Annotated in this window: 97 protein-coding genes and 1 pseudogene (2 of these 98 cut by a window edge); 43 read left to right on the forward strand and 55 right to left on the reverse strand. The window is 41.0% G+C overall.

What is annotated here, in order from left to right; all coding sequences use genetic code 11:
* Window positions 1-222, forward strand: partial view of an outer membrane protein assembly factor BamB family protein gene (locus tag GGQ60_RS16220; RefSeq protein WP_183766329.1) — the 3' portion only. The gene continues 1,611 nt to the left of window position 1, outside the view; the window shows 222 of its 1,833 coding nt (coding positions 1,612-1,833); the start codon falls outside the window, past its left edge; it ends in the stop codon at window positions 220-222.
* Between the two features lie 65 nt (window positions 223-287).
* Here GGQ60_RS16220 and GGQ60_RS16225 read toward each other — a convergent pair whose 3' ends face one another.
* The 5 genes from GGQ60_RS16225 to GGQ60_RS16245 all read right to left on the reverse strand — a co-directional run bounded on the left by GGQ60_RS16225 (window position 288) and on the right by GGQ60_RS16245 (window position 11,405).
* On the reverse strand, window positions 288-2,132 hold the full coding sequence (locus GGQ60_RS16225) for a RagB/SusD family nutrient uptake outer membrane protein (RefSeq protein WP_183766331.1): 1,845 nt from the start codon (window positions 2,130-2,132) through the stop codon (window positions 288-290).
* 11 nt (window positions 2,133-2,143) lie between these two features.
* Entirely contained in the window at window positions 2,144-5,611 is a 3,468-nt protein-coding gene (locus tag GGQ60_RS16230) for a SusC/RagA family TonB-linked outer membrane protein (protein ID WP_183766333.1), read from the reverse strand.
* 272 nt (window positions 5,612-5,883) lie between these two features.
* Window positions 5,884-6,681 (reverse strand): DUF4397 domain-containing protein, encoded by a 798-nt coding sequence (locus tag GGQ60_RS16235; RefSeq protein WP_167296035.1) that lies wholly within the window; start codon window positions 6,679-6,681, stop codon window positions 5,884-5,886.
* Between the two features lie 24 nt (window positions 6,682-6,705).
* Entirely contained in the window at window positions 6,706-8,316 is a 1,611-nt protein-coding gene (locus GGQ60_RS16240; RefSeq protein ID WP_229685135.1) for a SusD/RagB family nutrient-binding outer membrane lipoprotein, read from the reverse strand.
* An 8-nt stretch (window positions 8,317-8,324) separates the two neighbouring features.
* Window positions 8,325-11,405, reverse strand: coding sequence for a SusC/RagA family TonB-linked outer membrane protein (locus tag GGQ60_RS16245; RefSeq protein ID WP_183766335.1), 3,081 nt, complete (start codon window positions 11,403-11,405; stop codon window positions 8,325-8,327).
* Window positions 11,406-11,644: 239 nt separating this feature from the next.
* Between GGQ60_RS16245 and GGQ60_RS16250 the strand changes: the two genes are divergently transcribed.
* Complete coding sequence (locus GGQ60_RS16250) at window positions 11,645-12,391, forward strand: DeoR/GlpR family DNA-binding transcription regulator (RefSeq protein ID WP_183766337.1); 747 nt, start codon at window positions 11,645-11,647, stop codon at window positions 12,389-12,391.
* Between the two features lie 73 nt (window positions 12,392-12,464).
* Here GGQ60_RS16250 and GGQ60_RS16255 read toward each other — a convergent pair whose 3' ends face one another.
* The 3 genes from GGQ60_RS16255 to GGQ60_RS16265 all read right to left on the reverse strand — a co-directional run bounded on the left by GGQ60_RS16255 (window position 12,465) and on the right by GGQ60_RS16265 (window position 18,235).
* Window positions 12,465-13,760: a RagB/SusD family nutrient uptake outer membrane protein gene (locus tag GGQ60_RS16255; RefSeq protein ID WP_183766339.1), complete on the reverse strand. Its 1,296-nt coding sequence runs from the start codon at window positions 13,758-13,760 to the stop codon at window positions 12,465-12,467.
* 17 nt (window positions 13,761-13,777) lie between these two features.
* Entirely contained in the window at window positions 13,778-16,924 is a 3,147-nt protein-coding gene (locus tag GGQ60_RS16260) for a SusC/RagA family TonB-linked outer membrane protein (RefSeq protein WP_183766341.1), read from the reverse strand.
* Between the two features lie 114 nt (window positions 16,925-17,038).
* Complete coding sequence (locus GGQ60_RS16265; protein WP_183766343.1) at window positions 17,039-18,235, reverse strand: anhydro-N-acetylmuramic acid kinase; 1,197 nt, start codon at window positions 18,233-18,235, stop codon at window positions 17,039-17,041.
* 153 nt (window positions 18,236-18,388) lie between these two features.
* On the opposite strand from GGQ60_RS16265, the gene nagB reads away from it, so the two are divergent.
* The 4 genes from nagB to GGQ60_RS16285 all read left to right on the forward strand — a co-directional run bounded on the left by nagB (window position 18,389) and on the right by GGQ60_RS16285 (window position 23,365).
* Window positions 18,389-20,314, forward strand: a complete 1,926-nt coding sequence (gene nagB / locus GGQ60_RS16270; RefSeq protein ID WP_183766346.1) for a glucosamine-6-phosphate deaminase — start codon at window positions 18,389-18,391, stop codon at window positions 20,312-20,314.
* A 175-nt stretch (window positions 20,315-20,489) separates the two neighbouring features.
* Entirely contained in the window at window positions 20,490-20,996 is a 507-nt protein-coding gene (locus tag GGQ60_RS16275) for a transposase (RefSeq protein WP_183766348.1), read from the forward strand.
* A gap of 151 nt (window positions 20,997-21,147) precedes the next feature.
* Window positions 21,148-22,308, forward strand: coding sequence for an acyltransferase family protein (locus tag GGQ60_RS16280; protein WP_183766350.1), 1,161 nt, complete (start codon window positions 21,148-21,150; stop codon window positions 22,306-22,308).
* Window positions 22,309-22,342: 34 nt separating this feature from the next.
* Window positions 22,343-23,365, forward strand: coding sequence for a LacI family DNA-binding transcriptional regulator (locus GGQ60_RS16285; RefSeq protein ID WP_183766352.1), 1,023 nt, complete (start codon window positions 22,343-22,345; stop codon window positions 23,363-23,365).
* 10 nt (window positions 23,366-23,375) lie between these two features.
* On the opposite strand, the gene GGQ60_RS16290 is transcribed toward GGQ60_RS16285, so the two are convergent.
* On the reverse strand, window positions 23,376-24,917 hold the full coding sequence (locus tag GGQ60_RS16290) for a glycoside hydrolase family 10-like protein (protein ID WP_183766354.1): 1,542 nt from the start codon (window positions 24,915-24,917) through the stop codon (window positions 23,376-23,378).
* 205 nt (window positions 24,918-25,122) lie between these two features.
* Here GGQ60_RS16290 and GGQ60_RS16295 point away from each other — a divergent pair, with 205 nt between their 5' ends.
* Window positions 25,123-26,025: a DUF8428 domain-containing protein gene (locus GGQ60_RS16295; protein ID WP_183766356.1), complete on the forward strand. Its 903-nt coding sequence runs from the start codon at window positions 25,123-25,125 to the stop codon at window positions 26,023-26,025.
* A 33-nt stretch (window positions 26,026-26,058) separates the two neighbouring features.
* On the opposite strand, the gene GGQ60_RS16300 is transcribed toward GGQ60_RS16295, so the two are convergent.
* From GGQ60_RS16300 to GGQ60_RS16315, 4 genes are all read right to left on the reverse strand, one after another.
* Window positions 26,059-29,730 carry a sensor histidine kinase gene (locus GGQ60_RS16300; RefSeq protein WP_229685136.1) on the reverse strand — a complete coding sequence of 1,224 codons (3,672 nt, stop codon included), beginning with the start codon at window positions 29,728-29,730 and terminating at the stop codon, window positions 26,059-26,061.
* 233 nt (window positions 29,731-29,963) lie between these two features.
* The gene (gene fabD / locus GGQ60_RS16305; protein ID WP_183766359.1) at window positions 29,964-30,845 is read right to left on the reverse strand and encodes an ACP S-malonyltransferase; all 882 of its coding nucleotides are present in this window, start codon (window positions 30,843-30,845) and stop codon (window positions 29,964-29,966) included.
* A gap of 155 nt (window positions 30,846-31,000) precedes the next feature.
* Window positions 31,001-31,633 (reverse strand): GTP cyclohydrolase I FolE, encoded by a 633-nt coding sequence (gene folE / locus GGQ60_RS16310; RefSeq protein ID WP_183766361.1) that lies wholly within the window; start codon window positions 31,631-31,633, stop codon window positions 31,001-31,003.
* 12 nt (window positions 31,634-31,645) lie between these two features.
* Window positions 31,646-32,056 carry a 6-pyruvoyl trahydropterin synthase family protein gene (locus tag GGQ60_RS16315; protein WP_090501570.1) on the reverse strand — a complete coding sequence of 137 codons (411 nt, stop codon included), beginning with the start codon at window positions 32,054-32,056 and terminating at the stop codon, window positions 31,646-31,648.
* 179 nt (window positions 32,057-32,235) lie between these two features.
* On the opposite strand from GGQ60_RS16315, the gene mqnB reads away from it, so the two are divergent.
* Window positions 32,236-32,859 carry a futalosine hydrolase gene (mqnB, locus tag GGQ60_RS16320; RefSeq protein ID WP_183766363.1) on the forward strand — a complete coding sequence of 208 codons (624 nt, stop codon included), beginning with the start codon at window positions 32,236-32,238 and terminating at the stop codon, window positions 32,857-32,859.
* Window positions 32,860-32,976: 117 nt separating this feature from the next.
* Window positions 32,977-33,825, forward strand: a complete 849-nt coding sequence (locus GGQ60_RS16325; protein WP_183766365.1) for a menaquinone biosynthesis family protein — start codon at window positions 32,977-32,979, stop codon at window positions 33,823-33,825.
* A 96-nt stretch (window positions 33,826-33,921) separates the two neighbouring features.
* Here GGQ60_RS16325 and GGQ60_RS16330 read toward each other — a convergent pair whose 3' ends face one another.
* The 3 genes from GGQ60_RS16330 to GGQ60_RS16340 form a co-directional block, all read right to left on the reverse strand.
* Entirely contained in the window at window positions 33,922-34,617 is a 696-nt protein-coding gene (locus GGQ60_RS16330; protein WP_183766367.1) for a response regulator transcription factor, read from the reverse strand.
* A 177-nt stretch (window positions 34,618-34,794) separates the two neighbouring features.
* On the reverse strand, window positions 34,795-36,615 hold the full coding sequence (locus GGQ60_RS16335) for a sensor histidine kinase (RefSeq protein ID WP_183766369.1): 1,821 nt from the start codon (window positions 36,613-36,615) through the stop codon (window positions 34,795-34,797).
* A 256-nt stretch (window positions 36,616-36,871) separates the two neighbouring features.
* The gene (locus tag GGQ60_RS16340) at window positions 36,872-37,237 is read right to left on the reverse strand and encodes a DUF3127 domain-containing protein (protein ID WP_183766371.1); all 366 of its coding nucleotides are present in this window, start codon (window positions 37,235-37,237) and stop codon (window positions 36,872-36,874) included.
* Window positions 37,238-37,308: 71 nt separating this feature from the next.
* Here GGQ60_RS16340 and GGQ60_RS16345 point away from each other — a divergent pair, with 71 nt between their 5' ends.
* From GGQ60_RS16345 to GGQ60_RS16400, 12 genes and pseudogenes are all read left to right on the forward strand, one after another.
* Window positions 37,309-38,487, forward strand: coding sequence for a THUMP domain-containing class I SAM-dependent RNA methyltransferase (locus GGQ60_RS16345; RefSeq protein WP_183767215.1), 1,179 nt, complete (start codon window positions 37,309-37,311; stop codon window positions 38,485-38,487).
* A gap of 67 nt (window positions 38,488-38,554) precedes the next feature.
* Entirely contained in the window at window positions 38,555-39,049 is a 495-nt protein-coding gene (locus tag GGQ60_RS16350; RefSeq protein ID WP_183766373.1) for a hypothetical protein, read from the forward strand.
* Window positions 39,050-39,347: 298 nt separating this feature from the next.
* A complete protein-coding gene (locus GGQ60_RS16355) occupies window positions 39,348-39,626 on the forward strand; it encodes a helix-turn-helix domain-containing protein (protein WP_183766375.1) in 279 nt (92 codons plus the stop codon).
* Window positions 39,627-39,696: 70 nt separating this feature from the next.
* The gene (locus tag GGQ60_RS16360) at window positions 39,697-40,341 is read left to right on the forward strand and encodes an HD domain-containing protein (protein ID WP_183766377.1); all 645 of its coding nucleotides are present in this window, start codon (window positions 39,697-39,699) and stop codon (window positions 40,339-40,341) included.
* A gap of 85 nt (window positions 40,342-40,426) precedes the next feature.
* Entirely contained in the window at window positions 40,427-40,957 is a 531-nt protein-coding gene (locus GGQ60_RS16365; RefSeq protein WP_183766379.1) for a hypothetical protein, read from the forward strand.
* Window positions 40,958-41,051: 94 nt separating this feature from the next.
* Window positions 41,052-42,307: pseudogene (locus GGQ60_RS16370) on the forward strand (putative DNA modification/repair radical SAM protein).
* Window positions 42,308-42,465: 158 nt separating this feature from the next.
* A complete protein-coding gene (locus tag GGQ60_RS16375; protein WP_183766381.1) occupies window positions 42,466-43,230 on the forward strand; it encodes a TIGR03915 family putative DNA repair protein in 765 nt (254 codons plus the stop codon).
* 321 nt (window positions 43,231-43,551) lie between these two features.
* Window positions 43,552-43,842 carry a co-chaperone GroES gene (locus GGQ60_RS16380; protein WP_183766382.1) on the forward strand — a complete coding sequence of 97 codons (291 nt, stop codon included), beginning with the start codon at window positions 43,552-43,554 and terminating at the stop codon, window positions 43,840-43,842.
* Between the two features lie 102 nt (window positions 43,843-43,944).
* Window positions 43,945-45,582, forward strand: coding sequence for a chaperonin GroEL (gene groL / locus GGQ60_RS16385; RefSeq protein WP_183766384.1), 1,638 nt, complete (start codon window positions 43,945-43,947; stop codon window positions 45,580-45,582).
* 296 nt (window positions 45,583-45,878) lie between these two features.
* A complete protein-coding gene (locus GGQ60_RS16390) occupies window positions 45,879-51,839 on the forward strand; it encodes a DUF8696 domain-containing protein (RefSeq protein ID WP_183766386.1) in 5,961 nt (1,986 codons plus the stop codon).
* Entirely contained in the window at window positions 51,840-52,859 is a 1,020-nt protein-coding gene (locus tag GGQ60_RS16395; RefSeq protein WP_183766388.1) for a PorP/SprF family type IX secretion system membrane protein, read from the forward strand.
* A 23-nt stretch (window positions 52,860-52,882) separates the two neighbouring features.
* The gene (locus GGQ60_RS16400) at window positions 52,883-53,542 is read left to right on the forward strand and encodes an MgtC/SapB family protein (RefSeq protein WP_183766390.1); all 660 of its coding nucleotides are present in this window, start codon (window positions 52,883-52,885) and stop codon (window positions 53,540-53,542) included.
* Here GGQ60_RS16400 and GGQ60_RS16405 read toward each other — a convergent pair.
* Window positions 53,523-54,014, reverse strand: coding sequence for an RDD family protein (locus GGQ60_RS16405; protein ID WP_183766392.1), 492 nt, complete (start codon window positions 54,012-54,014; stop codon window positions 53,523-53,525). The two genes, GGQ60_RS16400 and GGQ60_RS16405, sit on opposite strands and share 20 nt — an antisense overlap.
* A 112-nt stretch (window positions 54,015-54,126) precedes the next feature.
* Between GGQ60_RS16405 and GGQ60_RS16410 the strand changes: the two genes are divergently transcribed.
* Complete coding sequence (locus GGQ60_RS16410; protein WP_183766394.1) at window positions 54,127-55,554, forward strand: L-serine ammonia-lyase; 1,428 nt, start codon at window positions 54,127-54,129, stop codon at window positions 55,552-55,554.
* A gap of 113 nt (window positions 55,555-55,667) precedes the next feature.
* Window positions 55,668-56,861 carry a C1 family peptidase gene (locus GGQ60_RS16415; protein WP_183767217.1) on the forward strand — a complete coding sequence of 398 codons (1,194 nt, stop codon included), beginning with the start codon at window positions 55,668-55,670 and terminating at the stop codon, window positions 56,859-56,861.
* Between the two features lie 265 nt (window positions 56,862-57,126).
* On the opposite strand, the gene GGQ60_RS16420 is transcribed toward GGQ60_RS16415, so the two are convergent.
* The 10 genes from GGQ60_RS16420 to GGQ60_RS16465 form a co-directional block, all read right to left on the reverse strand.
* On the reverse strand, window positions 57,127-58,038 hold the full coding sequence (locus tag GGQ60_RS16420; protein ID WP_183766396.1) for an AEC family transporter: 912 nt from the start codon (window positions 58,036-58,038) through the stop codon (window positions 57,127-57,129).
* Window positions 58,039-58,119: 81 nt separating this feature from the next.
* Window positions 58,120-58,593: a Dps family protein gene (locus GGQ60_RS16425; RefSeq protein WP_183766398.1), complete on the reverse strand. Its 474-nt coding sequence runs from the start codon at window positions 58,591-58,593 to the stop codon at window positions 58,120-58,122.
* Window positions 58,594-58,756: 163 nt separating this feature from the next.
* A complete protein-coding gene (locus GGQ60_RS16430; protein ID WP_183766400.1) occupies window positions 58,757-59,986 on the reverse strand; it encodes a DEAD/DEAH box helicase in 1,230 nt (409 codons plus the stop codon).
* A gap of 189 nt (window positions 59,987-60,175) precedes the next feature.
* Window positions 60,176-60,622 carry an Hsp20/alpha crystallin family protein gene (locus tag GGQ60_RS16435; RefSeq protein ID WP_183766402.1) on the reverse strand — a complete coding sequence of 149 codons (447 nt, stop codon included), beginning with the start codon at window positions 60,620-60,622 and terminating at the stop codon, window positions 60,176-60,178.
* Between the two features lie 56 nt (window positions 60,623-60,678).
* Complete coding sequence (locus GGQ60_RS16440; protein ID WP_183766403.1) at window positions 60,679-61,059, reverse strand: glycosyltransferase; 381 nt, start codon at window positions 61,057-61,059, stop codon at window positions 60,679-60,681.
* A 6-nt stretch (window positions 61,060-61,065) separates the two neighbouring features.
* Window positions 61,066-61,305, reverse strand: coding sequence for a hypothetical protein (locus tag GGQ60_RS16445; RefSeq protein ID WP_183766405.1), 240 nt, complete (start codon window positions 61,303-61,305; stop codon window positions 61,066-61,068).
* Between the two features lie 8 nt (window positions 61,306-61,313).
* Window positions 61,314-61,580 (reverse strand): hypothetical protein, encoded by a 267-nt coding sequence (locus GGQ60_RS16450; RefSeq protein WP_183766406.1) that lies wholly within the window; start codon window positions 61,578-61,580, stop codon window positions 61,314-61,316.
* 330 nt (window positions 61,581-61,910) lie between these two features.
* A complete protein-coding gene (locus GGQ60_RS16455) occupies window positions 61,911-62,255 on the reverse strand; it encodes a hypothetical protein (protein ID WP_221235983.1) in 345 nt (114 codons plus the stop codon).
* An 11-nt stretch (window positions 62,256-62,266) separates the two neighbouring features.
* Entirely contained in the window at window positions 62,267-62,818 is a 552-nt protein-coding gene (locus GGQ60_RS16460) for an RNA polymerase sigma factor (RefSeq protein ID WP_183766408.1), read from the reverse strand.
* A 404-nt stretch (window positions 62,819-63,222) separates the two neighbouring features.
* Window positions 63,223-63,984 carry a DUF4197 domain-containing protein gene (locus tag GGQ60_RS16465; RefSeq protein ID WP_183766410.1) on the reverse strand — a complete coding sequence of 254 codons (762 nt, stop codon included), beginning with the start codon at window positions 63,982-63,984 and terminating at the stop codon, window positions 63,223-63,225.
* A gap of 210 nt (window positions 63,985-64,194) precedes the next feature.
* Between GGQ60_RS16465 and GGQ60_RS16470 the strand changes: the two genes are divergently transcribed.
* Entirely contained in the window at window positions 64,195-64,773 is a 579-nt protein-coding gene (locus GGQ60_RS16470; RefSeq protein ID WP_183766412.1) for an RNA polymerase sigma factor, read from the forward strand.
* Complete coding sequence (locus GGQ60_RS23120) at window positions 64,766-66,064, forward strand: carboxypeptidase-like regulatory domain-containing protein (protein ID WP_183766414.1); 1,299 nt, start codon at window positions 64,766-64,768, stop codon at window positions 66,062-66,064. Before GGQ60_RS16470 ends, GGQ60_RS23120 begins: the two co-directional genes overlap by 8 nt.
* A gap of 347 nt (window positions 66,065-66,411) precedes the next feature.
* On the opposite strand, the gene GGQ60_RS16480 is transcribed toward GGQ60_RS23120, so the two are convergent.
* The 8 genes from GGQ60_RS16480 to miaB form a co-directional block, all read right to left on the reverse strand.
* Window positions 66,412-67,422: an inorganic phosphate transporter gene (locus tag GGQ60_RS16480; protein ID WP_183766416.1), complete on the reverse strand. Its 1,011-nt coding sequence runs from the start codon at window positions 67,420-67,422 to the stop codon at window positions 66,412-66,414.
* A 12-nt stretch (window positions 67,423-67,434) separates the two neighbouring features.
* Entirely contained in the window at window positions 67,435-68,076 is a 642-nt protein-coding gene (locus GGQ60_RS16485; protein WP_183766418.1) for a DUF47 domain-containing protein, read from the reverse strand.
* Between the two features lie 234 nt (window positions 68,077-68,310).
* Entirely contained in the window at window positions 68,311-69,336 is a 1,026-nt protein-coding gene (locus tag GGQ60_RS16490; protein ID WP_183766420.1) for a sensor histidine kinase, read from the reverse strand.
* Between the two features lie 123 nt (window positions 69,337-69,459).
* Complete coding sequence (secG, locus tag GGQ60_RS16495) at window positions 69,460-69,822, reverse strand: preprotein translocase subunit SecG (RefSeq protein ID WP_183766422.1); 363 nt, start codon at window positions 69,820-69,822, stop codon at window positions 69,460-69,462.
* 14 nt (window positions 69,823-69,836) lie between these two features.
* A complete protein-coding gene (locus GGQ60_RS16500; RefSeq protein ID WP_183766424.1) occupies window positions 69,837-70,940 on the reverse strand; it encodes a DUF8458 domain-containing protein in 1,104 nt (367 codons plus the stop codon).
* 75 nt (window positions 70,941-71,015) lie between these two features.
* Window positions 71,016-71,531: an LptE family protein gene (locus tag GGQ60_RS16505; RefSeq protein WP_308421196.1), complete on the reverse strand. Its 516-nt coding sequence runs from the start codon at window positions 71,529-71,531 to the stop codon at window positions 71,016-71,018.
* Window positions 71,532-71,597: 66 nt separating this feature from the next.
* The gene (locus GGQ60_RS16510; RefSeq protein WP_183766425.1) at window positions 71,598-72,845 is read right to left on the reverse strand and encodes a sigma 54-interacting transcriptional regulator; all 1,248 of its coding nucleotides are present in this window, start codon (window positions 72,843-72,845) and stop codon (window positions 71,598-71,600) included.
* Window positions 72,846-72,930: 85 nt separating this feature from the next.
* On the reverse strand, window positions 72,931-74,349 hold the full coding sequence (miaB, locus tag GGQ60_RS16515; RefSeq protein WP_183766427.1) for a tRNA (N6-isopentenyl adenosine(37)-C2)-methylthiotransferase MiaB: 1,419 nt from the start codon (window positions 74,347-74,349) through the stop codon (window positions 72,931-72,933).
* 460 nt (window positions 74,350-74,809) lie between these two features.
* Between miaB and GGQ60_RS16520 the strand changes: the two genes are divergently transcribed.
* From GGQ60_RS16520 to GGQ60_RS16535, 4 genes are all read left to right on the forward strand, one after another.
* The gene (locus GGQ60_RS16520) at window positions 74,810-76,597 is read left to right on the forward strand and encodes an AsmA family protein (RefSeq protein WP_183766429.1); all 1,788 of its coding nucleotides are present in this window, start codon (window positions 74,810-74,812) and stop codon (window positions 76,595-76,597) included.
* Window positions 76,598-76,665: 68 nt separating this feature from the next.
* Window positions 76,666-78,480: a hypothetical protein gene (locus GGQ60_RS16525; RefSeq protein ID WP_183766431.1), complete on the forward strand. Its 1,815-nt coding sequence runs from the start codon at window positions 76,666-76,668 to the stop codon at window positions 78,478-78,480.
* Window positions 78,481-78,530: 50 nt separating this feature from the next.
* Window positions 78,531-79,088, forward strand: a complete 558-nt coding sequence (locus GGQ60_RS16530) for a LemA family protein (RefSeq protein ID WP_183766433.1) — start codon at window positions 78,531-78,533, stop codon at window positions 79,086-79,088.
* Window positions 79,088-80,044, forward strand: a complete 957-nt coding sequence (locus tag GGQ60_RS16535; RefSeq protein ID WP_183766435.1) for a DUF3137 domain-containing protein — start codon at window positions 79,088-79,090, stop codon at window positions 80,042-80,044. Before GGQ60_RS16530 ends, GGQ60_RS16535 begins: the two co-directional genes overlap by 1 nt.
* A gap of 104 nt (window positions 80,045-80,148) precedes the next feature.
* On the opposite strand, the gene GGQ60_RS16540 is transcribed toward GGQ60_RS16535, so the two are convergent.
* From GGQ60_RS16540 to gltX, 8 genes are all read right to left on the reverse strand, one after another.
* Entirely contained in the window at window positions 80,149-80,514 is a 366-nt protein-coding gene (locus GGQ60_RS16540) for a response regulator (RefSeq protein WP_183766437.1), read from the reverse strand.
* 20 nt (window positions 80,515-80,534) lie between these two features.
* Window positions 80,535-81,119 carry a chemotaxis protein CheB gene (locus tag GGQ60_RS16545; protein ID WP_183766439.1) on the reverse strand — a complete coding sequence of 195 codons (585 nt, stop codon included), beginning with the start codon at window positions 81,117-81,119 and terminating at the stop codon, window positions 80,535-80,537.
* Window positions 81,104-81,892, reverse strand: a complete 789-nt coding sequence (locus tag GGQ60_RS16550) for a CheR family methyltransferase (protein ID WP_229685137.1) — start codon at window positions 81,890-81,892, stop codon at window positions 81,104-81,106. Before GGQ60_RS16550 ends, GGQ60_RS16545 begins: the two co-directional genes overlap by 16 nt.
* 33 nt (window positions 81,893-81,925) lie before the next feature.
* A complete protein-coding gene (locus tag GGQ60_RS16555; RefSeq protein WP_183766442.1) occupies window positions 81,926-82,297 on the reverse strand; it encodes a response regulator in 372 nt (123 codons plus the stop codon).
* A 14-nt stretch (window positions 82,298-82,311) separates the two neighbouring features.
* Window positions 82,312-85,902: a response regulator gene (locus GGQ60_RS16560; protein WP_183766443.1), complete on the reverse strand. Its 3,591-nt coding sequence runs from the start codon at window positions 85,900-85,902 to the stop codon at window positions 82,312-82,314.
* 18 nt (window positions 85,903-85,920) lie between these two features.
* A complete protein-coding gene (locus GGQ60_RS16565) occupies window positions 85,921-87,054 on the reverse strand; it encodes a hybrid sensor histidine kinase/response regulator (protein ID WP_183766444.1) in 1,134 nt (377 codons plus the stop codon).
* Window positions 87,055-87,158: 104 nt separating this feature from the next.
* The gene (gene ypfJ, locus GGQ60_RS16570; protein ID WP_183766445.1) at window positions 87,159-88,001 is read right to left on the reverse strand and encodes a KPN_02809 family neutral zinc metallopeptidase; all 843 of its coding nucleotides are present in this window, start codon (window positions 87,999-88,001) and stop codon (window positions 87,159-87,161) included.
* Window positions 88,002-88,167: 166 nt separating this feature from the next.
* On the reverse strand, window positions 88,168-89,676 hold the full coding sequence (gltX, locus tag GGQ60_RS16575) for a glutamate--tRNA ligase (RefSeq protein ID WP_183766446.1): 1,509 nt from the start codon (window positions 89,674-89,676) through the stop codon (window positions 88,168-88,170).
* A 222-nt stretch (window positions 89,677-89,898) separates the two neighbouring features.
* On the opposite strand from gltX, the gene GGQ60_RS16580 reads away from it, so the two are divergent.
* Genes GGQ60_RS16580 through GGQ60_RS16590 form a run of 3 tightly spaced genes read left to right on the forward strand, consistent with a single transcriptional unit; the run spans window position 89,899 to window position 92,009 of the window.
* Complete coding sequence (locus GGQ60_RS16580; RefSeq protein ID WP_183766447.1) at window positions 89,899-91,107, forward strand: sensor histidine kinase; 1,209 nt, start codon at window positions 89,899-89,901, stop codon at window positions 91,105-91,107.
* Window positions 91,088-91,597 carry a DinB family protein gene (locus tag GGQ60_RS16585; RefSeq protein WP_183766448.1) on the forward strand — a complete coding sequence of 170 codons (510 nt, stop codon included), beginning with the start codon at window positions 91,088-91,090 and terminating at the stop codon, window positions 91,595-91,597. Before GGQ60_RS16580 ends, GGQ60_RS16585 begins: the two co-directional genes overlap by 20 nt.
* Window positions 91,587-92,009 carry a hotdog fold thioesterase gene (locus GGQ60_RS16590; protein ID WP_183766450.1) on the forward strand — a complete coding sequence of 141 codons (423 nt, stop codon included), beginning with the start codon at window positions 91,587-91,589 and terminating at the stop codon, window positions 92,007-92,009. The genes GGQ60_RS16585 and GGQ60_RS16590 overlap by 11 nt, the downstream gene beginning before the upstream one ends.
* Window positions 92,010-92,017: 8 nt before the next feature.
* Here GGQ60_RS16590 and GGQ60_RS16595 read toward each other — a convergent pair whose 3' ends face one another.
* Together GGQ60_RS16595 and GGQ60_RS16600 are read right to left on the reverse strand one after the other, a co-directional pair.
* Window positions 92,018-93,118 (reverse strand): serine hydrolase domain-containing protein, encoded by a 1,101-nt coding sequence (locus GGQ60_RS16595; protein WP_183766452.1) that lies wholly within the window; start codon window positions 93,116-93,118, stop codon window positions 92,018-92,020.
* Between the two features lie 12 nt (window positions 93,119-93,130).
* On the reverse strand, window positions 93,131-93,493 hold the full coding sequence (locus GGQ60_RS16600) for a DUF6249 domain-containing protein (RefSeq protein ID WP_183766454.1): 363 nt from the start codon (window positions 93,491-93,493) through the stop codon (window positions 93,131-93,133).
* Between the two features lie 137 nt (window positions 93,494-93,630).
* Here GGQ60_RS16600 and GGQ60_RS16605 point away from each other — a divergent pair, with 137 nt between their 5' ends.
* The 4 genes from GGQ60_RS16605 to GGQ60_RS16620 all read left to right on the forward strand — a co-directional run bounded on the left by GGQ60_RS16605 (window position 93,631) and on the right by GGQ60_RS16620 (window position 96,771).
* A complete protein-coding gene (locus tag GGQ60_RS16605) occupies window positions 93,631-94,197 on the forward strand; it encodes a Crp/Fnr family transcriptional regulator (RefSeq protein ID WP_183766456.1) in 567 nt (188 codons plus the stop codon).
* Between the two features lie 69 nt (window positions 94,198-94,266).
* Window positions 94,267-94,587 carry a DMT family transporter gene (locus GGQ60_RS16610; protein WP_183766458.1) on the forward strand — a complete coding sequence of 107 codons (321 nt, stop codon included), beginning with the start codon at window positions 94,267-94,269 and terminating at the stop codon, window positions 94,585-94,587.
* A gap of 1,129 nt (window positions 94,588-95,716) precedes the next feature.
* Window positions 95,717-96,298: an RNA polymerase sigma factor gene (locus tag GGQ60_RS16615; RefSeq protein ID WP_183766460.1), complete on the forward strand. Its 582-nt coding sequence runs from the start codon at window positions 95,717-95,719 to the stop codon at window positions 96,296-96,298.
* Window positions 96,295-96,771 (forward strand): anti-sigma factor family protein, encoded by a 477-nt coding sequence (locus GGQ60_RS16620; protein WP_183766462.1) that lies wholly within the window; start codon window positions 96,295-96,297, stop codon window positions 96,769-96,771. The genes GGQ60_RS16615 and GGQ60_RS16620 overlap by 4 nt, the downstream gene beginning before the upstream one ends.
* Before the next feature lie 87 nt (window positions 96,772-96,858).
* Here the strand turns inward: GGQ60_RS16620 and GGQ60_RS16625 are convergent, their stop codons facing one another.
* The 6 genes from GGQ60_RS16625 to GGQ60_RS16650 all read right to left on the reverse strand — a co-directional run bounded on the left by GGQ60_RS16625 (window position 96,859) and on the right by GGQ60_RS16650 (window position 103,504).
* The gene (locus GGQ60_RS16625) at window positions 96,859-97,386 is read right to left on the reverse strand and encodes an RBBP9/YdeN family alpha/beta hydrolase (protein WP_183766464.1); all 528 of its coding nucleotides are present in this window, start codon (window positions 97,384-97,386) and stop codon (window positions 96,859-96,861) included.
* Between the two features lie 89 nt (window positions 97,387-97,475).
* Window positions 97,476-97,667 carry a cold-shock protein gene (locus GGQ60_RS16630; RefSeq protein ID WP_010599196.1) on the reverse strand — a complete coding sequence of 64 codons (192 nt, stop codon included), beginning with the start codon at window positions 97,665-97,667 and terminating at the stop codon, window positions 97,476-97,478.
* Window positions 97,668-97,771: 104 nt separating this feature from the next.
* Window positions 97,772-98,698, reverse strand: coding sequence for a hypothetical protein (locus tag GGQ60_RS16635; RefSeq protein WP_183766466.1), 927 nt, complete (start codon window positions 98,696-98,698; stop codon window positions 97,772-97,774).
* Window positions 98,699-98,758: 60 nt separating this feature from the next.
* On the reverse strand, window positions 98,759-99,634 hold the full coding sequence (locus tag GGQ60_RS16640; protein WP_183766468.1) for a phosphodiester glycosidase family protein: 876 nt from the start codon (window positions 99,632-99,634) through the stop codon (window positions 98,759-98,761).
* A gap of 173 nt (window positions 99,635-99,807) precedes the next feature.
* On the reverse strand, window positions 99,808-102,324 hold the full coding sequence (locus tag GGQ60_RS16645; protein ID WP_183766470.1) for a zinc-dependent metalloprotease: 2,517 nt from the start codon (window positions 102,322-102,324) through the stop codon (window positions 99,808-99,810).
* A 91-nt stretch (window positions 102,325-102,415) separates the two neighbouring features.
* Window positions 102,416-103,504 carry an aspartyl protease family protein gene (locus tag GGQ60_RS16650; RefSeq protein WP_183766472.1) on the reverse strand — a complete coding sequence of 363 codons (1,089 nt, stop codon included), beginning with the start codon at window positions 103,502-103,504 and terminating at the stop codon, window positions 102,416-102,418.
* Window positions 103,505-103,714: 210 nt separating this feature from the next.
* Here GGQ60_RS16650 and GGQ60_RS16655 point away from each other — a divergent pair, with 210 nt between their 5' ends.
* Genes GGQ60_RS16655 through GGQ60_RS16670 form a run of 4 tightly spaced genes read left to right on the forward strand, consistent with a single transcriptional unit; the run spans window position 103,715 to window position 107,679 of the window.
* Window positions 103,715-105,043, forward strand: a complete 1,329-nt coding sequence (locus tag GGQ60_RS16655) for a D-alanyl-D-alanine carboxypeptidase (protein WP_183766473.1) — start codon at window positions 103,715-103,717, stop codon at window positions 105,041-105,043.
* Window positions 105,044-105,069: 26 nt separating this feature from the next.
* Window positions 105,070-106,095, forward strand: coding sequence for a glycosyl hydrolase family 18 protein (locus GGQ60_RS16660; protein WP_183766474.1), 1,026 nt, complete (start codon window positions 105,070-105,072; stop codon window positions 106,093-106,095).
* Window positions 106,037-107,140 (forward strand): aminotransferase class I/II-fold pyridoxal phosphate-dependent enzyme, encoded by a 1,104-nt coding sequence (locus GGQ60_RS16665; protein WP_260300616.1) that lies wholly within the window; start codon window positions 106,037-106,039, stop codon window positions 107,138-107,140. The genes GGQ60_RS16660 and GGQ60_RS16665 overlap by 59 nt, the downstream gene beginning before the upstream one ends.
* Before the next feature lie 38 nt (window positions 107,141-107,178).
* Window positions 107,179-107,679: a phosphoglycerate mutase family protein gene (locus tag GGQ60_RS16670; RefSeq protein ID WP_183766475.1), complete on the forward strand. Its 501-nt coding sequence runs from the start codon at window positions 107,179-107,181 to the stop codon at window positions 107,677-107,679.
* 458 nt (window positions 107,680-108,137) lie between these two features.
* On the opposite strand, the gene GGQ60_RS16675 is transcribed toward GGQ60_RS16670, so the two are convergent.
* From GGQ60_RS16675 to porX, 4 genes are all read right to left on the reverse strand, one after another.
* Window positions 108,138-108,824 (reverse strand): M15 family metallopeptidase, encoded by a 687-nt coding sequence (locus GGQ60_RS16675; RefSeq protein ID WP_183766476.1) that lies wholly within the window; start codon window positions 108,822-108,824, stop codon window positions 108,138-108,140.
* A 75-nt stretch (window positions 108,825-108,899) separates the two neighbouring features.
* Window positions 108,900-110,126 (reverse strand): alanine dehydrogenase, encoded by a 1,227-nt coding sequence (locus tag GGQ60_RS16680; protein ID WP_183766477.1) that lies wholly within the window; start codon window positions 110,124-110,126, stop codon window positions 108,900-108,902.
* 73 nt (window positions 110,127-110,199) lie between these two features.
* A complete protein-coding gene (tsaE, locus tag GGQ60_RS16685) occupies window positions 110,200-110,616 on the reverse strand; it encodes a tRNA (adenosine(37)-N6)-threonylcarbamoyltransferase complex ATPase subunit type 1 TsaE (RefSeq protein WP_183766478.1) in 417 nt (138 codons plus the stop codon).
* 157 nt (window positions 110,617-110,773) lie between these two features.
* Window positions 110,774-112,327 (reverse strand): T9SS response regulator signal transducer PorX, encoded by a 1,554-nt coding sequence (gene porX, locus GGQ60_RS16690; protein ID WP_183766479.1) that lies wholly within the window; start codon window positions 112,325-112,327, stop codon window positions 110,774-110,776.
* A gap of 111 nt (window positions 112,328-112,438) precedes the next feature.
* On the opposite strand from porX, the gene GGQ60_RS16695 reads away from it, so the two are divergent.
* The 3 genes from GGQ60_RS16695 to GGQ60_RS16705 all read left to right on the forward strand — a co-directional run.
* Window positions 112,439-113,662, forward strand: coding sequence for an HD domain-containing protein (locus GGQ60_RS16695; RefSeq protein ID WP_183766480.1), 1,224 nt, complete (start codon window positions 112,439-112,441; stop codon window positions 113,660-113,662).
* Window positions 113,663-113,782: 120 nt separating this feature from the next.
* Window positions 113,783-114,859 (forward strand): UDP-3-O-(3-hydroxymyristoyl)glucosamine N-acyltransferase, encoded by a 1,077-nt coding sequence (lpxD, locus tag GGQ60_RS16700; RefSeq protein ID WP_183766482.1) that lies wholly within the window; start codon window positions 113,783-113,785, stop codon window positions 114,857-114,859.
* A protein-coding gene (locus GGQ60_RS16705) for a bifunctional UDP-3-O-[3-hydroxymyristoyl] N-acetylglucosamine deacetylase/3-hydroxyacyl-ACP dehydratase (RefSeq protein WP_183766484.1) crosses the window boundary here: on the forward strand, window positions 114,849-115,343 show its start. The gene runs 921 nt beyond the window's last position; the window shows 495 of its 1,416 coding nt (coding positions 1-495); the start codon lies at window positions 114,849-114,851; its stop codon lies off the right edge, out of view. The genes lpxD and GGQ60_RS16705 overlap by 11 nt, the downstream gene beginning before the upstream one ends.

The following is a 115,343-nucleotide window of genomic DNA, read 5'->3' on the forward strand; positions in this document are numbered from 1 at the left end:
TTTGGTTATGAGCATGTACCCTCAATGCTGATCGAAAAAGATGGAAAGGTATTTTTCGGCACAAAAAACGGCGTGATCTATGCCATTGATCCTCAACGGCAAAGCACTGTTTGGGCACACAAAATCGACAACTCCATGATCAACACGGTAAATGTGATCGACAGTAAAAATATCCTTGCCAGTACCATGGATGGCAAAGTGGTTTGGTTACGCACAAAATAATAAGCATAAAAAAACCTCCCCAAATTAAATTTGAGGAGGTTATACCAAATAAAACACCTAAAGAACTACCAACCTGTAGTTTGTGTAAGTTTAAAGCCTTTCTCCTGGTATTGGATAATCTGTGCCTGTCCGACAGGAGCCAAATAAGCTCTATCTGTAAATGCATTCCTGTTCGCAGCGTTGGTAACCATCCAATAACCAACCATAGCCGCAGCATTCGTACCATCATAGGTAACAATGGTACCATCGGCTTTTTTCACCTTAACGTTTCTTGCGGTTGCATTTGCAGCTGTTAAATAACTTGGTGCCTCAGCCTGTACATTTACCCATGGCCCGAGGAAATAATCCGGATTGGTACTGAAATCCATATTATTAAGTTTTTTCCACCGTTTTAAATCCAGTAAACGGGTATGCTCAAATACAAACTCCATACGACGTTCCCTGCGGATTTCCCAAATCAGATCAGGAACATCGGCATCTTTAGTGGGATCGACCGGAAGAGCACCTATCGTTAGCGGTGCTGTTTTTAACACCCCTTTTGCAGCGGCAGCGGCATCAAGCGGACGGTTCCTTATGGCATTTATTGATTTATTCAGATCAGATTGCGTGATGGCTGCGCCTGAATAATACTGAGCCAATACCGCTTTTGCTTCAATCCAGTTTAACACCACTTCGGCCAAACGCATTACTGGCGCATCACTTGTATTGGTATTACTGCCCCAGGCGGCAGGGTACGTTTTTCCAATATAAGTAAGTGCTTCCCTTGAGGCAAATTTAAAACCATAAAGTAAAGTTGCTGACGGCACCAGGGCTTTATCATAAAATGATGCTTCGAAACGCGGATCCCTTGTTTTTACCAGATCGGCAATGGTAAATGAATTAGCGCCTGCAACCGACGAATTTTGCCACACTTTTCCATCATTGAGAAGAAAAGATTTGATCAAAACCAGGTTGGCGTCAACGCCAACTACTTCGGTTCCGTTCTGATACGAACCAATACTGTGTGTAACAGCTAAGGCAGCATCATAGGTCCGGTAAAGCAATACTTCCGGGTGGCCGGCTAAGTTATCGCTTGAGAATAACGACTTAAAATCGCGGCTGAAATTATATTTATTGCTGTTGATTACATAATCGCCTGCTTCTACGGCAAATTCTAAATATTTTTTGGCTCTTGCCGCATCTAAGCCATGGTAATGTTCATAAGTTCCCTCAAATAACATAAACCTCGAGATAAATGCAGCGGCAATATATTTGTTTAAAAACTGTGCCCCGTCATTATCACGCATGTTGGCCATTACATATTTAAAATCGTCGTATACCTTATCCATTACCACCCCTCTTGGATCCCTGTCTTTATATAACGTTGGCAGATCGCTATCCAGAACTTCTTTATCAAAATAAGGTACATCACCAAAAACACTAACTAACCGGCTATATTCAAAGCCCCTAAAAAAACGGGCAACGGCTGTCCAGTGGTTATAGGCTTCGCCGGTAATATTAGGCTTCGCAATGTCGTTTAAACGGGCCAGCATTACATTTGATTTTCTAACCCAGGCGAAATCCCATGTTGGGCCTGCATAGGTACCTAACCAGTCGGCAGCTTCAGAAACAGAGCCTCTTGATGTGGGCACGCTGCTTTCAAAACTGGTCTGCGCATTTTTCCCTGTTAAATCATCGGAGAAAGTATAACCCCTTACCGGTGCATAATCTACACCAAAACCAGAGTTATATCCATTAAAATAATTGGTATAATAACTATTGGCATACATGCGGATATCATCCTCACCACGCCAGTATTGCCCATCTATATAGGATGTTTGCGGCGTACGGTCTAAAACGTCTTTATTACAAGATACCAGAAATAGGGCGACTATAACCGGCAAGCCATATATGTATTTAAAATATTTCATCTTCTTAATTTTTAAAAATTCAACTGAACACCAAATGAGACACTTTTAAAAGCAGGAATTCCGGTTCCTGTACGGCCGCTATTGTAATTTGATTGATCCCATACAGAATACCCGTTAACACTTTCCGGATCGATCGGCAAATCGCCTAAATGATCCCAGGTGAAGAAATTCTCGAGTGCAGTATATACCCTTAGCGAAGTGATACCCACTTTTTTGGTCAGTATTTGCGGGAAGGTATAACCAACGGTTAAATTTTTCAATCTTAAATATGCCATATTTAAGAGGTAACGATCCTGAACCTGCATGTTATTGGTGGTTCCGCTGGCTGCATTGTTGTAAGCTGCAGGATAAAACGCATCTGGTGTTTGCGGGGTCCAATAATTGCCGGCAATGGCTTCTGGCATGGCACCATCGGCTGAGTTAAATCCCGGGATGGCTAAAAATCCGGCACCCCAAATTTTGCGGCTTCCCACCCCCTGAAAAAATGCACTGATATCAACGCCTTTAAAATCGGCACCCAATCTAAAACCATACTCATAACTTGGGTTAGAATTTCCGATTACTTCTAAATCGCCGTGATTAGCCAGGGTACCATCGCCATTACTGATTTCTCCATCGCCATTTACATCGATGAATTTAACATCACCGGGACCGAATCTAAAAGTTGCCGCATTTTGTAAAAAAGGCTGATAAACCGGTTTTTCACCATTTGGACCGGGCTTTAGTTTATAAGCTTGCTTGCCGGCATTTAATTTACTCTCGGCATTGGTTAAGGTTATTAAAATCGGTTTGCCCGAACCATCAAGTTCGAAATCGCTCATTTGATATAACCTGTCTGTACGGTATCCCCAGATTTCGCCGATATCCTTACCATTGTAATTGCCGGTAACCTGTGTTCCGGAGCCATAAGCGGTTAACCGTGTTTTAGCATCAGAAATATTTCCTTTGAAATTAATGCCCAACCCATTTTTAAACCTATGGTTAAAGTCTAACGTTAATTCCCATCCTCGGGTTTGCAGCGCCCCAAAGTTACCTTGTGGTGCTCCTGCTCCAAAAGTAAAAGGAATACCCTCCTGAGGCACAATCATATTGTCGGTATTTCTTTGGAAAACATCAAGAGAAACATTTATCTTATTGTTTAACAAGGTTGCATCCATCCCTAAATTGGTTGTTACAATATCCTGCCATTGAATAGCTCCCTGAATTGCATTTGGCGTGCCTACAAAATTCACTTTGGCACCATTTGCTCCAATCCAGCTCGACTGTCCGCTTGGCATGATTGGGATGTACAAGTTGTTCGGCACTGTCTGATCACCGATCGAACCCCAGGAACCTCTGAACTTTAACTGATTTAAGATTGGTTTAGTCCAGGCCATAAAACGCTCCTCACTGGCTACCCAGCCTGCAGAAAATGAAGGGAACCATCTCCACTGCAGGTTAGTAGGAAATTTTGAAGAACCATCGTAGCGTAAATTAGCTTCGATAAGGTATTTGTTTTTATAGGCATAGTTGATACGGCCAAAATAACCCAATTGTGCCTCCCATTTTTTATCTGATCCTGCAATATCTATTCCGCCCGGGATAATACCCATTACCGCTGATGATGGAATTACGGTTTGTACACCGGTACCAAACCTAAACTGCGGATTATAAATATCGGCCAGATTGGTAATCTGCCCAAACTGCGACTCAGCAGTAGAAGCTACTCGGTTTAAACCTAAGATAAATTTAAAATCATGACCTTCTTCCAGGTTTAAGTTATAAGTGGTAAAGGCATTAATGGTATGGCTAAAAAAGTTCGTGGCAGATCTTGCATAATGATCGGGGCTCGAACCGGGTGTAGTGTACATATCCAATGATAAATCGTAAGCAGCCATGGCGCCCGCAGTTGTACTTGATACCACCTGCCCCTGATCGTTTACATAAACAGGTGCGCCACTTGCATCTAAACGTGCTTTAGGTGCTACCCATGAGTTTCTCGCGGTAAACCGTGTGCCTGGTCTTTTCCAGTCTTCGTTCTGGTTGGTAAAGGTATAATCAAAATCTACCTTCCAGTTTTTTAAGATATTAACCGTGGTACCTAAGTTTACGTTGGCATAATTTAATAAAATGTTGGCCGTATTTGCTGAAGCTACCTCGCTCTCGGGAGAGCGGATCATGTCTCCGTTTTCATCCCTGCCAAGAGGATACAACGAGCTCCACCGGTATAAATACAACCATGGATCGGCAGTAGTAGAACTGGTGGTATAGGCATACTGTTTATTTCTTCTGGAATAAAGTGCACCACCACGGATGGTAAGATACTTATTAATTTCGCTTGAGATTTTAAACGAAGCATTATAACGTGTAAAACGGTCTTCCTTAGCCGGCTTTAACATGCCACTCTGATCAAGCAGGCCTAGCCCTATGTTATACGATGTTTTCCCGCTTGTACCACCAACTGACAGGTTATGTTGTTGTGTAGGCGCCCATTCTTTGATCATATAATCGTAAGGGTCGTAAGTCCTCACCCCCATTTTAAGGTTAGCACCCTGCACATACCAGTCCCTTCCGAATACGGTAGGATCATCCGGGCCGATTGTACCACCATATTTTTCTTTCCAGGCCACTGCCTTTTCATAGCTTGCCCGGTCTACATAATAAAATGCACCAACCGGGGTGGTTATGCCTACACGCTCAGCAGCATCAACCGTATATTTCAAACCATTCACATCAGCCATTTTTAAATCTTTCCAAACGTTTTGGAATGAAAAGTTATTTGAATAATTGATGGACGGCTTATCGGAACCCGAACCTTGTTTAGTAGTGATTAATACCACACCAAAAGCAGCCTTAGCTCCATAAATTGAAGAAGCCGCCGCATCTTTCAAAATCGTGATCGAAGCAATATCATTAGGGTTCACCAATTGGATGCTCGGAATTTCGACATTGTCCACCAGAATTAACGGAGCACTTCCACCGGCAAAGGAGGCCAGTTGCCCCCTGATTTTGATGACCGGATCAGAACCGATTTCGCCACTTGGAACGGTTACGCTTAAACCCGATGCTGCTCCCTGAAGTGCCCTGCCTACATCGGCAATTGGCCTTCCTTCCAAGGTCTTTTTCACATCAATGGTAGAAACTGCACCTGTAAGATTGCCCTTGCGCTGGGTTCCATATCCCACCACCACTACATCATCCAACCCCTGTGCATCGGTTTTTAGGGTCACATTGATGGTTTTGGCAGTACCCACTGTTCTTTCGATGGTGATATAACCAATATACGAAAATACCAGTATACTGCCGTTTGCAGCACTAATGGAGTAGCTCCCGTCAGCGTTGGTTTGTGCAACAGTAGTGCTGCCCTTAACCCTCACAGAAACTCCTGGTACGGGTCCATCTTCTGATGTAACCTTACCTGTAATGGTGGTTTGTTGCGCAATGGCATGGCCCAGCAGCAAAAATACACCAAGAAAGATCAATAGTAATTTTTTTTTCATAAACACTAGTTAATGACTTTTGTTGTTAGTTTGGATCCATAAACACGCACAATACCGCATATATCTGGATTTTAAGTAAATATCATAATTGTTTTCCACTTATTTACAAATTTTTAAGCAGTTAATATTGTAATTAGTTTGATATTAATGCAAAAAGCCGCACAAAAGCGCAATTAAATAGGCTCTAATCTTATTTTAATGCAGTAAATTTTTAATAAAAAAAAACCGCCACTAAACGAGTGGCGGCTTAACTAAAACAAAAGAGACAAAAATTATCTGATCAGAAAGAAAGATACATATGGCCTCCGTGGCGCAGTGGTAATACCGCTATAGCCACTGGCAAAAATGGTATATACCCTCTGATTTAAAAACGTGCTTGCACTGGTGTAGTTGGCCAAAACAGTTGCGGTTGTTATCGCTGCTCCAGCCGGCCTGATTTTCCAGGTTTTTGATTGTGCCGACCTTAATTTAATCTCATTGGTAATATTCAAATAATTCACATTACCTGCTATTAGCGAATCTTTCGTATTATCAGTAGCACTGGTTCCATAATACAGATCTACCGACGGAACATTGGGCATCAGGTTAATAAACCTGTATTTACAATAAGCCGTATCTGGCCTAACGAAACTCTCTTCGGTTAGCACATTTTTGGTAAAGGCAGCAGTATCGGTAATGTGGGCAACATAGTTTTTGCCTGCCTGGATTTGGAAAGTGGTGCTGTAAAGCACCAGCGAATCCGTTCCGTCATCTTTCTTTTTTGGAAGAATAATGGAGAGTTTCAAATTCCCGGGGGTTACCGAAAGAAAATCGGCAGTAGAACTCCCCCCGGTGTTGTACCCGCCACCAGGAAAGGGGGTGCGGGCGGTAATCACATTACTTACCCTTTTATCGTTAATTTTAATGGCTATTGCTCTATTGTTGTAATAATAGGACGCATAATTTATTTTCAACAAAGCCTGATCGCTGGTTAGCTTTTCAGTTTCACCATAATCGAGTACATTTTTGGTGCAACCTGTTAATGCCGATGCAATAAACAGACCCACAACTAAATAAGAAAATATTTTCATTTTGATATTTTTAAATTAATAAAATTATGGCTGGCTGAACCAGGTTTCTTTAGTCATATAATCGGGTTCTAAACCTCCCCACTTCCGGAGCTCCTCGGCATTCCATACGTACTCGGAATTATAGCGGGGCCTGAAACGGTAAGCATATTTACCGCCCAATAGAAGATCTGCCGTAGGAATCTGATAAAACTGCCTGAAAACATTTGCGTCGTAATGGTATTTCCGAAGGTCGGTCCACTGCTCTAAACCGGCCCAGCCCCATTGTGCAATGTATTTTTGCCCCATAATATCGGCCAGGGTTAAGGTTGCTTCGCTTTGTGCCACTTCTGTAGAAGCCAGGTAAGCATTGATCTCAGCATCGGTAATCAGCGGATCGGGGGTTTTCGAAGAACGGCCATACGTATTGCAAAAAACCATATGCCCGGATATACCCGCTTTATATGCAGTATAAGCTTCTGCTGTTTTTCCCTGCAAAAACAAGGCTTCAGCTTTTGCAAACTGTAATTGCGAATAGGTCATAATCGGGTACCTGGCTGCATCGGCAAAAATATATTTTCCATTATAGATAGTAGCACCTGTGGGAATTGACCCGAAAACGATCGGAAGACCCGATGTACTGCTGCCCTGGGTGGGAACCCCGGCAATGTACCTGCCCAAAGTAGCCGTTGCCGTACTTGCAGGCAACATTCTGCTTAAACGCGGATCGAGCGAACTTGTTGGATTAACTGCAGGTGTTCCCTTTACTCCACCGGCAAGATAATTTAAGATGGTAGTCGAAATTCTTCCATAATAGGTAGAAGTTGTACCTGAAGTGTTAATATATCCCAAAGTTGGCCCAAAAGGATTGGTATCATCCTGACTTGCCGCCGAAAAATAAACCGTTGCCGATTCGGCCTCGTTAGCAAAAGATAAGTTGGTGTATTTTACCACACTATCCGCATACCTGGTTTTAAACTCCGGTTTATTGATTAAATGGCTATATTGCAAAGCATAAATGGCATATATGAATTTTCTCCACTTCGCCATATCCCCCTTGTAAATGCCGTCACCGGTAACACTGGCCAATTGCGTAGCATAGTTAAGCGGACTTTTCATGGTTGAATATTTTAGCGATTGTTCGCAATAGAAACGCACCTTTGCATACACCTCCGGCTGATCATGGTAAGGAAATTTTAACAAGCCAGGTGTAAAGGCCTCATCCAAAATAATCGGACCATGCAGATCTGTTGTTTGCTGATAGGCCCAGGCTTTAATGGCATAACCTATAGCAGCATATTCGTATTTTTGATTGGTTACGGCATCATTAATCAAATTCTCCAGGTTCAAACCCAGATCGACATAAGTCATCCTCCAAATTACGCCCCCGTTATCACTGTTGGACACAAAAGAGTGCTTTTCAGGATAAAGTGAAGCAATATCGGTAGAGGCACCGATCATATTCTGCGTAAACTTCCAAAGCAAACGGTAATCCTGCGAAGTTCCATTCGTCATCTGAAATAAAATCGGCGGAAGCAACAACTCTGCCTTACTGGTTTGAGGCACGGCAGGATTGGTATTGATGTCGAGGTATTTTTTACAGCCCCCTGCCATTAATAATATTGCTGCAGCAATATATAGTTTATATAATCTTTTCATGTTATTCGCTATAATTTAACCCTAAATCCTAAATTGAAACCGATTGGTTTACCTACGTTACCGTAATCGATACCATAACCACCAATACCGCCTACACCCGGCGAGTTCGAGTTACTCTCCGGATCGCCACCAGAATAATTGGTAATCAAAACAGAATCGGTCACCGTAAAAAAGGCTCCAAAGCTTTGGATAAAACCGATACGTTTAACCAATGATGGCGGAAAATCGTAAGCCAAAGTAACATCTCTTAAACGAAGCGTATTAATGTTCTTTTCTACAAACATTTCTGGAGCAACATTTAAAGAATAGTAGTTAGAAGCATAATAAGGCGTTACAGCAATCGTATTAACCGTTGGATTTGCCGTATTCTGCAAACCATCGTTCAGCACACCGGTAATAATCCTCGGCACTTCCCTATCCAATGTTTTTAAACTGATTCCTTTTCGGTATGATTCATATTCGGTACCGTTAACCACATCGCCACCATACCTGAAATCCCATAAGAAAGAAAGGTTAAAACCCTTATAACTAAACCTGTTTACAAAACCTAAAGTGAATTTCGGATTCCTGTCGCCGATAGGATAAAATTGGGTATCGGTAACTGATGGCAAACCTGATGATGGATTGATCAGAATATCGCCCCTATCATTCCGGGCAAACCTGGTCCCGCTGATTGCTCCTGTACTGTACCCCGGATGAACTGCACTCCTAACGTCGCCAACTATCCAGGTATCCGATTCGTAAAGCTCAGGAAGTTGATTGGCCAGCGATAATACTACCCCACGGTTACGGGTAAAATTTAAAGTAGTGTTCCAGCTAAAGTCTTTTCCTTTGATCGGGTTACCGGTTAATTGCACCTCGATACCACGGTTACGTACCGTACCACCATTCATCATTTCTAAAACGAAACCTGTACCATAACTTAAACGTGGATTAATGATCTGGTCTTTACTCAACAGGTTGTAATAGTTAAAATCCAGCCCAATGCGGTTTTTGAGGAACTGCATCTCGGTACCGATCTCAAAATTTTCTGATACCTCTGGTTTTAAATCCGGGTTACCCCCATAGTACGAATAGGCATAACCACCCCCTGTAAATCTTTTGGCCTCGTAGTTGGTTCCGGTAGAATACTCTCTCCACGGTTCTTTACCCGTTAAAGCATAAGAAGCCCTTAACTTACCATAATCCAACCAGGGCAAAGCTTTTTTAACACCGGCCAGATCGGTAAAATTAAAAGCCAAACTGGCTGACGGATAGGCAAAATACGGATTATTAGGCATCAGGCGCGAGGCACCGTCGACCCTGCCCGATAACGTCAGGTACAATAAAGTTTTATAACCCAAAATGGCCTGGGCAAAAGCACCTACCGTACGGTAACGGTTTACATAGGTTAAGGTGCGCTGTGTAGAAGGCAAGGTATTGTTGATGCTGTAAAAATTGGGATCATACATATTCGTTCCGCGCTGAGAATCAGTAGTGGAATTGTAATCATTAAATGTTGCTCCAATTACATAAGTATTATTAAAATCGCCAAATTTATGTTTAGCCGTAGCGGTTAAGGAGCCGTTAAATACTTTGGCCAGCTGGCCGTAAGTCATTACAGTACCACCTGTTGGGGCGGCAGCCGACCCTGAACCGCGGTAAGATTGCGCATGATATACCGATAGCCCCTTGGTACTGGCAACATCAGCCCCGACGATACCATTAATACGCAGCCATTTTAAAGGCGTTAGTTCCACGTTTGTATTGGCAATTATACGGTTAACTTTATCGTTATTTACGTTTTTAACTACATCCCAAAGGGGGTTATCGAACTCCGAATAAATACTGGCCAGGTGTAAAATCCGGTTTCCATTGGCGTCCTCATAATCCTTAACGTTATAGGCAGAACTAAAACGCATCAATTGAAGCAGCGTGCCATTTGTTCCCTTATTGGCTTTATCGTTATTGGAATTGATGTAATTGAAGGTAGTGGTGAGCTTTAAAACCGGCGAAATGGTACCAACCGCGGTTACCCTCGAGGAAATCCTGGTATAACGCGTGGTAGGAATCGTTCCTTTCGTATCGGTATATTCATTAGACCACCGGTAAGAGAATTTATCGGTTCCGCCCTCAAATGATAAATTGTGTTTTTGCGTAAAACCCGTTTCAAAAAAATTGTGAATGTTATCGTAAAGCGGTGTATTTGGCAGAAATGCAGGGCCAAAAAAGTTAGATGAACCGCCATCGTAAACACCATTAGAAGCACCGGTATTGTACTTGGTCTGTATTTCCGGAAATTTATTCAACTGCTCTATCCTAAACGAGTTACTGTAATTAATACTCCCCCGTCCGGCTTTACCTTTTTTTGTTGTAATTAAAATGGCTCCACTGGCACCTGCACTTCCGTATAAAGCGGTAGCTTCCGGGCCTTTCATAATCACATAACTTTCAATATCGTTGGGATTGATATCCATCCCCCTGTTCGAATAATCCTGATCTCTGTTTGCTGCACCTGTTACCAGCTCCCTGGTCTGGTTTAATGTACTGTTATTGATCGGAACACCATCTACCACAATCAATGCATTGTTATCGCCACTAATCGATACAAAGCCGCGTAATACAATCTGTGCAGAAGCGCCCGGGTTTCCGTTGGTACTGTTGATCGATAAACCCGGAACCCGCCCCTGAAGGCCACCAAAAAAATCGTTCCGCTGTGTTTCTGCCACTTCTGCTCCCGAAACTTTTGGAGTAGAATAACCCAGCGATTTAACGTCACGGTCAATCCCGTAAGCAGTTACCACCACCTCGTTAAGTGTACTGGCATCGGCCTGAAGGGTAACATTAATAACTGTATTAGCGCCTACAGGCCGCTCAACAGTTTTATAACCTACATACGAAAATACCAGTACATCGTTTTTTGATGCCCGGATGGAATAACTTCCGCTGTTGTTACTTTGTGAGACTGTGGTACTTCCCTTTACCCGGATGGAGACACCGGGAACGGGCCCGTCAGCAGCGCTGACTTTACCGGTAACAGTTATCTGCTGGGCAAAAATTTGGGCAGACAGCATGATACCGATAAAACTAAAAAGTAGTTTTTTCATCATAATTAGTCAGTAAGAATTTAGTTACAGGTTGTTGTTTGTTTCTGGACAGCCAAAACACGCAAATTCACGCAGTTTTGTTGTTGGTTAGGTAAATATGCTGAATAAATTTGACAATAAAAACAAATAAAGACAATTTTATTCTCCTGGCAAACAATATTTTATTGCAACAACACGCAAAAACACGCAAAATTTAAAAAATCTAAAAATCTTTTATACTTTAGCTTAAAACCAAACATCTTATGCTGAAAAAAGAACGCCATGACTTCATTATGCGGCAGATCAATTTACACAACCGTGTATTAACGTCAGACCTCGTGCAGCTACTCAACGTCTCAGAAGATACCATTCGAAGGGATTTACAGGAACTCGTTGATGAAAACCTTTTATACAAGGTACATGGAGGTGCTTTATCCAAATCGTATCACAGTTCTTTTGATGATAGTACGGTGTATGCCCGCGATAGCAAAATTGCTATTGGTAAAAAAGCTGTCCGGCTGATAAAAGATGGCATGGTGGTTTTAACGGGCGGCGGAACAACGATTCTGGAATTTGTAAAGCGGCTTCCACAGGGGTTATCGGCCACTTTTTTTACCATTAGCCCGTTGGTGGCTGTAGAACTGGCCAAATACAACAATATTGAAGTGATTTTGATCGGCGGGTTATTCTCCAAAAACTCACAGGTTACCTATGGCGGACAGGTAATTACGCAGCTATCGGAAATAAAGGCCGATTTATGCCTGATGGGCACCAGTGCAATCCACCCGGACGAAGGCCTGACAGATACCTATTGGGAAATTAACCAGCTTAAAAAGGCCATGCTGGCCTGTGCAAAAAAAACAGCGGTACTTTGCATTTCCGAGAAATTGGATATCGCTCTACGGTTAAGGGTTTGCCCGATAGAAAGCATCAGCTACCTGATTACTGAGCTGGATGCAGAACACGAATCGCTTTCGCGCTACCGCGAAAAGGAGCTGAATATTTTATAATCCGGTAGGATTATATTGGCAAACACCATAAAAAACAGTTCCGAAAATTTCCGGAACCGTTTTTATCAACCTGCTAAAATGTTGGATCGGCAGGCGTATTGGTGTTGTTATCACGTTCCTGGAAAGGATAAGGGAAAAAGTTCCGTTTCCGGTCGGTTATTGGCTGGTTAAACCTCCTCATATCCTCAATTTTTAAACCTGATGCATATAGCTCAATCGAGCGGTGTTTGTAAATCAGATCGAGCAACTGTTGTTGCGTATAAGGGCCAACCAATGGCGGTAATGCCGCCGCTACCCCAAAAAGATCGGAGGTTTTGGTTACCACTTTGTTCAGCTCAATAAGCGAATTGGTTAGATCGGGTTGGCGGGCCAGCACTTCTGCCTTAATTAAAATGATCTCGCCGGGCAGGTAAATCGGAAACGGGCTTGCCGTTGCGGCCGCAAAACCATTCATACGCAGGGTAGCCGGATTGCCTGCCATTAAGGTATAAAAAGGGATCCTTTTATCGGCCGCATCGGGAACATTTGCCCCCGTAAGCCCCAGGTTTGCATTTACAGGCTGAAAAACATTATTGGATGAAATAATGCTGAACAGGATGTTAGGCGAAGTCGTATCGAACTTAAAAAACGATGCCTTGGTTAAGTCAACAGCATTTGCCTCCGTTAAAGCCAGTGTGTAATTGCCAGAAAACAGTGCGTACCTTGCCTTTAGTGCATGTATGGTATTTACAATACTTACATCGGCAGGCACATTGCTTAAAAAGCTGGCCGAAATTGGATTGGCAGCAATAACGGTCAGGGCATTATCCAAAACGGCAATAGCTTTGGCAAATCCTGCAGCACGTGTAATGTAGGCCACGTTTTTCCCTGTGCCATCAGGAATTTTTTCCCAGTATTGTGCCATATTGCCGATTGCAAGGGCTTTAAATATACTCGAATAAGCGATCAATCCTGCTGCGTAGCCTTTATCTCCCAAATTATTGGCATTGCTGATTACCAGGTCTGCATCGTACACAATCTTATTGGCGCTTGCCCAAAGGTTAAACAAAATGGTATTTGTCCCGTCAACCGCACTGCCCCCTGTACTCAGCTGTAATTCAGGGATGTTTCCGGAATTGAGCAATCTAAATTCGTTGGTCACAAAGCCATTTGCGGCTATAGAAGTGAACATTACCCCCGTTCTGCTCAGGCTATATACGCGTTGCAAACCAATGGCCACGGCAGTTAAGCCCTGCTGCGAACCTAAAGCCACATCGGTTTTTGCCCGTGATGGATCCTGATATTCTTTCGTACACGACGCTAAGCACAGTGTTAACAAAAATGCGAATGAGACTATTTTTGCCGAAATATGATTTCTTAAAATTTTCATAAAAATTTCTTTAGCGATTATAATTTAACTTGCAAACCCAAACTAAAAGTGCGAGGAATAGGCACCGAACCAAAATCTATGTTCCTCAGGATGGTCGATTGTCCACCCGAATTTAATTCCGGGTCGTAGCCTTTGTAATTATCCCACGAGAAGAGGTTCCTTCCGCTTACCGACACGGTAAGATCCCTTAAAAATTTGAGTTTACCCACATTGTAGCTTAACGAAATCTCCCTTAGCTTAACAAAAGATCCATCATCTATCCGCCATTCTTCAATAGCGTAAACTCCTGCCACATAACCCCTTGGCAGCTGCCCCATCTGCTCCTGCTCGGCCACCTTACCATTTCCAACACCCTGGCGGGTACGCCAGTCGGCATTCCAGACATCACCGCCCTGAACGGCATCAAACTGTACATGTAAACTTAGTTTTTTATAGGTAAAATCGTTCACAAACGACATGTTATAATCCGGATTCGGATTACCGATTACTTTACGCAGCGTGGTTCCTGTTGGCATGCCGTTCGCATCGCGCTGCGGCGTAAAGGTAGTAGCAGAGTTCTGAATTCCTTTCTCTATCTGAGGGATACCGGCGGCGTTGGTTAACAAACTGCCATCTGGGTTCCGGGCAAAAAAAGTTCCGTAGAAAACACCGATCGCTTCGCCATTAATAATGGCCACTGGAGCACCAGGGTTTGTACTGAACAGTCTTAAACCGCCTACATTTAATGCCTTATTCCTGTTTCTGTTGAACACTACCGCCGTATTCCATTTAAAATCTTTAGCATTAACAGGCGTTCCGTTCAGCACCAGCTCAATACCCTTGTTCCTTAACGAACCAATATTATCGAGCAGGCTGGAAAACCCGGTTGATGGAGCCTGTACACTGGCAATCAGCAGATCGCTAACTTTCTTATTGTACCAGTTAAACTGCAGGCCCAGCCTGTTTTTAAAGAATGACAGGTCAGTTCCCAGCTCCAGTTCGCGCTGGCGCTCGGGTTTAACATTTTCGTTTGCTAAGGTAGCGCTTGAAAAAAGCGAGGCCCTGCCCAGAAACGATTGTGTAGAATAAGCATTAATCCTGTCGTAAGCCCCGATACCGGTTAAATTGCCTGATTCGCCATAAGCTGCCCTGATTTTAAAAGCATCCCACCAACCGGAAACACCTAATTTTTTCCAGTAATCGGCTGAAGAAAGCACATAACTTACACTTCCCTTTAAATATTCCTGTGTACGGTTGGCTGCTCCAAAAACAGAAGACTGATCTACCCGCAAGGCTCCGGTAACAAACAAATGATCTTTGTATTTAAAGTTCTGTTGAATATAGCCCCCGCTAACCGAAAGTTCGGTACGGCCATCAATACTTGGCAATTGTGTTGCAGCCGCATTTACCGTTTCGATCAATGGTGCCAACCCCCTTCCGTTCACGAGTTGATACCTGGTTTTTTCATACTGGAACGAATAACCCAGCTGTGTTGTTGATGAAATCAAAGGCGATATTTTTGCCTGGTAAGTGGCATTAAACTCGTTGTTAAACTGGAAGGCATTGTTTGTTGCCGCACTGGCATAGCCGTTCAGTGTGCCGTCTAAAGCAGCCCCACCTCCATAAAAATCGGGATTTACATTATAGGCAAATGGAGGGATATAAGTTGAACCACTCTGACCCGAGTTATCAACACCCAAAGTAAAGTCTAATGTCAGGTTTTTTACCGGGTATAACTTTAAATTGGCATTGGCAATAATGCGGTTGGTTTCCTGTCGCTGTTTAATATCTTCGATAACCGAAACCGGGTTTACCCTGCCGCGCTCGCCCACTGCGAGTAAATTACCATTAGCATCCCGTGCAAAAATATCGTGAAAGTTACCAATGATGGTTACCGAGTTCATTGGGGAGAAGAATGAGTTTCCATCCGGCTTTTCGTTGGCAGAACTGCGGATATAATTTAACCCGGCACTCAGTTTTGCCCATTCGGTAATTTTCTGATCGATATTTGCCCTGAAATTGTAGCGTGTAAAGTCGGTATTTTTAATAATCCCCTGGTTACTGAAATAAGCCGCTGAGGTATAATATTTTGTGTTTTCGTTACCACCTGAAACAGAAATGGTATTATCGGTACCTGTAGCCGGCCGGAAGATATAATCCTGGTAGTTGTAACGGGTTACCGGTGTAGTATTGGTGAGCAAAGCCGGTGGATCGCCTGCGGTTTGGATCACGTCCTGTGTGAAAGAATTAACCGACCCTCCAAATTTCACCGGCGATTGGTTAACTTCGATCTCCTTACGTAAATGACTTAAAATTAAGCTGGTGCTAAAATTAACCTGTGCTGCACCGCTTACTCCTTTTTTGGTAAAAATCTGGATTACCCCAGAATTTGCCCTCGAACCGTAAATGGCCGCAGCGGCTGCTCCGTTTAAAACCTCGATCCGTTCAATATCTGCCGGATTAATATCCACCATTCTATTTTGGCCGATACTGCCAACCTGGGTACCATTATTAACATTATCGTAGTTGGATGAGGTATTGGTAACCCTTGTGGTCGAATTGTTTACGATTACCCCATCAATAATGTAAAGTGGCTCTGATGATGAGTTTACCGAACTGATTCCCCTTAAACGAACCGACAAACCACCAGCAGGATCGCCCGAATTCTGACTGATCTGTGCACCGGCGGTTTTACCCTGCAGCGAGGAGAGTACGTTGCCGCTCGGTGCCTTATTCAGGTCGTCGCCTTTAACGGTGCTCACATAACTTCCCAGTTCTTTCCTCGTGGTGCCCTGCGATGTTCCGGTAACAATTACCTCATCCAATCCAACAGCATCGGCATTTAGGGCAGCACTTAAAGCCACCTGATCGCTGCTGCCAAGATCAAGAGCCTGTACTTTACTTTTGTAACCCACGTAAGAAAACTGGACCTGGTATTTACCCGGGATCAGATCAACCGCAAAGGTATAGCCTCCGTTACTATTGGTACTGGTTGCTAAACTCGTGTTGAGGATTTTAACCACAACGCCCGGAATAGCTTCGTTATTGGCGGCATCGGTCACTTTTCCGCTAATGTTATAACGCTTGTTCTGTGCCTGTACCGTTCCCGAAAACAGGAGCAACAGAAATGGGATCAACAAAATTGCAAAAAATCCTGTCGACCATTTGAGGTAACTTTTTTCCATAAAATTTGGTTTTGTGTTAGAAGCTTAGTGTTAAAACAAATTTAACAAAATACCGCACAAAGAATATTGAAAGCTTATAAAGTTGAAATTAATGCTTCATTCCGGATTCGAGATTTACTCCGGCAAGCTAATTTTTCCCATGCAAACAGAAGGCACACCTTGCCGGTTGCCAAAATCGATCGGTTCTCCGCATAAGGTCTCATTCGCCAAAACCGCAAATAAAACAGCCTCTTTTGCATCAGGATTAATGTTTAAATCGTCAGTGGTAAGGAATCTGCACAAAGGCAGCCTGGTTCGGAGCAGCTGAACAAGCAACGGATTGTGCATACCGCCACCACTCATAAAAACCTGTGCTTTAGCCTCATCCCCAAAACAACGTTTTATCGCATGTACAATGGTTTCTGCCGAAAAATGGCATAGAGTAGCCATTACCTCCTCTTTGCTGAGGTTTGTGGTTGAAGATTTTTCCTGAGCCTTAGTTAAATATTCCAGGTTAAATAGTTCCGGCCCTGTGGTTTTAGGGAAATCCAGGTCAAAAAAATCGCATTCCAGCAAAGCCGACAGGAGTTTGGAATTCGAATGGCCATTCAATGCAACCGCAGCATCTTTGTCATAAAACCGGTTAAAATACTTTTGCATGTACTGGTCCATCAGGGTATTGCCAGGCCCCACATCCGTCGAAAAAACTTCGCTGGCCTCCATATTTGCCGGTAAGTAAGTGAAATTTGCGATACCACCAATATTCAACATTACCCGGTTCTCGCCAGCCTCCGAAAACATTAAGTAATCGCCATATACAGCTAAAGGAGCGCCTTCGCCGCCCGCTGCCAAATGTTTCTGCCGAAAATCAGAAAGGGTAATAATCCCTGTTTTAACCGCAATATGGTCTCCATCACCAATCTGTAATGTGCCATTAGGATAGTCAGCCAACTGGTGCAAAGATTTTGGTGCGTGGAAAATGGTTTGTCCGTGGCTGGCAATAAAATCTATATCCCCGTTCTTATATCCCCATTCTTTTAAGGCTTCATTGATCAGTTGAGCATGAACATTTGCAATGTGCTCATTCATCAGGCAAACCAATTGTAAATCGACCTCTTTTTTAGAAAAAATCGCCTTTATTTTTGCCCTGAAATCTGCTGTATAATCGCCGGTTTTAAATTTTAAAAGCCTGACATCAGTTTCTGCACCGCTTTTTTTAACCGAACACAGGGCAATATCCAGGCCATCCATAGAAGTTCCACTCATCAATCCGATAATTAAACGTTCTGACTTGCCTGCTTTGGAGTATAACTTTTGGATCTGCCTGTTCATATTCATTTTTTAGATTAAATGGATCAAACGTTTGTCTGCCCCCATAATTGAATTTTATGTAAATACTTGCGATAAATGTAAATAACCTTTGGTAGAAATTGGGCATAACTCTCTATATTTACTGCTCCGTACATTAAAATCCATATAAAAAAAATGGCTAGATTAAATTTACTGGAGGAGACACGTTTCGAAAAATTACCCGTAAGCGTGTTCGAAAATCCAAAAGTTGCTTCAATTAATGTGGCACATCGCATTGCCGAGCTCATTAAATCAAAACAAGCAAACAACGCACCTGCAGTACTGGGCTTAGCAACAGGTGTTACCCCAATTGCAGTTTATGCCGAACTGGTTAGACTGCACAAAGAAGAGGGCTTAAGTTTTAAAAACGTAATTACTTTTAACCTGGATGAATACTATCCGATGGCGCCAACCTCGGCACAGAGTTACGTTACGTTTATGAACGAAAACCTTTTCAATCATATCGATATCGATAGAAAAAATGTTCACATCCCTGACGGAACGCTAGAACTGGAAGACATTCCGGCTTTTTGCCTGGAATATGAGAAGAAAATCGGCGATCTTGGTGGTCTTGATATCCAGATTTTAGGAATCGGCCGTACCGGTCACATCGGATTTAACGAGCCGGGCTCCGCACCAAATTCCGGTACCCGTTTAGTAACCTTAGATGATTTAACACGCCGTGATGCTGCACGCGATTTCGGAGGAAAAAGCTTTGTGCCAACCAAAGCCATCACCATGGGTATTGGCACCATTTTTAAAGCAAGGGAAATTATATTGATGGCCTGGAGCCGTAAAAAAGCTTCGATCATTAAAAAAGCGGTTGAAGGCGAAATTTCGGGAGAAGTACCGGCAACCTACCTGCAGCTTTCTGACCATGTAGAGTTTATCCTCGATGTACCTGCAGCTTCAGAACTGACCCGTTTTGATACCCCTTGGCTGGTTAAAGATTGTGTCTGGACCGATGCCCTGATCCGTAAAGCGGTAATCTGGTTGGCCAACACCCTTAAAAAACCGATCTTAAAATTAACAGAAGACGATTATAATAACAATGGTATGGCGCAGCTGGCTACCGAAAAAGGGCCGGTTTACAACATCAATATCCATATTTTTAATAAATTACAGCATACCATTACCGGATGGCCGGGAGGGAAACCAAATGCCGACGATTCTCAACGTCCGGAAAGGGCCGAACCGGCAAGAAAACGTGTAATTATCTTCTCCCCACACCCTGATGATGATGTAATTTCGATGGGTGGAACTTTCCTGCGCCTTGTTGATCAGAAACACGACGTACACGTGGCCTACCAAACTTCGGGAAATACAGCCGTTTGGGACGATGATGCCCTTCGTTTTGTGGAGTTCAACGTAGATTTTACCGAAAAAATGGGTATGGATAATACGCAATTAAAGGAGCTTTATAACAAAATGAGAGCCTTTATTGAGCAGAAAAAACCAAACCAGGTTGATACACCGGAAATTCAAACCGTTAAGGGATTGATCAGAAAGGGTGAAGCCATTGCCGGGGCAAGGTATTGCGGCCTTGAAGATGACCATATCCATTTTCAGGCGCTTCCATTTTACGAAAGTGGCAAGGTACAGAAAAACCCGGTAACGGATGCGGATATCGAACTTACCATAGAACTTTTGCAAAAAGTGAAACCTCATCAGGTTTACGCTGCCGGCGATTTTGAAGATCCTCACGGCACGCATATCGTTTGCTTCAATATTATTTTAGAAGCTTTAAAACGCCTGCGCAAAACCGAAGCCTGGGCGCAAGATTGCTGGTTATGGATGTACCGCGGTGCCTGGCATGAATTTGAAACCTACGAAATCGAAATGGCGGTCCCAATTTCGCCGCAAGAGCTGGAGCGCAAGAGAAATGCGATCTTTAAACACCAAAGTCAAAAAGACAAAGCTGTTTTCCCTGGCGACGATTCAAGAGAGTTCTGGCAACGGGCTGAAGACCGTAACCGTGATACGGCAAAAGCTTATGATGAGCTCGGGCTGGCAGAGTACGAAGCAATGGAAGCGTTTGTCCGCTGGAAATTTGAAGACTAGTTTTAAAATAAATCAAACCTGCTTTGTTCGCTCAAAGCAGGTTTTTTTGGCTAGCCTCCGAAGTCTAAAAAGCCCAGGATGTGGCAAGACTTCGGAGGTTTAACATTCAAAAAATATACTTATATTTCAATAAAATTAGCCATCCCTATTACACAATTATTCAAACCATTAGAATATGAAAATAGAGGAAGGTTGCCGCTATCACATTTACAACAGAGGAAACAATAAGGGTAAAATCTTTTTTGACGATAGAAATTATCATTTCTTCTTAATGCAGTTCAAAAAATATATTATTCCATATGTAGATATTTTTGCTTACTGCTTAATGCCAAATCACTTTCATTTTTTCATCAGGGTAAACGATAAATTCAATTTCGAAAAAGGAATTAAAAACATGCTTATTTCTTACGTTAAAGCAATAAACCTAAGTTACAATAGAGTTGGAGGCTTGTTTCAAGGGAGGTATAAAGTAAAAAAAGTTGATTCTGAAGCTTATTATACGAGAATCATAACTTATATTCATCAAAACCCATGCGTTTCAAAACTAGTTGAGAAAATGGAAGATTATAAATATTCTTCCTTTAATTCTTATCTATCTAACAAGCCAACTTTAATCAATAGGTCAGAAGTTTTAGAATGGTTCGGAGGACTATCAGGATTTATATCCGATCATAAAATCTAAAGGCCCTGACTAACTTCCGAAGTACAACCTGCCCATTGGCCTTTGAGACTTCAGAAGTTTCTCACACCGCCTCCTTCCTCCAACTTCTTATTTATTTCTCATTCTAAAAACAATACTCTAAATTAGTTTACTGAACCCAAACAAGCTAACCATGACCCAACCAAAACAACGATTGCTATCGCTCGATTTTTTTAGAGGATTAACCGTAGCCGCGATGATCTTAGTGAACAATCCGGGAAGTTGGGGCCATATTTACGCCCCTTTAGAGCATGCCGAATGGAATGGGTGTACACCTACTGACCTGATTTTCCCATTCTTTTTATGGATAGTGGGTGTATCAATCGCATTTGCCATGAGCAGCAGCAAAGCAGATCCGGCTACTCATCAAAAAACAATTATCAAGGCGGTTAAAAGGGGCATCATACTTTACTTCCTCGGTTTTTTTCTCGCTATTTTTGGCAAAATCATCAGTGCCATTATGGACCATAAATCCATTTGGGAAGCTTTCCAAACCGTGAGGTTATTAGGTGTTTTACAGAGAATAGGCATCGTATTTATTATTAGCAGCATTATTTTCATTAAAGCTTCCACTAAAACGATATTCAAAACACTGATTGTAATACTTACCGTTTATTGGGCATTAATGACATTTATTCCCGTACCGGGCATAGGTTATCCAAACCTGGAAAAAGAAACCAATTTGGCAGCATGGATCGATCGCGGCATCTTAACCGAAGCACATACCTGGGCCTCCTCCAAAACATGGGATCCCGAAGGAATTTTAAGCACATTACCGGCGATAGGCACTTGCCTTTTTGGCATTTTGGTTGGCGTTTGGATGCGCAGAAAAGATATAGACAATCCAACCAAAGTAGCCTGGTTATTTACTGCAGGTACTGCCGCAGTTATTTTGGGTTTACTTTGGGATTTACAGTTCCCCATCAACAAATCATTATGGACGAGTTCTTATGTACTCTACACAGGTGGATTGGCATCAATAGGATTGGCCATTTGTTACTGGATTATCGATGTTCATGGTTACAAAAAATTTACCACTCCTTTTGTTGTTTATGGAGTTAACGCCATCACAGTCTTTTTCCAGGCAGGTTTAATGCCACGGGTATTAAATCTGATCCGGATTACTAAACCCGACGGTAGTAAAACCGGATTATTGGTGCGCTTTTATGAAACGTGTTACAGTCCGTTTTTTAGTCCAATAAATGCCTCATTAGTTTGGGCCTTAACTTACGTGCTGGGTTTTTATGTATTATTGTATTTGATGTATAAAAAGAACATTATTATTAAGGTTTAGTAAATTTACGCTATAATTGTCTCCACCTCTGAAATTGAAAAAAAAAACCACCATATATGATATAGCCAAAGCGCTCGATATTACAGTATCAACTGTTTCCAGGGCCCTTAGCGGGTTTCCGGCGATAAGTGATACCACCAGAAAGGCCGTGGTTGAAATGGCTAAAAAATTAAATTATAGTCCAAATAAACTTGCATCGGCATTAAAATCCGGTAAAACCCATATCATTGGTGTAATTGTGCCAAGCGTACAGGCACATTTCTTTGCATCTATTATCCATCGTATAGAAGACGGGCTGAAAAACAGCGGTTACCGTGTTATTATCTATCAATCCAATGAATCTATCGAGAACGAAATAAATGGCGTAAAAACCTTATTAGAAGCACAGGTTGATGGCATTATGGCCTCTATGTCTTTAGAAACCAAAGACATCTCCCACTTTTTCGAAATTATTAAACAAAATAAACCCCTTATATTATTCGACCGTGTAAATACAGAATTAAAAGTCCCTACCATTACACTGGATGATTTCAAGGCAGGTTACATCGCTACGAAACATTTAATCGACAGGGGTTATAAAAAAATTGCTTTTGTAACCACCGTTCATCAGATTAAAATATTTAACGACCGCTTAGAAGGATATAAAGCAGCTTTGGCAGACCATAATCTTCCACTGGTAGAGGAGCATATTGTGTTTGGGGGTTTATCCATTAAAGACGGCCGATTTGGTGCCGGCAAATTAATGCGCAGTAAAAACAAACCCGATGCGATTATTGCGGGTGATGATTTTACTGCCTTAGGTGTAATTAAAAAGCTTAAAGAGATTAATGAAACGCCTCCGGAAATTGGTGTAATTGGTTTTGCCAATGAAGCTTTTTCAGCTTACATTACCCCAAACCTGTCAACAATCGACCAGCATGCATCGCAAATGGGTAGAGAATGTGCTAAAATGTTTCTTAAAATGATCAATCAGGATAACCCTTATTCCAATATGGAGCACATTGTACTTGATCCGGCCGTTGTTGAAAGGGAATCGACCAATAAAAAGAACCAATAGTGCCCATTAACTATTTCGCCAAAGGGATTTCTACACCAACAGGCCCGCTAGGCTCACTTTCATTTTTTAACCGGTCTAGAGCGGTAACCAGATAGCTATACCTTTTACCATTTTCTACATTGGTGTCTATAAAGGTTAGGTAATCTTCAAAACTGATTTTAATAATATTTTTTGGATCGAGGACCGAAATTTTCTCACCCTCATTAAACCGGTAAATTACAAAACCGGAAGCCGTTTCTCCATCTTTAGCCTTTAACGGAAGCTGCCATTTTAAGTGTACACCGTCTTTTAGTGCATCAGCGGTTAGTGCCTGGGGTTCGTTTGGTGGCACTTCATCAAGCCAGGGCATTTGCGGTGGCAAGGCAGGATATTTATAAAAATCGTTCTTCAAGGAATCGCCAACGGCTTTAGCAACGGTACTTAATGATTTAGAACTAAAAAACACGCTGCCCTGAATCCGGTTGTTACCTCTTAGGTATCTAATCTGATTCGGTATTTCATTTAGATTTTTCCATGCTGCTTCTGCCCTCGAATTTACCAGATAAGCACCCTGTCCGATATAAACATGCCGCCCAAAGGTATTATTACTCCACCAATCAACCAAAATACCATAGGGAGCTACCCTCCGGGTAAACGTAAAATAAATTTGAGGATTAATGTAATCTACCCAACCTTCTTTAACCCATTTACGGCTATCGGCAAAAAGCTCTGCATAATTGGATAGGCCACTGGTGGCAGAACCTTCCGGATCTTCATTTTTATTTTTCCAAATACCAAACGGACTGATGCCGAATTTAACCCATTTTTTATAATGGTGAATACTGTCGTCCAGTTGCTTAATCAGCAAATCAACGTTATTACGCCTCCAGTCTTTTATATCCGAAAAATTATTGGGGTATTTATAAAAGGTATTCCCATCGTTAATGGTTTGTCCCTCCACTTTATAAGGGTAGAAATAATCGTCGAAGTGAATACCATCAATATCATATCCTTTTACTACATCCAAAATTACCTGCACAATATATTCCCTTACTTCGGGAATACCCGGATCAAACTGCTTTTTGCCACCATAGGTAAAAAACCAGTCGGGATGTTTACGATAAGCATGATTTTCGCTCAATACAGCGGAACTGCTCATGCTGGCCCTGTAAGGATTAAACCAGGCATGGAGCTCCATTCCCCTGAAATGAGCTTCTTTAATGGCAAAGGCCAAAGGGTCGTACCCGGCTGCAGGTGCTAAACCTTGCTTACCCATTAACCACTGGCTCCAGGGCTCTCTGGATTTTGCGTAAAAAGCGTCGGCCGCTGGCCTAACCTGCAAAATAATAGCATTCATTCCTTGACTCTTATGTCTTTCTAAAATGCCAATCAGCTCCTGCTTTTGTTGATCAACGCTCAAACCGGGCTTCGATGGCCAGTCTATATTGGTAACTGTAGCCACCCAAACTCCTCTAAATTCCCTTTTTGGTGCAATTTTTGATAAAGGTTGTGCATTTAATATATAAGGTACTACAGTTAAAGATAACAGTGCGTATAGAAAGTTTTTAAGCATTATTTCTGTCTTATTTTTTATTCAGATTGTGTGTTGTGTTGATTTGAAGACAAATGAACATTAGCAAGTAAACGATTTTTTTTAAAAACTCTTATAAGTTTTTAAAAAATTCTAATTTGCGCCCCGCTAAAATTAAATTGTATACCCCATTTACCTATGGAGCACAAAAGTATATTAATTTACAGAAGATACAGCGTTATTGAAAATGGAACCACAAAAGATTAATAAGGGTGATAGAAACAAAATTTATTTCCTGGTCATCGTTATTGCAGCTTTAATTGGCACAAATGCTTACTTATTTTTTAAAGATCGACAGCAAAATGAAAGATTTGTTACCGTAAGTACAGAAAAAGATAAATTACGGCTGGAGGTAGAAAAGATTGAGGTTGAACTGGATAAGGTTAATGCACTAAACCTGGATTTAAACGACAAACTTGCTGAAGAACAAAAAATTGCACGGGTAAAAATTGAAGAACTTAAAGCGGCCCTGGAAAAAAACCAGATCACTCAAAACGAACTCGACAAAGCTAACGCCAAGATTAACGAACTGAAAGTATTTGTAAAAAACTACAATGATCAGATCATTAAGTTGCAGAAGGATAATATTCTTTTGAAGAACAGCCGAGACAGCTTACAGAATACCCTCAAAAACGTTAGCAATAGGGCATCGAATTTAGAGAACGAAAACTCTAATTTAAATGCAAAAGTTAAAACCGCAGCGGCATTAAAGCTTCAATCTGCTGAAATTATTGCCTTCAGAACCAAATCGAGTGGCAAGAAGGTAGAAGTAACCCGATCGTCAACTGCCGAAAAATTAAGTGTACGGTTTACCATCATCCCTAACCAACTGGCAGAAAAAACCCATCATAATATCTACTTAAGGGTATTTGATCCTGCCGGCAACCTATTGGCCGATGAGGGCAACCGCTTTGAAGCCGACGGGCAGGACATGCAATACAGCCACTCCATCTTTATCAATTACAATAACGATGACAGCACCTATGTTATCGATTGGGCAAATCCAAAACCTTTTATTAAAGGCATCTATACCGTAATTTTATACGCCGATGGCAGTACCATGGGCAAGGCTCAGGTAGAGCTGAGATAAAATTAACGGATCTGAACACTAATCTTATTTATTTTAAGCCAATGGAAAACTTAAATAAAAAGTTGTTCCTAAACCGGTTATCGAGGTAAATTTAATCGTTCCGCCTGCATTTTCTACCGCCTGTTTTACAAAAGCAAGACCTAAGCCGGTTCCCGATGTTTTAGTGGTAAAGTTGGGTACAAAAATCTTATCATGCAGCGATGGAGGAATACCCTTTCCATTATCCTTAATTTCGATAAATGCATTCTGTTGATCTACATACACCACAATGGTGATGCAGCACATGGATTCTTCATCAATGGCTTCTATTGCATTTTTAAGCAGGTTGTTAAAAGTTCTTAGCAATTGATCGTGATCAGCCATAATTTCGACATCACCGGTACTTTTATCAATGATATCGATGGTTACATTTTCTGTGCTTTTAAACACCTCCCTTGCCCGTTCGATAACCGGAAGCAAAGCAAGCCGTTCCAAATTGGTATCGGGCATTTTAGCAAAATTTGAAAACTCGGAAGCAATTTTCGACAAGCTATCAATCTGTTCGATAAATGATTTGCTGAATTTATTAAACTTCAGTTCAAAATTTGGATCTTTCTCTTTCCACGATTTTTCCAACAACTGAACACCTAATTTTAAAGGCGTTAGCGGATTTTTGATTTCGTGGGCAACCTGTTTTGCCATTTCACGCCAGGCACTCTCCCGTTCCGATCTGGCCAGTTTAAGGGCGCTGGCCTCTAAAGCCGAAATCATATTGTTGTACTCTTTAATCAACGAGCCGATTTCATCATGCCTGCGCCACACAATAGGCTCGTTCTTTTGCCCTATTTTAGTTTTACTGATGCTCTCCTGGATAAAGGTTAACGGACTGGTGATCTGATTGGCCAAAAAAACAGCCAACACACCGATTCCTACAAAAACAAGCGCATAAATATTGATCAGGTTACTCACAAAAAGAGCAATCTTATCGGTATATTCTTCTTCGTTCGAGTAGTTGGGAAGGCCGATATACGCAATGGTTTTATTCTGCGCATTCCTGATGGGTGCATACGCGGCAGCGTAGGTTAAATTGCCTATCTTTTCTTTGGGGTTAATGTATTCAGACCGGTGAAGGCTACTTAAAGATAAATAAGCCAAAGGCCCCATTTTTCTACCTATAATTTTGTAATTATAGAGCTTGGGGTAAGTGGTCATGATCAGGTTACCGCTCAAATCATATAAATTCAGATCGGCATTATTAATATCGGCAAAGTTATTAAAATCAGCTACGGCATTTTCATCATTAGAAATGGCCCCATTGCTGAACACCTGCTTTTCAAAATTCTGCTGAACCTTTCTGATTTTATCCTTCAGTATCGCATCCTGCTGACCGCGGTATTCAAGATCCATGTAATAATAGGTTACCCAGCCCACAATGATCAGGGTAGCCACTACAGAGAGTACGATAGAAACTTGGATCCTGGTTTTATACAGGATTTTATTGGCATTGATCATTAACGAACGGTTGATGCTAAACCAGCCTACCTTATCATCATCGAGGTTTTTAATCAACCAGATTAAACCATACAGCACTAAAGAAAAAATAATGAACACCAAAAAAAAGAAAGACAGTGCGGCTAAGCGCTCTATGTAATCGACCTTTTCCTTACTGATAATTACCATTTTACTATCAGAAGGCTTATAAATCATGTGACTGTAGTGTAATTTGTCGTCATTATCAATTACAAAATCGTCTTTTTTACCTTTATATATGCTGCCATCAAGCGGATAGGTGTAATTTCCGGATTGGTTAAGCAGCTTATTATTACTGTAAAAAGCAATCGAATAACCTTTAAAATCTTCATCTTTTGTCAGTTTCTGATCGCCTAAAAGATCAGGCAGCCGGTTATTATAATTGTAGGGTTTGGAGCGCAGTTCGATTACGAGCGTACCGAGCAGATTACCCCGGTCAACCATCGAAATAATCCCAAAATAATCCTGGTAACCAAAAGTATTGTTCACCTGATAGAAAAAGTTAGATCCGTCTATTTTAACAGAACCGACTTCTACCAGTTTTTTATATTTATCGATAGGCGGACTATCGGCATTGCCCATTGGTGTTCCAAATCTATCATATGGATAAATCTGGTAATCGTAGCGACTCAAATAACCATCCAGATAATCTTTCAGTTGGTTTTTAAGCACTGCATAATTCGCTGGTTTATCTTGTTTAAAATACCTGGATAGAAAATCATCTTTAACAATTTCATTGCCCAGGGTACCTAAGGCAATAATGGCATTTAAATCTTCTGACGATTGTATTTTACGGGCCAGTGGCTCGCGCAGGCTACGTTCTTTAATGTCTTTATACCTGGTATATTTAATGGAGGTATTAAAAGCCAGACAGAAAAAAACTATAGCGAACAAACCGATAGAGAAGTGCTTTTCTTCGAGGTACACCGCCCTTGCAACAATAAATAATACCAGGGCAAAAACAATAAAGAATGCATTGAAATCGACAAAAAGTTTATAAACAAAAACCCCCGCAAAGCCGATCAGAAAAATAATCAGCCTTTCTTTATTGCTTACATTGAGCTGGCGGCTTACCGTGGCCGAAATTACGGTGATCAGATAAATCTGAAACCAGGCCAGACACAAAATCACAATACCTACCCAACTGGTACCACTCAATTTCAGAATGTTTACAATGTCGAAATTAATTTTCGAGTTAAAAATCAGCCCGAAAAAAATATCGTCAGTATCCCACACAATCTTACCAATAAGTACCATTAGAGAGGCCTGAATAATAAGACCTATCACTTTATTGCGCTTAATCCATCCCGGGAACCGGTATTGCTCTTTGTGATTGTACATAAAAAGCAGTAACCAGGTGAGAACAATAACATTTAAGAAGAAATCGCCCAATGAGGGCATCAGAAAACTATCTGCGTATATCTTTGGATCAAAAAGATCTAAAATAAACCGGTGGTTAAACCAGCCATAATATAAATCGGATAGGCGGAAAGCAAGAAAGAAAAAGAGCAGCAGGAAAGTACCCCAGGCAATATGCCCACGGCGGGCAATGAGCGAGCTCAGGGAATTAAAAAACATACAGATACACAACATCCCGGCAATAAACAGCCATAACTGGGTAGCCGAAAAATAGGTTTCTGCATAGCCTGGCTTTACCTTAAGGCCAAACAAAAATTTATTATCAAGGCTTTTTATTACATATACATCCTTATCTGTGAAAGAAGCAAAAGTTAATAATTTTGTGGTGGATAAAATCGGGTCGATATCATTTTTAAAGTATTGAGTTTCTTTAAAAGGATATTGCGATTGGATGGGTATCAGGAAAATAAGGCTAAAGTTACCCTGCGTGCTTTTAATTACCTCGTACCATCCGTTGGCAAAAAACAGTACCGAGCTCCCTTCTCTAATGGTACTGGGGTCTATATCCGAAATCTTAATGGTACTCCAGTACTTCAGCTCATTATTTTCGAACGTTAAGAGATTTACGCCATCCGTATCCCTGTAGCTCTTGATAAATTCGATTCCGCTTTTAGGATTAATGTGAAACTGCCTGGCTTTAGCAACTTGTTTTTTATCGGCCAAAAAGGCCTGTACCAATCTTTCTTTAGCCAAAAGATTCTGCTGAATCTTTTCTGCATCGTGTCCGAGCAACTCTCTTTTGGTCGTAAACCGACTCAACGAAATAGACGTTACCATAAGGCAACAGCCCAAAACGAGCAATAGAAACCTAATTTTTACACCAAAGCTCATTTTCATCCGTAGAGTTGTATTTTCATCAAGTAGCAAACCATTATCACTTATGCACTACCTCATGTATTTTAAAGTGATAAAAAATCCATTTACCGATAAAGATATTAAATATTGATAAAAAGCAACGCCACAAACATTAAGCTTATGGCGTTGGCATTGTTCTATTTTATTGTATTAAATTAAGCTATAGCAGCGCTACTGGTTTGTACCTCACGGCTTACTTTTTTAACCAAACCCTGTAATACGTTGCCCGGCCCTACTTCAACAAATTCAGTTGCACCATCAGCAAGCATATTGCCTACTGTCTGTGTCCAACGTACAGCACCCGTTAATTGTTTGATCAGATTCGATTTAATTTCGGCCGGATCTGTATAAGGTTTTGCATCAACGTTTTGATAAACCGGGCAGATTGGAGCAGAAATCGCTGTAGCTTCAATAGCGGCCTGAAGTTCGATTTTTGCCGGCTCCATTAAAGGCGAGTGGAATGCACCACCTACATTTAATTTTAATGCTCTTTTTGCACCGGCTTCGGTTAACTTGGCACAAGCCAGATCAACACCTTCAATGCTTCCTGAAATAACCAATTGCCCCGGGCAGTTGTAGTTAGCCGGCACCACTACTGCATCAACCTCTGCACAGATTTTTTCTACCACATCATCAGCCAAACCTAAAATGGCCGCCATTGTTGAAGGCTGTGCTTCACAAGCTTTCTGCATGGCATTTCCACGGGCAATTACCAGCCTTAATCCATCTTCAAAACTTAGTGCATTTGCCGCCACTAAAGCCGAAAATTCGCCCAGGGAATGGCCTGCAACCATATCCGGTTTAAAATTATCGCCCAAAACTTTGGCCAAGATAACCGAATGCAAAAAAATTGCAGGCTGGGTTACGTTGGTTTGTTTAAGTTCTTCATCTGTTCCGCCGAACATAATGTCGCTGATGCGGAAACCGATTATCTCATTGGCTTGTTCAAATAATGCTGCAGCTTTGGGATGCTCATAAAGATCTTTACCCATGCCTACAAACTGTGCTCCCTGTCCGGGAAAAATATATGCTTTCATTATCATTAGTTTGGTGTATCGCGTTTGGCGGCTGGCGTTGAATGCCAAAGCGCCTAACCCGATATGCGTTTTACGTTTGGCATTTCGTGTTAAGGCATTATCTGATCTTAACTTATCCCGATGCCCTGATACTTAACCGTTATGCCGTTACTAAATTAATCTAAACTCGCTGTAATTAGCCTTAAAAATTCTGCCCTTGTTTTATCGTTACTTAAAAAAGTTCCGGTAAAGGCTGATGTGGTGGTAACCGAATTTTGCTTTTGCACACCGCGCATAGCCATGCACAAATGCCTGCATTCCATTACCACAGCAACGCCCATCGGGCTAAGGGTATTTTGAATACAATCTCTAATTTCGTTTGTTAAACGTTCCTGCACCTGTAAACGACGGGCAAAAGCATCAACCACACGCGGAATTTTACTTAACCCTACAATGTGTCCGTTCGGGATATAAGCGATGTGTGCTTTACCAAAAAACGGCAGCATGTGGTGTTCGCACATCGAATATACTTCAATATCTTTAACCACAACCATTTGGCTGTAATCCTCTTCAAACATGGCCCCTTTCAGAATTTCATCAGGTTTTAAATCGTATCCGTGTGTTAAATACTGCAACGCTTTAGCCACGCGCTCAGGCGTTTTTAATAAACCTTCCCGATCCGGATTTTCGCCCAACTGGCCAAGGATATCTTTATAATGTTTAGCTACGGCTTCAATTTTATCTTCGTTGTAACGGTCTATCTTTACATAACCGTCTCTCGATTCGCCTTTCAATACGTCTTTACTCATTAATTCAGGTTTTTAACCAAAGTATTCAACAAAATTATTTTCGGTTTCGTAGATCTTTACACAATGCAAAATGGCGCCGCTCTCTGCAATCGGAGCCCAAAGCTGTTTCCAGATTTCTATAGCCAGGTTTTCGGTCGAAGCCAGTTTGCCCTTCATAAAATCTACATCAAGATTTAGATTTTTATGATCAACCTTATCTACCACGTAATCGTTCATTACGTCTTTCAGCCATTTTAAATCAACAAGAAAACCCGTTTCCGGATTTACTTCGCCTTTAACGGTAACATATAACCAATAGTTATGGCCATGCCAATTGGGGTTGGCACATTTACCATAAACTTCATTATTTTTATCATCATCCCAATCGGTACGGGCCAGTTTGTGCGCCGCATTAAATGATGCTTTTCTCGTGATGTAAATCATTACTATAAAATAAAATGCAAATATACGGATAAAATGGATGATGGAAGAGGGATGATGTATATGCGCCCCTAATCATATTCCTTTTTATACCAGCTTGCTTCATTCCTGCAGGTGCGCTGATCTGCTTTCCCTCAGTCATATTCCACCTTACATTCCTCTTATTTCCTTAACTTTACTTTATGAAAATTTTAGTTGTCGCCGCTACAAAAGCAGAACTCAGCTTTTTTTACCAGCATTTTAATCTACCGGAGGAGGATTTTGTAGAAAATAAAAAATTCGACCTGCTGATTACGGGAGTTGGAATGGTGGCAACAGCCTTTGCCCTAGGCAGATATCTTTCACCTCAATACGACCTGGTGCTAAATTTAGGCATCGCAGGCGCTTTCGACAGGAGTATTCCGTTAGGTACGGTGTTAAACATCACCGAGGATACCTTTGCTGAGCTTGGTGCAGAAAACGGCGATGAATTTCTAAGCATAACCGACCTGGGCTTTGGAGAAAATCGATATACCACTAAAACTCAGATAAAAGTAGCGCTAGCACCGGCTAAAGGCATTACGATGAACCGCGTAACCGGAAGCGAAAAAAGTATTCAAACCCTGATAGAAAGGTTAAACCCAACAACTGAAAGTATGGAGGGAGCTGCTGTTTTTTACGCAAGCAAACAGCTGAATATCGATTGCCTGCAAATTAGAAGCATATCTAATTATGTAGAACGCAGAAATAAAGACAATTGGAAAATTGGCTTGGCGATTAAAAACCTAAATGATTGGGCCATTGCTTTTGTTGGAGAAATGAACTGATTATGACTGATTAGTTTGCTGCAGTACTTAATTTTGATTTATGAACCGACACAATTAAAATAATTATTTTAATTGTCAAAGGCTCCATCTAACAACTGAAAACAAAAAAATAAATAGATGAAACTTACACTTGGATTTTCTCCCTGCCCTAACGATACCTTTATTTTCGATGCGCTGATCCATCATAAAATAGATACTGAAGGATTAGAATTTGAGGTATATTATGATGATGTAGAAACACTAAACCAAAAGGCACTCAGGGGCCAGTTAGATATTACCAAGTTAAGTTTTCATGCCTTTGCCTATGTAGCGAACCAATATGCTTTACTGGACGCAGGGAGTGCCCTGGGCTTTGGTGTTGGCCCTTTATTAATTAGCAAAAATCATTTTGAAGGCTCAGATGACCCTCAACTCCAAACGCCCAACTCTAAACTTAAAATTGGAATACCAGGAAAGTACACCACTGCAAATTTTTTACTGGGAATTGCTTACCCCCATTTACAAAACAAACAGGAATTGGTTTTCTCTGAAATCGAATCAGCCCTGCTTAATGACCAGATTGATCTGGGACTGATCATCCACGAAAATAGGTTTACCTACGAGGATAAAGGTTTAACAAAAATTGTTGACCTTGGCGATTATTGGGAAAAACTGACAGGCTGCGCCATTCCGTTAGGTGGTATTGTAATCAACAGGAAGCTGAGCCGTGAGCTGCAGTTAAAAGTAAACCGTTTGGTGCGTCAATCAGTAGAATTTGCTTTTGCACATCCAAAATCGGGTATCGATTTTATCCGCCAGCATGCACAGGCCATGGAAGAAAGTGTGATGTACAAGCACATCGAACTATATGTAAATAAATATAGCATTAACCTGGGCCAGGAAGGCCGTAAAGCAATTGATACCTTGTTTAAACTGGCACAGGAAAGAAACATTATTCCTGCAGTTCAGGAGAATCTGTATATTTAATGTGGATTGAAAAGTTATAAGGTTTAATGTTTGAAAGTTGATTTTGGCGTCCAAAACATTTTAACCTTTACAACATTCCAACCTTTAACACGATATCTAACTTACCAGTAACTTATAGCCTTTTCCGTGCACGTTAATAATCTCTACTGTAGGATCGGCTTTAAGGTACTTGCGCAACTTACTCAAAAACACATCCATACTCCTTCCGTTAAAGTAATTGTCATCATGCCAGATACTTAACAAAGCCTCTTCGCGGGTTAAAACGGTATTCTTTTTTAAACACAGTAAACGCAACAGTTCGGCCTCTTTGGTAGAAAGTTTTTGCTGGTGATGGTTATCGGTAATAATCTGGGTAGTATAATCGAAATGATATTGACCAATAGAAAACTGTGTTTCTGCAGCCTCATCATTTTTATCTGTTTTATTGGCCACACGCTTAAACATCGCATTGATCCGCAGTAAAAGCTCTTCAATACGGAAAGGCTTGGTAATGTAATCATCGCCACCCAAATCGTAGGCCGCAGCCTTATCTTCGAGCATGGTTTTAGCTGTTGCAAAAATAATTGGCACATGTGCATTGACCTTTCTAATGTCTTTACCCAAAGTAAATCCATCCTTTTTGGGCATCATTACATCCAAAATACATAAATCGAAATTTTGCTTTCCAAAAGCCCGCAGTCCTTCTTCACCATCAGTACATAGCACTACATCAAATTTACCCTTTAACTGTAAATAGTCCTGCAATAATAAACCTAAGTTTGGATCATCTTCTACCAAAAGTATTTTCTTCATTTTCTTAATTTTATTCACCTGTATAGCGTTGCCTGCGCTGAAAGTTTGATTCGAAATCCGCGTAACAGTTTAATCCCTACATCACTTTAAATTAATATGCTACCCTATTAAGCAAATTAAGCATTGTCTGGCTTTTAGTATACCGGTAAGCTTGCTCTGTGCCGGCGGTTAACCGCATTATAAAGGTAAACATATTTCGAACGTGGTTCCTCTATCTTTTTCGCTACTTACCTTCACTGTTCCGTTCAGTTTTTTAATCACATCCTGAACATAATTTAACCCTAAGCCAAAGCCTTTAACATCGTGCAGATTACCTGTTGGTACCCTGTAGAACTGATCGAAAATCCGCTTAGATTGCTCTTTGGTCATACCAATGCCCTTATCTGCTATTTCGATAATTAAATTCTTGCCCGCGTTACGCGTGGTAATGGTAATTTCCGGCGTATTGCTGCTGTATTTATTTGCATTATCGATAAGGTTATAAATTACGTTGGAAAGGTGCAGCTCATCACCATATACAACAGCATGTTCTGCATCGGTATGCACGTTGATAATGGCATTCCTTTTCTGTAGTTGCAATTCCATGCTATCCAGCACAATTACGATCAGGTCGTTTATATCTACTTCGGTATTTTCCATTTTAAGCTCGCCTTTTTCTAAGCGGGCTATGCTCAAAACACGTTCGATATGGCTCCCCAGGCGAACATTTTCATCATAGATAATCCCTGCCAACCGCTTTAACCGGGCTTTATCTTCTGTTACCTCCGGATCTTTTAAAGCTTCGCTGGCAATCATAATAGTGGCCACAGGTGTTTTAAACTCATGTGTCATATTATTGATAAAGTCTGTTTTCATTTCCGATAGCTTTTTCTGTTTCAAAATAGCATAGAGCGTGTAAGAGAAAATAAAAACAAGCACCAGCAGCAGGCCTATTGACGAGGCTAGTGTAACACTCAGATTAGCTATAATAGCTGAGTTTTTATTCGGAAAACTAACGAAAAGCATTCCGGGATCGCGAAAGATATCGTTTCCAAACAGCGGGGTTTTATAGGTGTTTTCAGGTAAAAACTCTCCCTTAACGTTAGAAGCAGCCATAAAAATGGTCGAATCTTTTCTGGCCAGCGAAATCCGGTAAGAGGGTTCCAGTGTAATATTATTGGCAAGGAGTTCCTGTTTCAACAAAGTCCCCAAAGAACTAAAATTAATGCGTTTATAGATCGGCACATTGGTTTCCTGCAGTTCTTTAGATACGTCTTCCACCATGCTTAAGCGATTGTAAGAAAAGGTATCTTTTCCTAAGGCAGCGATTTTAAGCTCCAGCTTTTTCCGGGCAATTTCATCATCACGCTTAAATTTCTTATCCAAATCGGTCGGGATCTTTGGTACATTAGCAAAACCCGGACTACCATCCCGCGGATCGAAAACCAAATACCTCAGGGTATCTGGTAAATTTTGCAGGCTTTTAAACTCAAATGTTTTGGGCGGGGGAGAAAACGGCTTGGTTCGCATGCTGTAGCCTTTTAATATCAGGCTTTTGATATCAATAAAGGCATCCATCTGTAAATCGAGCTTATCGCCGTTTTTCGATGTCAGGGAGGTATACTCTCTTTCCGAAATCACATTCGGTGCCCGGTACGATACCCTGATAATACTATCCTGCTGGTTCAGGTAAGCCTCAATCTGGTTTTCTCTTTCAGCCTGCCGCAATTCGGCTTCCTGTACGTATTGCTGCCTCAGCTCTTTAATATCGAGCGCACGCTGCCTGGAATCCTGAATTTGTTTAAGTTTGTTTTCGGCGTCTTTCCGGGTTAAATGGTCAGCAACATTTCTGCGTTGAATTTTATTCACCACGGTAGAAAGCGTCTGGTTTACCTGTTCATCAAAAAGCTGGGATTTTAGCTTATACGATTCCCTGATGTAATACAGCTGCATTACAAATACGCCCAGCAAAGCCACCGTCATTAAAACAGTAATCAACCAAAAACTTTTTTTCTTCATGAATTAGATTGGTTTTAAAACTAAAAAAACCAGGGTGTAATCTTCTTAAATCTAAACAGATATCAAAAATACCGATTAGCTTGGTGAAGTGTCTGTTTTTAACATATTTTAACAGGGCCAGTAACAGCTTCCGAAGTTTTGCCGGGTCTCTGGCTGGATAAACTTCGGAAACCTGCTCTGCAAGAGGCAAAAAAAATGCCGGGGCAAAAGCTCCGGCATTGGTTCAAAAATTGTTTGCTTAAAAAAGATTCTTTATTTAGAAAGGCAAATCATCATCTTCGCCTGGTGCACTGCTTACATCAACCGGGGCTGCATAAGCCGGGGCACTTGCTGCAGGCGCACCTGCAACGGCATTGATACGCCAGATGACCAAACTGTTAAAATATGATGTTTTACCTTGCTTATCTGTCCAAGGGCGACCACGTAAATTAAAGAAAACCTCAACCTCATCGCCAGCTTTAAACGTATCTAATAACGCAGTTTTATCTTGTAAAGCCTCAAAACGGATATATTCTGGGTAAGTTGGATTTTCTGCATATTCTACTATTAAATCACGTTTTTTAAACGTTTCACTTACTTGCTGCGTGGCACCTACTTCGTGTACTTTTCCTTTAATTTCCATATCTAATACTACTTAATGTACTATAAACATCAAATCTCTATAATTTTATTGATAACTTCGCATATATTATGATGCAAGTTTTCCACAATAAAAGCAAGGTAATTATTACCTGCAACAAGCGCCTTTCGCCTTACTTACAAGAAGAGGTTAAGGCTTTAGGTTATATTATCGAACGGTCTTTTGCTACAGGTGTTGAGCTCAATATCACCCTTAAGGAGTGTATTAAACTAAATTTGAACTTGCGCTGTGCCAGCCAGATCCTGTATGCCATAAAAAGTTTCAAAGCGGTTACACCAGATCATTTATACCAAGAGATAAAAGCCATTGAGTGGGAAGAACTGATTGATTTTTCGGGTTATTTCTCCGTAACCTCAAATGTTGATAACCCCAATATTACCACACCACTTTTTGCAAACTTAAAAGTAAAGGATGCCATTGTTGACCGCATAAAAGAGAAAAAAGGCATCCGCCCTAACTCTGGTTCGGATGCAAACAAAGCGGTGGTGCATTTATACTGGAAAGATGCAGATGCCGATGTTTTTATAGATACATCTGGCGAAACCCTTGCTAAACATGGCTACCGTAAAATCCCCGGAAAAGCTCCCATGTTAGAGGCTTTGGCTGCCGGTGTTATTTTAGCAAGTAACTGGGATAAGAAATCGCCGTTTATTAACCCTATGTGCGGCTCAGGAACCTTAGCCATCGAAGCAGCGCTGATTGCCACCAACCGTGCTCCCGGGTTATACCGCATGAATTATGGCTTTATGCACATCTTAGGCTATAATGAGGAAGATTTTTTCGCTGAGCGCAGAACGTTAAAAGACCAGGTAATTAAAAATATTGATCTAAAAATTGTCGCTTCCGATCTTTCTGAAGATGCCGTTGAGGTAACCCGTAAAAATGCTAAAACTGCTGGTGTTGATACTTTAATTGAATTTGAAGTTTGCGATTTTGAACAAACGCCAGTTCCAGAAGATGGCACGGGTGTTGTAGTATTTAACCCCGAATATGGCGAACGTTTAGGTGTGCACAGCAAGCTGGAATTGACTTATAAACGCATGGGCGATTTTATGAAAACAAAATGTAAAGGTTATACCGGATATATATTCACCGGAAATCCTGATCTTGCGAAGAAAATTGGATTAAAGGCTGCAAAAAAAATTGAATTTTATAATGGTAAATTAGACTGTCGCTTACTGGAGTATGAATTATATGATGGCTCACGCCGGGCCCCATTGATTGATGCCTAGTCTTTTTCATTGAAAATTAATATATTACACTCTCTTACGTACCATAACGTAAAAAATTTTGAAAAATATGGAATTTGATGACATGGATCATATGCCCGAATGGGAGCATTTTAGCCGATTTGGCCGAGATGATGAGGATGAAGAAAACCTATCCAGTGTTGATGCCGAAAAAGTCAGGCTGAAAGCAACCAGGGCCAAAAGCCTTTATAATCAGGCAAGAGCCGTGTACAAATATGCTGCCCTTTTCTGCGAAACACTGGAAGGAGAATTGGCAGAAATGACCGCTAATTTAATTATGCAGAATGCCCTCATGTTATGCCCTAAAATTGTTGGGGCAGAAGGTGCAGATATGTATATTTTAAGAATGGAAAATGCATCGATTATCCGAACCAACTGTCGTGAATTAGAAACCCAGGTCAGAGCAGCAGATATGTTCGAAATCTGCACCCCTGAGTATAAAGACATCGTTCTGGAAGAAATTGAAAAATTCCGCCTGCTTTTTATTGAGTGGGTCAAATATTTCGAAAAAGACGATTTCGAGGACGACTGGGGGTTGTATTAGTCCTTTATAGTTAACTCCCTGCATTTCTTACCTCCTGCTTCTGTCGTTAATTTGACTGCATAATCTCATGTTTCTAAATTATATATCGCTCCACTCTTCTATTCAAACAACGATCGCCGCCAGAATCCCGCGACCAACTAAACAGAACGCTTAAACATTTGGGTTATTACTTTGTTGTATTAAACAGTTCTTTCTGCTGTTTACGTAATTCCTATTCGTGCTAAAATATACCATTCCGAAATCTGTTAAAACATGATTTTCGTAAATACCGCTAGAACATTAAAATTTATCCCTTTTTATGGAAGATTTGGCATTAAAGACAAAGAATGTTGCCGGGAATATTAGAAAGATCAGAGAATACAGAGATTATACTCAAGATTACCTGGCAGCGAAACTAAAAATATCACAAAATGCTTACAGCAAAATTGAGCTTGGTTATAGTAAGCTCACTGTAGACCGTTTATTTCAGATCGCAGCTATTTTAGAGGTTGAAGTATCGCATTTATTAACGTTAAATCACAGTGATTTGATCAAAATCATTGCTGACGACGAAAAAAGGACAGCAGCGGCGATTTAAATCGCCGCTGTTGATATCATTTTTTTATCCCTGCAGGTAATTCCAATACCTTTGGAAAAAATTCAATCTTATGCAGGCTACCATAGAGAAAACCATTGATTTTGTAAAAGAAACCCTTGCGCATGCAGAGGCAGGTCATGATTGGTTTCATATCGAGCGTGTTTTTAAAACGGCTCAAACCATCAATCAGCAAGAAAATGGCAATGAACTTGTAGTAGCTTTAGCTGCACTGTTGCACGATATTGCCGACCCTAAATTTAACAATGGTGACGAAGAACTTGGCCCTCATATCGCGACCTCGTTCTTAAAATCTATCGCTGTTGATGAAAAAATTATTGAACATGTTAAGCTGATCATCCAGCACATGTCCTTCAAAAATAGTTTCGATGGAACAGGTTTTACATCAAAAGAAATGCAGATTGTACAGGATGCCGATCGCCTGGATGCAATCGGGGCTATTGGCATTGCAAGAGCATTTACCTATGGCGGATTCAAAAACAGGGTGCTTTACGACCCGGCTATCTTACCGGAAGAACACCGCTCCAAAGAGAGTTATAAAAATACCACCGCGCCAACTATTAACCATTTTTACGAAAAACTACTGCTGTTGAAAGACATGATGAATACCGAAGCCGGGAAAACGTTAGCAGCAGAAAGACACCAGTTTATGCTGCTATACCTCGAGCACTTTTATAAAGAGTGGGAAGGCAAATAACCTACAAAAGGACTATTTTAAAATACCCATTAGTAAGTATTTCAGAACGGTTTATAAGGATTTAACTTTAAAAAAAATTATCCTTATGTATCCTTATAAACTAAAATACCATAAAAACAGTGTTTTGTTAATCGCGATGGTTGGCATTCCTGTATTATTCATTTCCTTAATGTTGTATTGTCTTTTTAGTTTACCATCATCGCTTTCCGAAACCTCCACATTGCTGTTTGTTTCGTTATCGATTATTTTAATGGCCCTCTTCTTATTATGGATCACCAAAACGCAGATCTTTGTGCATAGCAAAATCTCCATTAGCGAAAAAGGCATAAGCTTTAAACTAAGAAAAACTTCTTTCTTATACAGAAGAACCGATTTTTTTTCTGAATGGGAAAACGTAACCAGCGTAATCGAAATGTTCGATAACCATAATGGCGGTTACTTTTATCAGATTACATTTAAAAACCCAGCGTTTGTAGCGAACTTTAGTGCGCTTAAAAACCATGAAACAGCAGCAGAACACTTCTTTTCTGAATTAAAATACTATCAGGAAAGCTATAATATTGCACATCAACTGCCATTGAGCAGAAAGCTGAATCCCTCCAATAGTTTTAGCTAAACACGATTATTCCGAAATCGAATAGATTAAACAAATCTATTTGCTAATATTTTTAGTTATTAAACTATATTTGTTAGCAAAAAAAATACTTCCTATGTTTGATCGCATTCGTGAAAAATTAACTATTCTTGCTGACGCCGCTAAATATGATGTTTCTTGTTCATCAAGCGGCGGCACAAGAAAGAACGATAATAAAGGTCTTGGAAACAGCCACGTTTCGGGCATTTGCCATACCTATACCGAGGATGGCAGGTGCGTATCATTATTAAAAATTCTACTCACCAATCACTGCATTTACGATTGCTTATTCTGTGTTTCAAGAAAAAGCAACGACATTAAACGCGCTGCTTTTACCGTTGATGAAGTGGTAGACCTCACCATGAATTTTTATCGCCGTAATTACATTGAAGGCCTGTTTTTAAGTTCGGGGATTTTTAAAAATGCCGATTTTACCATGAACGCCTGCTCCTGGTGGTAAAAAAATTACGGTTAGAGCAAAATTATAACGGTTATATCCACCTTAAAACCATTCCCGGTGCCAGTGATGAACTGATTAAAGAAGCCGGATTATACGCCGACAGGATGAGCATTAATTTAGAGATGCCAACCGAAGCCGGTTTAAAACTCCTGGCTCCCGAAAAAAACCATGCCGATGTAATTAAACCGCTCGAATTTGTACAAAAACAAATTACCCAGTTTTCGGCACATAAAAAACTGATCAAACACATCCCCAAGTTTGTACCGGCAGGGCAGAGTACCCAAATGGTTATTGGCGCAACACCCGAGAGCGATAAAGATATTATGTATACGGCCAATGCTTTTTACCAGAACTTTTCATTAAAAAGGGTTTATTATTCGGGTTATGTGCCCATTAGTAACGATAGCCGAATGCCTGTTTTAGGCACCCAGCCTCCTTTGCTAAGAGAAAACCGGCTATACCAGACGGATTGGCTGATGCGATTTTATGGCTTTAAAGTACAGGAAATTTTAAACGATGCCAATCCCAATCTTGATGTAGATATTGATCCAAAACTGAGCTGGGCCATCCGCAACATGCAGCATTTTCCGGTTGATATTAACCAGGCAGATTATAAAATGATTTTGCGAATTCCGGGTATCGGGGTAATGTCGGCCCAAAAGATTGTGCAAGCCCGCAAGTTTGGTAAACTGCGCATCGACCAGCTGAAGAAAATAGGCATAGCCTATAATAAAGCCAAACACTTTATAGTTTGTGCCGATAGCCCTTACCAGTTAAGAGATTACCAGGGTACTCAGATTAAAGCTTTTATCCTGGCCGAAAGCAAAAGCAAATATTTAAAAACAGCTAATAACCAGATGCTTTTGTTTTAATCTGCTGTCATTCTGAACGCAGTGAAGAGTCTGCAATGTCAGGGCGGTTTCCGTTTCTGTTATCACAGGCTTCAACGCTTATAAATCCCTGGTAATTTGATTTATAGAAAAGAGATTCTTCACTGCGTTCAGAAATGGCAATTTAAAGTAGCAATATAATGATCTACATCTTCGATGGCTCTCTTCCCGGTCTTTTAACAGCAGTTTTTGAATGGTTTGAGCGCAAACCAGGCAAAGTCGTGCTTAAATCAAGCGGCATGTTCCAGCCTGAAGCTTTTGCTGAAAGTTTTATGGTTACAACCGATGCGACGAAAGCCGACCGCGTTTGGATGGGGCTTCAGAAGAAACTCTCAAAGGTATGGCTGCGTAAATTTTACTGCAGTTATTTATCTGAAATCCCTGAAGCCTATAACCACCTCTTTCATTTTTCGGTTTACATTTTTAAACACGCTACCGGAGCGGAAGGCAATTATGGCAACGAGCACGTAATTGCTCTTTCTAAATATGCCAAAAGTGTGGAACGCGAAAAACACCGGATGGAAGCCTTTATCCGTTTCCAAAAAACAGGCGACGGTTTGTTTTATGCCGGTATTGATCCTGATTTTAATGTACTGCCTTTGATATCAAATCATTTTAAAAACCGTTATGCAGATCAGCAATGGGTAATTTACGATTTAAAGCGCCATTATGGCTTACACTACAATTTAGATACGGTATCAGAAATAACCATAAGTTTTACCGAAGGCATTAATAAACAGAAACCTGCTCCCGTACTTATGGATGAAAACGAAGCACTTTATGCCACACTTTGGAAAGATTATTTTAAAAGCGCGAACATTATACCCAGAAAAAACACCAAACTACATATACAGCACTTGCCTAAAAGATATTGGAAGTATTTAACTGAAAAGGAAATATTTTAAGTTTTGAGTTGTCAGCCTCAATTTATTTCAGGGGTGTCTTGCAGGAAAGATGCTGATCACGCAGTCGCCTATCAGACCTTACATTAAAAACGGATAATAAAATAAATTCAGCATGACGACGAAGGGGGAAGTCAAGAATTAAACCCTAAATCCGGCTAAAAAGCAAAACTTTACTGCCATGCTGACACGCCCATAAGCGATTAGGGTGAAAAGATTGACAGTTTAGGGTGAAAATTTGTCCCTACATGCCTATTGGCATAAAAAGTGTTGAATGAAAGCATAATAAAAAAACAAAAATCAAAATAAAAAATAATAAAAGTTATGGCGTTAAACCTTAAACCAATTGCTGGCAGTTCGAACAGAGTAATCGTTGAACCAGCTGCAGCAGAAGAGAAAACTGCATCAGGTTTGTATATTCCTGATACTGCAAAAGAAAAACCATCTAAAGGAACTGTAGTTTCTGTTTCTGAAGAAGATTCTGAAGGTAAAAAAGCCAGTGTAAAAATTGGCGATGTTGTAATTTATGGTAAATACGGCGGTACTGAGTTCCCTTACGAAGGTAAAGATTACCTGATCATGCGTGAAACTGATATCTACGCTGTTGTTGGATAGGTAATTGAAATATTGCAACATTAAACGTTGCAATGTTTATATAAACCGGAAGATTGAAATGTTTCAACCTTCCAACATTAAAACTTTAAAATATTCTTAAAAATGTCTAAACAAGTAAAATATAACGTTGAAGCGCGCGACGCCCTGAAAAGAGGTGTTGATATTCTGGCAAATGCCGTAAAAGTAACTTTAGGTCCAAAGGGACGTAACGTAATTATCGATAAAAAATTCGGTTCTCCGGCAATCACCAAAGATGGTGTTACAGTGGCTAAAGAAATCGAATTGAAAGATGCGGTTGAGAACATGGGTGCTCAAATGGTGAAAGAAGTAGCCTCAAAAACCGCTGATATTGCTGGTGATGGTACAACTACAGCTACTGTTTTAGCACAAGCCATTATTACTACCGGTATTAAAAACGTTGCTGCTGGTGCAAATCCAATGGATTTAAAACGTGGTATCGATAAAGCTGTTTCTGCTGTTGTAGAGAACTTAAAAACGCAATCGCAAACTGTTGGCGAAGACAACAATAAAATTAAACAGGTTGCTTCTATTTCGGCTAACAACGACGAGGTAATCGGTGCCTTAATTGCTGAGGCAATGAGCAAAGTTGGTAAAGATGGTGTAATTACTGTTGAAGAGGCAAAAGGTACTGAAACTGAAGTGAAAACAGTTGAGGGTATGCAGTTTGACAGGGGTTATTTATCTCCATACTTTGTAACCAATGCAGATAAAATGGAAGCTGAATTAGACAGTCCTTACATTTTAATCTACGACAAAAAAATCAGCAACATGAAAGAATTGTTGCCGGTTTTAGAAAAAACTGTTCAAACCGGTAAACCATTGGTAATCATCTCTGAAGATTTAGATGGCGAAGCTTTGGCTACTTTGGTCGTAAACAAAATCCGTGGTTCACTGAAAGTGGTGGCTGTTAAAGCTCCAGGTTTCGGCGACAGAAGAAAAGCCATGTTAGAAGACATCGCGATCTTAACGGGCGGTACTGTTATCTCAGAAGAAAGAGGTTACAAATTAGAAAATGCTGATTTAACTTATTTGGGTTCAGCAGAAAAAGTGGTTGTTGATAAAGACAATACCACTGTAATTAACGGTGCAGGTAACACTGATGATATTAAAGCTCGTGTTAACCAGATTAAAGCTCAGATCGAAACCACTACTTCTGACTACGATAAAGAAAAATTACAAGAGCGCTTAGCTAAATTAGCTGGTGGTGTTGCGGTGCTTTACGTGGGTGCAGCAAGCGAGGTTGAAATGAAAGAGAAAAAAGACCGTGTTGATGATGCCTTACATGCAACCCGTGCAGCTGTAGAAGAAGGTATTGTAGCTGGTGGTGGTGTAGCTTTCATCCGCGCTGTAGCCTCTATTGCTGATTTAAAAGGCGTTAACGAAGATGAAAACACAGGTATCCAGATCATCCGTCGTGCGATTGAAGAGCCATTACGTCAGATTTGCGAAAACGCAGGTATTGAAGGTTCTATCGTAGTACAAAAAGTTAAAGAAGGTACTGCTGATTTCGGTTACAATGCACGTACAGGTGCTTACGAAAACTTAATTGGTGCAGGTGTTATCGACCCAACCAAAGTAAGCCGTGTAGCTTTAGAAAATGCCGCATCTATTGCAGCCATGTTATTAACCACAGAAGTTGTTTTAGCAGACGAACCTGAAGAAGGTGGTGCTCCTGCTATGCCGCCAATGGGTGGCGGTGGTATGGGCGGTATGATGTAATACCATTCCATAGCGAAACGATTTCGTGTAAAAATATACCCTCAGGGCAATCAAGCCTTGGGGGTTTTTTATGCCCTTTCACTATATAAAACCAGGTTTAGCAGAACTTATAACCTGCTCATTTAGTTAATGTTGGTGTAAAAAATTTACGAATGTAAATTAAAAAACACGTTCTTTGTAACGAATATTTATTGACGCACCATGAAGTCTGAATACTCAACCTTGAGTACAGGCCAGGCAGTTACCCAACTATAACTTCCGGAACGCAATAAAATCATTCCTAGTGTTAGAAATTTATGAAGATTCGCTGCAAACGGAAATGGCATTTCTTTGTCCTGTTTTTCGGGGCATTTTTGTTCACGTCAAATGTTTTCGCGCAGGTAACTATCGGCTCCGTAGATCCGGGGCCATATACCCCAGGAAGTACCATTGCTGTCCCTTTTAAAATACCAACAAGCTGCATATCACAGGGAAATCAATTTCAGCTCTATTTATCAGATCAAAACGGAAGTTTCGCAGCAGAAACACTTATCGGTACTTATGCCGGCTTTTATAGCACTTACATAAACGGATTACTCCCCACAGGCCTTACACCAGGCACAGGCTATCGCGTTAGGGTAAAAACGACTGCTCCCGTAACCACAAGTAACCCCTCTACTCCTTTTGAAGTAAAGGCTGGAACCGCTGTTGAAGCAAAACTCACCTCAACCTATTTAAACAATACGAATAGAGAAACTTTTGGTACCTGCACCAGCAAGCCCAATAATAGCTTTTTAATTAGCAATGAATCTACTGCAAACAGTACAGTTACCGCAACGGTAACCGACGAGATAAACGGCACAACCGCAGCTTCAATTTCCTTTCTTACTCCTATACAAACTTTTACGGCCCAACAATCGCACTACACTATTTATACCAAGGCAGTTATGCCTGATGGTACCGTCGCCACTAAAGCCTACCTGTTGATTAATAATAAGACAATTACGGCTTTTGCCAATACTGGGAACACGGTAGTATGTTTACCATTAGGAGCTTTAACTTTTAATGTTGATGTTACCTCGGGGGCTGGCATTCAAAATAACTTTCCAGGCGATATTTATACAATTAACTGGGGCGACCAAACCACCACCACCTATACCCTCTGCGAGATTATAAATAATGGCGGTATTGTAGCCCACTCATACATAAAATCATCCTGCGGAAGCGTTTCAACCTCCAGTGCAGGCACCATTTTTAATGCGTTTGATGTTTCCATCAATGTATCAAACAGCTTTTGTGGGATAATTGGCACACCGGTTTCCTCTTCAGCCAAAGTAGTGGTTAAACCGGTAAATTCTTTTACTTTTAATACTCCCGGTTGTACCAACGCTGATATTACTTTTGTAAACACTTCTACACTTGGCGAAAATCCAAATACCAATACCTTAGGCTGTGTACCCAATGAGGTTACTTATAATTGGTACGTGGATGGTATACCGGTGAAGGCAAACCAGCCAAGATCTTATAATCTGGTGTACAAATTTACCACACATGGCGAGCATACCATCCGATTAGAATCTAACAGTTCAGGGGCATGTAACGCCGATCCGGTAGAAATGAAAATCTGCATCCAGGATCCGCCAAAGCCAGACTTTAGCTTCCCATCACATACAATTTGTGCCGGAACAACATTAAAAGCAACTGATCTTTCTGTTTTAGATAATACCTGCGATGCAGCCAACAACTATTCATGGTCAGTTAGTCCGGCAGTTAGTTTTGCAGGAGGCACTAATGCGGCCAGCAAAGAACCTGAATTCAATTTTACCACAGCTGGCACCTATACCATTACCCTGAGCATTACTACTCCATCTTGCGGCATTATTAGCAGCCCGCCACAAACTGTTGTGGTAAATGCAAACCCTGTAGCCGTTCTTTCACCTGATATTACGGTTTGTAATTTATCAACTTACGATTTTAACAACACCACTACCGGACCAACCAAAACCACGCTTTCAGGCACTACAAGAGATCTTTCCGATACCTACACCTGGACCGTCACCCCGTCTGGATCGGGTATTTACAGCTTTACCGGTGGCACCACTGCAAATTCTAAATATCCATCGATAAAATTCGATAGCTACGATACGTATACGATAAAGGTTGTTCATAAAAATAATTGCGGCACAGCCGAAGACGCCCAAATCTTAACGTTCAGTACCGCACCGGTGGTTAATGCCGGGACAGATCAAAACATCTGTTTTAACGACCCAGGTTTTACCCTCAGTGGAACCGTAACCGGTACCACTACCTCTCAAAGCTGGGTCGGAGGTCAAGGTACATTTACCCCTGGCCGAAACGATTTAAATGCCGTTTATACGCCAACATTGAGCGAAAAGAGGGCTGGTATCGTTACCTTAACATTAAGGGTTACTACGGCACTGGCTCCTCCCTGTAACCAGATCGATGATGACATTATCTTAAAAATTAAACCCGATATCAGTTTAACAAGTGCCGACACCCGAACCATCTGTACAGGTAGCAGTGTAGCTTATACCCCAACCTCCGCTATTGCCGGCGTTACCTACACCTGGACAGCAACCGGAACGCCGTCTGCAAGCGGCTATACGGCTGCCGGAACCGGAAATATTAATGATGTACTCAGTAATACCGATCTTAATGCCGATGCAAGCGTAACTTATACCATCACGCCGCATTTCGATGGCTGCGACGGAACACCTTTTAATTTAGTAGTGACTGTTAAGCCTAATCCCATTATCACTGCTACACCGGCCAGTTTAACCATCTGTAATAAAACATCATCAGCCATTACCTTATCTGGCAATTTTGCCGGGGTAAATTATACTTACAACAGTACAGTAACCGGGAGTATTACGGGCAATAGCAATAGAACGGCGGCATCTGCAGATAACCATATCAACGATATTCTAAATAACGCCGGCACCACCGCAGGCACGGTAACCTATATCATTACACCGGTATCTGCAAATGGCTGCCCGGGTACACCCGTTAGTATTACCATCACAGTTTTGCCAAGCGCAACACTGGCAAATGCGGGCCCCGATGAAGCGATCTGTAACCAAAGCATTTATACCTTAAAAGGCAACAACCCTGTTGTAGGAACCGGAAAATGGACAATTGTATCGGCCCCTACCGCCATAACCTTTAATGATGATACCCAAAACAACACACAAATTTCGGGTTTAGCAGCAGGTAACAGCTATGTATTGCGTTGGACCATCAGCGATACAGGCTGTTCTAGCTCAAGTGATGATGTTCAGGTTACGGTTAACCCGCTTAGTGTTGGCGGCACTACAACAGGAGATGTAAGCGTGTGTGCGGGTACAAATGGCGGCAACATCAATTTAGCAGGGCATGTTGGAAATATTGTCCGTTGGGAAAGATCTATCGATAATGGGGTAAATTGGTCTACCATTACCTCAACTGCAAATCCATATGTATTTTCTAACCTCACCATAACCACACAATACCGGGCGGTGGTACAAAGCGGAAGCTGTGCAGAAGCAGGCTCTACAGTAACCACCATAACCGTAAACCCCGGAACTGTCGTGGCCAATGCAGGCCCAGATCAAAATTTATGCAGCGGAAACAGTATTAATCTGAATGGAAATAACCCGGCACCGAACAGTGGTAGCTGGACTATCGTAACGGCCCAAACGGGTGTTGTCATTACCAATCCTACCCTATATAACACTTCGGTTACGGGGCTTGTACCCGGGCAAACCTATACCTTCAGGTGGACCATTGCCGGCTTTGGTGGTTGCCCGCCTTCTACCGATGATGTAACCATTACCTATTATTCGCCGGTTACCAATACCATTAATGCGGCGGTTGCCTCCATTTGCGCTGGCCAAAACATTACCCTTACAGGGGATGTGCCTACCGGCGGAACAGGCTCCTATGCCTACCAATGGCAAAGCAGTACTGATGGCAGTACCTGGGCCAATATTCCCTCCGCCATTAATCAAAATTTAACCACAACAGCAACCGTTTCTGGCTATTTCAGGCGGTTGGTAAACAGTACCATTTGTACTTCAATCAGTAATTCGGTTCAGGTTACTGTTTTACCTGGTTTGACAAACAATATTATCAGTAGCGATCAGAACATATGTATCGGCACTGCAGCAACGACTTTAACAGGCACTACGCCAGGCGGGGGTAGTGGCACGTACAGCTATCAATGGCAATCGAGTTTAAATGGAACCGATTGGAGCGATGTATTGGGTGCAAACAGTGTAAACTTTACCCCCCCGATACCAACTGTAAGCATTTATTACCGCCGATCGGTAGCCAGCGGAGCTTGCAGTAACAATTTAAGCAACCAGATTAAGATCACGGTTAATCCGCATGCTAAGGCAGAAATAACTTATACCACCAACACAGGCTGCGCTCCTTTTAAACTCGAAGCAAGCAATATTGCGGCTACATTATATCCCGATCGTAATGCAACCTATACCTGGTTTGCCAATAATGTACAGATCGGAACAGGGTCAACGTTTCCAGGGTATACCATCATGAATGGCAACGAAAGCGTAACCATAAAACTAGTAGTTACCAGTAGCCTGGGTTGTAATCCAGACGAAAAAAGCGAAGTATTTAGTACGCTTCCGGTCATAACTCCATCTTTTACGCAAAGTATTACTGAGGGTTGCGGGCCACTTCCTAATGTTATTTTTACCAATACCACCAATCCGCTTAATGGCGCTACTTATAGATGGGATTTTGATAACGGCCAAACATCTGCCCTCGCCCAGCCTGCTGCCATAACTTTCCAGGCTGATCCAAGCGGGAAAGACAAAACTTATCACATTACGCTAACCACAACCGTACCTTGTGGTCCGCCGGTTGTAACCAATGCCACAGTAATTGTACATGCCAAACCGGTTGCTATATTTTCGCCTGATAAAACAACAGGGTGTGCTGATCTCCTCGTAAACTTTATAAATACCGGTCCGGAAAGTGCAGGAACAACCTATACCTACGATTTTGGCGATGGCAGCCCCACTGAAACTTATACCGACAGGCAAACCGTGAGCCATACCTTTAAGACATTGGCCGTGAAGGATTTTACGGTAAATATGACCGCCAGAAATGCTTGCGGCGTTGCAAACGCCATCCCGGTTGTGATCAGGGTTTCGCCAAATGATATTATACCAGCCCTGGTGGTAAATGGTAACGAGAAAAAAGGCTGCGCCCCCTGGAAGGTAAACTTTTTAAACAATACCAGCGGAGCAAGCCGCTTTGTTTATACCATTACAAACGAAGATTCAGGAGAAACGCCCATTCTAATCCCAACAACCAGTACGGGTATTTTTCCTTACACTTTCAATAAACCGGGACGATATACCATCAGGTTGGATGCTGAAAACGATTGTTCCAAAAATTTCGCTACTGAAACGGTAACCGTACTTGCTCAACCTACGGCAAGTTTCAGTGCCGATAAAACTGTTGGTTGTACCAACCTCGTGGTTAAATTTAAAAATACCAGTGTTGGGGCCATTGGTTATGCCTGGGATTTTGGCGATGGCTCCCCGGTTTCAAATGAGTTTGAGCCCCAGCATATCTACACCGGTTCGGGGGTAAACTATACTGTTACCCTAACCACCACAAACAGCCTTGGCTGCAGCAACACTTTAACTCTTCCTGATTTTATCCAGATTGTTGCTCCACCGGTAGCTGCTTTCACCGTAAACCCCGGAAATGAGCTTTCCATACCGAATTACAGCTTTGGCTTTAAAGATGTAAGTACAGGCCCGGTGAGCTGGGAGTGGACTTTTGGCGATGGTGCCAAATCGACCTTACAAAACCCTAACCACACTTATGCTAACGAAGGCACTTACAATGTAACGCTGAAAGTGTTGAACAAAGAAGGTTGTTCTTCAACCACTTTTCAATCGGTTCGCATTATCGGTGTACCCGGCTATCTGAACATCCCCAACTCTTTTATGCCTGCAAGTGCGAAAAATGAGATTAAAACCTTTAAAGCAAAGGGCCGGGGTATAAAAGAGTGGAACATGTCTGTTTTTAACAAATGGGGAGAGTTGCTTTGGGAAACAACCAAATTGGATGATGGTGCACCTTTAGAGGGCTGGGACGGCACTTATAAAGGCCAGGATCAGCCACAGGGTGTTTATTATTGGAAAGTAGACATCAAATTTATTAATGGCAGCGATTGGAAAGGGATGACTTACGATTCCTCTCCTCCGAAAAAAACAGGCGTAATATATTTAATCAGATAGATGATGGAGAGAAGGATAATCATATTGGTGTTTTGCTTGCTGTCAATGGTTTCGTTGGCCCAGGATCACATTTATTCGCAATTTTATAATGCCCCGATTTATTTAAACCCGGCATTAACAGGTCAGTTTGAAGGCGACATCAGGTTTAACGCACTCTATCGTAATCAATGGACGGGTTTGGCCAGTGATTATTCTTATATGACAGCCTCCGGAGACCTCAACCTGCGTAAACTGAACAGTGGCATTGGGCTTATTTTTAACCGCAGCAGCGAAGGTACAGCCTACCTGGTAAAAAACAATATAGCCCTAAGCTATTCTTATATCATCGGCGGAGACGATTTCGCACTCTCATTTGGTTTACAGGGAGGCATTACCAACCAGAAGTTAAACTGGGATAAACTGGTGTTTGGCGACCAGATCGATATCAATACCGGTTACATCCCCGGCAGTGTGTCGGGAGCAGAAAGGCCAAGTATAGATAGCCGCTATTATTTTGATTCCAGTGCAGGTGCCAACTTGGTGGTCGGGAAATTTATGATGGGATTGGCAGTACATCACCTCAACCGCCCGGATGAATCTTTATCAGGTTTTCAGGCCAGGTTACCCATGCGTATCTCGGGCAACTTAAGTTACAAATTAACCCTGGTGCCTGATGAATACGATCGCGATGGGAATTACCTCATCCCATCTATCGTTGCCTACAAACAGGGCAATGTAAAATCGTTCAGCGCAGGCATGCAATACAAATATGCCAGCGTAAATGCCGGCATCTGGTACCGCAACGATGGCAACTCGAACGGAAATGATGCAATTGTATTTTCCGTAATCTTCGATATTTTTAACAGGAGAACCAATGGTGAAAAATTCAGGCTAGGGATCAGTCACGATGCTACAACCTCTAAAATCAACTATAGCAACACGGGCGGAACATCGGAAATTGGCGTAGGTTATGAAAAATATTTTCCAAATAGTTCAAATGGTGGCCGTGCAAATGGTTTAAGATGTTATGATTTTTATTAATTTGCTGTTGATAACCCAAGGCAATGAACGATATCTTAACTCAACACCATTTTATTACACAAAGTGAAATCAATAAGTTTTTACTGGCCACCCTGCTTTGTGGTATCATCGGCGCTGAACGTGAATACAGAAGTAAATCGGCAGGTTTAAAAACCATGATGATGATTGGTTTGGGCTCCACCTTATTTACCATCCTATCCATCAACATCGGGGCCGGTAGCCAGGACCGCATTGCATCGAACATTGTAACCGGCATTGGTTTTTTAGGTGCAGGAGTAATTTTTAAGGAAGAAAACCGGGTTAAAGGCTTAACCACAGCCTGTATCATCTGGATTGTAGCCGCAATAGGGATGGCTGTTGGTTCAGGGCATTATGAACAGGCTATTGGCGTTACCATTGTAGTCATGCTGGCCCTGATTATTTTTCCTTTTTTAGAAGAAATAGGCGACCGCCGTTTTACCAAACGGGTTTACCGCATTGTTAAAAAACAACATAGCCACTTTAATTTAGAAAGCTATGAGGAAGTTTTTAGAGAAAGTAAACTGAAACCGCAACGTGGTAAACACCAGTTGGCAGGCAATATTATTACCGGAAACTGGGTAGCCACCGGCACTCCGCAAAACCACCAAAAGTTTGTAGAGCGCATGCTTAGGGATACCGACATTATTGAATTTGATTTTTAACCGAATCGAACAGAATTACCCTTTGGGTTTGTAGTGCCAGTTTTTTCTCATCAATTACCATCGTATCCGACCAGCGATCGTGCCAGGGGTCGCAGGGATTACTGAGGGCACTAAGTGCATTAAAAGGAATTACGCGGATCATATTTCGCGTAAATGCTTTTTGTAAATCAATTTCACTGCCATCTAAGTTTACCGCTTTTGTTCCTGTAATGAGCTTCCCGATCGATTTTCCATGTGAAACAGCTTCTATTAAACTCATTATAAAGCCATAACAAAACATCGCAATCAACCGGTCTAAAAGACTATTAATCCCATCTAAAATTCCAGGAAATAAGATTTCTATAAAGATGTAAATGCCAAAAAGAATAATGTAAAAGACAATTAAGTCGATAATATAGTTGGTAAGTCTTTTGCCAGAACTGGCGCGGCAATAATCGAGGTCAACTTCTTGGTAGCTAGTGTTAAAATCCATGTTTGAGCATTTAAATTAGATTTCCCTAAGGTAAAATATTTTGATGTTCACTCATAATTAATTTAACCAAAATCATAAAACAAATCATAGCTTTGTATAACTAACTTTCGTAATGATCAAGGAACAGATTTCAGTTTTCGATATTTTTAAAATAGGCATCGGTCCATCAAGTTCGCATACCCTGGGCCCTTGGAGGGCGGCACAGCAGTTTACTGCTTCGCTGGGACAAAACCATCCCATTGATACCGTAGAGGGCATAAAAATATTGCTTTACGGCTCGCTTGCCAAAACCGGCAAGGGCCACGGAACTGATGTGGCCATTTTACTGGGTTTAACAGGGGCCGATCCGGTAACTTTTGACGTGGATGCCGTAACGCCAACCTTTGAAGCAATTCAGAAAGATAAGAAACTGAATCTCGCCAATCAACTTGTTATCGATTTCAATTACAGTGAAGATCTCCTGTTCCTTTTTTCCGAAAGTCTGCCGTTCCATCCCAACGCCGTTACTTTCCAGGCATTTTTAAGCAATGGAAAAGCTTTTTCAGAAACCTACTACTCCATTGGTGGGGGGTTCGTCGTAAAAGAAGGTGAAGATAACAGCAAAAAACCACAGGTAGACCTGCCTTTCCCGGTTGAGAAAGCGAAAGAGCTGTTGCACTGGTGCCTGTCTACAGGTTTAAAAGTGAGCGAAATTGTAATGGAAAACGAGCTGGCCTGGCGACCGGAGGCGGAAACAAAAAAAGGCATTTTACAGCATTTTGCCGTGATGCGCGATTGCATTTACCGTGGCTGCCATACCACAGGTTTCTTACCCGGTGGCTTAGATGTTGCCCGCCGTGCTTTCCCGCTTAACAAAAGGTTGATTGGCCAAAATGAATACACCAATTACGACACCTGGGTAGAAGCCATTAGAAACGGAGGAAATGGGTTTAATTACATTTTAGATTGGGTAAGCTGTTTTGCACTTGCTGTTAACGAAGAAAATGCTTCATTTGGCCGCGTAGTTACTGCGCCTACCAATGGGGCTGCAGGCGTAATACCAGCGGTACTTCAATATTTCATTACCTTTTGCAATGGTTATACTGAAGAAAAAATTATCCAGTTTATTGCCTGTGCTTCAGAAATAGGCAGTATTTTCAAAAAAGGAGCCACCATATCTGCAGCTATGGGCGGATGCCAGGCCGAAATCGGCGTTTCATCAGCTATGGCTGCTGCTGCACTGACCGAGTGCCTGGGCGGCTCGCAAAGACAGGTATTAATGGCCGCCGAAATTGCCATGGAGCACCACCTGGGCTTAACCTGCGATCCGATTGGCGGACTGGTGCAGATTCCTTGCATTGAACGCAATACGATGGGTGCCATAAAAGCGATTACGGCAAGTCAGCTGGCTTTACAAAGTAATCCCGATAAGGCCAAAGTAAGTTTAGACGCTGTAGTAAACACCATGTGGGAAACCGCGTTAGATATGAATGCAAAGTATAAAGAAACCTCTGATGGAGGCCTTGCAACCAATATCCCGATCAGTTTGCCGGAGTGCTAAATCAACATTGTTGCATTTAAATGACGGATGTTATGGATTTTATTACAAACATTTCTGTCGTAAATCAGCAAGTATTTCTACATTCGCTCAGTTTTAATATTATTCATAAAAAAATGATCAACTACACCAAAATCAGTGTGATTGGTCTGGCTTTGTCGTTATCTACTTTAGTAACCTATGGTCAGGACAATCTTGTTAACTCTTTAAAAAACAACCAAAGCGAAAACAGTAAAGCGTCTTTTAAATTTACTGATGTTATTAATTTAGCCAATACACCCGTTCAAAACCAGGGCTCTTCAGGTACCTGCTGGAGTTATTCTACCAACTCATTTCTTGAATCGGAAATGATTAAAGCAGGCAAACAGCCTGTTCAGCTATCGCAGATTTTCTCAGCCCGTAATGCTTATGTAGAAAAAGGGATTAATTATGTACGCATGCACGGTGCAGTTTCTTTAGGCGATGGCGGTGCTTTGCACGATGTAATCAACATGTACAGAAAATATGGTGCTGTACCACAGGAAGTATACACCGGCCTTAATTATGGCACTAAAATTAATAAAACGGCTGAGCTTGGCGATATCGAAAAGGGTGTTTTAGAGGCAGTAGTTAAAAATGCCAATGGCGAATTGACACCTAACTGGTTAAAAGCTTATACTGGCGTTATTGATGCCTATTTAGGAGCTGTTCCGGAAAACTTTACTTACAAGGGCAAAAAATACACCCCTAAAACCTTCGCTAACGAAGTGGTAGGCATCAACCCTGATAACTATGTAGAATTATCTTCTTTCAACGATCATCCTTTCTACAGCAAGTTTACTTTATTGGTTCCTGATAACTGGTCGTTCGATCAGGTATATAACGTTAAAGTAAACGAAATTACCGATATCATTGACAATGCCTTGAAAAACGGCTATACTGTGGCCTGGGCTACCGATGTAAGCGAAAAATCTTTCAGCTATAAAAACGGTGTGGCTTTCGTTCCGCAAACACCTTATACCGAGATGACGGCGAAAGAAAAAGCCGATATGTTTAATGGTCCGCAGGCAGAGATGGAAATTACCCAGGAAAACCGTCAGGCCGCTTTTGATAACTACCAGACTACTGACGACCATGGTATGCACATTGTGGGTTTAGCCAAAGACCAGAACGGTAAAGAATACTATATCGTTAAAAATTCGTGGGGTGTAACCAACGATTATAAAGGTTATTTATACGTAACCAAAAACTACGTAAAATATAAAACCACCGCATTTTTATTAAACAAGGCAGGTATTCCATCTGCTATTGCCAAGAAATTAGGCCTGTAAAAAAATTTGAAATGATAGAAGCCGCAGAAGAAATTTTGCGGCTTTTTATTACCACAGAGTTTACCTGGTGTTACACAGAGGGACACAAAGTGCCAGAAGATGGAGGCACCTTGTGAAGCAGCCTTTCAACTCTACTAATAATTACATCTATAATTAAAATAAGCTCTATCTGTGTCGATCCTTTTTATCTGTGGTAAAATAAACAAAAAACCGCTGTGATCTCTTAGTGCCTTCTCTCTATAGTCTCTGTGGTAATAAATAAACATCAAACTAGTCCAGAATAAGTAAGTACCATCCACCATAAAGCCGTGGTCATAAAGGCCAGTATAATTCCCACTCCTACTACCAGATTAGCCAGTTTCGGGTTCAGGTTATACTGATCTGCAACCACACCGGCCGTTACCAAAGTGGGCATAGCCATTTCAAAAATGGTGATCTGTATAATGGTTCCACTCAAGCCCAAAAACATGGCGATAGTTAAAATTACTGTTGGTGCCAGTATTAATTTGTAAAGTAAAGCAATGCTAATGTGTTTCAATTCGCCAAACCAACCACCAAACCTAAGCTGTAAACCAATCGAAAATAAGGCCAGTGGGCCAACCGTTCCGGCCAGCTTTTCGAAAAGCGATTCGAGGGGGCTAATATTAATAAAATGTGGTAGAGTTAAGGCTAAAATACAGCCAATAAGCGGTGGGAATGTAAGCACCTTTTTAAATACCAGCCCTGTACTCAGTTTCTGGCTTTGCGAAGAACGGATGGCCACCACAATACCAATAGTAGATAAAAGCATAAACGTGGCCTGATCGCAGATAATGGCTATTGCCTGGTCTTTCTCGGTAAAATAGGCCGCAATTAAGGGAAAGCCCAGAAATGAGGTATTACTTAAAGCGCTTGTAAGCTTTAGCCCACCTGTTGTTGCCTTGCTCAATTTCTGGCTACGACTGTATGCAGTAACAAAGAGCCAGCCAAATAACCAAACACAGGCGGGTGCCAGTGCCGGAAAAAGCAATTCTTTTGTCCACACAATGTGCGGCAAATATTTAAATGAGGCCGCAGGCAAAGCGATATAAATAATCCAGGCATTAATGCCCTTGTGCGCATCTTTGGGCAGGGTTTTGCTTTTTCTAAAGAGGATGCCAGCCAGTATGCACAGACCGATGATGATGAAATTTGCCATGGAATACCGTAAAGATAGCCATAAAACAAAAACGCCAATAAGAATTTATCCTATTGGCGTTTAAAAAATCATTCTGATAATTTATTTGATATGTGCTCTTAAAAACCAGGCCATTTCTTCGTGGGTTTCCATAATTCCGGTAATAAAATCGCTGGTTCCGGCATCACCATAATCATTTGCAATCGGGTTGATGTTACCCCTGATAAATTCAATTACGGTTTCATGATCGGCCAATAAATCTTTAATATAACCCAGGCTATCGTTGTGGCGTTCGCTGTATTCGGTTAAGTGTGTTAAAGCTAAGAAGTTTTTCAGGGTTGCAGGTGCATAATGACCTATTTTTCGGATCCTTTCGGCAACACTATCAATAAACTCGTCAAGCTGGTTATACTGTTCTTCAAAAAATTTATGCTTGGCCAGAAAGTCGATGCCTTCCACATTCCAGTGTGCATTACGGGTTTTGGTATACAAAACGTATTCGTCAGCCAATAATTTAGCCAATTGTTCTGAAACGGCCTGTCTATGTTCTGCGGTTATTCCAATTTTTGCGTCCATTTTGATTCTGTTTTTATAAAGCTAATTTACTCTTTATAGTTGTCAAAACTGCAATAGAATATCACCATTTTGTTAAATAAAAAACAAATGTGAGGCGCTTTTCAGAAGAACGAATTAATGAAAAATTGGCGTTGAACAATAGTGATGACAAGCTGAACCGCAATTAGCCCGTTGGCTTAGGTTTTGGTTTCTTCTTGCGCCAAACACGTTTCTTTCCGTTATTGTTATGCTGAGGCCTTTTCTCCTCCACATGGGTAATTTCCATGCCAGCAATATGCTCAGGCAAAGGCATGCGCGGCACCTGCTTTTCAATCAGTTTCTCTATATTATCGAACTTACGCTTATCCCTGCCGTTAACCAGGGTAATGGCAGTTCCCTTGGTTGCGGCCCTCGCCGTACGGCCAATCCGGTGTACGTAATCTGCAGGATCGCCGGGTACATCATAGTTAATAACCAGGTCAATTCCTTCTACATCGATACCACGCGATAATACATCGGTTCCGATTATAATCCCTAACCGCTTATTTTTAAACGCCAATAAAATATCTTCACGCTCTTTCTGGCCTAAATCAGAATGGAACGCTTCCGCTTTAATGCCCAAGCTTTTAAAAGTTTTATACAAGGCCTTTACCTTCTCTTTGGTTGAAGCAAAAATGATACTGCTTTTATATTTGCCTTCTTTAAAAATCTCGGTCAGTAAAGCCTGTTTTTGCTGATCGTGAATATTGTAGGCCTGCTGGTCAATTCCTTCGGCAGGTTTAGCAATCGAGATGGTAATTTGTTTAGGCTCGTGCAAAATTTTACCTGCCATATTCCTGATTTTCGGTGCCATCGTGGCCGAAAACAGAAGTGTTTGCCTTTTTTTAGGCAAATAGCTGATGATCCGGATAATATCATCGTAAAAGCCCATATCCAGCATCCTGTCAGCCTCATCCAAAATTAAATGCTGCAAATGCTCCAGTTTCAAAACCCCCGACGATAAATGTGCCATTAAACGCCCAGGTGTGGCAATAATAATGTCCACACCTTCGCGCATCGAACGTTTTTGCTGTTCGTAAGCAATGCCATCGCCCCCACCATAAACAGCTAACGAACTGATATTGGTAAAATAAGCCAATGCTTCTACCTGCAAATCGATTTGCTGGGCTAGTTCACGGGTCGGCGCCAAAATCAAGGTATTGTTATGCCGGTCAGTTGCGCGGCTAATTTTATCCATTACCGGCAAAAGGTAGCTCGCCGTTTTCCCTGTACCCGTTTGGGCGCAGGCAATCAGATCGTGATTATCCAAAATTACCGGAATGGCTTGTTCTTGTATCGGAGTAGCGCTTTTATACCCCATGGCCATTAAGCCTTCAAATAAATCGGGGTTAAAATTAAAGTCGTTAAAATTCAATCTGTTTATTTTTGTCTTTTAGCAAAAGTACCTCAAATTAAGGCCAATAGCAAACGCATTTCAATAACCTTGAAGGATTAATCATTTTAGTGGCAATAGCCCCGGTGCTGAATCCCATTCCAACACTAAATTCAATAAAAAATGCCCCGGTGGTAACCGGAGCATCAGCGAAATTATAATAGACAAAACTTAGTCCACCAGAATAGCTTTTTCTGGCGTGTTGGTTTCGGGGTTTTTAGGTAAGGTTACCTTTAAAATTCCATCGGCATAGGCCGCGGCAATCTGATCGTTAAGTACCTTTCCGTTTAAAGCAAAAGCTCTTTCAAAAGCGCCGTTGCTGTATTCGCGGCGACTAAATTTTTCGGTTGGAGCTTCTTCAACCGGTTGATAAGAAATGGTTAAAACATCATCTTTGGTTCGCACTTTCAGGTTTTCTTTAACCAGGGCCGGTGCATAAAGGTGAATAATGAAACTATTTTCGGTTTCTTCGATATTTACCGGCACACGCCTGAAACCCCGGTTAAACATTTCGTAACCGTGTTTAAAGCGGCCTCCAAAGTGATGGCCAAATCTGCCGCCCCTATGGCCGCAACCGTGATGCATTTTGCCTGAGTGGCAGCTATGTTCGTTGTACATGTTTTTAAAATTTAATGGTTTGTAATAATTAATTCGCGGCCCTTTATGGCCGCATTTTAACTGGCAACACCAAACTGCGCTTTGGGTATTCCCAGTAATTGGGTAATGATACTGGCATATGGATACGCGGGAGAAAATACGGCGTAATCGAATTTCAGTCCCCTGATCTGTACCACAATATCATCGATAAATTTCATCGGTTCCAGCAACGCACTAATGAGCCCCGACTTAGATTCGTCGCTTTTCTTTTGCTGAAAAACATCAAGGTCTGCCTTGTAAGACTTAAAATCAGCACCTATGCCCTCAACGGGTTCCTGAAACTCATCCGAGCTGAAAAAGGTAACCTTCTGCCCTTTATTAATCAGCTCGTTCGCAAGGCCTAGAATCGGGCTTGCAGAACTGTCGTATGGATTAGCTAAAAAAAGTACGCGCGACATATCAGTTTATTTTACGGGGATGATTCTTTCCGGCCCTTCTGGTTTAAGCTCAAAATTGCCTGTGGTATTGTTTCTGTGATGGTTGAAGGCGTGGCTTTTCTGCCCTGGCCCGCAATCGTGTTCGTGGTAATGCCTGTTTCTAAAGTCTAACCGGTCGCGGTATCCGTTTTGAACGGCCAATACATTTAAGCTGTAAAAAGTTGCTCCGGCTGCTGCTAAGGCTAAAAATATTCTAAATGCTCTCATGGGTAAATTTAATTTACGTTTATATTGCTTACTACACCGTTACCCTGAATGTTCGGGCGGTACCATTGCCCATCAATTGGGGTAATCTGCTCGAAGGGGTTAGGATAATACCCGTTAAACCTTTGGTCGAAATGCCTGCGTCTTTTATAGGCAAACATCCTGAATACCATACCAATGAGCATGGCAATTAAAATAAATTTAAATATGAATGGAACAAAGAATAAGGTTGCACCCAGTACAATTCCGAATCCTATGGCTTTTAATATTTTTTTCATGACTATTATTTCCTTGTTTGATTAGGTAGACGGCAGAGAAAAGATTTTACTTTAATTTTTTTGAAAATATTTTTTGAATGGGCTGAAGTGAAATCAGATGTTGCCATCTGACTTTGAGATAAGCAATCAGGTTAGAAGCGCTGTTGAAATAAAAAGCCACAGATGCTCAGATTTAATCTATACACCTGTGGTGATATTTTGCTCCCCTTTATTAATCCAGAACAGTCCTTCGACAGGTTCAGGATGACAAACTTTCGTCATTGCAAGGACGATTTCCTGAGGAGACCAAAAACAAAAAAGCCAGCTAAGCTGGCTCCAAATATTCTTTATTTAATGGTGGTCGTGGCGACCCCAGCCACCACAACGCCGTTTATATTCTTCTTTAAATTTTGCCCTTTCTTCCTCATTCATGCTATGCCATTTTGCACGCATGTTATGGGCTTTTTCGCGGAAAGCATGGCCACCGCCACCTTTATTAAAATTACCGAACAGTATCCGGCACAGCACGAGCAGGCCAAATGCCTGCCAGAAATTAAGCCGCCCGGCATGGGCTACTTCAGGTAAAATCCAGTTCCACAAGTACATTACTACAAACCCCAATGCAGCGGCAATTAATGCTACCACAGGTAAAAAGAAAATGAATTTCTTGCCTTTACTAAACTTTCTATTTCTCATCTCCTGCAAATTTAATAATTGATAAATTCCTGATATAAATTTTGTAAGCGGTTGCGCAAATGCTTCACCGCATAACCTTTTCTTGATATTAAAGTTTTGATGTTTTCGCCGGTTTCGTCGGCGAGCTCCTGAAAGGTACGTTCTTCAAGTTCGTTCTGTACAAATACATATCGCTGGTTTTCCGGTAGTTCTTCCAGCGCTAAAAAAAGCTGGTCCCAAAACAATTTTTTCAATCCCTCCTCTTCAGGCGAGTAAGATTCGGCCAGCAGAATCTCCCTGATATTAATTTCGCCATCCTCTCCTTCAAACGTAAAATCTTCGAGCCGTTCTTCTTTCTGTTTGCGGTATTTGTCTGTTATTTTATTCCTGGCCACACGGTACAACCAGCCACTAATTTGTTCAATGGCACCGGCCTCAGGCTGGTTACTCAACTGAAACCAAACGTCCTGCAGAATATCTTCGGCATCCTCATCCGTATTCACCCGTCCCCGGATGAAACTAAAAAGGCGTTTACCGTAACTGGCAACTGTAGAAATGATATTTTGGGGGTCGTTTTTTGGCACTATTGATCGTTTGTAAACCAGTAAACGGATGAAACCCAATATTACTTTAAATTTTCTTCACTTTTTTTAGAAAGGCTAATATTTTGAAAATCAAGCCACGTGTTGTTCAGGAAATGTTTTCCTGATGAGGCGTATCATAATTTAAATTGTCATCCTGAGCTTGTCGAAGGACCTCTTTTAAATGTCGTAAAGGCGTTTCGACAGGGCTCAACGTGACAAATTAGGGGCGAAATTATATCTTATGATAAAGCCTCTTACCTCTCCGTCAAGCCCTACATAAAAATGGGCGTAAGCTGGCCCGCTGAATGTTAAACTTATAATATAATTTTACAAATTGCTTTTAAACAAAAAAAATCAGGCCCCTTGCAGAACCTGAATCTCTTCTTTTTATGGGTTAAGCGAACTTAACTTTTCTTCTTATCGGCGTAACCAAATACCTTTTGCAATAAGGTAGAACTTCTTGAACCCAGGTTATCCCTTATTTTCAGCTCTTCTTTCGCCACTTCGATAAACAGACCATCAATCGCTTTTTGGGTAACATATTCGGTTAAGTTGGTGTTAACCGGTTTTACCAGCGGCAACCTGTTATATTGAGTGGTCAGATCACTGTAATACCTGGTTGCATTTACTTTGTTTAAGCTGGTACTTACAATGGGGCTGAACTTCTGTATCAACTGTGCAGTAGTTACCCGTTTAAAATATTCGGTAGCAGCATCTTTATTTCCTAAAAGAATATTGGTTGCATCAGTTAGGGTCATTTGTTTAATGGCCGAAATAAAAATGGGTTTAGCTTCGGTAGCAGCATCTTCAGCGGCACGGTTTAAGCTTACAATCACATTATCGCAAAGCTTGTTCAAACCTATGCCCCGTAAGGTTTTCTCCACCTTTTGTGCTTCTGGAGGCATCAGGATTTTAACGGCCAAATTGCCTAAAAATCCATCTTTAACCGAAAGCCTGTCGGCACCAGCAGAAACGCCAATTTGTAGCGCTTCCTTAATTCCCTGTCCTATTTCAAAAGTAGAAGGTGTTCCGGTAGCAGCTGTTGTGGTGCCCTGTTTTTCGGTTACCTTTTTAAATATATCGCCCAGTTTAATCTGTGCGCCAACATTTAGGCTTGCAAATACCAGCATGATTAGCGATGCCGATAAAATATTAATCTTTCTCATTTTGTGTGTGTTTAATCAAGCTTAGCAAAACAACGGCCATATTTTATACCCAAAGATAAATCTTTATACGGCAGTACTATAAAAACGGCTAAAAAGATAGCCATCAACATAAATATTTGGAACATTTGTTTCCTAAAAAATTAGTTTATGTCTCATCACTCAGAAATATTTTTTATACTTGAGAGATAATTCGAAACAGCTACCAATTTTTTGAAGTTTATAAAAAATACAGCGGGGAATTCCCAGCAAGACGATGCTAAATTGATTGCCGAGTATAAAAACACTGGCGATTTAGATGCATTGGGTACGCTTTACAACAAATACATGCATTTGGTTTTCGGGGTTTGCTTAAACTACTTCAAAGATGAAGAACAAAGCAAGGATGCCGTGATGCAGATTTTTGAAGAATTGGTAACGAAGCTGAAAATACATGAAGTACAGAACTTTAAAAGCTGGCTTCATGTTTTAACGCGGAACCATTGTTTAATGGCATTGCGGAAATCGGCGAAGCAAAATAATGTCTCCATAGACGATACTTTTGTGGAAAACAGCGAGTTTGTGCATCTGGATATAGACAACACAAAAGAAACGCAGCTTACCATAATGGAAAAGTGTATGGAAACTTTGCCTGAAGAACAGCGAAAAAGCGTAGATTTATTTTATTTACAGGAAAAGTGCTATAAGGAAGTGGCCGATATTACCGGCTACGACATGCTAAAAGTTAAAAGTTACATCCAGAACGGCAAGCGGAATTTAAAGATTTGTATAGAGAAAAACAGTAGTGAATAACGATTGGTTAGATATTGATGTGCTGGAAGATTACCTCGATGGTAAGCTTGATGCTAAAGCTATGCACTTTGTAGAAAGGCAGGCTTTGGAAGATCCTTTCGTTGCCGAAGCTTTAGAAGGCCTAAAAAAATCGCCAAAGCGTAAACAGACCCTTTCTATTTTACAAAAACAGCTGCACGACCGCATTTCGGAGAAACCGATCAAACGTAAGCTCTGGGGAATAACCACTCACAGATTGAGCATTGCTGCTACCGCCACAGTTGCTTTTATTGCGGTAAGTATCCTGTTTTTTATGCGCGAAACCAACCGTAGAAATGCAGAAACCGCAGCACGCAAACAGAATGGTGTGGTAGTTCATTTAGACAGCTCAACCGCTGTTGCATCAACCCAGGTTAAAGAAGATACAACCACACAGGCAAACACCAAATCTCCCCTGGTTGATAAAGCCATCGCAGATGCCAAAAACAGCGATTTGGCTAAGAATACCCAAGCCAAAATAACGGTACAACCTGCTGAAAGGGAAATGCTGATGCCCAAACCTATTGAAGCGGCTAATGCCGACGCCGTTAGGTTTAGGAGTATAGAAGCTTATGCAAGCAAGGCAAAAGCCGCACGCAGCACCCTAAAAGACAGCACTTTAACCGCAGCACCAACATTTGGATCGAGCAAAATTGCATTTAGTGGTAATGTGGTTGATCAAAGCAATGGTAAGCCCATACCAGGGGCCGTTGTAAAATTAGCGGGCTCAAAAAATGTGACTGCAACAGATGCCAAGGGATATTTTTATCTTCCCGCTGATAGCAATGCGAAAGACAAGGATTTACTGATTAACGCCATTGGCTTTAAAGAATTGCCTGTGGCTGGTCTGCAAGATCCTAATGCAATTAAAAATGCATTAAGCGGCAATAAATCACTAAACGAAATTGCGCTGATTACCGGATCGAATGGCCGCAAAAAAGAAAATATACCCGCACCTAAAATTACGCTTCGTGCTGAGCAGAACCTGGATGGAAAATCGGCCGGTGAGATCACAAAACCTGTTCCGGTTTCTACCATTAACTATAGCCAGTACCTGGAGAATAATAATAAGCTTTATAACCCCAAAGGCCCTGAACAGTTTGTGATTTTAAGCTTTAAAATTAAAAGTAATGGACGCCCTACCGGTATTACCGTTATAAAATCGCTAAACAAAAAAGCCGATGCGGAAGCAAAACGGTTGATCCAGGAAGGTCCGGATTGGGTATTACCTAAAAACGGCAATAATATTGTTGAGCTCAGCGTTAAGTTTTAAATTTTCTTTTTTGCAGTTTAAACTGCGCAACACGTAATACTGTCATGCTGAACGCAGTGAAGAATCTTTTAATGGAATAGTACAGTTAAAAGATTCTTCGTTGTACTTAGGATGATATTCACTGCCTTCAATCGAGAATAACGCACGATTTATTAATTGTTCTGTTTAAGGGATAATTTCATTTATAAAAACACATTCGCTGTGCTATGGAGATAACGAAACCCTGGTGCGGCGCTATTGGACTACCGACCTTTGCGAAAACTCCAAGTTCTTTGCGGTAAAAAATGCCAAACAAAAAGACCAAAGCTAATGCCCTGGTCTTCTGCGTATATTAAAGGATTTTGTTTTTACTTTAAATAATAAATAGCAGCATAGATAATGGCAGCCAATGTAGCCGATACCGGGATGGTTAAAATCCATGCCCAGATTAAGTTGATGGTTACACCCCAACGTACAGCCGATACACTTTTAACTACACCTACCCCAACGATAGAACCGGTAATGGTGTGCGTAGTAGAAACCGGAATACCAAAATGCTCGGTAATACCTAATGTTACTGCACCAGCACCTTCGGCAGCAACACCTTCAAGTGCAGTTACCTTGGTAATTTTAGAGCCCATGGTTTTTACAATTTTCCAACCACCGCTCATGGTGCCTAATGATATGGCCGAATAACAGGCAATTGGTACCCAGGCAGGCATGGCTTCGAAATCGGGAATTACCTTAGAGGCAATTAAAGCCGTTGCAATAATACCCATTACCTTTTGTGCATCGTTACCACCGTGAAAGAAACTTAGGGCTGCAGATGAAATAAGCTGCAGGCGTTTAAACCATTTTTCGGCAGTTGCCGGCTTGGCATAACGGCAGATATTGATAATGATCAGTGTTAATACCACCGAAATTACCATACCGATAATTGGTGCTAAAACAATAAACGAAACAATTTTAATTACATACTGCATGTTTACGGCATCAAGCGGGCTTGCGCCGGTAAGTAAAGCATGTGTCATTCCGGCTCCGGCAAAACCACCAATTAAGGTGTGCGATGAACTGGAAGGGATACCATACCACCAGGTTAACAGGTTCCAGATAATAGCGGCCAGTAAACCGGCAAAAATTACGTGCAGTGTAATGTAGTTTTCGATAACAGTTTTAGCAACTGTATTGGCCACTTTGTGGTCGGTAAAATAAAAGTAAGCTGCGAAATTGAACAACGCAGCCCACAGAACCGCCTGAAAAGGCGTAAGTACTTTTGTAGAAACAATGGTTGCAATCGAATTGGCGGCATCGTGGAAACCGTTAATATAATCGAAAGCAATAGCCAGAATTACAACAACAACCAATAAGGTAGTTACCATGTTTGTTTTTTATTAAGCGTTTTTAACCAAGATAGTTTCAAGCACGTTCGCTACATCCTCGCACTTATCTGTTGCTTTCTCTATCGTTTGTAAAACCTCTTTTTGTTTAATTAATTCAATCGCATTGGTTTCGTATTCGAACAAACGGGCCACGGCTAATGTAAACACATAATCGGCCTGGTTTTCGCCGCTGTTAATGCGGATACAGGCATCGGCAATTACACGGATATTTTTGAAACTGCGTAATTCCTTAATGGCTTTATCAATATCGGTACACATTTCTACCAAAAGCTCAGCAATTTTAACAATTGGCTCGTTAATGGTATTCATGTTATACATCTGCATGCGGTTTGCCGTTCCGTAGATATAATCGGCTACATCATCAACGGCAGTAGCCAATGCATGGATGTCTTCCCGATCAAACGGCGTGATGAAGTTCCTGCTCAGTTCAAGAAAGATCGAATGGGTAATATCATCCCCAACGTGCTCTAAGCGTTCAATTTCTTTGAAAATAGCTTTTCGGCTTTCAGCATCACCCGTGCTAACCATTTCCAAAAGGGCTTCGGCAATTTTTAATGCATTACTGCCAGCTTGTTCGAAAAGAGGATGAAACTTTCTGTCTTGAGGTGTAAAGAACTTAAAAATATTGTTCATGTTAATTTTTAATATGTTGCAAAGCTACAAGCCCAATGTTAAGTTAATGTTAATTTATTAATTATATTAACTAATTGCAATCTTATTTTATTCTGCCCGAGCGTATTTCCATGATTTAACCGCTGATAACGAATGGTTAAAGAAGATATCAGCCATGGATTCGCCACCCTCTTTATGCAATTTTATAGCTGTTGAAATAAACGCCGAAAGCAGATGAAGATAAAAAAGATAAGACTATCCACCCTTTTGAAGGGTAAAAGCAAAGGTCGTTCCTATGCCCGGTGTACTCCTTACCGAAATGGTTTGCTGGTGGGCTTCTAAAATATGTTTTACAATAGCCAAACCTAAACCTGTACCCCCCACTTCTCTGGCACGATGGGTATCGATGCGATAAAAACGCTCAAATAAGCGCAACAGGTGTTTTTCTTCAATCCCGATACCATTATCGGTAACTTCTATCAAAACCTGGTCATGCAGTTCAAAAATTTTAATGGCTGTCTCCCCGCCATCAATGCCATACTTAATGCTGTTTACCATTAAGTTAATCAATACCTGCCTGATCTTTTCGCGATCGGCAGAAACCAATGTAACAGCGGTATACTTATCTTTAAAAAAAAGTTTTATCTTTTTTACTGCTGCGCGGTCTTCGAGGTTTTCCATTACCTCTTTTGCCAGCTGCACAAAGTCGAATTTTTGATAGTTAATAGGCAGTTCGCCTGTTTCCAGCTTGGAAATAACATCTAAATCATTAATTAAATAACTTAGTCGCTCTACATTATTTTCTGCCTTTTTCAGGAATAAAACGGCCTGATCAGGGTCATCTACCAGGCAATCCTGTAAGGTTTCGATATAACCCTGAATGGCAAAAAGCGGGGTCTTAAATTCATGCGAAACATTTGAAAGAAACTCCCTCCGAAACTGTTCTTGTTTTTTTAAGAGGTCTATTTCTTTTTTCTTCGCGCCTGCCCATTCCTTTACTTCCTGTTCTACATCATTAATCGGATCGGAACTCACATACTCGCCAAGCGCATCTTTTAAATCTTTACCCAGCTTAAGGTTATGAATGAGTTTGTAAATCAGTTTGATTTTAGTGTAAATGTATTTTTCGAGCAGGTAATAAAAAACCAGAAAACTGCACAGAAACGATACACCAAAAGAAATAGCCAGGTAATACCAGCTATGCTGAAAATAAAAATTAACCATCCCGATGGATAGGCCCACGGCAAGGGCAGTAAATAAAACCAGCACACTTAATTTCATACTGCAATTTAAAGCTTTTTATGTTAAATGTGTGTTAACAAGCCGTCGTGCCTCAATAAAAATTGAAAACAAAAAAAGCTTTCCCTTTGGAGGAAAGCTTTATAAAATACGTGTAAGTATTCCTTATTTTTTTGTCGAATCGGCTTTAGCCGGAGTTGAAGCCGCAGGTTTGGTGCTGTTTAAATTTCCGCCAATTGGAGATGGTGACGGTGTTTTATTTAAACGCTCCTGGATAGCAGAGTTTCCAACTGCAGCAGTACCACCACTGGTTTTAGCAATAGTAGTAACGGCAAGCGTTAACACCACGATAAGAGTTAACAATATCCACGATCCTTTTTCTAAAACATCGCCCGTACGTTGTACACCAAACATGTTACTGGTGCCACCGCCTGTAGCTAAACCCCCGCCTTTAGGATTTTGTACCAAAACAAACAAGCCTAAGGCCACACATGCAATAATTAATAAAATGATTAAAAAGGTTACCATGGTAATATTATATTTTAAAATTTCTTTTCTATAGATTGGATAAGGTCGGCAAAGTAACGGCTTTTTTCCGGATATTTCAAACTTAATTTTTTATAAGTATCTATGGCTTTGTGGTAAAGCATTTGTTCGATATAAATTTTAGCTAAAGTTTCCGAAACGAGGTCGTAATTGTCTTCTGCACTCTTCTTAGCCTTATTTTCATTGTCTATCTGCTCCGGTTTTGGCGGCTTTATGGTTGGGTCTTCTTTCAAAAAGCGTTCAATAATCTCTGCCCCCTTGGTATCCTTAATTTCAGCAGCAGGATATTCGGCTAAATGATCGGCTACTTCGAAAGGCGTTTGAATATGAAAAATGTGCTCAACATACTGCTGTTGAAACTCGGCATTATTCTGTTGATTATTTCGTGGCTGTGGTTTTAATGGTTCTTTTTTAGTTTGCGCATAAGGCTGAAAAATCTGCTCATGCTCTTTACGCGTTTTGGCCAGCCACCATAAAAATGTATAAGGAAGTTTATCGTCGTTATACTGCGAAACAAAATTATGCTCAGGATCGTCGGGTATTACCGTTTCTATTTTAGGTGCCTCTGTTACTCCATCGGTATTCATTTTCTGCTCAAAGGCAAAAAAATCTATCGCTGCTGCACTTTCGATAAATGAATCATCTGCGGCAGGTAAGTCTGTTAACTGATCATTACCCGGAAGGCTTTCTGGCGTTTCCACTTCAGCGGTTGGCCCTGGGCTTACAGCTTCATTGGGCATAATTTCGCTAACCTCTTCAAAAATTCCCTGTTGATCATCATTAGCACCGGCAACTACGGCATGATCAGTTTCGGGCACTTCTGCGGTTAATGAATGTGACTTTTCGCTTGCCGGAATTCCGCTTTCCTCAACAACTTCTGCCTCATCAACAGGAAGCATATTTAGCACATGGAACAATACATGCCCCTGGCCATATAATGCCGCCTTTGGAATAAATGAGGCATTGGCTTTAGCCAAAAGCAAATGAATGGGCTGTGAATACGGAAATTGCCGAACCATTTCCTGCAACATGGGTACATGCTCTGGCCTAACCTTTCCGGGTTGTGCGAGTAAATCTGCCAGTAGCTTTTTGTTATCCATTATCGAGGTTTGCCGCTAAGTTAAAAAAATGTAGGTGGGTTTTGAAAATTTTGTCTTTTAAGAATCCTGCTTTAGTTACCACTGCGCAAATGCACGGTTGAAAATATCTTCCGATAACTGTTTGTTGATATTTTCGATAGCACCAGGCAACAAGGTTTGAATGGGTGCTCCACCGACCGGAAAATCGAAATATTTGGTGAAGCTTTCTTCAAAACTTTCCTTCTCGTGTTCTTTTATATTGTTCTTATACTTTACCGAAACCGTTATGGTTAATCTGTTTGCACCTGAGGTAGGCGTAGCGCTATTTTGAAGTGCAACAGGTTTAATATCATAGCCTGTTATTTTCCCTTCAAATGATGCATCACCCTCGCCGGTGGGCGAAATAATCAGTTTTGTCTGGTTACGGATACGGGTTTTTAATGATTCTGTAATCTGGTTGCTCAACGTAGGTACCACAAGTGGTGCATTATTTTCGAATACACGCACCACTACTGTTTTTAGTCCGGTTGTAGAAGCTCCGCTAAATTTATAAGAACAGGCGCTAAAAACAGAAGCAAGCAGGATTAAGACAAATATTTTAATTCTCATCATGATCGAAAATAGTATCTAAATTATGAAAAACGTACGGCTGCCGGGGATTGATATAAGCAATTTTAATTACAGGTTTAATTCCTTAATCTTCCTGTATAAGGTCCGTTCTGATATGCCCAGTTCCTGTGCAGCAAATTTACGCTTGCCCTTATGTTTTTTGAGTGCCTTTTTAATCAGATCTGATTCCTTATCAACCAGCGACAGCGATTCTTCAACCTCTTCTGCCTCGTGCGTAAAATAATCTGCATTATTATTGCTGTTGATATTATTATTGCTTGGGGCAGGTTGCTGAATGGTAAAGGCATGCTCTTGTCCAACCGGCAATTCCACATCCCTATACAATTGATTGATATACTGTGGATTATCAGCCAAAACAGTGGCCGTATTTCCGCCATGCTGGATAATTTCGGCAACCAGTTTTTTAAGTTCAACCATATCCTTTTTCATATCGAAAAGGACTTTATACAAAATATCGCGTTCGGTAAAATCTTCTTTCGATTGTGAATTGATGGCCATTGGCAAATTACTGCCGGCCTCATTAGGGATATAATTTAAAATAGCCTGTCCGCTAACATTACGGTCTTTTTCCAGCACACAGATTTGTTCTGCAATATTTTTTAGCTGACGAACATTTCCAGGCCAGCTGTAATTGGTTAAAATCTGGATGGCATCAGGTTCGAGGTGTAAAGCCGGACTACGGTATTTATCGCTAAAATCGGCAGCAAATTTTCTAAACAACAGGTAAATATCTTCCTTACGCTCATGCAAAGGCGGGATACGCAAAGGAACGGTGTTTAACCGGTAATATAAATCCTCCCTGAATTTTCCGTTTTTTACCCTGTTGTATACATCAACATTGGTGGCGGCAATAATGCGTACATCTGTTTTCTGAACTTTAGACGAACCTACGCGCAAATATTCGCCGCTTTCTAAGATACGCAATAAACGGGCCTGTGTGCCCAAAGGCAGCTCGGCAACCTCATCTAAAAAGATGGTACCGCCATTTGCCACCTCAAAATAACCTTTACGGGCCTCATGAGCACCGGTAAAAGATCCTTTTTCGTGACCAAAAAGCTCTGAATCTATTGTTCCTTCGGGGATAGCACCACAGTTCACCGCAATAAAAGCACCGTGTTTGCGGGCACTCATTTGATGGATAATCTGAGAAAAAACCTCTTTACCGCTACCACTTTCGCCGGTAATTAATACCGACATATCGGTGGGCGCTACCTGGCTTGCAATATCTATAGCACGGTTAAGTAAAGGCGAATTGCCTATAATACCGAACCGCTGTTTAATGTTTTGTGTATCCATTTTTTCTTTCTAAAGTTACGTCACACTGAACTTGTTTCAGTGTCTTTCAAATTAGGATGCTGAAACAAGTTCAGCATGACGGATGTTATGATACGATTTTACCAATTAACGTAGCAGATGTACATTTCTCGATATACACATTTGCATACTCTCCTGGTTTAACCCCCTCAATTATAGGGAAAATGGCCATTGCACCGCTATCGCCCCTTCCGCAATAATCCAGATCTGATTTTTTAGAAGTACCCTCAATCAATACGCGGATGGTTTTACCTACCCACTCTTGTAAACGCATTAAGGAGTGTGCCTGTTGTTTAGCTAAAATTTCGGCTAAACGGCGTTTTTTTACTTCTTCCGGAATATCATCTTCCAATTTGCGGGCCGCTAAAGTTCCGGGTCTTTCTGAATAGGTGAAATTATAGGCAAAATCATATTGCACATAATCCATCATGCTCAGGGTTTCCTGGTGCTCTTCTTCCGTTTCGGTACAGAAACCTGCAATAATATCGGTAGAAATTGCACAACCCGGAATAATTCTGCGTATGGCATCGATCCGGTTAATGTACCACTCGCGGGTATAAGTCCGGTTCATCAATTCTAATACACGTGTATTACCCGATTGAACTGGTAAATGAATATAATTACAAATATTATCGTATTTGGCAATGGTATATAAAACTTCGTCGGTAATGTCTTTAGGGTGCGACGTAGAGAAACGTACCCTTAAATCAGGGCTAACCAAAGCCGTTTGTTCTAAAAGCTGGGCAAAGTTTACGGTTTCCGTTCCGTCTTCTGATGTCCAGGTATACGAATCTACGTTCTGGCCTAATAGCGTTACCTCGCGGTAACCACCTTCAAACAAGGCTTTTGCTTCTTCCACAATCGAGTGGGCATCGCGGCTACGTTCGCGGCCCCGGGTAAAAGGCACCACACAGAAAGAGCACATGTTATTGCAACCACGGGTGATGGAAATAAATGCAGTAATTCCGTTGCTGTTCAATCGAACCGGACTGATATCCGCATAGGTTTCCTCGCGCGATAGCAGTACATTAACGGCTTTATGACCGCTTTCTACCTGCTCAATTAAATTAGGCAGGTCGCGGTAAGCATCCGGTCCAACCACTACATCAACCAAACGTTCTTCTTCCAGGAATTTTGATTTTAACCGCTCGGCCATACAACCCAGCACCCCAACAATTAATTTCGGGTTACGGCGTTTTTCTACCCCAAACTGCGATAAACGGTTACGTACCCTGGTTTCGGCATTTTCACGGATAGAGCAGGTGTTAATGAAGATCACATCGGCCTGATGGTAATCCCCGGTGGTTTCAAATCCTGTTTCAGAAAGAATAGAAGCAACGATTTCACTGTCGGCAAAATTCATAGCACAGCCGTAACTCTCGATATATAATTTACGGGCATCAGCTTTTACCGGCGTATCTAAAATTAGTGCCTCACCTTGCCTCGCTTCATCGTGCGTCTTATCTGGTAGTTGTAAATCAATCATTATTTAAAAACATTTTGGGGATTGCAAAAATACATAAATAAAATTAAAAGTGACAAATTGACATATTTTGTTTAAATGTTTACAGTACGATTATGATTTCGTCAATTTTGAAGAGGGTAGCCAACGTATTCCCAAAAATATTAACGCTTTTTTTTGGAAATGTAGGGTTCTGTGCCAATGGCAGCTGTAGTCCCGCCCCCGCTTCTGCCCCAATTGAAAAAATTGGGGGCATCCCGCTAAGGTCGGGTTTAGGAACAAAGGGTTGTACATGAAGCACACAAATACCATTAACCTTAGCACCCACCTGGCCCTTGGCGAAGCGGTACCCTGCGCTCAAAGATTAACAAATAAAACCGTCCTCAATATCTCCTCTTTGGCCTTTCTCCTTTAGACTTTTCGCTTGCTGCCCAAAAACCTTTCGCGTTCCCATCTGTTACCTATCGATAGCCCTAATAAATAGATGACAACGCAGCATAGAAGTAAAATTTGGGCCTGGATTGGAAGTATATCCGGCATATTGATTTTAATTGTTGCATTTGGCGCCATGTTTTTGAGCGCCCGATGGAAGCCTATATTGACTGAAAAAATTAAGGCTGGCGTTTATAATGGTTCACGCCACCTGTACCGGATAGATTTTAAAAGCATTAACCTCAATGTAATTACCGGTAGTTTGGCTTTGCGTGATGTTACCCTAATTCCAGACACCTCGGTTTTTGACAGCCTGAGTAAAAAACACCTGGCACCGGCCCACACTTTCGAGCTTAAATTAAAGAAACTGCAGATTACCAGAACCGGAATATTAACGGCCTACTTTAAAAAAGAGATAAATGTAAATGAAATCCTTTTACAGCGGCCTTCCATCAACATGATTTTTAATAAGGTGGCCCCAAAACGCGATACCTTAAAAGATGAAAAATCGCTTTATGAACAGATTTCAGGCACCTTTAAATCGGTACATGTTAAACGCATTAAAATTGTAGATGCCGATTTCGACTACATCAATAAAGCCGCAGCTAAAAAGACTAAAAAATCCGTTAAGCACCTGGATATTACCGTGAACGATTTCCTGCTCGATTCCCTCTCGGCTCATGATACAACAAGATTCTATTATACCAAAGATGTATCTTTTCAGCTAGCCGGTTATAAATCGGTTACAAAGGATAAAATGTACTCGATGAAGGTTGATACGATTAAGGGCTCCACTTCGTCTAAAAAGATAACGGTTAAGGGCTTTAAACTTATCCCTCTATACGATAAAATGACCTTTGCCCGTAAATATAACGTACAGAAAGACCGCTATAATTTTACTTTCGGAAAAATAGAATTTAAGGGGGTTGATTTTCTGTCCTTAAATACCGACCAGAAATTATATGCAAAATCGCTGAATATCGGGCCGGCCAATGTTGAGGTATTTATGAGCCGGGAATCGCCACCACCCCCAGGCTTTGATAAAGGCCGGAATTACCCGCATATGGCCCTGAAAAGATTAGGTATACCCGCCTTAATTGATACGGTGAAGCTTAGGAACGTAGATGTAAGCTATTCGGAATTTAATCCGGCAAGCAAAAAAATCGGTTCCGTTGATTTTAAAGCCCTCAGCGGAACGATCTTAAATGTAACCAACGATAGCCTGCAGCTCGCCAAAAAGAACCATGCAGTAGCTGATTTAAATTCACGATTAATGGGGTCGGCAAAACTAAACGTAAAAATTGATTTTAACCTTACCGATAAGAATGGTGCATTTACCTACAGTGGGCGTTTAGACCGTTTTGATATGAAAAACCTAAATCCACTATCTAAAGCACTGGGCTTGATAGAAATAGAAAGCGGGGATATACAACATATTGATTTCAGGGCAAACGGAAATTTAAGATCGGCAACAGGCACTATAAACATGCTTTATACCAACCTGAAAGTAAAGCTCTTATCGGATAATATTGATGGGGAGGGGACCAAGAAAAAAGGGTTTTTGTCTTTTTTAGCCAATACCCTTTTGATTAAAAATGAAAACCCCCAAAAAGGTAAAGCACCCAGAACAGCAAGTATGACCAACACCAGGATTAATTCGGCTTCGTTTTTTAATCTGATGTGGAAAACCGTTTTTGTAGGCATAAAAGAGATTGTGGGGGTTGGCATCGTACCCGAAAAAAACCCGGTAAAACAGCAAAAAGTAATTGCCAAAAAAATAAGAGAACAAAAACGGGCCGATAGGAAGGCTGCTAGAAAGGCCCAAAGGGAAAAAAACTAAGGGTACATTTCTGTAATTTAGGTTATAACCGTATATTGCTGATAAAACTACAGCCTCTCATTTTTTTAATGCCTGATACAAAAAGACACCGTTATAATGTTTTTAAATGGATTGCGGGTACATTACTCGGTATTTTTATTGTACTGGCCGGTTTAGCCTGGTTTTTAAATGTAAAATCGCGGCCTGTATTGAGCAACAGGATAAAAACACTCCTTTATAAATCGACAGACAGTTTATATACAATAACCTTTACCAAAGTTACTACCAATGTATTTACGGGCAATGCTACTTTACAAAACGTAAAAATAACACCTGATAACAACCGGTTTAAGCAGCTTATTGCCCTAAAAAGGGCTCCAAACAACCTTTATAGTGTTTCATTAAAGAAACTGGTAGTGAAACGTTTTCACCCTTTAACCTTGTACCGCGAAAAAAAACTGCAGGTAGAAGAGGTTATTTTTGATAAGCCAGAAGTAACCATGGTTAACCAGCAGTTTCCGTTTAACGAGGGGCGTGCACCGCGACCGATTAAATCGCCCTACGACATTATCTCTAAAAACCTGAAGGAGTTTAGCATTAAAACCATCCGTTTTAAAGATGTAAGCTTTAAATATGTGAATAAAAATGTGCCCAACTCACTACCTTTCGATATTGACGACCTCAACATAACATTAACCGATCTTTTGGTCGATTCTACCTCTGCTGATGACCCCAAGAGGTTTTACCTGCTTAAAGATATTATGATCAATCTTAACAACTATGTGTACCGTACACCCGATAAAATGTACGACATTAAGCTTGATCAGCTCGATTTTAGGGCTACCACGGGTAAACTAAGGGTTAATCGCTTTGCGCTGGTTCCCTTATACGATGAAATGAAATTCGGCAGGGTTGCCGGTTACCCGAGGGAACGTTTTGATATCGGTATGCGCAATATTATGCTCAACGGCATCGATCTTCCGCTCTACATCAGCAAACAAGAGCTCTGGGCGAAAGAAATGGCTATTTCTAATGGTTTTATTTCGGTTTTTAACCAAAATGGATTACCGAAAAAGCCACAGGAGAACAAGATCGGAAAATTTCCGCACCAGCTTTTACAGCTGCTTAAAGCGCCCATACTGGTACAGAAAATTCAATTGAAAGATATAAATGTTACCTATTCGGTTTTTAACCAGGAAAGCAACCAAAGAGGACGGATTAGTTTTGAAAACACTTCAGGAATTATAAAAAACGCTACCAACCTTGATAATATTAAAGCCATAAACCCAATAATGGAGGTTAATCTCAATACTTACCTGTTTGGACAGGGAAAACTTGATGTAATTTTTAATTTTAATCTTACCGCTAAAGATGGAGAATTTTCTTACAGCGGAGTTTTGCATAATTTTAACGCCAGGGTTTTAAATCAGATTACCAAACCGCTTGGCCTGGTGCGCATTAACCGGGGCAACGTAGATAAGCTGAAATTCAATTTTAAAGCCAACGATTTCGGTGCCAAAGGAAGGGTAAGCTTCTCTTATTACGATCTTTCTGTGGCCCTGATGAAGAATGACCCTGAAAAAGACCATTTGGTTACCCGCGGATTTCTTTCATTTTTGGCCAATGCACTTATTATCAAATCCGAAAACCCTGGTGCCGACGGAAAACTGAATGCGGTAGATGTTGATTACAGCCGGCCATCAAACACCTCATTTTTTAACCTGATCTGGAAGAGCCTTTTTACAGGGATAAAATACAGTATTGGTATTACCGAAGAAAAGCAAAAGGAAGTGCGGCAACATATTGCACGTTTTAAAGCTATGCGTGCCAGCCATAACCTAAGGGTTAAAAAAAGATTAGAGCGCCGCTTGCAAAGGCAACGGGAGCAAAATGAAAAACGGTGACATTCCGTAACCTTTTCTTATCTTTATTCTCTAAACCTTAAACTAAAATTATGATTATTGCCCTCGTTATTATCGGATTCGTCTTTCTTGTTGGAATTTTCTTTTACAACTCGCTTATCGGAAAGAAAAACCAGGTAACAAATGCTTTTTCGGCCATTGATGTAATGCTTAAAAAACGATTCGACCTGATTCCAAACCTTGTTGAAGTGGTAAAACAATATACCACTTACGAGCAGGGAACTTTAACTAAAATCGTTGAACTGAGGTCAAAAGCAGGTTCACCAAACATCAGCAATGCAGAAAAAGCAGATTTAGATGCACAATTAAGCAGCAATATAAAAGGTTTGATGGTTAACATCGAAAATTACCCTGGTTTAAAGGCCAATACCAATTTTATTAACCTGCAAACTACCTGGACCGAAAGTGAAGAACAGATTGCCGCTGCCAGAAGAGCTTATAATGCCTCGGTAACCGATTACAATAATTCGATTATGATGTTTCCAGGCAGTTTATTTGCAGGGATGCTAAACTTCCAGGCAATTGCCGTTTTAGAAACCGCAGCAGAAGAACGCAACAACATTAACGCAAAAGAGCTCTTTAACCATTAATGTTATCTGATACAGCAAACAATGTGGCCTTGCAACAAGTTTTGGCCAAAATGGAGGTCACGCGTAAAAGAATTGCCGCTACCCAAACCAAAGGCTATATTTTTATTGCAGCCGGTATCTTGCTTGGTATCCTGGGCTTCATTTTGGGGTTTCCCCTTGCCGGTATAATTAGTGGTTTAATTCCTTTAATTTATGGGGGTATTCTGTTATTTAACATCAACGATGCGTTAACAGCTTACCAAAATGCCTACAAAACCAATGTAATTGGGGCTGCCCTTAAATTTTTAGACGAAAGCTTATCGATTAAGCCCGAACAGGGTATTGAAGCTTCGGAATTTATGTACACACAGTTATTCAGTACTGAGCCCGACCGTTATAAAACAGAAGATCTGGTTAGTGGAAGTGCTGATAAAACCAGGTTTTACTTTGCAGAAGTACATGCCGAATATAAAACAGTAACCCAAACAAAAAACGAAACCCGGACAGAGTGGCACGACATTTTTAGGGGAATTATATTTGCTGCCGATTTTAACAAAAAATTTAATGGCGTAACCCTCGTGAGGCCAAAAGATTTCGGAGCAGCTTTTGGTGCGTGGTTTTCAAAAAATCTATTTTCTTTTGGCCGTAACCAGGCTATCCAATTGGAAAATGTAACATTCGATAAGACCTTTGTCACTTATGGTTCAGACCAGGTCGAATCCAGGTATATCCTTACCCCCGCACTGATGGAACGTATACTCAGCCTCAATCATCAGGCAAAGTATACCATCAGCCTATCTTTTATCGAATCGAGGATGTATATCGCATTCCCATTGAACCGGAATTATTTTGAGGCACCTGTTTTTAAGTCACTACTAAATCCGGAAACCGTAGATCAAGATATCTCCACCATAAAGTTTATGTATGATATTGTTAAAGAGCTGGATCTGAATACAAGGATCTGGGGAAAAGACTAGCAGGTTTTTCACTGCAATACCGCCAGTTTTTTGGGGCTTGCAAAGGTTTTTGTAAATTTTAATAGCAGAAGCAATTGTTTTGCCCGACAGTTAAATAAAAAGCATTAACTCAAATGTTTTTTTACAATTTCTTCGAGTGCAGCGATATCAAATGGTTTGGATAAGTAACTATCGGCGCCAGCCTCATCAGCTAACGAAGAGATATCATTATTGGCCGAAAAATAGATGACAGGGATATGCTTTAAACCGGGATGGCGTTTTAATGCTTTAGTGGCCTGTATCCCTCCCAGATCGGGTAACCAATTATCCATAAAAATTAAATCGGGCATGTAGGCTGCAACCTGTTCTTCTATATTATTGGCATTTTCTGATGTTTTTATTTCATACCCGGCATCTTCCAAAATAAATGTGCAGAGATCAAGAATATCCCTGTTATCATCAAAAACAAATACTTTTTTTGTAACCATCATGTTAACCTCCCGAAAAGCAATTAATCGTTTAACTTATTTATATAATCGGCCATATTGTGGCTGTCCAATATCACATGCGGTTCAACATTCAGAACAGCTTGTTGCGGCATATAAGGCATTATTGCTGTATATGGGTTCTGTATAACCACCCGTCCCTTAAAATTGTTTACACTTTTTAATCCTTCTACCCCATCTGCATTAGATCCTGAAAGTAAAATGCAGACCAGTTTTTCTTTAAAAACCTCAGCTGCTGACTGAAAGGTAACATCAATTGATGGTCGGGAGTAATTTACTTTTTCCGAATAATCTAAAGATATACTTTGGTCTTGCTCGATCAGCATATGGTAATCTGCAGGTGCAATGAAAACTTTACCCGGACTTAAAAATTCTTTTTCATTCGCTTCACAAACGGCCAGTCTGGTACGCGATTTTAACAGATCGGTTAAAAGGGATTCGTTACTTGCCTTACGGTGTACCACTATTACAATAGGGAAAGGGATATCATTCCGCAATGCAGGAAAAATTTCGAGCAATACATCTAAGCTACCGGCCGAACCGCCAATTATTAATGCAGCACAGGGCGAACCATCTATAATTTCCGCCATATTTTCTCCATTTTAACCCTTTTATACTCTTTGGCTTTTGGCCAAAACTCTAAACTTTCTTTGCTTCCCAGAGCAAGATAGCCCAATTTTTCGATGCTATTATCAAACAGGTTAAATACCTTATGCTGCAGGTCTTTATCAAAATAAATTAATACGTTTCTACATAAAATTAACTGAAATTCATTAAATGAATGATCAGAAACCAGATTATGCGTAGAAAAAATCATTTTACTGTTTAAACTTTCATCAAATTTGGCCAGCGAATAATTTGCCGTGTAATAGGTAGAAAAATCTTTTACCCCTCCCGATTGCAGGTAATTTTCGGAATACTGCTTTAAATAAGTTAAGGGAAACATGCCTTTTTTTGCTTTTTCTAAAACCGACGGATTAATATCCGTAGCATAAATAAGCGACTTACTAAGCAAATTAAGTTCTTTTAAAACAATGGCAAGCGAATACGCCTCTTCTCCGGTAGAACAACCTGCCACCCAAATCCTGATAAACGGATAGGTACCCAGTACAGGAAGTACATCCTGACGCAAAGATTTATAAAACGAAGGGTCACGGAACATTTCGGTAACGTTAACCGTAATCTCCTCTAAAAACCGCTTAAAATATTGCTTATCAGTTTTAACCGTATAACGAAATTCGGCGAAGCTAACAAAATTATCAAGCCCGTAAAGGCGCGTAATCCTTCTTTTTATCGATGCATGAGAATATTCCAGAAAATCATAACCATGGGTTTCTAAAACATCATTCAACAGAATTTCCACCTGTTCGTTATTTATTGCATCACTTATCACCTGTTATTTTGTAAAATTTTCTATTTGCATTAATAACTCATCAACATTTATCGGTTTCGAAACATAACCTGATGCGCCTGCACTTAAGCAACGTTCCTTATCGCCAACCATGGCCTGGGCGGTTACGGCCAGCACAGGTATATCCTGCATTTTAGCCGATTTTTTCATCGTTGCAATAGCCTGATAACCGTCCATATCGGGCATCATCATGTCCATTAAAACGATGGCAACGTTACTGTGTTTTTCTAAAATCGAAAAACCCTCCTGAGCACTTAAAGCAGATAAACAATCGAAACCTTTGGCCTTTAAAACAGCCTTTAAAGCAAAAATGTTTCGGCTATCATCATCAATGATTAGAATTAATTTTTGAGGCATAAAATAAAAATGTGTTATGATTTATGATGATTTTCGTAAAGCCAAACACGCAAAAGAGAGATCAGTTGGTCCATATCAACCGGTTTACTAATGTAATCAGATGCGCCTGCAGCAATACACTTCTCGCGATCGCCCATCATGGCTTTTGCTGTTACGGCCAAAATAGGCAGGTTCCGGTATTTAATGTCCTGCCTAATGGCTGTCGTCGTTTCGTAACCATCAAGCTCCGGCATCATCATATCCATTAAAACCACATCAACCCCTGGATTTTCGTTCAATAGTTTAAGTGCTTCCTTACCATCGGTAGCAGCCAGCACCTTCATTTGGTGCTGCTCCAGCATTTTGGTAAGTGAGAAGATATTCCGTACATCATCATCGGCAATCAGCACCGTCTTTCCGACCAATACATCCTGTAATTCGGAAAACTTTTTAGCTATCTTGCCTTTCTCTTTGCTCTTTTCTTCCACCAAGTGAAGGAATAAGCCCGCTTCGTCTAAAATACGTTGATAAGAATGAGCCGTTTTTACTACAATCGAATCAGCATATTGTTTTATGCGGTTTTCTTCACCTTTTGAAAGGTTTTTGCCCGTAAAAATAATAATCGGAAGGTTTTCCAGCCCAGGGGTTTTCTTTACCACTTCCAGTGTTTCGTAAGCATGTTTATCCGGAATACCCATATCCAGGATCACACAGTTCACTTCTGGTTTGTGTAAAGCCGAAACACTTTCGTTTACCTGGTTAACAATCTCTGTCTGGATGTTAAAATTGCTTAAAAAGTAGCTTAATGCTTTGGCATGCTGCTCATTTTCTTCAACAATGAGTACTTTTTTAGGGTGATGACTTAGGGCCTGCTCCAGTTTTGAGAAAATCTCCTGCATATGCTCGAAGGCAAAAGGCTTATTTATAAAATCTACCGCGCCTTTTAACAAACTTTCTTTCTTAACTTGCAAAGAAGACATGATGTGTACGGGGATAGGGCGCGTAGAAGGGTCAGATTTCAACTCTTCCATTACCTGCCACCCATCTTTAACGGGCAGCTGGATATCGAGCAAAATGGCAAGCGGCCTAAAAACTTTCGCCATTTCAATACCGGCATCGCCACGAACGGCCACCAACCCTTTATAATTTCTTTTCCGTGTAAAATCCAGTAATGTTTTAGCAAAAGGCGTATCATCTTCAACGATTAAGATTACCTTATCGTCAGGCTGAATATTATCGCGGTCGTCTTCAATCTCCTGCGGGATATTTTCGACGGTTAAAGGATTAGCTTTTTTCGCCACAGGCTCTGCCGGAACCACTATATCTGGCTTTTCCAGGCTGGCAACCACCTCATCAAAACCTTTATTTTTATCGATAGGAAGGATTAAGGTAAAAGTGCTCCCTTCACCCTCTTTACTTTTTAAATCGATATAACCGCCCAATAATTTGGCCAGCTCCCTACTGATGGATAGACCCAGTCCTGTACCTCCAAATTTGCGCCGGGTAGAGCCATCTGCCTGTTGAAAGGCTTCAAAAACCATCGCCTGTTTCTCTGGCGCAATACCTACTCCGGTATCGGTAACTTTAAATACCAGCGCCCCCAGCTTTTCGTTTTTATCGATGGTTAGGGCTACCTTACCAACGGTGGTAAATTTAATGGCATTTGAGAGCAGGTTTTTAATAATCTGCTCTAAGCGCATTTTATCGGTATGAAAAAACTCAGGAACTCCTGCCCCTTTTTCGACTACAAAGTTCAGGTTCTTATCTTTAGCCAAGGGGTTAAACAATGCACGCATGTTCAGTATGATCTCATCAACCTTAACATTGGTTCTGTCGAGTTCCATTTTCCCCGCCTCTATTTTAGAAAGGTCTAAAATTTCGTCGATTAAACTTAAAAGCCCCTGACCGGAACTTTGAATAACCTCTGCATACTCCTGGTGTTCACGGTCCATAGTCTCATTTTCGGCCATCAACCTCGATAACAAGAGTATCGAATTAAGCGGGGTCCTTAACTCGTGCGACATATTGGCTAAAAATTCCGATTTATACCTGGTGCTCAGTTCCAGAGCTTCTGCCTTTTGCTGAATCTCAATATTCCGCTCTTCAATCAGTTCATTTTTTTCTTCCAATAAGCTGCTTCTTTCTTCCAGCTCCTGATTACTTTGCAGTAGTTCTTCCTGCTGTACCCGCAATTCTTCTTCACTGGCCTGAAGTTTCTGTGCCTGTGCTTCAAGCTCAGCATTTAAGCCTTCCAACTCGTTGTGCTGAACCTGCAATTCTTCTGATTGTGCCTGTGTTTCTTCTAATAACTGCTGAAGTTTTTGCCTGTTCTGTGCACCCAACAATGCAGTTCCCACATCAGATAAAACCAAGTTTAAAAAGTGTAATTGCAGATCGGTGTACTTCCCAATGGTGCCTAATTCTAAACCGCCAATTGAAATTCCATTTCTGATAATGGGAAGCACGATAAGCTGTGCCGGTTTAATATTCCCGGTGGCGTGCGTAATGGTTAACTCGTTCTGTGGAACATCATCCAATAATATCGGTTTACCGGTTTTAACCGCCTGGCCAATTAAGCCCTGGCCAAGTTCTATGGTTTGGATCAGATTTTGTTTTCGCAAAGCATACTGTCCTTTTAAATGCAGGTATCCGTCATCTTTAAATAAATAGATGGCCCCAACCTGGCTTTTGGTGTAATTGGCCAAAAACTCTATTATATCTTCAGCTAAATGGAAAACATCTTTTTCGCCAACCATTTTTACGTTTAAGTTAGCTACACCGGTTTGCAGCCATTCGTTTTCCTCCAAAGTATTGAAAGATTTTTTCAACGAAGAAGACATTGCATTGAGCGATTCGGAAAGTTCGCCAAGATCATCCTGGGTTTGGCTATCGAGCTTTACTCCATAATTACCACTGGAAATTTGATGGGCAATTTCTTTAATGGCAGCAATGCGTTTATCCGTCTCATGTTTGTTATCTTCCATTTCTTTTTGAAGCTTAGCACGTTCGTCGAAATCGATCGATACCCTCCGGTAAAAAAACAACGTGATCACAATGGCCAGAAAGGCTGCAATTAAAATCAGTACCGGGGTATAAGAGGTCAGTTTATTTAATTCCCTGGTTCTTTCTTCAAGCAATCTTTTCTCTTCGTTTACAATTCTGCTCACAATGGATCTGGCCTCATCCATATAAACCTTACCCTGAAACAACACCGTAGGATCAATAGCACCGCCTAAAGATTTAATCTCTATGGTGGATTTTATGATATTCATCCTTTTAAAGAGGATCGTTTTAAGTGCCGCTACATTTTTTTTCTGAAGGTTATTATCCCTGGTATCGAATTCAACTTTCTTCAGGATCAAAGCAGCCGAATCGCTTGCGCCATAATAAGGTGCTAAAAAGGCCTTGTTTCCGGTTAATAAAAAGCCCCGCTGACCTGTTTCGGCATCTTTTAAATAGGATATAATATTCTCGGAGTTTAAAATAACCTCATCACTGTGTTTAACCAGATCGGTGCATTTAATAAGGTTGCCAATGCTCACATAGGAGGCCAGTGAACTGATAAACAGAATAATTAACGATAAGCCAAGGCCTAAACGTAAATTATTTTTAAGTGTTGTTTTCATTATATGGATTAAGGATAATTAGAGTTGATTTTTAAGAATTTCTTCTTCTATAGTGGGAATGATAAAATAAAATTCAGAACCTTCGCCGGGCACACTGTTTACCCCAATTATTCCTCCGTGGCGGGTAATAATTTCAGAACAGATATATAAACCTATCCCCAGGCCGTTAAACCGGTTGTTGTTATCTTCTACCCGATAAAATTTATCAAAAATTTTATCCTGCTGCTCTTTTGAAATACCAATACCAAAATCTTTTACGGCCAGATAAAGTCTTTCGTCTTTAATATTCGTGGTTACATTAATCTGGTTGGTACCCGGAGCATATTTAATGGCATTCGTAATAAAATTGATCACCACCTGTTCCAGCCGCATTTCATCACCAAATATCATTTCGTCTGATTTACCCAGTTTTCTGATGTTAAAATCAGGGTTGGACTGCTGCAACATCTCGATCGCGTTGTTTATCATGTTATCAGCATAAAAACTTTTCATATTGAACTTCATTTTTCCGCTTTCGATTTTCGAGATATCAAGCAGATCAACAATTAATTCGTTTAGTTTTTCGAGCTGGGTACTCGCTTTTTCCAGGTGGTTTTGAGCAGTGGTTTTATCGTCCCGGTTAAGGCTACGCTGCAGCAGCTGAATATACCCCTTTACACTGGTTAGAGGGGTTTTTAACTCATGACTGGCAATGCTGATAAATTCGTCTTTTTTATGTTCTGCCTGCTTTCTGAATTCGATTTCTTCGAGCAGTTTCTCCTGCACTTCGTTAAGTTTTCTATTCTGCTCGTAAATGCGATAGAATGTTTTTATTTTAAGGAGCAATACATTGATATCAACAGGCTTGGTAATATAATCCAATCCACCGCTGAGGTATCCTTTGGTAATAAATTTTAAGGTTGTATTTACGGCAGAAAGAAATATAATAGCGGTATCTTTTGCCTTGCTGAAACCTGAAATCGCTTCTGCCACTTCAAAACCGTCCATATCGGGCATCTGCACGTCGAGAATAATCAGGACGTAATTGTTTTTAAGAACTTTTTTCAGCGCTTCTTCGCCAGATGATGCGGTATCCACCTCAAAATTGTGTGCCTGGAGTACTTTCTGTAAGGAGATCAGGTTTTCGGGCCTGTCATCAACAATAAGGATCATTTTTATTAAAAAAAATAAGAAGCCGAGATAATTATGTTTGGTTTCGAGACAAAAATCTCAATAACTGTAAACAAACAACAGGTGTTTAAAAAAGTTTTAAATTTTTATAAATTATTGGAATTAAAGGTATCGCCTTGCCTGATATCTCCGGTTTCAAACCCTTTTTTAAACCAATACATCCGCTGCTCGGAGGTACCATGGGTGAAAGAATCGGGCTGTACACTGCCTGTAGCCTGTTTTTGTAGTTTGTCATCTCCAATGGCATTTGCAGCTGTCAGCGCTTCTTCAATATCGCCTTCATCTAATTTAAAATCTTTAAGATTTTGGGCATTGTGCGCCCATAGGCCGGCAAAAAAATCGGCCTGTAATTCTAATTTCACCGACAGGCGGTTGTATTCTTTTTCGCTGACCTGACCCCGTGCCCGGTCTAATTTTTCCGAAATTCCCAATAAATTCTGAACATGATGCCCAACCTCATGCGCAATTACATAAGCCTGTGCAAAATCTCCGGCAGCTCCAAAACGATTCTTTAGGTCATCATAAAATGATAAATCGATATAAACTTTATGGTCGCCAGGGCAATAAAACGGCCCAACATTGGCGCTTGCATTTCCGCATGCTGTTTGTACCGCATCCCTGAACAACCTTAATTTTGGGTATTCATACTGCCTGCCCATGGCCTGAAATTCTTTATCCCAAACCTGCTCTGTAGATTCCAAAACACCGGCCACAAACTGCGCCTGCGGATCGTTAGCCGGTACCCCCTGCTTAACTTCTTCCGTACCTGTAGTAGCCGGAATCTGGCTCACCAGCCCGGTTAAATCTTTACCAAAGATCAGGCCGAGTACTACGATTATGATCCCTACACCGCCACCAAGGATGGTTTTTCCACCGCCACCGCTTCTGCCGTCTTCTACATTATTACTGCCTTTACCAAACCATTGCATAATTTACCTATTAGTTTAATGAATAACCTTAATTATGGGACAATTGTTATACTAAAGTATAAATTATTTTTATTGATTTATTCTTTCGGGTTGTGGCAAAAAAAAGAAGCCAAGCTTAAAGCTTAGCTTCAGGTATTTTATCTTCTATATTTATTGGGAGGATATGCTAACCATTAAAAACCGTAACCGCTTTTGCTATCCTTGCTTTGGTTTCTGCAGCACCTAATAATACGGCAATATCAAAAACACCAGGGCCAAACTTACCGCCTACCAGCATAATACGGAAAGGCAGCATCAATTCGCCTGGTTTAAAGCCCTTTGCTTCGGCCAGCGTTTTAAAGGCTGTTTCGGCAGAAGCGGCGTCGTTTAATGTTAAATGATCAGCAAAATCTTTAAAGAAATCCGCTTTTTCTGCTGTCCATTTTGGTTTTACCGAATTCACATCATATTCTGCTGGCAGGGCAAAAAAGTAACTGCTCTGTGCTACAAAATCAGGCAATAAAGTGCAGCGATCTTTAATTAGATCGATAACTGCCTTTAAAAAATCATCATCATTAATACTAACGCCAGCTTTTTCCAGCTCAGCTTTAACGATTGGTGCTATACGCCCGGTGCTCTCCGATTTGATCCACTCGTGGTTATACCACTTAGCTTTTTCGAAATCGAATTTTGCGCCTGCCTTACTGATTCTTTCTATTGTGAATTTTTCTTCGAGCTCTTTTAATGGGAATAACTCCTGGTCGGTACCATCGTTCCAGCCTAAAAGTGCCAGCATATTGATAAATGCTTCGGGCAGGAAACCCATTTCTTTAAATCCCTTGGTTACATCGCCGGTTTTAGGATCGGTCCAGTTCATGGCATAAACCGGGAAACCTAACCGGTCGCCATCGCGTTTACTTAATTTCCCATGCCCATCTGGTTTTAAAATTAAAGGCAAATGTGCCCATGCAGGCATATTGGCTTCCCAACCTAAATACTTCCAAAGTAAAATATGTACCGGAGCCGATGGCAACCATTCTTCTCCCCTAAAAACATGACTAATTTCCATCGCCTTGTCATCTACAACAACAGCTAAATGGTAAGTTGGCATTCCGTCGGCTTTTAACAACACCTTGTCATCAACCAACGAAGTTTCGAAACTTACGTCGCCACGGATTAAATCGTTAAAATGCACAATTTCCTCTGCAGGTACTTTAATCCGCACCACGTGGGGTGTTTTAGCGGCCAATAATTCTTCAACCTCACTCACCGTAAGCGTTAAAGAATTCCGCATCTGCATACGTGTAGCCTGCCCGTACTGGAAATTTGGGATTTCTTTCCGTTTGGCCTCCAACTCCTCCGGGGTATCGAAAGCATAATAGGCATAACCATCGCTGATTAACTGTTCGGCAAATTTGCTGTAGCTGGGTTTACGTTCGCTTTGGCGATATGGTCCGTAAGCGCCGGGGTTATCCGGGCTTTCGTCGGGTGTGATGCCGCACCAATCTAAACAGTTTACAATATATTGTTCTGCGCCCTCTACAAAGCGGTTCTGATCGGTATCTTCTATACGGAGTATAAAAGTTCCATTATTCTTTTTGGCAAATAAATAATTGAACAGGGCAGTGCGTACACCACCTAAATGCAACCCCCCGGTTGGGCTTGGGGCAAATCTTACTCTAACTTTTTTATCCATGATTGAATTGTTGAGCGATTGGCGTTACGCGTAAGGCGTATTAACAACGCCTAGCGCCATACGCAAAGCGCAAGACGGCACAAAGATATATTTTTCATCCGTTTTATCCTGTTTTCATCTGCAATGAAGCGATGCAGTTAAAACGATTGCCCGGTGGTTTTGAAAAAGCATAATGGTTTTATGTTTTTTTCGTTTTGTTATTGTAATTTGGCTAGCTAAAGCATGAACCCTTATCAAAAGAAACGCCGCTGGAAGTTTTTCCTTCTCATTTTCGCCATTTTAATTGGCATTGCCTCCGTATTTTATACCGATTCTTTTGTAAAAAAAATGGAACGCGAAGAGGCAGATCAGTTTCACCTTTGGGTAAGGATTCAGGAACGGGCTATGTTTCTTTATGATAATGATGATTATCGTGATGTGGTAGAAACCGTAAGAAAAAATACAAAAACACCGGTAATCATGATCGATTCTGCCGGAATGATTACTTCCTTTTTTGGCTTAGACAGCACCAAAACCAATTATCCTGTAGCGGATACTAAACTCACTTACGATAGCTTATACTTTGTACGGCAGTTGAGGCAGATGAAAGCCCAGCATCCACCCGACGAAATGAATATTTTTGGCAAAAAATTTAAGGCATACTATCGCGACTCTTTCATTTTAACCCAGTTGAGGTATTTCCCATACATCCAGATGGGAGTTATCTTCCTTTTCCTTTTAACGGCTTACGCAGCATTCAGTTCTGCAAGGAAAGATGAACAAGACCATGTTTGGGTAGGTTTGGCCAAAGAAACGGCACACCAGTTAGGCACGCCCCTGTCATCGCTTATGGCCTGGACCGAACTGATGAAATCTAAATTTAATGCAGAGGACGATCCGCTAATTGCCGAAATGGAAAACGATATTAAACGATTGGAAATTATTACCGACCGTTTCTCGAAAATTGGTTCAAAACCGATACTGGAAGACCATACCGTTTATATCGTGGTGAGCGATTTTATCCGTTATTTTAAGGTTCGTACTTCAGACAAGGTTAAATTCAGCATTACCGGCGATGAACAGGTAAGGGCCATGTTAAATGTTCCGTTGTTTGATTGGGTGATTGAAAATCTGCTGAAAAATGCGGCAAACGCCATCGAAAACGAAGGTTCGATTTCGGTTAATATCATAGAAAATTTAGCCAAAGAGCAGGTATTCATTGATGTAAGCGACACCGGAAAAGGTATTCCAAGATCGAAGTTTGATGCGGTTTTTCAGCCCGGCTACACCACCCGTAAACGTGGTTGGGGCCTGGGTTTATCGCTCACCAAACGGATTGTAGAGAATTACCACAGCGGAGAAATTTTTGTGAAAGACTCTGAACTGGGTAAAGGCACAACTTTTAGAATAATATTAAAAAGCAGTTTAAGATATGAACCGACCACAGCCTAACGAATATCCAACCTGGGGCGAAACCTACATCAGCAAGGTTGACCGCGATATTTTCGAAATTTTAAACGAACAGGTAACAAGCATTCCGGCGTTATTCAGGGCTAATGCCGGTAAGGCCAATTACGCTTATGCCGAAGGGAAATGGACGCTTAAAGAAATGTTGGGCCATATTATCGATACAGAACGTGTATTTGCATACCGCATTACCTGTTTTGCCCGCAACGAGCAACAGCCCCTACCGGGTTTCGATGAAGACCATTATGTACTCAATGCCCGCTTTGCCGAACGCGAGCTGGAAGATTTAATTGAAGAATTTGCTGCCCTGCGCAAAGCTAACCTGTATCTTTTTAAATCGCTAAACGAAGATGAACTGAACCGGAAAGGAATTGCTTCGGGCAGGGAAATTAATGTAAAATCGATCTTATTTATTGTTGGTGGCCACATCATTCACCATGTTGGGGTTTTAAAAGAACGTTATCATGTGGTTTAAAGATTTTACTGTTGAAGAGCTGAACAACCGCCCCAAAAACCATATCGGGGCACTGCTCGATATTCAATTTACCGAAATCGGGAAAGATTTTATTACGGGTACCATGCCTGTTGACGAACGTACCCATCAACCTGCGGGTATTTTGCATGGCGGCGCCTCGGTGGTTTTAGCCGAAACCCTGGGCAGTATAGCCTCTTATATGTGCATCGATCCTGAAAAGTACTTGGCTGTTGGTTTAGAAGTAAATGCCAATCACCTCAGGCCTGTAAAAAGCGGCCTGGTAAAGGGCATTTGCAAACCACTGCACATAGGTGCCAAAACCCAGGTTTGGGAAATTAAAATTTACGATGAGCGAGGCAAAATGAACTGCATAAGCCGGTTAACAGTGGCTATAATTGTTAAGCCGCAGTAAACCGCGGCCTACTTACCTTTTACCGTTGCGTTTATAACCAGCTTTGCTATATTTTCGGCCGGCAAAGTGGGCGAATTGCAGTCGCAGTTGGTGAGGGCAACTACATAAATATCTTCGCCAGGGACATAAACGCCCATGCTTTTAAATCCAAATATACTGCCACCATGTGCCCTTACCGTTAAACCGCCAAGCTCTTTAATGTGCCAGCCGTAACCGTAATTAACCGGTTCGCCATTATTTAGTTTATAGCGCGAAAATGCTTTAGTAGTTTCGGCTGCGTTTAGCAGGTTATTTTGGCTTAAGGCATTCTGCCATTTCAGTAAATCGCCCAATGTAGACATTAAAGCCCCTGATGCAAAGGGGACGCTAAAACTAATGGCTGTTTTGTTTACGTAGCCATTCTCCTTTTTCTGGTAGCCATAAGCTCGGTTATAGATCACTTGCCGATCGCTGGCATAATAAGAATGATCCATGCCAAGCGGGGCAAAAATATGTTGCCGAATAAAATCGGCATAAGCCTCGCCCGAAACCTGCTCTATCAAGTAGCCCAACAACACATAACCTGAGTTATTGTAGTCAAAACGTTCGCCAGGGGCAAAATCAACGGGCTCATTCTTAAAAAAATCGACCATCATTTTAGGTGTCATCTCTTTTTGAGCTATCCCCGCCAGTGTCTTCATTTTGGTGAAATCTTTGATGCCCGAAGTATGTGTAAGCAAATGGTGTATGGTTATTTTATCGCCACCCGGATAGTCGGGAATGTATTTCGAGAGGTAATCGCTTACCTTTAATTTACCTTGTTGTTCTAAAAGCAATACCGCAACGGCAGTAAATTGCTTGGTCATAGAACCCAACTGAAAAATACTTTCGGTAGTAAGGTTAACACCCAGTTCGAGGTTGGCCCTTCCAAAAGCTTTCTGGTAAATTACCTTTCCTTTTTGGGCAACCATAAATGCCCCTCCAGGTCCTTGCAGATCGGGCATTGCGGCCATAATTAAACTATCGATCTGATTATTCAACTTTTGGGCCTTGACTACTGCCGGCATAAGCAGGCAGCAGACAAATATGGCAAGAAAGCCCTTAAGAATTTTAACCTGCTTCGTTTTCATCCTTAAAACCGATTAGAATTTATCTTTCTCAATCGCTTTCTTTTCAATGACGAACGAAGTAATTAGGCCTAATCCACCGAAAATCCCGAGGCAACCAAAGTAGATGGCAACCGATTGCCCTTCCTCGTTGTTCGTCATATCGCTACCAAATAATCCCCTAACGGTAAAGAGTGCTACCAGCAAACCAATACCCAAGCCCACCAGCAATAAACCAAATTTTAAACTTAAATAGGGTTTTGGTGCCGATTTACCAACCCCCGGATTGAGTCCGCGCTCAATCATCGCCATTTTCTCTTTGTTCGATAAATAACGGATGCCGAATACCATGGCGAATGCGCCTAAAAAAAGTGAAATGGGAACTAATATACCTTCCATGATGATAATTTTTAATGTATAAATATTTTGTTTCTTATTTATTTGAACCGTGTTCTGTATGGTAAGACTACACACTTTTTAATCAGGTTACACCCTTTGAAAAAAAATCGATAGCTTTATCACACATTCAAAAAACCTTGTACAATCAGTTAAAAAATATAGAGATCCTTAAACCGCTCAGTGACGAAGCTTTAGAGAAGTTAGCTGCAGTTTCCAAACTGGTCGAACATCCGAAAGGAACAATTCTCATCAATGCAGATAAAATTGAACCTGATTTCTATATTCTTGAAAATGGTATTGCCAGGGCTTATTCTGACGGTGAAAACCAGCAGATAACCTTTTGGTTTGGACAAAGCGGCGCTGTTCTTTTTTCTTTTAACAGCTATATTAATAACAGCCCCGGATATGAGAATGTTGAACTTTTAGAGAATAGCCGTTTAATTCAAATCAGGTTAACCGATCTTTTTTTGCTCTACGACCAACATTTGGAAATTGCCAATTGGGGTAGAAAAATTGCGGAACAGGAGCTGATTGCCACTGAAAGAAGGTTAATCGACAGGGCTTTTAAAGGCGCGGCAGAACGTTATCAGGAATTTGTGGCACAATCGCCCGAGCTGATAAAACGTATAGCTTTAAAGCACATTGCCTCCTACCTTGGTGTAACACAGGTTACCTTAAGCCGCATCAGGGCCATGTGCAAATAAATTCATTTTTTAACATATGTAAAATGTTGCCCGGTAAATGAGCTGTAGTTTTGCAGAAATAAATTTATTATGAACTGGATTATCTTAATTATTGCCGGCCTTTTTGAAGTGGGTTTTACCACCTGCCTTAAATTATCGAACAATTTCTCGAATGTAAAATGGAGCGGGGCTTTTTTTGTATGCATCGTTTTAAGCTTCCTGTTGCTAAACAAAGCTGCCCAAACCTTGCCGATGGGAACGGCTTATGCCGTTTGGACGGGTATCGGAGCAGTAGGAACAGTAATCATCGGGATCTTTTACTTTAATGAACCCGCAACCTTCTGGCGGATATTTTTCATCTGCACCCTCATCGGTTCCATTGCCGGCCTAAAGTTTTTCGCTTCGCATTAATGGATAGCGGCAAACCCGGGCTTGCTGGCCAAGACGATTTTCTAGCTTTGCACCGCACAGACGTTGTTCATAAACCTGATGGAAGCGGCAGCCCCGAAGCATGAGGGCTACAGCGAACAGCAGGGCTGCACACTCCGACGAAAAGCTGCCCTTTCATTTCCAGATCATCAAAAATATAGAGCGGTTTTATCCTTTTGGAGCGCAAGGTCTGTGCTAAAAACAACGAGGTACCCGTGTTACGCTTGTACGCTTCGGCCGCTGCGCTGGCCTGCAGGGTACCGCTTCACCCAGGGCTAAAAGGCAAACACCGTATTTCATTTCTCAGGTTTGCATAGCGCACTAACATTGTTCATAAACCTGACGGAAGCGGCAGCCCCGAAGCATGAGGGCTACAGCGAACAGCAGGGCAGCACACTCCGATGAATAGCTGCCCTTTCGTTTCCAAATCAAAAATAATATAGAGCGGTTTATCCTTTTGGAGCGCAGGTCCTGTGCTAAAAACAACGAGGTACCCGTGTTACGCTTCGGCTGCTGCGCTGGCCTGCAGGGTACCGCTTCATCCAGGGCTAAAAGGCAAACACCGTACTTCATTTCTCAGGTTTGCATAGCGCACAAACATTGTTCATAAACCTGATGGAAGCGGCAGCCCCGAAGCATGAGGGCTACAGCGAACAGCAGGGCTGCACACTCCGATGAAACGCTGCCCTTTCGTTTCCAGATCATCAAAAATATAGAGCGGTTTTATCCTTTTGGAGCGCAAGGCCTGTGCTAAAAACAACGAGGTACCCGTGTACGCTTCGGCTGCTGCGCTGGCCTGCAGGGTACCGCTTCATCCAGGGCTAAATGGCAAACACCCTATTTCATTTCTCAGGTTTGCATAGCGCACTAACATTGTTCATAAACCTGATGGAAGCGGCAGCCCCGAAGCATGAGGGCTACAGCGAACAGCAGGGCTGCACACTCCGATGAATAGCTGCCCTTTCGTTTCCAGATCATCAAAAATATAGAGCGGTTTTATCCTTTTGCAGCGCAAGGCCTGTGCTGTCCACATTATTTCAATAACAATCATCTCCTTTAATGATGTTTCACGTGTAACCTGCGTATCTTTAATGTAGTCTTACCACTAAAGATGGAGCAAAAACTTACAGATTTAGAGCTGATCCAAAATATATTGGCGGGTGAAACCGCCCAGTATGCTTTGCTGGTGAAACGCCATCAGCGCTTTGTATTTACGCTTGCATTAAGATTTTCGAAAAATCGCGAAGATGCTGAAGAAATAGCCCAGGATTGCTTTGTTAAAGCTTATAAAGCGCTGGGCACGTTTAAACAGACTTCAAAATTCAGCACCTGGCTTTACACCATTACCTATACCACAGCCATGACTTTTTTGAGGAAAAAGCGGTTAGATACAAATTCCATCCACGATGAAGAGACATTTTTGGAACTCGAAAACCATACCTCGAGCTTAAATGCCAATGACTATGAAAAACAAGATGGCCACACTTTTTTAAACCGGGCCATTAACCAGTTGATGCCAGATGATGCAGCCATTATCACCCTGTTTTATAAAGGCGAACAGAGCCTTGAAGAAATTGGCGAAACACTGCACATGGAACCGAATACCATAAAAGTAAAATTGCACCGGGCAAGGCAAAGACTTAAAGAAAAATTACAAAATTTGTTAAAAGATGAAGTAAAGGAGTTACTATGAATACGATAGAACAACAGCTTTGGGAGTATATAGACGGCACTTTGGATGAAACGACAAAAAAAACCGTTGAGGAAAAGATTATGTCTGATCCGGAAATTAAAACGCAATATGAAGATCTTTTAAAACTGAATTCGGTTTTAGGAACCCTTGATCTGGATGAACCATCCATGTCTTTCACACGGAATGTAATGGAAAGTGTATCCACATTGCCGGCACCGGTAGCCATGAAGACACAGGTTGATAAAAAAATTATCTATTGCATTGGTGGCTTCTTCGTGATCTCGTTACTTGCCCTGTTTGGCTATGTGCTTTACCATTCGAACATAAGTATGCCTAAATTTAACGTTAACCTGAACTATAATTTAGATCAGTACATTACCCCTACAGTGCTATATAGCTTTTTATTTTTCGACCTGGTAATAGGTCTGGTATTTCTTGACCTATTTTTGAGGAAAAGGATAAGCAAACATTAAAGCCTGGCCTGCATACGCCTGCAGATTAAGCTGATTTACAAAGATTTATTTTGACCTCTGTATTTTCTGCGAAGTCTGCGGGAAACTTTAACCCAGTTTTTTAAGGATTTCCAATCCTTCGGGCCACTCCCCGAAACCTGAACGGGCATTAATATGACCGGAGGCTCCAACATTGATGAATTCGCTGCCCCAGTTTTTGGCGAAAAATTCAGCCCTTTCCAGTGTCACCCATTCATCATTTGTACTGGCTACCAAAATGGTTTTAAAGTTGATTTTATCCAAAGGTACGCCATCAAAACCAGGTGTATCAAAATTATACTTTGGGGCTTCTATATCACTTGGGGCAACCAATAAAGCTCCCTTAATTTTCTTTTTGTAGGCTTTTGCCCAATTGGCAATGGCCACACAACCCAAACTATGACCAATTAAAACCACATGATCCAGGTGATATGAGTGGAGTGCCGATTCTATGGTTTCAATCCAATCCTGATTGGATGGCGCATCCCATTCCTTTTGATTAATGCGGATAAAATTATCGCCTGATTTTTCGAAGTAAGTTTGCCAATGATCCGGACCTGAATTGCCTAAACCCGGAATAATAAAGTAAGTGGTCATAAAATTAAAAACGGATAGCTTTACTACGTACAAAATAAAAAAGGCTGCCATCGCAAGAAAGCAGCCCATCTGAAAATATGATAAATAAATTAAATTACTTTCACATTAACGGCATTTAAGCCTTTTTTACCGTTAGCAACTTCGTACTGTACTTTGTCGTTTTCACGGATTTCGTCGATAAGACCTGTTGAATGAACAAAAATTTCGCTATCGCCATTCGCAGGGATGATAAAGCCAAAACCTTTAGTTACATTGAAGAATTTTACTGTGCCTTCTTGCATTGTATTAAATATTAAAATTAAGAATGCAAGGTAAGTTTTAATTTTTAAAATCAAAATAAATTTTTAACATTTTTTAACATTAAAAATTTGTAAATACCAGATTATTAAGGCTTTTTAATTGCCTTTCCAATCATAGTCAGCGTAATTTCGCTATTATGGGGGATACCTAATGTGGTTCCGGGGGCAACGTTAAAAAGGTTCCTGACATAGATATCGGCAATGCCCTGAGCCACCTTTTTTTTCGCCTCCTTATTTTCAGGAAGTACATTATAAATCGTTTTTACATGTATCCCGCCTTGAAAATCTACAATAGCGGCAACCTGATAGGCAAAATCTTTATATGCCCTATCAATTCTGATGATATACTGCGGAAACATGTAATCGTAAGCCTCTGTCCGGTTGTTTGTCCGGTCTACGGTACTTATTTTTTCTACTCTCGCAATTTTGCTTTTAGATATAAACTGAACGGGGTCTGTAGCGGCAAATGCGCTATCGCTGTTCAGGTTAACCTTGGCCGAACGTTTTTCAATAAAAGCAGTGTCGGCTTTGGTCGGTTTTTGAAGGTCTTCGGCCTTGGCTTTTAACTTGTTTTTAATGTAATCCTGCGCATAGAAAGTCATGTTTACATCAGAGCGTACATCCGAGGCAATCACTTTTCCGTCTACCTGGATCCGTTGAAAAACCAAACTGTCTTTACTGATGTGTTTTACCTTAAAAAATTCGGCGGCGAAGTTATATACATTACCATGATCGTATTGCAGGTAAAAATTCTGCATCCTATGTTTCTGGGGACTCCAGGCCGACATGGTATCTTCTTTAACCACTTCTATTATCCACGATGGTTTTTGCATAAAGCCTTCCTGATTAAAAGAATATCCATTTTTAAACCGGCGTTTTACTTCCACATAACGGATGCCTTTAACAGGTTCAAAAGTAAAATCCCGAAGGGTTGGATCGCTGGTTTTTGTGCCCATTTTACAGGCACTGAGCATGAGCACAAAAAAGAAAAAATATATCGTGTTTTTAATCATTTCAACAAAAATCTTCGGCTAAAATAAGTTTTTTTAGGCAGTGTTGTGTTTGGGTGGATTTTATCTTTTAACCCGTTTCTTTACCAAAACCACATTGGCCACTTTGCGCTGTCCTTCATGATTCCACTTTTTATTATCCGTTGGGAAATTGATTACGCCACCATCGGGCATTCCATTTACCCACAAAGTGGTAGAACCACCGCCATCGAAATTTATGGCAGAATTACAGCCCAACCAGCGCATTAATTTGGTGAGCTCGAACAGGCTCATCCCGGCCGAATTTTCATTCCTTCCATCAACGGTTAATAAAATTGCCCTTCCGTTCGGTTTTATACCCAGGCAGGTACGAGGGTGGCGCAAGCGGTTAAAACCGGCCGTATCTAAAACTTCATCAACATTGTTCATGGTTAACAACGGTCCGTTTAGCAAAACATTTTCTTCCCTTAATTTTGTTTCCCAATCGGATGATCTGTCCCATTTTTTGATCGAAATTTTCCCCTTGTCGATTACCACAGCCGCCTCCTGATGCCTGGCCCGGTTTCCGTTTTTATCCAAACGGTTGGTATTGATTGTTTTTCCGTTTACACGGACAAAATCTACCGATCCTCCGTTTTTCACATCGAAAAAATTGCCGTTTATAGCAGCAATTGCGGTATCTCTTAAGCCAAAATTACTGGTGGTAATTAATGCTTTTTCTTCTGCGGCAAGGGCAAATACGGCTTTACGCCCGGTGTTTTTGATTTCTAAAAACGAAATATTTTCGTTGGCTGCGAAAAGGTTTTTCTGATCAAAATGATGCCTGAATAAAATGACTTGTCTGGCAATTTTGTTTTTCTTCCATTTGGTTTTAACAACCGTAATGGAATCGGCATTTTGGCCAAAGGCTAAGAAACCGGAAGTTAATAATGCAAGTGCAAAGAATAGTTTTTTAAGCATAATCCTGTTTTGCCCTAAAAATAAAAAACTGTTAGTTGTTAAAGTTAACGCATCAAGAATTATACAAAAGTTATTTAATAATTTAAACCTGTCAGGTTTGGCCTATAAAAAAAGCGGAACGATCAATTTATGACCTGCTCCGCTTTTTTCAAGTGTTGGATTATTGAATCTTATTATTTCTTCGGATCCAAAATATCCTTAATACGAATACTTAAATCCTCATAATGTGCTTTGGTGATGGCATCGCCCGCTGCTGCCCTTGCTTTGGTGGTAGCCAATAACGTTTTTAGCTCTGCCCTAACCAATGGTCTGATATCAGACAGGCCCACATTGATTGGAGTTAAACCATAACTTGCAGCATAATCTGCCGGGAATCCAACCGGAAGTTCGTTTTCTTTAGTCATCAGATCCTGTAAACGGTCTACATAAGCACGTTGTAAGTTACGTTTAAAGGCATCAGCTCTTCCTGCAACAAATACCGATGACCTTAAATCGGTAAATAATTCTGGTAAAGTGTAGGCTTTTGCTGCACCATTTTTTGTTTCGTTATCTAATAAACGCGCTATACGCGAGGCTGATAACAGATTCGCCAAAGTATTGGTCTGAACACCTTTGATACGGTTTAATAATACACCGTTATCAAATTTGCTCAGCTGTTCGTTGCTGATTAACCAAAGTGGTGTGGTAAATAATTGCTGGTTGAAGAAAGCAACCGCCTCCTTTTGTTTCGCTTTAGGTAAGTAAGCGTAAACTGGTCCACTTTGTTCATAGGTTTTAAAATTCTCGCTTAATCCGCCGACGTTTGTGGCTACATGTCCCATGTAACGGTTAAACTGACCTATGATTTCAGTATAGATTTCTTTTAAATCACTGTAATCTTTTCCTTTTTGGTAAGTCCATTTTTCTACGTTAGGTAAAATGCGTTTTAAGTTGGCAATACCATAAGTACTCGCTTTCATGGCGTTATCACCTAAATCTTCACTCTGTAACCGTGGATCTAAACTGGTTCCCTGGCGACCATAGAAATACAATGGATTACCGGCGTTTTTCAAAGTCCACTGATCTAAAATTTCTTTTTCCTGTTCAGCAGTTTTGTTCCCCGGAATCCAGGAATATCCCCATTTAACTACCCATTTATCATATTCGCCAATTTGAGGATGAAGTTTGGTTACACCATCTCCCGGCTGTGCGATGTAGTTAAAACGGGCATAATCCATAATGGACGGCGCAGTACCATGTTTATCGGTAAAGGCTTTAGAACGTAACGAATCAACAGGGTAAGCATAACTGGAACCAAAGTTATGCGGTAAACCCAAGGTATGGCCTATTTCGTGTGATGATACGAAACGGATCAGTTCGCCCATCTGCGCATCTGTAAATTTAGCTTTTCGTACTTCCGGGTTAATGGCTGCAGTTTGTACAAAATACCAGTTACGCAAAAGGTTCATTACATTATGGTACCAGCCAATGTGTGTTTCCAAAATCTGCCCGGTACGCGGATCGCTGATGTGCGGGCCGTAGGCATTGGCAATATCTGATGCGAAATAACGCACAACCGAATACCTGGAATCTTCCACGCTGAACTGAGGATCTTGCTGCGGAGTTGGCGCCTCTTTGCCCATAATAGCGTTTTTGAAACCTGCCGCTTCAAAAGCTACCTGCCAATCGTTAATTCCCTGGATTAAGAAAGGTACCCATTTTTTAGGTGTTGCAGGGTCGATATAAATTACAATTGGTTTTACCGGTTCTACCAGTTCGCCGCGTTTATAGGCATTGGTATCTTTCGGAACCAAATTCCAGCGGTGGATATAAGCAGTACGTTCCGCCTTTTGTGCGTTACTTCCATAATCTATCTGCGACTGACCAAAGAAACCCACCCTACTATCCATTATTCTGGCCTTTACCGGGATTTTTGGCAATAATAACATAGAAGTATTAAACTCGAAAGTTACCGCCCCATTGCTGCTGTCGGTTGGCGATTCTGCCGAACGGTAGGTTTTAGCTGTCTTTACTTCAATATTAATCGGGAAAGTTTTAACCGTATCAATGTAAGAACGTGAAGCATCGTACATGGTTACTTTATACGCTTTACGGATCTGATCAGTAGCACCGATGGCCATCACATCGCCGTTGTAAAAATCGGTTACATCGATCACCACACCGGTGGTATCTTTATTATAAGCCTTGATTTCGAAACTTGCTAAAATCTGTGCCAGGTTAGAATTTTGTACCGATTCGTACATATCGCTGTTTGGATCAGCCTTGGTTGAGTAGCTTGGAACACGGATGTAAACCTGTTTGCCTCTACGCTCCCATTTCCAAACCTGTTCGTTTAATTCTTCTCCACCATATTGCTGGTTTCCTACTTTTACTCCTGCAGGCGCTTTTGCTAAACGGGTAACTACCAGCATTTCGCGGTTGATCATCGAATCCGGAATCTCAAAATACCATTTGTCATCTACTTTATGTGTCTTAAACAAACCATTTGTTGTTCTCGCTTTTGCAGTAATTACTTCAGAGAATGGTTTGATTCCTTCTTTTTTTGCTGCTGCCGCCGGAGCTGCAGATGGAGTAGCCGGAGTGGCTCCTTTAGTGGTTTTAGATTTTTTTTGGGCGTACACGGAATCTGATCCGGCTACACCAAACGCTACGATACCTGCTAAGGCAAGTACCTTAAAGTTTTTCTTCATGTGTATATAAAAGTTAGTTTGCTTGGCAATAAGAGGTTAAAATTAAAATCTTGTTACAGGACAATCAATTTGTAACCGGAAAATTACGCTTTCAGATCCGCTTTTCGAGGCGAACTACCTTAAAATAGACCTGATTGTCTCTGAAAATTTCAAAAATAACATTTCGATCGGCTTTTGATTTAAACATTTCACTAAGCTCGTTTAAAGAATAAGCATCAATGCTTTTAAAGTTTACCGCAATTATCTCGTCATCCGGGCAAAGGCCAGCCTTTTCTGCAGGGCTATTTTCATCAATTTCGCCAATGAGCACCCTTTTATATTCCTTTTGATCCAGGTAAATAACCATACCTACCATATCGTACTCAAAAGGTAACTTGGTAAAGCCGTTCGGTTTAACGTAGATAAAACCTTCCCTGTAATTAAACTGAATATTAAATTTCCGCAGCAGATCGGCCCCTAAATTTCCATTCCTTTTAGATAGGTTAATCTTTTCTGCAATGGTTTTAAAATCAGGGAATCCGGTAACCACATCATTAAAAACATAATTTCCCAACTTTAATTTAGCCACCCGACCAACATAACCTTTAATCTGCCCGCTGATACTCATCCCCAAATTGGCCTTTATTTTTTTTTCAGGCAACGGGAATTCACTGCCCTGCAACATTTCGAGCGAAAGGGCATGACTGGCACCGGTATCCATTAAGAACCTGGCGGTAACCGGTTTTCCATCCGAAAGCTCAACATTTCCAATCAGGTAAGGTTTCTGATTTTCGATTTCAATCGGGATTTTCACTCCATTGTATTTAATTTTGGCATCACGATCATAAATAATCAGCCGGCTTTCATTGTACCTTACATCAACAATAAAGCTGTTAAAAAAGCTGTAACCCAGTAAACCATAAATTTTCAATCCTAAATGCCCCGATAGGTTAAAGAGGTCTTCTTTTAAAATGGCCGTTGGTATACGCGCTATGTTTGCGCTGCCCACTTTAACATCGAGACTTTGGGAAACAAAGGCTTCAACAGGTTCAATCCCCAGGCCAGACACTTTAATTTTACGGAGCAGGCTAAAATTCAATGAATCTATAATAGATGGATCTGTAATAATCATCGGGCCTACCCCGGTATCAAGAACAAAGTCAAATGGTCCTTTTCCGTTTACATATACCGGAATAACCATGAGGTTTTTGATGCTCTTAAAATGAATTGACTGTTTTTGCCGGTTTCTTTTAAAAAGGAAATCTTGGCCAAACCCGGAAAAAGCAAGGGATATCAACCCCAAACAGATGATTAGTTTGCGTAAACAGATTATTACACCGGGTTTATAATTGGTTAACATTAAACTAAATTTAATAAATTAGTTGATAATTATGTCCCCTAATTTTAGAAGATGTTCCGGTTAAAAAATCAAAACCTCACTTTCCTGGCAGTTGCGTTATCCTTTGGTTTGCTGTCAGCTTGTTCTGCCAATAAAATCGTTTCGAAAAAAGTAGCTAAGGAATTTAAAAATTCGCAGGTCATCAAACAATACCAGGTTGGTTTTGCGCTTTACAACCCCCTCGACAAAAGGATGCTTTTTGAGAAAGATGCCGATAAATATTTTACACCGGCCTCTAATACAAAACTTTACACCTTTTTTGCAAGCTTAAAGATGCTGCCGGATTTAATGCCTGCCTTACGGTATATCGAACAAAATGATTCCTTGATTTTTTGGGGAACCGGCGATCCGGCTTTTTTACAGTTTGCCGTAAAAGATAAATCGGCCTACAATTTTCTTTTGGCATCAAATAAAAAACTGTTCTTTTCTCCCGGACGATATGCGGGCAGTTTTTTCGGCGATGGCTGGGCCTGGGATGATTATGATTATTATTATCAACCGGAAATTACCGAAATGCCAATTATGGACAACATGGTTACCTCTACTTACGCCGGTCCAAATAAAATAAACATCGAGCCTAAGGTTTTTGCGCCGTGCTTTAAACCGGATTCGGCAAAAACCACAGGAAATTTTCAGGTAAGCCGGGATTTTTTAACCAATAGCTTTCATTATCCCAACGTTGCTGTAAAGCCTGGCTATAGCCAGCAAAACCCCTATAAAACCAGTGCCCAGGTAAGTGTTGAAGTATTATCTGATACCCTGCATAAGCCGGTTGGCCTTATTCACCTTAAAATTCCTTCGGATGCCAAAACTTTACAGGGGGCAAAACGCGATTCAGTTTTAAAACACATGATGCTGCCCAGCGATAATTTTATTGCCGAACATTTGTTACTGGTATGCTCCAACCAGATTGGCGATACATTAAGTACAACAAAAGCCATTAATTACATTACGAAAAACTACCTTTCATTTCTCCCTGATAAAGTAAAATGGGTTGATGGATCTGGTTTGTCCCGTCAGAATTTATTTACACCGCGTGATAACGTTTACCTGCTCGATTCCATTTATAAACTGGTAAACAATCCCGAAAAGTTATTCGATATGCTGCCTGCCGGGGGAAAAAGCGGAACCTTAAAAAATGCTTACCCCAAAACCGATAAACCTTTTGTTTTCGGAAAAACAGGATCGCTCGGGGGTGTTCATAATCAAAGTGGATATATCATCACCAAAAAAGGTAAGACCTATATCTATTCTTTCATGAACAATAACTTTGTAAAGCCAACGGCAGAAGTACGGGCCGAAATGGTAAGGATAGTAACTTATATACACGATAATTTTTAAACGTATGTAGTATAAAAACCCAACCTATGAAAAAAATCTACTTATTGATTGGCATTTCTACCCTGCTTATCCTATTATCTTGTAAGAAAAACGATCCCATAACTGTTCCTACTGAACCTCCTGTGCCTGTTACACCATACGTGCCCGATAATAGTTTTAAAGTGATAAGCTATTTCCCAAGTTACCGGGATCCGGCCGGTGTTGCAGACTCGAAGTTCAAAATGATTACACATCTGTTTTATGCCTTTTTAAATCCCAATACAGATGGAAGTTTAGCCCCATTAGCACAACCTGGCCGGTTTGCAACCATCATACAAAAAGCCAAGGCAAATGGCGTAAAAACAGGCATCTCGATATCAGGTACGAAAAGTATTTTTGTAACCATGGCGGCATCTGCAACAGCCAGAAACCTGTTTGTAAATCATGTAGTAACCTTTGCCAAAACAAATAATCTTGATGGCGTAGATATGGACTGGGAATATCCAAGTACCAGCGATGGGTCGGCAGACAATTATGTGCTGTTAATGAAGGAACTTTCTGATTCGCTACACAAATACCATAAATTTTTAAGTGCAGCCATAACCCCTGGTGTATATGCAGGCAGTATTCGTGATGGATTAAAATCGGAAGTTTTCCCGGTTGTGGATTTCTTTAATATCATGGTTTATGACGGCATTGGTTGGGATAAAAGTGAGCCTTTTCAACATGCATCGTACAATATGGCCGTCGCCAGTTTAAATTATTGGTTAACCACACGCGGTATGCCAAAGGAGAAAGCTGTTTTAGGTATCCCGGCCTATGGTAAAAATGCCAATAATTCGGCGAAGGCTTATCGCGATTTTGTAGCCGCAGGTGCTGATGTAAGTTTAGATAATGTATCAATAGATGGCGTTCAATTTTACTTTAACGGAACCGTAACAACCAGGAAAAAAGCTAAGCTTGCTAAAGATATCGCAAATGGAATTATGTTCTGGGAATTCTATCATGATGACAATGGCGATAAATCTATTATCCGTGCTGCAAATGATGAGCTTGGCAGAAATTACAATTAAGATGAAGCTTAACTTTAAATCGATTGATCAACCCTTTTCTAATCAAATAAATATTGAGGGAAACACTTATTTATATTTTGGCGGAACAGCCTACCTGGGTATTCCAAAAAACCAGGATTTTATTAATTTATATATCAAAGGGATTAAAAAATTCGGTTTAAACAATGGGACCAGTCGCACCAACAACATTCAATTAGGTATTTATGATGAAGCAGAAAAAGTAGCCGCCGAGCGATATGGTGCCGAAGCGGCACTCCTTACATCAAGCGGATATTTGGCTGCTCAGCTTACGGTTAAAAGCTTATCTACATGGGGCAGCGTAATTTATGCCCCGGCTACACACCCTGCACTTTGGCTAACCGATCAGCCAGCCAATCAGCAAACGTTTAACGATTGGAAGAAAGAAACCCTTAACCTCATCAATGCTTCAGTAGAAAAAACATGGATACTGATCAGCAACTCCATGAACAATCTTTTTCCTGAAATTTATGATTTCAACTTCTTAACTGAAGTACTACCGGAAAAAGAGATTATTTTAATTGTTGACGATTCGCATGGTATAGGAGTTAATAATAACGGATTGGGCGCATTTATCAACCTTAAAGCTAAAGCCAATATCGAAAGGGTTGTAGTAGCCTCAATGGCTAAAGCCTTAGGGGTCGACGCGGGCATGGTTTTGGGCTCAGGTGCTGTTATCGCCAAATTAAAAAGCAGCAATATGTTTGTTGGGGCATCCCCTCCGTCTGCTGCCGGCCTTTTTGCCTTTATCCATGCCGAAAAAATATACCATAGTGCCTGGACAAGACTGCAGGAGAATATAAAATTGCTTACGGCTAATTTAAATAACAAATGGGCATTTGAACCTGGATTCCCGGCCTTCTTAGCCCAAGACAGCACTTTAGCAGACCGGTTGTTAAAAGAAAATATCCTGATTTCATCTTTCCCGTATCCCAAGCCCGAATCTGAGCCGATAAACCGGATTATTTTGAGCAGCTGGCATGAAAAAGAAGATATTCATAACTTAACAAAAGCCTTAAATTTTTAACCCTTTACTTATCCGATTATTTTTTGAATATTTATGACATGAAAAAACTGCTTATATTCCTATCATTAAGCCTACTTTTTAACCATGTAATTTCTGCACAAACCACCACCGTTTGGATCGTTAGACACGCCGAAAAGGATAAGTCAAACCCGCAGGATACCGACCCCGGCTTATCTGATGAAGGGAAAATCCGTGTAGCCGATTTGGCAAAATATTTAAAAAAGGTAAAATTTGATGTTGCCTTTGCCACTCCAACTAAAAGAGCCCATCAAACCTTAGATTCGTTAGTGATCCCAAAAGTAATCGATTATAAAGACATTAAATCACTTGTAGATAGCATTAAAACCAATTACGCAGGCAAAACCGTTATTGTAGCGGGCCATTCTAACACCGCACTTGAGATTATTGAAGCCTTTGGCGGCAAAAGGCCTAAGGAAGAATTAACAGATGATGATTACGATTACATTTTCGAATTATCTGTAAAAGAAGATAGAGCAAGGGTAAAAATGGATCAATACGGCAGGCCACATCATTTGTAGTTTGTGATGTAAGGTGTAACCACCTGACAACCGTTAGACTAAATATCAACAATGTAGTAAGATTGCAACTTACACCATGGCATAGATAGGCCCTTAAATATAGAACTCAGGTTAATAGGAAATAAGTGGTTCTGTGCTTTTGGCTTTTTCAGTCCCGCTTTTGGTTCGAGTTCCGATGAAGAATCGGAAGCTCTTCCCGACAATCGGGTTTATTTAACCCAGGCGGTGCACTAAAAACAAACCGTTGTTAACTAAACCCGACAGGAGCGAACACGAGTGCAACGAAGTAAAGCGTATGGCGGGACTACAGCCCCCCATGAAATGCTGCTCCTTCATTTCCTAAAAAGCAGAAAGATTTATACTAATAACCTGAACTCAACGGCTTGCTCTTTGCAATGACTAATGGTGAGGATATGCATCACACCCAATGAACTATTGGCGAATGAACCAATTAACCGCTAAAGTTTTTCGAAAGGAATATCCATTAGATCATAAGTCCTCCAATTCGAGAAATCATAATGCCACCACTCATTTTCCAGCACATTCATTTGGTATTTTGCCATTACAGCGATCAGTAAATCGCGATTTTTTCGGGCTTCTAAAGATACGTCCTTATATTTTGCGGCGGCAGCGGCCGAAAAACTATCATAGGGTGTTGGCATTGTTAATTCTTTGCCAGTTTTGAGATCAATCAGCGTTAAATCTACTGCACAGCCTCTGTTGTGTTTAGATCCATTAGCCGGATTGGCTACAAAATTTTTATCGCTTGCTTTTTTATAGAATTCAACGGTAATGGCATAAGGGCGGTAAGCATCAAATATTTTTAAGCCGTAGCCTTTTTTACTCAATTCCTTTTGAATTTTTTTTAAAGCCTCTACTACGGGTTTCCTGGCAAAAGCCCTCGCCTGTTTATACATCACCTGGCGCATAAAATTGTTCCTGGTAGCATAACGTATATCCAGCTTAACCGTAGGAATAGCTTTTTTGATTTCAATCAGTTCATTATCCGGGTTCGATTTTACAGAAGCCTGATATTGTTGGTAAGAACTTACTATAACCAGCTTTTTTATTGCAAGTGGCTTATTCTGGGCACCTACAACAAGTGAAAAGAAAAAGGATAAAACGAGCAGGTTGAATTTTATCATAACATTATCAGGCGGTAAGGATCAGGGGTCAGGAACCTCTCCCGTTTTCCATCTTACATCATCTATTTTACATTTTTATTGGTTAGAAACCACCAACAGTTCCAAATCTTTGAACGGGAGGTTAAACATATCAGCCAGGTCTTTATTAGTACAGTTTCCCTGGTAAATATAAAGTGCTTCCCTGATACCCGGATTGTTCCAAACCATATTCATTAAACCTCCATATTCGCCAATATCCAATAAAATAGGCGCAAAAATATTGGTTAAGGCATAAGAAGCCGTTCTTGGCACGCGAGAGGCTATGTTGGGCACACAATAATGGATCACGTCATACTTCCTGAAAACCGGATTGGCATGGTTGGTCACTTCAGAAGTTTCGAAACAACCACCCTGGTCTATACTCACATCAATTACTACCGAGTGCGGTTTCATCCGGGCAACCGTTTCTTCCATTACCACACAGGGGCTACGGCCATGGCTGGCTCTGATGGCTCCGATTACCACATCGCAGGTTATAATCGCTTTATTTAACACAATAGGCTGCATTACAGAAGTAAATACCCTGCTTCCCAGATTATTCTGTAGGCGGCGTAAACGGTAAATAGAACTATCAAAAACCTTCACTTCCGCACCTAATGCCAAAGCCGTTCTGGCAGCGTATTCGCCAACAGTACCGGCACCTAAAATAACAATTTCAGTTGGCGGAACGCCTGTAAAACCGCCCAGCATTAGTCCCTTGCCGCCTGTAACATTGCTCAGGTATTCTGCTGCTATTAAAATAGAAGTAGATCCCACAATTTCGCTCATTGCGCGCACCACACTTAAAATATTGCCTTCATCGCGGAGATTTTCAAAACACAATGCATTTATTTTTTTATGCATCAAAGCTTTAAGGTAATCCTGCTTTAACGTTCCGGTCTGCAAAGATGAAATAAGGGTTTGCCCCTTGTGCATCAGCTCAATTTCCTCTAAAGTGGGTGGTGCAATTTTCATCAGGATATCAGCAGCAAAAACCTCCTTTTTATCGTAGGCGATTTTTGCACCCTGCTCAGCATATTCGGTATCAGAAAAATTGGCTGCAATACCCGCTCCTGTTTCCAAAACTACACGGTGACCATTGTTTACCAGCAACGCTACCGATAAAGGAGTTAACGCAATCCTGTTCTCTTGGAAAGATATTTCTTTAGGTATTCCTATATAAAGGCTGTTTTTCTTATTTCTGGTTTCCAGCTTCGCCTCCTGTGTTTGTAATAAACCTTGACGAGCTATATCGGCCATTCCTTCGCGTAATCCTGTAGCCATGCTGAGTTAATATTTTGGTAGTTTTAGGTCGTTCAAGATACGGAAAATCTGTTAATTTATTGATAACTAATTGTTATACCTTCGAAAGCCTGAATAATCTGCGGTCCTGATCCAGCACTTTTATCTCAACTTTAATATAGTTTTCGGGTAGTATTTCTTCCACCCTTTCCGGCCATTCTATTAAACACGTACCATGGCCATAAAAATATTCCTCATAACCAAGGTCATATGCCTCCCTGATATCTTTTATACGGTAAAAATCGAAATGAAATACAGCGCCGCCAGGACTTTTATATTCATTTACAATAGAATAGGTTGGGCTCGAAACCACATCCTCTACACCTAAATGTTTACAGAAGTTTTTAATAAAAGTGGTTTTTCCAGCACCCATATCGCCTTCAAAAATGAAGACTTTCTCACTACCCGCAAAATCAGAAAGCTGTTGTGCTACAGCGGGCAAATCGGCTAAATTATTTACTTCGATATCCATTTTTAAAGAATAAAGGCGAAAGTAATACATAATTGCATTGCTTTTACCTTCCGGATTAAATTTGAACGAAACAAATCCTGAAACAAGTTCAGGATGACGGCCCTATTAAAAATAAACACTCTCATGTTTCGAATCTAGTAGCTAAAAATCTCTGAAACTACCTCGGCGAATAAGTCACCACCGGAATAATCATTTCTTCCAGCGAAATTCCTCCATGCTGGAAGGTTTCGTTATAATAATTTACAAACTGGTTGTAGTTGTTCGGATAAACGAAGTAACTATCTTCCCTAGCAAAAATATAGCTGCTGCTGATGTTGATTTTTGGCAACAGTGCATCGTGCGGGTTTTTGATTAGGAACACCTCTTTTGCATTAAAATTAAGGTTTCTACCCTGCTTATAACGTAAATTGGTATTGGTACTCCTATCGCCAACCACTTTAATAGGCTTTTTAACGCGAATGGTTCCGTGATCGGTTGTAATGATTACTTTAACCTGTTTTTGGGAGATTTTTTTCAACAGATCCCACAGCGGAGAATGTTCAAACCACGATAAGGTTAACGAGCGGTAAGCTGCATCATCATTGGCCAGCTCCCTGATCATCTGCATATCAGTACGGGCATGGCTCAGCATATCAACAAAGTTAAATACAATGGCATTGAAATCGTTCTGCAACAGATTATTCGTCTGATCAACAAGATCTTTTCCCTGCTCGAAAGTTAAAACCTTATGATAACTGAATTTACAATCCTTCCTTAAGCTGCGTTTAATATTATCGGCAAGAAAAGCCTCTTCATGCAGGTTTTTTCCACCCTCATCATCATCGTTCTGCCAAAGTTGGGGGAAACGCTTCTCCATATCTAGAGGCATCATCCCCGAAAAAATGGCATTACGGGCATATTGTGTTGCCGTTGGCAAAATACTTGTGTACATGTCCTCTTCATCAATCCTGAAATATTCGGAAATTAAGGGATTAATGATTTTCCATTGATCATAACGTAAATTATCGATCAGGATAAAGAATACAGGGGTAGTATCGTTAATATGAGGGAAGACCTTTTTTTTCAACAATTCATTCGAAAGTAAAGGAGCCTTCTCTTTACTCTTAATCCAGTCGAGGTAATTTTCTTCAATAAATTTAGTGAACTGGGTATTGGCCTCCTGCTTCTGCATGGTTAAAATTTCGTGCATCTGGGGATCATCCAGTTTTTCCAGTTCTAGCTCCCAGAAAACAATTTTTTTATACACCTCAACCCATTCTTCATAGTTGAGCCTGTCGCCCAAAGTCATCCCCAAACGACGGAAATCCTGTTGATAAGCCATAGAGGTTTTTTCGCTTACCAAACGCTTGTTATCAATCAGTTTTTTTATGGTAAGCAATACCTGTTTAGGGTTAACCGGTTTGATCAAATAATCGTCAATTTTACTACCTATCGCATCCTCCATTAAATTTTCTTCCTCGCTTTTGGTAATCAAAACCACCGGCACGTCGGGATTTAAATTTTTAATGGCAGAAAGCGTTTCGATACCACTCATACCCGGCATATTCTCATCTAAGAAAACCAGGTCGAAATGTTCTTTTCCAAATGCTTCGAGCGCATCGTTTCCGTTGGTAAATGTGGTTACATTATAGCCTTTATCATTTAACAACAATATATGTGGTTTTAATAAGTCGATTTCGTCATCGGCCCATAATATCTTAGTTTCCTGCATGTTTTTGTAAAAATAGATGTGTACTGCCTTTTAATTTCGGCAGGTAAATCAAACTGTGAATAAAAATAGCAATTTTTGTACCGTATCTGTCTATTTAACTATTTTTAACGATTGAATAAGAAGAAAATAATAAATGATCCGGTTTACGGTTTCATCAGCATTCCATCCGAATTGGTGTACGATGTGATTTCACATCCGTATTTCCAGCGTTTGCGCTACATTAAACAGCTGGGGATGACGCATTTGGTATATCCTGGTGCCTTACATACCCGTTTCCATCATGCCTTGGGTGCCATGCATTTAATGAGTTTGGCCATCAACCTGTTAAAGAGTAAAGGACACACCATAACTCATGGCGAGGAAGAAGCCGCCATTTTGGCCATTTTATTGCATGACATCGGCCACGGACCTTTTTCGCATGCATTGGAACATTCTCTGGTTACGGGGATCAGGCATGAAGATATTTCAGCAAAGCTGATGGACAACCTGAACATCCATTTCGACGGGAGACTGAGCCATGCCATCGAAATTTTTAACGGTACCTATCACAAAAAATTCCTTCACCAGTTAATTTCTGGTCAGCTGGACCTGGATAGAATGGACTACCTGAACCGCGATAGCTTTTTTACAGGGGTAAGTGAAGGTGTAATCAGTTCCGACCGCATCATCAAGATGTTCAACGTACATGAAGACAACCTGGTTATCGAAGAAAAAGGGATATATTCCATTGAGAAGTTTTTAATTGCCCGCAGGCTGATGTACTGGCAGGTTTACCTGCATAAAACGGTAATATCAGGCGAAATGATCCTGGTAAAATTATTGGAACGCGCCAAAGAGCTATCGGCAAAGGGTATGGATCTATTTGCCTCGCCATCGTTAAACCACTTTCTGAAAAACGACATCAACGAAGCCAATTTCTTTGCCCAGCATAAAAACCTGGAACATTTTACCAACCTGGATGACCAGGATATCTACGCTGCAGTTAAGGTTTGGGCGGAACATCCAGACAAGATTTTGTCTACGCTGTGCAAAATGCTTACTTCGAGAAACCTTTACAGGGTGGAAATGGGCAATGAAAAAGTGGGCGATGACCGCCTTCACTTTTTGCAGGATGCTGCTGTTAATCTACTGGAGATTAAACCCGAAGAGGCAAGGTATTTTGTTTTTACCGATTCGATCCAGAACCGCGCCTATAATGCCGGAGTGGATAATATTAAGATTTTGATGAAAAACAACAATATTGTGGATATTGCAAAGGCATCAGATTTATCCAATTTGGAGTCGCTGCAGAAAACTGTAGAGAAATATATTCTCTGTTATCCGAGGGGCATTTAGGCCTATTTAACAACATTTAACTTTTAGTGCCGTTTAAAGTCTTATTATTGTGTAAAATATACACCATTTAACCCTAGCAGGTTTTTTTGTTCATATCAATTTAACATATACCTTTGTACGATGCAATTTACTGCCACGCAGATAAGTCAGTTTTTAAACGGTTCCATTGACGGAAACCCTGATGCAGCCGTTACCGAACTTTCTAAAATAGAAGACGGGAAGGAAGGCTCTTTGTCTTTTCTTTCCAACCCCAAGTATGAACACTTTTTGTATTCAACACAAGCGTCTGTTATTATCGTATCAAAAGATTTCGCTCCAACACAGCCTTATACCAGTACGTTAATCCGCGTTGAAAACCCATATAGTGCCTTTACTATCTTATTGGATAAATACAACGAAGCCCTAAATGTACAGAAGGCGCAATCAGGAATCGATAAATTAGCTTTTGTGCACCCAACGGCAAAAATCGGCAAAAATGTGTTTATCGGTGCTTTTGCTTATGTGGCCGAGCAGGTTGAAATTGGCGATGGCTGCAAAATAAATGCACAGACTTTTATTGGCGAAAACTCTAAAATCGGCGAAAACAGTACTTTTTTCCCTGGAGTAAAAATCTACCATAATTCGGTGATCGGTAAAAGAGTTACCATCCACTCCAATACCGTTATCGGTAGCGATGGGTTTGGTTTCGCCCCTCAAAAAGACGGCACGTATAATAAAATACCACAAATTGGAAACGTTATTATTGAAGATGATGTGGAAATTGGTGCAAATACAACGGTTGACCGCGCTACAATGGGTTCGACCATTGTAAAAAAGGGTGCTAAAATCGATAACCTGATCCAAATTGCCCATAACGTAGAGATTGGCGAAAACACTGTTTTAGCTGCACAATCGGGTATTTCGGGCAGTACAAAAGTTGGCCCTAACAGTGTTGTCGGTGGCCAGGTTGGTATTGCCGGGCATTTAACCCTGGCTAAAGGCACACAGATTGGCGCCCAGGCCGGCATCAACTTTAATATTTTAGAAGAAAATAAACAATGGCATGGCAGCCCTGCGCAGCCTTTGCGCAACTGGATGCGTGCCTCTGTAATTTTCAAACATCTTCCAGATGTAGAAAAAAGAATAAATGCGCTCGAAGAGGAATTGAAAAGGCTTACAGCCGAACTGGAAAAGAATACAATAAACAATGAACGTTAGACAAAGAACGATTAAACAGGAAATATCAGCATCTGGTGTGGGTTTACACACAGGCGCTAATGTTACTTTAACATTTTGCCCAGCCCCCGAAAATCATGGCTTTAAATTTCAGCGCATAGATTTAGACGGGCATCCGATTATCGAAGCCGATGCAGATAACGTAACCGATACCTCACGCGGGACAACACTTACCCAAAATGGTGCCAGCGTAAGTACCGTAGAGCATGTCATGGCTTCTTTGGTCGGTATGGATCTTGATAATATTCTCATCAAATTAGACGGGCCTGAAACCCCGATTATGGATGGTAGTTCGATCCAGTTTGTTGATTTATTGGAAGAAGTAGGAACGGTTGAGCAAAATGCCGATCGTGAATATTTTACCATTCCCCACAATATTACCTATACAGAAGAAGATAGAAAAGTAGAAATTGTAGCCATGCCGTTAGACGATTATCGTTTTACCTGCATGATTGATTATAATTCT

The sequence above is a fragment of the Pedobacter zeae genome (genome assembly GCF_014196715.1).
In the GTDB taxonomy this organism is placed as follows: Bacteria; Bacteroidota; Bacteroidia; order Sphingobacteriales; family Sphingobacteriaceae; genus Pedobacter; species Pedobacter zeae.

What these genes read in the sequence shown, in the direction of transcription:
- GGQ60_RS16560 (WP_183766443.1), bottom strand. Translation starts at nt 85,902, where the DNA reads ATGAAAACAACACTTAAAAATAATTTACGTTTAGGCCTTGGCTTATCG.
- GGQ60_RS16490 (WP_183766420.1), bottom strand. Translation starts at nt 69,336, where the DNA reads ATGAAATTAAGTGTGCTGGTTTTATTTACTGCCCTTGCCGTGGGCCTA.
- GGQ60_RS16505 (WP_308421196.1), bottom strand. Translation starts at nt 71,531, where the DNA reads ATGATGAGAATTAAAATATTTGTCTTAATCCTGCTTGCTTCTGTTTTT.
- GGQ60_RS16535 (WP_183766435.1), top strand. Translation starts at nt 79,088, where the DNA reads ATGTTATCTGATACAGCAAACAATGTGGCCTTGCAACAAGTTTTGGCC.
- GGQ60_RS16395 (WP_183766388.1), top strand. Translation starts at nt 51,840, where the DNA reads ATGATGGAGAGAAGGATAATCATATTGGTGTTTTGCTTGCTGTCAATG.
- GGQ60_RS16405 (WP_183766392.1), bottom strand. Translation starts at nt 54,014, where the DNA reads ATGGATTTTAACACTAGCTACCAAGAAGTTGACCTCGATTATTGCCGC.
- GGQ60_RS16655 (WP_183766473.1), top strand. Translation starts at nt 103,715, where the DNA reads ATGTTCCGGTTAAAAAATCAAAACCTCACTTTCCTGGCAGTTGCGTTA.
- GGQ60_RS16255 (WP_183766339.1), bottom strand. Translation starts at nt 13,760, where the DNA reads ATGAAAATTTTAAGAAATCATATTTCGGCAAAAATAGTCTCATTCGCA.
- GGQ60_RS16600 (WP_183766454.1), bottom strand. Translation starts at nt 93,493, where the DNA reads ATGGAAGGTATATTAGTTCCCATTTCACTTTTTTTAGGCGCATTCGCC.
- miaB (WP_183766427.1), bottom strand. Translation starts at nt 74,349, where the DNA reads ATGATTGATTTACAACTACCAGATAAGACGCACGATGAAGCGAGGCAA.
- GGQ60_RS16650 (WP_183766472.1), bottom strand. Translation starts at nt 103,504, where the DNA reads ATGGTTATTCCGGTATATGTAAACGGAAAAGGACCATTTGACTTTGTT.
- GGQ60_RS16525 (WP_183766431.1), top strand. Translation starts at nt 76,666, where the DNA reads ATGCCTGATACAAAAAGACACCGTTATAATGTTTTTAAATGGATTGCG.
- GGQ60_RS16415 (WP_183767217.1), top strand. Translation starts at nt 55,668, where the DNA reads ATGATCAACTACACCAAAATCAGTGTGATTGGTCTGGCTTTGTCGTTA.
- GGQ60_RS16365 (WP_183766379.1), top strand. Translation starts at nt 40,427, where the DNA reads ATGTATCCTTATAAACTAAAATACCATAAAAACAGTGTTTTGTTAATC.
- GGQ60_RS16350 (WP_183766373.1), top strand. Translation starts at nt 38,555, where the DNA reads ATGGAATTTGATGACATGGATCATATGCCCGAATGGGAGCATTTTAGC.
- GGQ60_RS16420 (WP_183766396.1), bottom strand. Translation starts at nt 58,038, where the DNA reads ATGGCAAATTTCATCATCATCGGTCTGTGCATACTGGCTGGCATCCTC.
- mqnB (WP_183766363.1), top strand. Translation starts at nt 32,236, where the DNA reads ATGAAAATTTTAGTTGTCGCCGCTACAAAAGCAGAACTCAGCTTTTTT.
- GGQ60_RS16680 (WP_183766477.1), bottom strand. Translation starts at nt 110,126, where the DNA reads ATGGCTACAGGATTACGCGAAGGAATGGCCGATATAGCTCGTCAAGGT.
- GGQ60_RS16440 (WP_183766403.1), bottom strand. Translation starts at nt 61,059, where the DNA reads ATGTCGCGCGTACTTTTTTTAGCTAATCCATACGACAGTTCTGCAAGC.
- GGQ60_RS16295 (WP_183766356.1), top strand. Translation starts at nt 25,123, where the DNA reads ATGGAACCACAAAAGATTAATAAGGGTGATAGAAACAAAATTTATTTC.
- GGQ60_RS16250 (WP_183766337.1), top strand. Translation starts at nt 11,645, where the DNA reads ATGCTGAAAAAAGAACGCCATGACTTCATTATGCGGCAGATCAATTTA.
- GGQ60_RS16355 (WP_183766375.1), top strand. Translation starts at nt 39,348, where the DNA reads ATGGAAGATTTGGCATTAAAGACAAAGAATGTTGCCGGGAATATTAGA.
- GGQ60_RS16225 (WP_183766331.1), bottom strand. Translation starts at nt 2,132, where the DNA reads ATGAAATATTTTAAATACATATATGGCTTGCCGGTTATAGTCGCCCTA.
- GGQ60_RS16555 (WP_183766442.1), bottom strand. Translation starts at nt 82,297, where the DNA reads ATGCCTCAAAAATTAATTCTAATCATTGATGATGATAGCCGAAACATT.
- GGQ60_RS16520 (WP_183766429.1), top strand. Translation starts at nt 74,810, where the DNA reads ATGACAACGCAGCATAGAAGTAAAATTTGGGCCTGGATTGGAAGTATA.
- GGQ60_RS16360 (WP_183766377.1), top strand. Translation starts at nt 39,697, where the DNA reads ATGCAGGCTACCATAGAGAAAACCATTGATTTTGTAAAAGAAACCCTT.
- GGQ60_RS16315 (WP_090501570.1), bottom strand. Translation starts at nt 32,056, where the DNA reads ATGATTTACATCACGAGAAAAGCATCATTTAATGCGGCGCACAAACTG.
- ypfJ (WP_183766445.1), bottom strand. Translation starts at nt 88,001, where the DNA reads ATGCAATGGTTTGGTAAAGGCAGTAATAATGTAGAAGACGGCAGAAGC.
- GGQ60_RS16480 (WP_183766416.1), bottom strand. Translation starts at nt 67,422, where the DNA reads ATGGTAACTACCTTATTGGTTGTTGTTGTAATTCTGGCTATTGCTTTC.
- GGQ60_RS16300 (WP_229685136.1), bottom strand. Translation starts at nt 29,730, where the DNA reads ATGGTAACGTCTATTTCGTTGAGTCGGTTTACGACCAAAAGAGAGTTG.
- GGQ60_RS16640 (WP_183766468.1), bottom strand. Translation starts at nt 99,634, where the DNA reads ATGCTTAAAAAACTATTCTTTGCACTTGCATTATTAACTTCCGGTTTC.
- GGQ60_RS16670 (WP_183766475.1), top strand. Translation starts at nt 107,179, where the DNA reads ATGAAAAAACTGCTTATATTCCTATCATTAAGCCTACTTTTTAACCAT.
- GGQ60_RS16230 (WP_183766333.1), bottom strand. Translation starts at nt 5,611, where the DNA reads ATGAAAAAAAAATTACTATTGATCTTTCTTGGTGTATTTTTGCTGCTG.
- GGQ60_RS16625 (WP_183766464.1), bottom strand. Translation starts at nt 97,386, where the DNA reads ATGACCACTTACTTTATTATTCCGGGTTTAGGCAATTCAGGTCCGGAT.
- GGQ60_RS16675 (WP_183766476.1), bottom strand. Translation starts at nt 108,824, where the DNA reads ATGATAAAATTCAACCTGCTCGTTTTATCCTTTTTCTTTTCACTTGTT.
- folE (WP_183766361.1), bottom strand. Translation starts at nt 31,633, where the DNA reads ATGAGTAAAGACGTATTGAAAGGCGAATCGAGAGACGGTTATGTAAAG.
- GGQ60_RS16290 (WP_183766354.1), bottom strand. Translation starts at nt 24,917, where the DNA reads ATGCTTAAAAACTTTCTATACGCACTGTTATCTTTAACTGTAGTACCT.
- porX (WP_183766479.1), bottom strand. Translation starts at nt 112,327, where the DNA reads ATGCAGGAAACTAAGATATTATGGGCCGATGACGAAATCGACTTATTA.
- GGQ60_RS16500 (WP_183766424.1), bottom strand. Translation starts at nt 70,940, where the DNA reads ATGGATAACAAAAAGCTACTGGCAGATTTACTCGCACAACCCGGAAAG.
- GGQ60_RS16380 (WP_183766382.1), top strand. Translation starts at nt 43,552, where the DNA reads ATGGCGTTAAACCTTAAACCAATTGCTGGCAGTTCGAACAGAGTAATC.
- GGQ60_RS16240 (WP_229685135.1), bottom strand. Translation starts at nt 8,316, where the DNA reads ATGAAAAGATTATATAAACTATATATTGCTGCAGCAATATTATTAATG.
- GGQ60_RS16585 (WP_183766448.1), top strand. Translation starts at nt 91,088, where the DNA reads ATGAACCGACCACAGCCTAACGAATATCCAACCTGGGGCGAAACCTAC.
- GGQ60_RS16595 (WP_183766452.1), bottom strand. Translation starts at nt 93,118, where the DNA reads ATGAAAACGAAGCAGGTTAAAATTCTTAAGGGCTTTCTTGCCATATTT.
- GGQ60_RS16375 (WP_183766381.1), top strand. Translation starts at nt 42,466, where the DNA reads ATGATCTACATCTTCGATGGCTCTCTTCCCGGTCTTTTAACAGCAGTT.
- GGQ60_RS16580 (WP_183766447.1), top strand. Translation starts at nt 89,899, where the DNA reads ATGAACCCTTATCAAAAGAAACGCCGCTGGAAGTTTTTCCTTCTCATT.
- GGQ60_RS16530 (WP_183766433.1), top strand. Translation starts at nt 78,531, where the DNA reads ATGATTATTGCCCTCGTTATTATCGGATTCGTCTTTCTTGTTGGAATT.
- GGQ60_RS16235 (WP_167296035.1), bottom strand. Translation starts at nt 6,681, where the DNA reads ATGAAAATATTTTCTTATTTAGTTGTGGGTCTGTTTATTGCATCGGCA.
- GGQ60_RS16545 (WP_183766439.1), bottom strand. Translation starts at nt 81,119, where the DNA reads ATGGCGGAAATTATAGATGGTTCGCCCTGTGCTGCATTAATAATTGGC.
- GGQ60_RS16615 (WP_183766460.1), top strand. Translation starts at nt 95,717, where the DNA reads ATGGAGCAAAAACTTACAGATTTAGAGCTGATCCAAAATATATTGGCG.
- nagB (WP_183766346.1), top strand. Translation starts at nt 18,389, where the DNA reads ATGGCTAGATTAAATTTACTGGAGGAGACACGTTTCGAAAAATTACCC.
- GGQ60_RS16455 (WP_221235983.1), bottom strand. Translation starts at nt 62,255, where the DNA reads ATGAGAAATAGAAAGTTTAGTAAAGGCAAGAAATTCATTTTCTTTTTA.
- GGQ60_RS16645 (WP_183766470.1), bottom strand. Translation starts at nt 102,324, where the DNA reads ATGAAGAAAAACTTTAAGGTACTTGCCTTAGCAGGTATCGTAGCGTTT.
- GGQ60_RS16540 (WP_183766437.1), bottom strand. Translation starts at nt 80,514, where the DNA reads ATGATGGTTACAAAAAAAGTATTTGTTTTTGATGATAACAGGGATATT.
- GGQ60_RS16485 (WP_183766418.1), bottom strand. Translation starts at nt 68,076, where the DNA reads ATGAACAATATTTTTAAGTTCTTTACACCTCAAGACAGAAAGTTTCAT.
- GGQ60_RS16275 (WP_183766348.1), top strand. Translation starts at nt 20,490, where the DNA reads ATGAAAATAGAGGAAGGTTGCCGCTATCACATTTACAACAGAGGAAAC.
- GGQ60_RS16325 (WP_183766365.1), top strand. Translation starts at nt 32,977, where the DNA reads ATGAAACTTACACTTGGATTTTCTCCCTGCCCTAACGATACCTTTATT.
- GGQ60_RS16620 (WP_183766462.1), top strand. Translation starts at nt 96,295, where the DNA reads ATGAATACGATAGAACAACAGCTTTGGGAGTATATAGACGGCACTTTG.
- GGQ60_RS16445 (WP_183766405.1), bottom strand. Translation starts at nt 61,305, where the DNA reads ATGAGAGCATTTAGAATATTTTTAGCCTTAGCAGCAGCCGGAGCAACT.
- GGQ60_RS16265 (WP_183766343.1), bottom strand. Translation starts at nt 18,235, where the DNA reads ATGAACAGGCAGATCCAAAAGTTATACTCCAAAGCAGGCAAGTCAGAA.
- secG (WP_183766422.1), bottom strand. Translation starts at nt 69,822, where the DNA reads ATGGTAACCTTTTTAATCATTTTATTAATTATTGCATGTGTGGCCTTA.
- GGQ60_RS16660 (WP_183766474.1), top strand. Translation starts at nt 105,070, where the DNA reads ATGAAAAAAATCTACTTATTGATTGGCATTTCTACCCTGCTTATCCTA.
- GGQ60_RS16335 (WP_183766369.1), bottom strand. Translation starts at nt 36,615, where the DNA reads ATGAAGAAAAAAAGTTTTTGGTTGATTACTGTTTTAATGACGGTGGCT.
- fabD (WP_183766359.1), bottom strand. Translation starts at nt 30,845, where the DNA reads ATGAAAGCATATATTTTTCCCGGACAGGGAGCACAGTTTGTAGGCATG.
- GGQ60_RS16635 (WP_183766466.1), bottom strand. Translation starts at nt 98,698, where the DNA reads ATGATTAAAAACACGATATATTTTTTCTTTTTTGTGCTCATGCTCAGT.
- GGQ60_RS16410 (WP_183766394.1), top strand. Translation starts at nt 54,127, where the DNA reads ATGATCAAGGAACAGATTTCAGTTTTCGATATTTTTAAAATAGGCATC.
- GGQ60_RS16390 (WP_183766386.1), top strand. Translation starts at nt 45,879, where the DNA reads ATGAAGATTCGCTGCAAACGGAAATGGCATTTCTTTGTCCTGTTTTTC.
- GGQ60_RS16260 (WP_183766341.1), bottom strand. Translation starts at nt 16,924, where the DNA reads ATGGAAAAAAGTTACCTCAAATGGTCGACAGGATTTTTTGCAATTTTG.
- GGQ60_RS16665 (WP_260300616.1), top strand. Translation starts at nt 106,037, where the DNA reads ATGGCGATAAATCTATTATCCGTGCTGCAAATGATGAGCTTGGCAGAA.
- GGQ60_RS16450 (WP_183766406.1), bottom strand. Translation starts at nt 61,580, where the DNA reads ATGAAAAAAATATTAAAAGCCATAGGATTCGGAATTGTACTGGGTGCA.
- GGQ60_RS16435 (WP_183766402.1), bottom strand. Translation starts at nt 60,622, where the DNA reads ATGTACAACGAACATAGCTGCCACTCAGGCAAAATGCATCACGGTTGC.
- GGQ60_RS16425 (WP_183766398.1), bottom strand. Translation starts at nt 58,593, where the DNA reads ATGGACGCAAAAATTGGAATAACCGCAGAACATAGACAGGCCGTTTCA.
- lpxD (WP_183766482.1), top strand. Translation starts at nt 113,783, where the DNA reads ATGCAATTTACTGCCACGCAGATAAGTCAGTTTTTAAACGGTTCCATT.
- GGQ60_RS16630 (WP_010599196.1), bottom strand. Translation starts at nt 97,667, where the DNA reads ATGCAAGAAGGCACAGTAAAATTCTTCAATGTAACTAAAGGTTTTGGC.
- GGQ60_RS16345 (WP_183767215.1), top strand. Translation starts at nt 37,309, where the DNA reads ATGCAAGTTTTCCACAATAAAAGCAAGGTAATTATTACCTGCAACAAG.
- GGQ60_RS16610 (WP_183766458.1), top strand. Translation starts at nt 94,267, where the DNA reads ATGAACTGGATTATCTTAATTATTGCCGGCCTTTTTGAAGTGGGTTTT.
- gltX (WP_183766446.1), bottom strand. Translation starts at nt 89,676, where the DNA reads ATGGATAAAAAAGTTAGAGTAAGATTTGCCCCAAGCCCAACCGGGGGG.
- GGQ60_RS16590 (WP_183766450.1), top strand. Translation starts at nt 91,587, where the DNA reads ATGTGGTTTAAAGATTTTACTGTTGAAGAGCTGAACAACCGCCCCAAA.
- GGQ60_RS16340 (WP_183766371.1), bottom strand. Translation starts at nt 37,237, where the DNA reads ATGGAAATTAAAGGAAAAGTACACGAAGTAGGTGCCACGCAGCAAGTA.
- GGQ60_RS16565 (WP_183766444.1), bottom strand. Translation starts at nt 87,054, where the DNA reads ATGATCCTTATTGTTGATGACAGGCCCGAAAACCTGATCTCCTTACAG.
- GGQ60_RS16465 (WP_183766410.1), bottom strand. Translation starts at nt 63,984, where the DNA reads ATGAGAAAGATTAATATTTTATCGGCATCGCTAATCATGCTGGTATTT.
- GGQ60_RS16400 (WP_183766390.1), top strand. Translation starts at nt 52,883, where the DNA reads ATGAACGATATCTTAACTCAACACCATTTTATTACACAAAGTGAAATC.
- groL (WP_183766384.1), top strand. Translation starts at nt 43,945, where the DNA reads ATGTCTAAACAAGTAAAATATAACGTTGAAGCGCGCGACGCCCTGAAA.
- GGQ60_RS16245 (WP_183766335.1), bottom strand. Translation starts at nt 11,405, where the DNA reads ATGATGAAAAAACTACTTTTTAGTTTTATCGGTATCATGCTGTCTGCC.
- GGQ60_RS16510 (WP_183766425.1), bottom strand. Translation starts at nt 72,845, where the DNA reads ATGGATACACAAAACATTAAACAGCGGTTCGGTATTATAGGCAATTCG.
- tsaE (WP_183766478.1), bottom strand. Translation starts at nt 110,616, where the DNA reads ATGGATATCGAAGTAAATAATTTAGCCGATTTGCCCGCTGTAGCACAA.
- GGQ60_RS16280 (WP_183766350.1), top strand. Translation starts at nt 21,148, where the DNA reads ATGACCCAACCAAAACAACGATTGCTATCGCTCGATTTTTTTAGAGGA.
- GGQ60_RS16330 (WP_183766367.1), bottom strand. Translation starts at nt 34,617, where the DNA reads ATGAAGAAAATACTTTTGGTAGAAGATGATCCAAACTTAGGTTTATTA.